Origin of the sequence: Brachybacterium tyrofermentans, from assembly GCF_039526165.1 — a bacterium.
Taxonomy (GTDB): domain Bacteria; phylum Actinomycetota; class Actinomycetes; order Actinomycetales; family Dermabacteraceae; genus Brachybacterium; species Brachybacterium tyrofermentans.
This window is the reverse complement of the sequence record NZ_BAAAIR010000050.1, coordinates 1-113,963: the sequence shown is the minus strand read 5'-3', so window position 1 is coordinate 113,963 and position 113,963 is coordinate 1. Positions and strand designations below refer to the sequence as shown.

The following is a 113,963-nucleotide window of genomic DNA, read 5'->3' as shown; positions in this document are numbered from 1 at the left end:
CGAGCGCAGGCCCCGCACGACCGCGTCGGCGCCGACCTCGCGGCAGAAGTCGACCAGCAGCCCGGCGGGTAGGGTGCGCACCTCGACCGCGTCGCCCAGGCCGTCGGCCCGCGCCACGGCGCCGATCGTGGAGGTGCGGGTCTCGAGATCCAGCAGGCCCTTCTTGGAGGGATTGTGGGAGACGGCGATGATCACGTGATGCCCGAGCGCGACGGCCCGACGGGTGAGGTCGAGGTGTCCCAGGGTGAAGGGGTCGAACGAGCCGGGCAGGACGACGGTGCTCATGGCGCCACTCTAATGCGTCGGCCGTGATCGTCCGGCATGGTCACGCCAGTTCGAGGGCCACGTGGTGGGTGCCGTCGTCATCGATGCGTTCGATGCTCAGCATGCCCTGGAGACCGGAGAGCTCCTCGGTCCCGGAGCCCGGGGCGATCACGTACTCCAGCGTGGGCTCGCCGTCGGCCATGGTGCCCAGCTGATGGAAGGTGAGGGAGCCCCGTCGGCCGTCGAGCACGCCGTCGAAGCGCTCGATCGCGATGTACCCGGCGTTCCCGGTCACGGGGTCGCCGGAGGTCAGCATGAGCCCGGCGCTCGTGCCCTCGAGGTCCCCCGTCCAGGTCTTGCTGAGGTCGAAGCGGCCGTCCGCCGCGGGCAGGAGCTCCCCGGGGAGCAGGTCGACGGTGAAGGTCGCGCTGAGTCGCATCATGGCCCCAGTCTCTCAGGGGCACGTGCCCCATAGCGAGAGGGACTCTGCCCGATGACGGCACGGACGTCACGGACGAAATGTGACTGGTCGAACCAGCCGAGATCCTGGGCGAGGTCGCCCAGGGAGCGGGGATCGCCGCTGTCGATCGCGGCCACGGCGTCCATCACCCGCGCCCGCAGCAGCATGCGCTTGGGGCCGACGCCGACGAAGCGGTGGAACATCCGCTGCAGGGCGCGGGTGGCGAGCCCGGACCGCTGCTCGAGCACGCTCGTGCCGGTCACCTCGGGGTCCTCGAGGAGCGCCAGCACGGATCGAAAGGTGGCATAGCCGGGGTCCTCGACCGGTTCGTGGGCGAGCAGCCGGTGGTCGATCATCGCGGCGGCGCCGACCGCGCTGGGCGGGAGGTCCGACGGCGGCAGGTCGGGGCCGTCCCAGTCGGCTGCGGGGATCGTCGTATCGCGCAGGGCGCCCAGATCTGCACGGGTGAAGGCAGTGGTGCCCCCGACGTGGAACTTCACGCCGACGACCCCGCCGGATCCGAGCTGCGTGACGTCGAACCTGCCCCGGGTGACTGGCCCGGTGATCCAGGTCCCGGCGCCGTCGACGCCGTCGCGCCGCACCCCTCCCCACTCGCGCGTGAGGTGGATGGAGGGATCGTCGAGCGTGGTGACGACATGACTCCGACCCGGCTCGAGGTCCCAGGTGACGGACCAGTACCGCTCGACCCACCGCCGCAGCCGCGGATCCGGCAGGGCGCTCTCGTAGACGGCGTGGGAGAGGAACTCCTCGAGCCGCAGCACGTGCCCGACCATGTGCCCGGGCGCCATGTGCCCGGGCGCGTCAGAAGCTGTCGCGTTCGTCCTATCCGCGCGCTCGGTCATGGAGGGAGTGTGGCACGCATGACCGACACGACTCCCGCTGTTCCCGCCGTCCCCGCCATCGCCCGGCTCGCGATGCTCACCCTCGACGCCACCGAGACGGAGCCGATGGCGCACTTCTGGTCCGCCGTGCTCGGCTGGCCGATCCTCGCCCTCACCCCCGACTACGCGATGCTCCAGGGCCCCTCGCACGCCCTGGGCATCGGGAGCATCCCGGACCATCAGCGCCCCGCCTGGCCGGACGACGGCCGCAAGCAGTTCCACCTCGACCTCGCGGTCGAGGACCTCGAGGCCGCGGCCTCCAGGTGTGTCGAGCTCGGAGCCGAGCGCGTGGACCCCCAGCCCGGGGAGACCTGGATCGTGCTGAGGGACCCGGCCGGGCATGCCTTCTGCCTGACCGACGCCTCCGCCTGGGGCTGAGCGCTCAGGCCCGGCGGGCGCGGTGCTCGCGAGCGAGGATCGCGAAGGCCATCCCGTCCAGCCAACGGCCGCTGCGGTGCAGGGACTCCTCGACGAAGACGCCCTCGCAGCGCATGCCGATCTTCTCCATGACGCGACGCGAGGCGAGGTTCTCGGCGAAGCAGGAGGCCTCGACGCGGCGCACGCCGAGGCCGTCGACCGCGAGGTCGAGCAGGGCGGCGGCGAACTCGGTGCCCAGGCCCCGGCCCTGCACGGCGGGGTCGAGCACCCAGCCGAGCTCGGCCTGCTGCCCGCGGGCCTGCTGGACCATGTCTGCCTGGGACCAGGCGTCCTGCAGCTGGACCTTGCCATCGGCGACGATCCGACCGTCCAGGATGCCGACGACGCTGGAGGTGAGCGAGCGGTCCCACCACTGCTGATGGTCCTCGAGGCTGATGCTCAACGTCGTGGTCCACTCCTGGACGTCCGGCAGCCGGTACCAGGGCCAGACGGCGTCGGCGTCCTCCGTGCGGGCCGGGCGCAGTTCGAGACGATCGGTGCGGACGGGCCAGTCGAGATCGGTGAGAGCGAGGGTCATCGGCCCATCCTAGGATCACGCACGGGCGTGAGGATCGCTCCCGTTCAGGGCCGCGACCACCTGGGGATAGTCGCCTCGGGCCTCGGCACCGCGCAGGAACTCGACCTGCCGCACCCGGATCTCGGTCGCCTCGGGCCGGGCCTCCAGGAGGCTCATCACCTCGTCGACGAAGTCCGCCAGCGGCATCGCCGTCTCGCTGGTGGCCTGCCCGGGCATGAGATCCGTGCGCACCGCCGGCGGGATCAGCTCGAGGACCTCGACCGAGGTACCGGCGAGCTGCAGGCGCAGCGACTCCGAGAGCATGTGGATCGCGGCCTTCGTGGCGTTGTAGGTGGGGGTGGGTCGCAGGGGGACGAAGGCGAGACCCGAGGACACCGTCATGATCGTCGCCGACTTCTGCGCGAGCAGATGCTCCATGAAGGCGGCGATCAGCCGGATCGGCCCGAGCAGGTTCGTGGTCACCGTCGCCTCGGCGGTGGCCACGAACCCGGCCGGATCCGTCCAGTCCTCGGCGCGCATGATGCCGGCCATGGCGATGAGCACGTCGAGATCGGGGTGCTCGGCGAGCACGGTGCGCGCGGCGGCCTCGATGCTGTCGGGGTCGGCGGTGTCCACGCGGACGGTGGCGATCCCGGGATGCTCCGCGGCGACGCGCTCGAGCAGCTCCGTGCGGCGCCCGCCCACGATGACCAGGTTCCCCTTCTCCTGCAGGCGCAGGGCGAGGGCGAGTCCGATGCCGCTGGTGGCGCCGGGAAGGAAGATGGTGTGTCCGGTGATGTTCATGGGATCGAGACTGCTCCCCCGGCGCGGGGCCCACCAGAGTCCGGATATCGGGGGATCACCGATCCCTGGCAGCGGGGCGGCGTGAGGTCGATACTTCACGGATGGACAGGAACGCGCTCGCAGACTTCCTCGTGCGGCATCGCGCCGCCCTGACCCCGGCGGACGTCGGCCTCGGGCCCGGCGCGCGACGCCGCACCCCGGGACTGCGTCGCGAGGAGGTCGCGCAGCTCGCGACGATGTCCACCGACTACTACACGCGGCTCGAGCAGCGGCGGGGGCCCCAGCCGAGCACCCAGATGCTGGCGGCGATCGCCCGGGCTCTGCGGATGACGACCGACGAGCGCGACTACCTGTACCGGGTGGCCGGGCACAGCGCCCCGGAGCGCCACGCCGTCGAGGGGTACGTGCCGCCGGGCCTGATGCGGGTGCTGGATCGCCTGCACGACACCCCCGCCATGATCCTGTCGGCGCTCGAGGAGCCGCTCGTGCAGAACGGACCGGCCCGCGCCCTGTTCGGGGACGCCGAGCAGTTCACCGGCTGGGATCGCAGCACGATCTACAGCTGGTTCGTGCATCCGGAGCAGGCGCGCGCCGTGTACCCGGTCGAGGACCATGCGCACCACGGGCTGTCCAAGGTGGCCTCGCTGCGGGCCGCCTACGGGACGATGGGCCCGCGCTCGCGGGCCTCGGAGCTCGCGGAGAACCTGTACGCGCGCAGCGAGGAGTTCGCGCAGCTGTGGGACTCCCAGGTGGTCGCCCGTCGGTTCGAGCAGCACAAGGTGGTGGTGCACCCGCAGATCGGCCGGATCGAGGTGGACTGCCAGGCGCTGCTCACCGAGGATGCCTCCCAGGTCCTGCTCGTGCTGACCGCTCCCCCGCACAGCGAGGACGCCGGCAAGCTCGACCTGCTCGCCGCTCTGGGCGCTCAGTCCGTCGTGGGATCGGGCTCCGATGCGGGATCAGGATCCGTCGCGGGCCCGCCGAACTGGAGCACCGTCTCCCCGTAGGTCTTGGTGCCGTCGTCGGCCCAGCCCTGCGGCCAGTCCACCGGCCGGGTACGGCTGGAGCGCTCGATGACCACGAGCGCCTCAGCGGTCAGCGCCGGGCGCAGCGTGAGCAGGAGAGCCTCGAGCGCCTCGGTGGTGATGTCATACGGCGGGTCCAGGAACACCAGGGAGAAGTCCCGACCCTCGAGCTGGCCGGCGACCGTCTCGGCCTTCCCGGCCCGGATCTCGCACCTCTGCTCGAGGCCGAGCTCGAGGGCTGTGCGGCGCAGCTGCTTCGCGGTGGGGGCATGGAGCTCCACCAGCAGGGCGTGGGTCGCCCCGCGGGAGAGGGACTCGAAGGCGAGGCCGCCGGTGCCGGCGTAGAGGTCCAGCACCCGGGCGCCGCGCAGGGCGTCCCAGCCGTCCAGGCGCGAGAACAGGGCCTCGCGCACCCTGTCGGAGGTGGGTCTCGTGCCCTTGCCGGGCGGTCCGGGGATCGTGCGGCCGCCGAGCGTGCCCGCGATGATGCGCGGCATGTCAGCTCCTCTCCACGTCGGGATCTGCGTCCCGCAGGCGGTTCTCGATGGCGCCGGCGAGATCGGGATGGGCGGTCAGGTCTGGATCGGCCGCGACGACGGCGAAGGCGTCCTCGCGGGCCTGCTCGATGATGCGAGCATCCCGGATCACGTCGAGATGCTTGAGGGTGCGCTGCAATCCGGACTGCTCCTCCCCCACCAGGTCTCCGGCCCCGCGCATCTCGAGGTCGATCTCCGCGAGGGCGAAGCCGTCGGCCGCGTCCGCGATCTGCTTGAGGCGCGATTGGGCGTCGCCCGGGGTGAGGCGGGTGCTGAGGAAGGCGATGCCGGCGTGCTCGCCACGGCCCACACGGCCGCGCAGCTGGTGCAGCTGCGAGACGCCGAAGCGCTCCGCATCCAGCACGATCATCGCCGAGGCGTTGGGGATGTCGACCCCGACCTCGATGACGGTCGTCGCGACCAGGATATCGATCCGGCCCGCGAGCATGTCCTCCATCGCGCGCTGCTTGTCCTCCGCGGGCATCCGGCCGTGGAGCACCCCGATGCGGGCCCCGGCCAGCTCCGGGCGCCGGGCGAGGCGCTCCGCCGTGGCCAGGACGCCCCGGGGCTCCTCGAGAAGTGTGCCGGTGGCGCCGCCGTCCGCATCGGGAGGCGGGGGCAGGGGCTCCGGCGGAGGTTCGTGCGGGGTCGCTCCATCCCCGGGTGCCGTCTCGTCGATGCGCGCGCAGACGACGAACACCTGCCGACCCGCGGCGATCTCCTCCGCGGCCCGCCCCCACATGCGCGTCTCCCAGCTCGCGATCTGCTCGGGGACCACATGGGTGGTGACGCCGGCGCGCAGGCCGGGGCTCTCGCGCAGGGTGAGCACGTCGAGGTCCCCGACGGTCGCGAGCGCCGCGGTGCGCGGGATCGGGGTCGCGGTCATCACGACGACGTGGGGGCTCATGCCCGAGGGGCCCTTCGTGCGCAGACGGCGGCGGTGGTCCACCCCGAAACGGTGCTGCTCGTCGATGACCGCGAGGCCGAGGGCGGCGAACTCGACGCCCTCGGTCAGCAGCGCGTGGGTGCCGATCACGATGCCTGCGAGCCCCGAGGTCACGTCGAGCAGGGTCTGCCGGCGCTCGGCGGTCCGCTGCGAGCCGGTCAGCAGGCGCACCCGGGTGGCGTCCGCCGCGCCGTCGAGCTGGCCGGCGCGGGCGAGGTCGCCGAGCAGCTGGGTGATCGTGCGGTGGTGCTGCTCGGCGAGGACCTCCGTCGGCGCGAGCAGCACGGCCTGGTGGCCGGAATCCACCGCGCGCAGCATCGCGCGCAGGGCGATGACGGTCTTTCCGGAGCCGACGTCACCCTGCAGCAGCACGCTGGTGGGATGGTCGCGGCCCACGCGCTCGGCGATCTGGTCGCCGATCTCGAGCTGTCCGGCGGTGAGCTCGAAGGGGAGGCGGTCGTCGAAGAGACCCTGCAGCGGCCCCGTGGCCTGGAGCGCCGGCGCGGGGGTGCGGGCGTCGACCGCGCGCCGCTGCGCGAAGATCGCCTGCAGCACGAAGGCCTCCTCGAACACCAGATGGGCCATGCCCTCGCGGGTGTCCTGGACCGTGGCGGGGCGGTGGACCTTCGTCGCGGCCTCCGGGAGCGTCAGCAGGCCGCGGGCGGAGAGCACGGAGCGGGGCACGGGCTGCGCCAGCGAGCCCGCGAACTCGAGGCCCTGCTCGGTGGCCGCGCGCATGGTGCGCTGGGCGATGTTCTGCTTCAGCGGGTAGACGGGCAGCGGTCGCTGGGCATGCGCGATCCCCTCCGGGGTGTCGTCGTACTCCTCGTAGTCCGGATGGGTGATCTGGGGCGAGCCCGAGTACGAGTTCCAGCCGACGGTGCCGCGCACGACCAGGTGCTTGCCGACCACGAGCCGGCTGCGATGCCACTCCACGAGGTGCTGCTTGGCGAGGAAGAAGGTGAGGGTGATCTCCTCGACCTCGTCGGAGACCACGACCTCCAGGATCGATCCGCGGCGGCTGCGCATGCTGCGCTCCTTCACCCGCACCACGGAGACGATCGCGCTCATCTCCTCTCCCACCTGGACGTCGTGGAGCGAGCGGAGCGGAGCCGGAACCGTGTAGCGGCGAGGGGCGAAGCGCAGCATCGTGTCGAGGTCCTTCACCCCGAACGAGGACATCGCCCTGGCCTCCTTGCGCTCGAGGAGCTCCGAGAGCGGCATGGAGCCGCGGGCGGACTCGACCCTCCTGGCCATGCGGTGCCTCCTCGTCCCTCGTCGACTGCGGCGCGACGTGGGACGATGATCCCGCGATCCTGCCTGCCGCGCGACCATCGTGCCACCTGGGACCGACGTTGTGGCGGAATCCACAACCCGTCGCACCGGCCTCCCCTTCATGTCGACGGGAGATCTGGGCTATGCTTCCGTGGTTGCCCTGACCTCCTGGGGCTGGCGCCCCGCGCCCACCCGAGGTCACCGACTCCTGCGAGCCGAGATTGCGGGAAGGGCGGGCACCTCGATCAGAATTCGACTTTCAGGAGACGACAGTGGCTTCTTCCACGTGTGAAATCTGTGCCAAGCACCCGAGCTTCGGCAAGAGCGTTTCCCACTCGCACCGCCGTACCTCGCGTCGTTGGAACCCGAACATCCAGTCCGTGCGCACTGTGATCAACGGGACCAGCAAGCGCGTGAACGTGTGCACCTCCTGCCTCAAGGCGGGCAAGGTCAGCACGCTCGGCGCCTGAGCGGGAGACCGTACAGACCCCGGGACCGACAGGTCCTCCCACGAGAGCCCTCATCCTTCGGGATGGGGGCTCTCGTGCATCCCCCGGCGGGGCCTCGTCACGGCAGCGCCACGTCGCGGCAGGGGCCCAGGGCTCGTCACGGTAACCTCGCCCCCACGCACAGGACGTCCCTGTGCACGCCGACCTTGCTCGTCGAGGAGATCCCATGCCTGCGTCCTCCCCCACCATCCTCGCCACCAGCGCCGGCTATCGCCCCCATCCGCGGCTCCGGTTCGGCTTCGGGCCGATGCTGGCCCTCGCGGTCGAGCTCAGCCGGGAGACCCCGCGCCGTGATCGGGACCCGGGCAGCGATCAGGACCTGGGCGGCGACCAGACCCGCGCTCCCCGGATCTGCAGCATCGCCACGGCATCCGGTGACCATCTGGGATTCCAGCGGGACATCGAGGAGGCGGCCCGGGAGGCGGGGTACCAGCTCCACCATCTCTCGCTGTTCACCATGCCCAATGTGGAGGACGTGGAAAGCTATCTGCGCAGCTTCGACGTGCTCTGGGTCAACGGCGGCTCGGTGGTGAACCTGCTCGCGGTGTGGCGTGCCCACGGGCTGCCGGAGATCCTGCACCGGCTCTGGCAGGAGGGAGTGGTGCTCGCGGGGATCTCCGCCGGCTCGATCTGCTGGTTCGAGGGCGGGGTCACCGATTCCTTCGGCCCGCAGCTGGCACCGGTCACGAACGGCCTGGGCTTCCTGCCGGGCGCCAACGGGGTGCACATGGACTCCGAGGAGCGCCGTCGGCCCCTGATCCGTGAGCTGGTGGCGGACGGCACGCTCGGTCAGGCGGTGTGCACGGACGACGGCGCCGGGCTGCTGTACCGCGGCACCGAGCTCGTCGAGGCGGTGACCGAGGTGGACGGCGCCGGGGCCTCGCGGATCGTGCCGGACGGATCAGGCGGCGTGGTCGAGCAGGAGATCCCGGTGCGCCTGCTGCCGTGAGACCGCAGCCATCATCCCGCGGAGATGACGACGCCCGCGGCGCCCCGAGGGGCGTCGCGGGCGCTGTCGTGCCGTGAGGGCTGTCAGGCGACCTCGGCGTCCTCGAAGGTCGCGGTGTCGATGACGACGCGGAAGAAGACCTCGCCGGCGACCACGCGCTCGTAGGCGGCGTCCGCCTCGTGGATCCCGATCGTCTCGATCTGCGCGGCGATCCCGTGCTCGGCGCAGAAATCGAGCATCTCCTGGGTCTCGGCGATGCCGCCGATGTTCGAACCGGCCAGCACCTTGCCGCCGCCGATGACCGAGCCGAAGCTGAGCGGCTGCTTCTGCGGCGGCAGGCCCACCACGGCCATCACGCCGCGGGGCTTGAGCAGGCTCAGGTACTTGTCGACGGGGATGTCGGCGCTGATCGTGTTGAGGATGATGTCGAACTCTCCGCGGTGGTCGGCGAAGAAGCCGTCCTCCGAGGTGGCGAGCGTCTGCTGGGCACCGAGCTCAATGGCCAGCTGCTCCTTCTTGCGGGTGCGCGACAGCACGGAGACGTCGGCGCCCATGGCGGCGGCGATCTGCACGCCCATGTGGCCCAGGCCGCCCAGACCCAGCACGGCGACCTTCTTCGGGGCGCCGTCCTTGGAGTCCGCGGCGCCCCAGCGGGCCAGCGGTGCGTAGGTGGTGATGCCGGCGCACAGCAGCGGTGCGGCGACATCGAAGTCCAGGCCGTCGGGGATGCGGCACACGAAGCGCTCGTCGACGACGACCTTCTGGGCGTAGCCTCCCTGCGTGATCGTGCCGTCGACGTCGGTCGCGTTGTAGGTGCCGACGTTGCCCTCCAGGCAGTTCTGCTCCTGGCCGGCGCGGCACTCCTCGCACGTGCCGCAGGAGTCCACCATGCAGCCGACGCCCACGCGGTCCCCGACCTTCCAGTCGGTGACGTCCGAGCCCACGGCCTCGACGACGCCGGCGATCTCGTGGCCGACGGTGAGGGGGAAGTGTGCCTCGCCCCACTCGTTGCGGATCGTGTGGATGTCGCTGTGGCAGATCCCGGCGGCCTTGATGTCGATCACGACGTCGGCGGGACGCGGGTCGCGGCGCTCGATGCTCGCGACCTGGAACGGCTGCTCGGGGCCGGTCTTCTGCAGTGCCTTCACAGTGATCGTCATGGGGGTCTCCTTCAGGAGGTCGGGATGCCCTCGAGGGACGCTCGAGGGGTATGGGGACAGACTAGGCCTGGTCCCCGAAGTGGTCGAAACCTGTTCCCTCGATCGGGGCACCGTCCAGGAGCACGCCGTGGGCCTTCTCTCCGTCGGCGGGCAGCACCCGCCCGATCGGTCGGAAGCCCGCGGGCACGCTCCCGGCGGCGAAGGTGGCGAGCATCGCGTGCTCCTCGCCGCCGTGGAGCACCCATGCCCAGGGGTCCTCGCCGAGCTCGGCGGCGAGATCGGCGAGCTGCGAGACGTCCGGGGCGAGGGCGTCGGCGTCCAGGTCCAGGAGCACGCCGGAGGCTCTCGCGATCCGGGTGCCGTCCCGTACGAGCCCGTCGGAGAGATCCATCATCGCCCTCGCACCGCGGCCGACGGTCCACCCCAGGGCGAGGTCCGGCTCGGGGGCGTCGTGCCAGGCGACGAGATCGCCGTGGCCCTCCTCCGCGAGGGTCGTGCCGTCCGCCCCGAGGACCTGGCCGTCCTGCACCCGGATCCGACCCGAGAGCACGAGGGCCAGGCCGGCGGCGGAGCGGCCCAGCTGCGGGGAACCGATCGCGAGCACGTCGCCGGGGCGGGCTCCCGAGCGCAGCACCGGCGCCTGATCGTCCTCGAGCGATCCGAGTGCCGTGACCGTCACCGTGAGGCGGTCCGAGGTGCCGAGGTCGCCGCCGACCACATAGGCGCCGTCGGCCTCCGCGCGCCCCGCGAGGGCGATCGTGAGCTCCTCGAACACCGGGGCGGGGGTCTCCGCCGGGGCGGAGAGCGCGACGACGAGGGCGAGCGGCCGGGCCCCCATGGCGGCGACATCGGCCAGGTTCTGCACGGCGGCCTTGTGCCCGATCCAGCTCGGGGTCGTCGTGGCGGGCAGGAAGTCGTGCCCCTCGACGAGGGTGTCGGTCGTGACCACGATGCGTGGCGAGGGAAACCGCACCACGGCGGCGTCGTCCCCGGGGCCGACCTCGATCCGGGGGTCGGTGGCCAGGTGAGGGAGCATGCGGGCCAGGAGCCCGGCCTCCCCGAGTCGCGTGTCGCCGGTCATGACCCCAGTGTGCCGGAGAGCGGGCATCGGCGGCGACGCAGGTTCGGCCGGTAGCCTTCCCCCCGTGCTCCGCTCCCGTCTTCCCGCCTTCGCCGCCGCCGGTCTGCTGGCCGTGACCCTGGCCTCCTGCGGCACCGTGCAGGTGCCCGCCGGTCCCGAGGCCACCGATCCCGTCTGCGCCGACATCATCCTCGCGGCCCCGCCGCAGGTGCTGGGCATGGACCGCACGGAGACCTCGAGCCAGGGCACCGCCGCCTGGGGCAGCGGCGAGGACACCGTGGTCATGCGCTGCGGTGTCACTCCTCCCGGGCCGACCACGGATCAGTGCACGACCCTCGAGGACGGCAACGGGGTGCAGATCGACTGGATCATCCGCGAGCTCGAGGGCGACGTGTTCCAGTACACGTCCTACGGGCGGGAGCCCGCGATCGACATCACGGTGCCGCTCTCCGCGGCGCCGGACCAGCCCAGCGGTGCGGCGCTCGACCTCGCCCAGGTGGTGAGCCGGAACATCGAGGCCACCGATCACTGCGTGGGCCCCGGGGACGAGCCGACGAGCTGAGCCCGGGCCGGCGCAGCACCGGGGCAGCGCCGGCGGCGGCAGCGGCGCTGTCGCTCAGCGGGGACCGGGACGGCGCCCGCGGGCCTGCTCGACGAGATCGGTGATGAGATCGGCGTAGGAGAGCCCCATGTTCTGCCAGAGCACCGGGAACATCGAGTACGGGGTGAAGCCCGGCATCGTGTTGACCTCGTTGACCACCACGCGGTGATCGTCGGTCACGAACACATCCACCCTGGCGAGACCCTCCAGGCCCAGCACGGAGAAGGCACGGGCGGCCACCTCGCGGACCTCCTCGAGCTGGGCATCGGGAAGGGAGGCCGGCACGTCGATGCTCACGGTCCCCTTGCCGAAGTACTTCGCCTCGTAGTCGTAGAAGTCCAGGTCCTCCCCGACCCTGACCTCGCCGGGCACCGTGGTGCGCGCCTCGAAGCCGTCGCCGCCCTGGAGCACACCGCACTCGACCTCGCGGCCGATCACGGACTCCTCGATGAGCACCTTGGGATCCTCCGCGAAGGCGGTCTTCATCGCGGCCTCGAGCTCGGCGGGATCGCTGACCCGGCTGACCCCGAGGCTGGAGCCGCCGCGGGCGGGCTTCACGAACCAGGGCAACGGGTGGTGACGCTCCAGGTGGTCCATCACCTCGCCGGCTCCGGCGGCCCAGCGGTCCTCGTGGACCGTGATGCCGGGGGCGCACTCGATCCCGGCGGCGCCCAGGCTCTGCTTGGTGGCCGCCTTGTCCATGCAGGTCGCCGACGCGAGCACCCCGGAGCCCACGTAGGGGATGTCCAGCAGCTCGAGCAGGCCCTGGACGGTGCCGTCCTCGCCGTAGGTGCCGTGCAGCACCGGGAACACGACGTCGATCTCGGCCAACGGGCGCACCGCGCCCTCGACGACGGTCCGCAGCTCGCTGCGTCCGCCGGGCTGCCGACGGGTCGAGGGCAGCAGCACCTCGGCGCCCTCGGACGCCACCTCGGGGGCGCGGCCGTCGACCAGGGTCCAGTCCGAGGGATCGTCGGAGACGTGGACCCAGGCCCCCTCGCGGGTGATGCCGATCGCGAGCACGTCGAAACGGTCTCGATCGATCGCAGCGAGGATGCCGCCGGCGGTGACGCACGAGATGCCGTGCTCTCCGCTGCGGCCGCCGAACAGAAGGGCGACGGTGGTTCTCATGCCGAAAGGATATTCACTCCGGGCGCACGCCGCGCGCCAGCAGGGCCGTGGTGACCTCGTCGATACGCGCATCGTGATCGACGACATCCACCACGGCGTCGGTGATGGGCATCTCGATCCCGAGTCGCGCGGCCAGTTCCGACACGGCACGCGCCGTCGCGACGCCCTCGGCCGTCTGGCCCACCTCGGCCGCCGCGGCCCGTACATCGAGGCCGCGTCCCAGCGCCAGTCCCAGGCGGTGGTTCCGGCTCAGCGGCGAGGAGCAGGTGGCGACCAGGTCGCCCATCCCCGCCAGCCCGGCGAAGGTGTCCCGGCGACCGCCCAGCGCGACCCCGAGCCGGGTGATCTCCGCGAGCCCGCGGGTGATCAGGCTCGCGGTGGTGTTGTGGCCGTGGCCGAGACCGGTCGCGGCACCGACCGCGATCGCGATGACGTTCTTGACGGCCCCGGCGATCTCGACCCCGACCACGTCGGTGGAGGTGTAGGTGCGCAGGTAGGGGGCCTCGCACCAGGTCGCGAGCACGGAGGCCAGCTCCTCGGAGTCGGCCGCCACGACGCTCGCGCAGGGGCGGCGCTCGGCGATCTCCCCGGAGAGGTTCGGGCCGGACAGCACGCCGATGCGCTCGGTCTCCGCTCCCCCGGCCTCGGCGATGATCCTGCTGATCCGCGAGTCGGTGCCCCGCTCGATCCCCTTGGTGAGGGAGAGCACGGGCACCGGCGGGAGAGCGGGCCACGACTCGAGGGTCGCGCGCATCGACTGGGCGGGCACCGCGAGCACGATCCCGTCGGCCCCGTCGAACGCCTCCTCGATCGAGGAGGTCGCCCCCACGGCGTCCGGGAGCAGGCGGTCCCCGAGGTAGGCGCTGTTTCGGTGCGCCTCACGGATCTCGCAGGCCACCTCCTCGCGGCGCGCCCACAGCGTGACGTCCGCGCCACCGTCCGCGAGGACCTGCGCGAAGGTGGTGCCCCAGCTGCCGGCACCCAGAACGGCCAGTCGTGTCATCCCTGCCTCCTCCCTGCGTCGCTGTCTCTCTGCGTCATCGTCGCTGCGTCACCATCTCTGCGTGATGCCTGGCTCTGCATCACGCCTGCTTCACAGCACGGTAGCCGCGCTGCGGAGCCCCCACCTCAGGTCGGTGGCCATCCGTCCTGCCGTCGTGCAGGACGCTCGGCGGCTCCTGCCCGCGGATCTCTCCGAGCAGGGCGGCGATCCGGGTCATCAGGTCCGCGGTCACGCGACGGGCCGCCGTCTGCGGGGTCTCGTCGTCCCGCTGCGCGACGGTGTACGGGGTCCCCACCCGCATGGTCACGCGGCGGCCGGGTCCGGGGCGCGGGACCAGGGAGCCGACGGGCCACAGCCTGCGGCCGCCCCAGCTCGCGATGGGCACCAGCGGAGCGCCCGTGTCCAGAGCCAGGCGGGCCGCCCCCAGGAGCCCCTGCATCGGCCACAGCTCCGGGTCCCGGGAGTAGGTGCCCTCGGGGAAGATCATGAGCATCTCGCCACGGCCCAGGGCCTCGCGCGCGCTGTCCAGGGCATCGCCGCCCCGGGAGGTGCCCCGGTGCACCGGGATCTGCCGGGCCCCGTGCAGGAGCGCGCCCAGCACGGGCACCCGGAACATCGCCTCCTTGGCCAGGAAGCGCGGCGCGATGCCGTGGGCCTGCAGGAGCTGGCCGTAGAGGAAGGCGTCGATCGGGCCGAGGTGGTTGCCGCAGCCGATCGCGGCCCCCTCGGCGGGGAGGTTCTCGGCGCCGATCCAGACGGGGCGCGCGAGCAGGCTCATCAGGGGTCGGAGTGGCAGCTGCGCGAGGCCGACGACGAGCCCGGCCCGCCGAGCCGGGGCCCGGGACGTGCCCAGATCCCAGCTGCGCGCCGGCGAGATGCTCACCGGTCGGAGGACGGCGTGCGGCCCAGGGCTTTGCGCGTGGCCTGCCCGGTGAGGGCGCGCACGGACGATCCACCGACCATGGTGCGCCGCCTCAGCGTCGTCGGCGCCCGACGGGCGAGCGTGTTCACGGCGGCGGCATGCATCAGCCGGCGCGGCGCGAAGGCGAGGCGTCCGCGCACCGAGCGGAACTTCACCGCGGTGGTGACCTGGAGCAGCTGCCCGCCGGGAAGCAGCGCCACCCCGATCCGCACGTGCATCTTGTCGTCGTCGTCGATGATCAGCGCCTCGGAGCCCACGACCTCGTCGGCCACGTACTCCCGCTCCGGCGGCGGCACCATGTCGAACAGGCGGATCGCCTCATCGCGCAGCGCGCGCATCCCCCGCTTGGACAGCGGCGTGTTCTCATGCGAGAAGATCGCGTCGGCCCAGACCCTCGGGTCGGGCTCGTCGACGCCTCCGGTGGGGACGATGACCACGTCGCAGTAGTCGGGGATCGGGATGTCGCGCAGCGCCAGCGAGCTCCCGGCCGTGGCGGCCAGGGGGTTCTCGCCCGTATGCAGCTCGGCATCCGCCGAGACGTTCTCGCTCATCATCAGCTGTGCTCCCTCAGCTCGCAGTGGATCGTCGGTTCAGCCCGGGTACAGGGCCTCCGCAGGGCGATGCATCCCTCGCGGCGTCAGTTCTCCCAGAACTCCGCGCCGAGGGCGGTGAGCTTCTCGCGGAAGGACTCGTACCCGCGGTCGATGAGGTCGATGCCACGGATGGTGGAGACCCCCTCGGCGCCGAGTGCGGCCACGAGATACGAGAAGCCGCCGCGCAGGTCCGGGACGGTGATGTCCGCGGCCGTCAGCGACCGCGGACCGGAGATCACCGCGGAGTGGTTGTAGTTGCTGCGGCCGAAGCGGCAGCTGGACCCTCCGAGACACTCGCGGTACACCTGGGTGTGGGCGCCCATGTCGTTGAGCGCAGAGGTGAAGCCGAGCCGGTTCTCGTACACCGTCTCGTGCACGATGGAGATGCCGTCGGCCTGCGTGAGCGCGACCACCAGCGGCTGCTGCCAGTCGGTCATGAGGCCGGGGTGCACATCGGTCTCCACCGCGATCGCCCGCAGCGGCGTGCCGGGATGGTAGAACCGGATGCCCTCACGGGTGATGTCCATCCCGCCGCCGACCTTGCGGAAGATGTTCAGGAAGGTCGCCATCGGCTTCTGCTCGGCGCCGCGCACGAAGACGGACCCCTTCGTGACCAAGGCGGCGCAGGCCCAGGAAGCGGCCTCGATGCGATCGGGGATCGCGACGTGCTCGTAGCCGCCCAGCTCCTCGACGCCCTCGATCGTGATGGTGCGATCTGTCTGCACGGAGATGAGCGCACCCATCTTCTGCAGCACCGCGATGAGGTCCTCGATCTCGGGTTCGACGGCCGCGTTCGTGAGCTCGGTGATGCCCTTCGCCCGGACGGCGGTCAGCAGCACCTGCTCGGTCGCTCCGACGCTGGGGTACTCGAGGTGGATCTTGGTGCCGTGCAGCCCGTTCGGGGCCGTGATGTAGATGCCCATCTCACGCTTGTCCACGACGGCGCCGAAGTTGCGCAGCACGTCGAGGTGGTAGTTGATGGGGCGGTCGCCGATCCGGCAGCCACCCAGGTCGGGGATGATCGCCTCGCCCAGACGGTGCAGCAGCGGGCCGCAGAACAGGATCGGGATCCGGGAGCTTCCGGCGTGCGCGTCGATGTCTGCCACATGGGCGCGCTCGACGTTGGAGGGATCCATGCGCAGCGTGCCGCCGACGACGTCCCGTTCGACCTTGACGCCATGTATCGACAGCAGCTGCGAGACGATCTGCACGTCGCGGATGTCCGGGACGGAGTGGAGCACGCTGGGCTTGGTCCCCAGCAGGGCCGCGACCATGGCCTTGGAGACCAGGTTCTTCGCGCCACGGACAGTGATCTCACCGTTGAGGGGGCTGCCCCCACGGACGTGGAATGTCGAGCTCATAGTGTCCTTGCTTCGCTGAGCAGGCGCCCGGGACGCCCGATGTCTGACCGAGTCACCATACCGGAGCGGACTGCGGGGCCACTGCGACCCTCGTCATAGGTCGCAGCGGCCCCGCAGGAGAAGATCTGAGCGGTCAGACGGTGTCCATCGTGCGCGCCGGGAGCGTCTTGGGCATCCAGCCGGGGCGGGTCGCCTCGAAGTCGGTGATGTCCTGCTCGTGGCGCAGGGTCAGGCCGATGTCGTCCAGGCCCTCCATGAGGCGCCACCGGGTGTAGTCGTCGACGTCGAAGCGGAAGACAGCTCCAGCCTCGCCCGCGTGGGCCTGACGGTTCTCGAGGTCGATGGTCACCTCGGTGCCGGGCGCCTCCTCGAGGATCTTCCACAGCTGCTCGAGGTCGTCCTCGGACAGGACCCCGGCGACGAGGCCCTGCTTGCCGGCGTTGCCGCGGAAGATGTCCGCGAAGCGGCTGGAGAGCACGGCCTTGAACCCGTAGTCGCGCAGCGCCCACACGGCGTGCTCACGCGAGGAGCCGGTGCCGAAGTCAGGGCCCGCCACGAGCACGGAGCCCTTCGCGTAGGCGGGGCGGTTGAGCACGAAGTCGGGATCGTTCGTGCGCCAGGCGTTGAACAGGCCGTCGTCGAACCCGGTCTTGGTGACCCGCTTGAGGTACACGGCCGGGATGATCTGGTCGGTGTCGACATTGCTGCGGCGCAGCGGGACACCGATGCCGGTATGGGTGGTGAAGGCTTCCATGGCGATGCTCCTGATCAGGCGACGGGCTGGAGGTCGGAGGGGGCGCTCGCGGCGCCCAGGTCCGACGGGGAGGACAGCGTCCCGCGCACTGCGGTGGCGGCGGCGACGACCGGGGACACCAGGTGGGTGCGTCCGCCCTTGCCCTGGCGGCCCTCGAAGTTGCGGTTGGACGTGGAGGCCGCACGCTCGCCCGGGGCGAGCTGGTCCGGGTTCATGCCCAGGCACATCGAGCAGCCCGCCTGGCGCCATTCGGCACCGAAGCCGAGGAAGACCTTGTCCAGGCCCTCCTGCTCCGCCTGGATGCGCACCCGAGCCGAACCGGGGACGACCAGCACGCGGACATCGGGGTGCTTCTGACGGCCCTCGAGCACGGAGGCGAAGGCCCGCAGATCCTCGATGCGGCCGTTGGTGCACGAGCCCATGAACACGGTGTCGACCTTGACGTCCTTCAGGGGCGTCCCGGGCACGAGGTCCATGTACTCCAGGGCGTTCTCGGCGGCCACGCGAGCGTTGTCGTCGGTGAAGTCCTCCGGGGCGGGGACCGATGCCGACAGCGGCAGGCCCTGACCGGGGTTGGTGCCCCAGGTGACGAAGGGCTCGAGCTCATCGGCGTCGATGTGCACCTCGGCGTCGAAGGTGGCGTCATCGGCGCTGCGCAGGGTCCGCCAGTGCTCGACGGCCGCGTCCCAGTCCGCGCCGCGCGGGGCATGCGGGCGCCCCTGGACGTACTCGAAGGTGGTCTCGTCCGGCGCGATCATGCCGGCGCGGGCGCCCGCCTCGATGGACATGTTGCAGATCGTCATCCGGCCCTCCATGGAGAGCGTCCGGATCGCCTCGCCGCGGTACTCGAGCACGTAGCCCGAGCCGCCGCCGGTGCCGATCTTCGCGATCACCGCGAGGATGATGTCCTTCGCGGTGACGCCGGGCTTGAGGGCGCCGTCGACGGTGATGGCCATGGTCTTGAAGGGGTTCAGCGAGAGCGTCTGGGTCGCGAGCACGTGCTCGACCTCGCTGGTGCCGATGCCGAAGGCGAGCGCCCCGAAGGCACCGTGGGTCGAGGTGTGCGAGTCGCCGCAGACCACGGTGATGCCCGGCATGGTCAGACCCAGCTGCGGGCCGACGACATGCACGATGCCCTGGTCGAGGTCGCCGAGGCTGTGGATCCGCACGCCGAACTCCTCGGCGTTGCGGCGCAGGGTGTCGATCTGGGTGCGCGAGGTGATGTCCGCGATCGGCTTGTCGATGTCGATCGTGGGGGTGTTGTGGTCCTCGGTCGCGAGCTGCTGGTCGAGGCGGCGCGGCGTGCGGCCCTCCTCGCGGAGGCCGTCGAACGCCTGCGGGCTGGTCACCTCGTGCAGGAGCTGGAGATCGATGTACAGCAGGTCCGGTTCGCCGTTCTCTCCGCGACGGACAACGTGGTCCGCCCAGACCTTCTCTGCGAGGGTCCCCGCCATGTCGATCCTTCCTTGCGTCCGTCGTGTGGACGCGTGTCTGCATGCTGGAACGCGCTCGGGGTGCAAGCGCAGCACCCATCGTGTGCGGGTCCACGATCCGACGCACTTGCGTCTCACCAAATAAGACGGCAGTATCGGAGCATGGACAAGATCTCGGAGGAGAACGGCAGCGGCGTCGGCGTGCTCGACAAGGCGGCCGTCGTGCTCGGCGCCCTGGAGGCAGGCCCGGCGACGCTCGCCCAGCTGGTGCAGTCGACCGGATTGGCTCGACCCACCGCCCACCGCCTGGCAGTGGCGCTCGAATATCACCATCTGGTCTCCCGTGACATGCAGGGGCGCTTCATCCTGGGCCCGCGCCTGGGTGAGCTGGCCGCCGCCGCCGGCGAGGATCGCCTGCTCGCCGCCGCGGGCCCGGTGCTGGCCGCTCTGCGGGACCACACCAGCGAATCCGCGCAGCTCTACCGCCGCCAGGGCGACCACCGCATCTGCGTCGCCGCGGCCGAGCGGCCGATCGGCCTCCGGGACTCCGTGCCGCTGGGTGCGGCGCTCACCATGAAGGCCGGTTCCGCCGCGCAGATCCTGCTCGCCTGGGAGGAGCCGGACCGCCTGCACCGCGGCCTGCTCGGCGCACGCTTCACCGCGACACAGCTCTCGGCCGTGCGCCGCCGCGGATGGGCCCAGTCCATCGGGGAGCGCGAGCCGGGCGTCGGATCGGTCTCCGCCCCTGTGCGCGGACCCAACGGACGCGTGGTCGCAGCCCTGAGCATCTCCGGGCCGATCGAGCGCATCACCCGTCAGCCCGGTCGACTCCATGCGGCGTCCGTGATGAGCTCCGCGAACCATCTCACCGAGCTGCTGCGTCGCGCCGGCGCCTGAACCTCATCAGTCCCGTTCGATCCAGACCGGGATGTTCGCGAAGCGCAGCACCGTGACCAGCTGCCGGGGGGCGGCGAGCGGCTTGTCCGGGCCGTGGGTCCGCTCCCCCGCGACCACCATGATGCTCGCCCCTTCGCTGGCCTCGACGAGCTGCCGGGCACTCGCCCCCGCCGCGATCGTCACATCGCCCACGTACACACCGGGATGCGTCAGAGCGACGCGCTGACTGGTGCCTGCGAGGATCTCCTGAGCCTGCTCGGGCGTGGTCTCGGCACGGACCACGAGGTGGATGTCCCTCCCGTAGGCGGTGGCGAGGTCCGCGGCGCGGGTCACGACCTCGGTGGCGCTCTCGTGATGCACGAGGCCGATGGGTCCCTCACCGTCGATCTGGCCCCTCACCACCACGACGGGGCATTGTGAGCGTGCCGCCAGGGCGAGGCTCTTGGATCCGACGATCAGCGTGAGGAGTCGGCCCATCCCCCGGCCGCCGACGACGACGAGATCGGAGTCGGCGCTCGCCTCGACGAGCACGGGGACGGCGTTGCCATCGACGATCTCCGAGGTGATCGGCAGATCCGGGCGCTCCTCCCGCGCGATCGCCAGCGCATCCTCGATGAGCCCGTGCGCCGCGTTGCGGATGCCCGACCCGGTCATCCCCGGGATCGGATCGGTGTTCACATCGAGCTCGGTCCAGACGAAGGCGTGGACCAGGTGCAGCACGCCGCTGACGCGGTCCGCATGCCGTGCGGCCCAGCGCACCGCGAGATCGGATTCATCGGCATCGAAGACACCCACGGTGATCTTCGGCCGGGAGGACGAGGGTGTGACGTGGCTCATAACATGACGATACCCCGGCTCGCGAGCACATTCCAGGAAACGGACGGGATGTCGGCGAGGGATCGGACGCCGACCGTGCGGGTGCCGCGAGCAGACCGACCCCGGCAACAGAACGCATCGATTCCGGAAACAGAAAAGGAGCCGATGCGCTTGGCATCGACTCCTGTCCGTACCCCGTACCGGATTTGAACCGGTGTTACCGCCGTGAGAGGGCGACGTCCTAGGCCGCTAGACGAACGGGGCCTGCGCGTAATCCGAAGATCTCGCGTCGTACCCCGTACCGGATTTGAACCGGTGTTACCGCCGTGAGAGGGCGACGTCCTAGGCCGCTAGACGAACGGGGCGCGGACCACACAGCTGAAAAGCCGTGAAGCGCTGGGGTACCAGGACTCGAACCTAGAACGACGGTACCAGAAACCGCTGTGTTGCCAATTACACCATACCCCATGGTGACAGTACGTTTTTCTCTTCTCTTCCTGGTCTGATCCTCGGTGGTTTCCGAGGTCTTTCCGGGCCGAACTTCCATGCCGTACCGAGGTAAGACTCTACCGGGTTCTTCCCGACAAGACAAAGCGAGAAGGCCTCCGGACGCTGTGAGGCTGAGCACGCCGCCCCACAGCGCCCGAAAGGCTCAGGCCTCCGCGGCGAGCCGATCCCGCAGGGCGCTCAGGCGAGCACGGCTCGAGGACTTCCCGAGCAGCTCCATGGACTCGAACAGCGGCGGGGAGATCCGTCGGCCGGAGATGGCGCTGCGCAGGGGCCCGAAGGCCAGCCGCGGCTTGATGCCCATGTCCTCGACGATCGCCGCGCGCAGTGCGGGCTCGAGCGCCGCTGCGGTGAAGTCCTCCTCGGGAACGGCGTCGATCTCCTGGATCGCCCGCTCGAGCACGCCCACAGGGTCGTCGCCGAGCTTCTTGAGGGCGTCCGGCTGCACCTCGAGGTCCGCATCCGCGGTGAACAGGAAGCCCAGCAGATCGGGCGCCTCGCCGAGCAGGTTCATGCGGGTCTGGACCAGTGGAGTCGCTGCGACGACCAGAGTCCGCTGCTCCTCGGTGACGGTCTCGCCGAGCACACCTCCCTGCTGGAGGTACGGCACCAGGCGCTCTGCGAGGTCCGCCTCGGTGAGCCGGCGGATGTGGTCAGCGTTGATGGCAGTGGCCTTCTTGATGTCCACGCGCGCCGGGTTCGGGTTCACGTCCGAGGCGTCGAAGCGCTCGACCATCTGTTCGCGGCTGAAGATGTCCTCGTCGGCGCTGTAGCCCCAGCCCAGCAGAGCGAGGTAGTTGACCATGCCCTCGGGCAGGAAGCCCTGCTCGCGGTAGAGGAACAGGTTGGACTCGGGATCGCGCTTGGAGAGCTTCTTGTTCCCCTCCCCCATGACATAGGGCAGGTGGCCGAACTCGGGGACCCGCTCGGCGACGCCGATCTCGATGAGCGCCCGGTACAGAGCGATCTGGCGGGGCGTCGAGGAGAGGATGTCTTCGCCGCGCAGCACGTGGGTGATCCGCATGAGCGCGTCGTCGACGGGGTTCACGAGCGTGTAGAGCGGCTGGCCGTTGGCGCGCACCACGACGAAGTCCGGGATGGTGCCGGCCTTGAAGGTGATCTCGCCGCGCACGAGGTCCGTGAAGGTGAGGTCCGTATCGGGCATGCGAAGGCGCCAGGTGGGATGGCGGCCCTCGGCGAGGAAGGCCGCCTTCTGCTCCTCGGTGAGATCACGGTCGTAGCCGTCGTACCCGAGCTGGGGGTCGCGGCCCGCGGCACGGTGACGCTCGACGATCTCCTCGGCGGTCGAGTACGACTCGTAGATGTGTCCGGCGTCCTTCAGCTTCGCGATGACCTCCTGATAGATGTCCGCGCGCTCGGACTGGCGGTACGGCCCGTGGGGCCCGCCGACCTCGACACCCTCGTCCCAGTCGATGCCGAGCCAGCGCATCGCGTCGAGCAGCTGGTGGTAGGACTCCTCGCTGTCGCGGGCGGCGTCGGTGTCCTCGATGCGGAAGACGAGCTTGCCGCCATGGTGACGGGCGTGCGCCCAGTTGAACAGGGCGGTGCGCACCATGCCGACGTGCGGGGTGCCGGTGGGGCTGGGGCAGAAGCGCACCCGGACCTCGTCGGTCGGGGCTGAGGTCTGGGCCGGGGTGGTGGTCACGCGGAGTGCTCCTGAAGGTGGGGAGATGTGGGTCTGAAGAGGCGAGGGGTCAGCGGCGCACGACGGGATTGGACAGCGTGCCGATCCCCTCGATGCTGATGTCGATCGTGGAGCCGGCGTCGACCGTCCGGACGCCGGCCGGGGTACCGGTGAGGATCAGATCCCCGGGCAGCAGGGTCACGACGCTGGAGATCTCGGCGACCAGGTCGGCGACGGAGCGGATCATGTCAGCGGTGGAGCCGTCCTGGGCGATCTCGCCGTCGACGCTCGAGGAGATTGAGACGGAGGATGCATCGAGGTCGGTCTCGATCCAGGGGCCGATCGGGCAGGACGTGTCGAAGGCCTTGGCGCGGAACCACTGGTCCTCATCACGCTGGGAGTCCCGTGCGGTGAGGTCGTTGGCGCAGGTGTAGCCGAGGATCACATCGGCGACGTCCTCGGCGGCGACGTCCTTGGCCATCCGCTTGATGACCACGGCGAGCTCCGCCTCGAGGCTGACCTCCTGGCTGTAGGCCGGGATGACGACGGGATCGCCGGGGCCGACGACGGTGGTGTTCGGCTTGAGGAAGAACAGTGCCTGCTCGGGCACCTCGTTGCCGAGCTCGGCGGCGTGAGCCGCATAGTTGCGGCCGACGCACACCACCTTCGAGCGGGGGATGACGGGGGCGAGCAGGCGGACGTCCTCGAGAGGGAGGACCTTCCCGGTGGGGCGGATATCGGTGTACAAGGGGTCCCCGGTGATCCCATAGACCATGTCCTGGCCGTCCTTCTCCTGGACGATGCCGTACATGGGATCTTCGCCGGTGGTGAATCGAGCAATGCGCATGGCGCCAGTCTAGAGGTCCATCCGCCACCGCCCCCGGGCCCGTGCAGGAGTCACATCCGAGCCCGGAGATCGCTCACTCGGTGTCGTCGATCGGCTCGATGTCGAAGTTCACGGATTCGCCGTCCACGGAGGTGGCGGTCACCTTGACGTCCATGCTCTCCCCTTCCAGGGTGAGCGCACAGATCATCTCGGCACCCTCCTCGGCCTTCAGGTCGTCAGGGCAGTCGACCTCATCCGGTGCCTGGCCGACCTGCTCCGTGAACAGATCGGAGATCTTCTGCTCGACCTCCGCGGACTCCACCACGCCGGGCCCGAGCAGCCCGCACCCGGAGAGCGCGACAAGGGCTCCCGCAGCGAGAGCGAGGGGGCGGGCGATGGCGCGGGGGCGGATGGCAGACATGAGGTCCTCCTGGACGGACTATCGACGCGGCAGTCCCTGCTGGACGACCGATGACGGTGCCGCGATGGACCTCCATCCTCGAAGAGAACCCGTCGCTCGTCGATGGGGAGAGGTCCCCACCGATGGCCTGCCAATTCGGCCAGTTCAGCCCGTTCAGCCGGTTCAGCCGGTTCAGCCGGTTCAGCCGGTTCAGCCGGTTCGCCTCGACAAGCGCCACCCTGGACGCGGCCACACACACGCCCTATACTTGAAACATAAATCATGCCGGTGGCGACGCCCCGCCGGACGACTCAGGAGTTCTGACCCCATGACCTTCGATCCGCACGCCGTGACCTTCGGACTGGACACCTTCGGCGACGTCACCGTCGATCTCGAGGGGTCTGCGGTCCCACCCGCGCAGGTGATCCGCGACGTCATCGCGCAGGGCGAGCTCGCCGACAGGGTGGGGATCGACCACTTCTCGATCGGGGAGCACCACCGGCCGGACTTCGCCGTGAGCGCTCCGGACACGGTGCTGGCCGGCCTCGCGACCCTCACGAACCAGATCACGCTGGGCACCGCAGTGATCGTGCTGAGCTCAGATGATCCGATCCGAGTCATCGAGCGCTTCTCCACCCTGGACGCGCTGTCGAACGGCCGCGCCGAGCTGACCGTGGGGCGCGGCTCGTTCACCGAGTCCTTCCCCCTCTTCGGCTTCGCCATGCAGGACTACGAGACTCTGTTCGAGGAGAAGCTCGACCTGCTCAGCGAGGCACTGAGGCAGGAGCCCATCACATGGTCCGGCAGCATCCGACCGCCGCTGACACAGCAATCGGTGCATCCGCGCATGGAGCGCGCCCTGCCCACCTGGGTCGCGGTCGGCGGCAGCCCGAACTCCGTGGTGCGTGCAGCCCGCCACCGGCTTCCCCTCATGCTGGCGATCATCGGCGGTCCCGCGCACCGCTTCGCGCCCTACGTGAACCTGTTCCATGAGGCCACCGAGAAGCTCGGCAACGATCGGCTCCCCGTGGGTGTGCACTCCCCCGGACACATCGCCGCCGACGATCGGACCGCTCGCGATCAGCTCGCACCGCATTGGATCCACAACCGCAACCAGATCGGCCGCGAGCGGGGCTGGGGCCCCTCCGGCATCGCGGAGTTCGAGTCGGAGACGCAGCATGGCGCCCTCTACGCCGGCGGGGTCGAGACGGTCGCGACGAAGATCGCCGACACGATCCGCACGCTCGGCGTGGACCGCTTCGACCTCAAGTACTCCAACGGCCCGATGCCTCATGAGCAGCTCATGGAGTCCATCGAGCTGTACGGCACGAAGGTCATCCCCCGGGTACGGGAGCTCCTCGCGGAGGCTCCGGTCCCGCAGTCCTCGGTGTTCGACGAGGCCTGACCCGGACAGCCCGGGCCCGGCGGCCTGATCGCAGCCAGCAGCTCGTGGCTCGACACACGGTCACAGGTCCGCCGCCGGCAGCAGCATCGACCGGATGCGCAGCTCGGCCTCTGTGCGGGCGATCCCCTCGTAGAAATCGCGCACGAGCTGGTGCCCGAAGGTCGAGTCCGGCACGAGCAGCGGGCGCTGGCTGCCGCGCGTGCAGACCTGCACCGGCACGGAGAGCGTGCCGGAGTACCCCGGGATCGCGGTGGCCAGCTGCCCGGCATAGTCCTCACGATGGTCGGGATCGTCGTAGTGGTCGACGTAGTCGTCGTAGCAGATCCTGCTGATCTGGACCCAGGGCCCGTACTCGAGCGTGGCCTCCTCCCCTGTGATCGGGATCGGGAGGATCGCACGCAGGAAGCAGTCGGCGCCGCGGGCCCGGTCGATGAGGCACAGGTCGTTGTTCGCCAAAGCGTGGAATCTCCGGGAGTGGGTGTCGAGCTCCAGATAGGGATCCGGACGGCGGAAGCCGAGTGCGGGCCACGGGCTCTCCACCGAGCCGTCCGTGCCGTCGTGGTGCTCCCCGCAGTGCGCGCAGTCGTAGTTGATGCCGGTCATCCCTGATGCTCCTCATCCGGTCGCGGTCCGTCGCGATCCCTCGTGAGCTGACCGTAGGGAGAGAAGGACATCCGTCGTCGGGAGCGGGTGCAGGGTGTGGACGCAGACACTCTGGGGAGGAACGGAGAGCGGGGGCCTCGTACGATGGCACGGACCGGCACGTGCAGGACGCCGACGAGCAGGTGAGGGACCAGCGGACGGGGCTTGTCCGTAGAACGGGACGGGCGGGATGCTCACCGGACGCCGGGACCGCACGGGAACGACGAGGAGGGGCGCACGGGATGAACACACAGAGCACTCCGACCGTCGCCGCACCCGCACGGTTCCTCTCCGCGGCCCAGGCGCAGGAAGCACGTCTCGCCCATGAGAGTCGAGCAGATGCCCTGACGGCCGCGCACCGTGCGCGCAGACAGGCCGGTCAGAAGCACCCGGTCGAGGACTTCCTGTTCACCTACTACCCCTTCTCACCCGCCAGGCTGCGTCGCTGGCATCCGGGCTGGGACGTGGCCTATGCCCGGTCCGCCGACCTCGACGCGCACGGGGATCCCGTGATCGCCGACGTCGATGAGGCCGGGAGCCGCTCCTGGTACGTCGACTCCACGCCCGATCCCACCTCGGCGGACGGGCGGCAGCGTCGCGCGGATGTCGCGCGCTATCTCAGCGACCGCGCCGATGCCCTCGCCTTCATCACACGGCTGCTCTCCTCCTCGTCGCTCGCCCGTCGTCGGCCGCAGTTCGGATGTTTCGGACTGCACGAGTGGGCGATGGTGCACCGGGTGCCCGAGGGCGCGCAGCGCCATGAGGATCTGCCGCTGCGCCTGAGCTCCGCCGAGACCGATCAGGTCGTGGAGCGGGAGAACCTGGTGTGCTCGCACATCGACGCGTTCCGGTTCTTCACCCCCACGTCCACGCCCCGCAACGTCCTCCAGCCCACCCGCGGCACGCAGGTCGAGCTCGACAATCCCGCCTGCCTGCACGTGGGGATGGACCTTTACAAATGGGCTGTGAAGCTCACGCCGCTGCTGCCGTCGGATCTGGTGCTGGATTGCTTCGAGCACGCTCGGGAGACCCGGGTGCTGGACATGGAGGCGAGCCCCTACGACGTGCGCCCGCTCGGCTACGGCGTGGTGCCGATCGAGACGGCCGCCGGCAAGGCCGAGTACGTCCGACGCCAGCGGGCCCTCGCCGACCAGGCGGATCTGTTGCGCACCCGGATCCTGGAGAAGCTGCCCCCGGCGACCGCGTGATCGGCGAGATCGCATGATCGGTGCCCTGCGCGGGGAGTTCGGTACGGTCCGGGCACCCTGGCAGACTGGGGCCATGCCGATCCTGACGTCGTTCCTGCCCGAGACCCGCTCCACTGCCGGACAGGACGCGATCGTCGACGGGTTCATGGATGCCCAGGAGTCCGTGGGGCGCACGCTGTATCCGCACCAGGAGGAGGCGCTGCTGGCCATCGCCGCCGGGGACCACGTGATCGCCGCGACCCCGACCGGCTCGGGCAAGACCACGATCGCCTACGCGGCGCTCTTCGCCGCGATGGCCCGCGGGGAGCGCTCGTACTACACAGCTCCGATCAAGGCGCTGGTCAGCGAGAAGTTCTTCGATCTCGTGGCGCAGTTCGGCGCGGACAACGTGGGTATGATGACGGGCGATTCCAGCGTGAACCACGATGCGCCGATCATCGTCTGCACCGCCGAGATCTTCGCCAATCACGCCCTGCGCGACGGCCCGGGCAGCGACGTCGGCCTCGCCGTGATGGACGAGTTCCACTACTACGGGGATCCCCAGCGCGGCTGGGCCTGGCAGGTGCCCCTGGTGGAGCTCCCCGACTGCCAGTTCGTGCTGATGAGCGCGACGCTCGGCGACGTCTCCCGCTTCAGCGAGGATCTCGAGGAGCGCACCGACCGTGATGTCACCGTCATCGACGACGCCCCGCGGCCGGTGCCGCTGGACTTCCGGTGGTCGCTCGAACCGCTGCCGGACACCATCGCCACGATCCTCCAGGACCGCGACGCCCCCGTCTACATCGTCCACTTCACGCAGAAGGATGCCCTCGAACAGGCGCAGGCCCTCCTCGGAGAGAAGGTGCTCTCACCGGACGAGAAGCAGCAGATCCGGGAGATCATCGGCGATTTCCGCTTCTCGAAGGGCTTCGGGCAGATCCTGTCCAAGCTGGTGCGCGAGGGCATCGGCGTCCATCACGCCGGCATGCTCCCGAAGTACCGACGCCTGGTCGAGAAGCTCGCCCAGTCCGGTCTGCTGAAGATCATCTGCGGCACCGACACGCTCGGCGTCGGCATCAACGTCCCGATCCGCACGGTGCTGCTGACGGGGCTGGCGAAGTTCGACGGCAAGCGCATGCGCCTGCTCAACGCCCGCGAGTTCCACCAGATCGCCGGGCGGGCCGGCCGCGCCGGTTACGACACCATCGGCCATGTCGTCGTGCAGGCGCCCACCTGGACCATCGAGTTCGAGCGGGAGCGCGCCAAGGTGCGCGCCCGCGAGGAGGCCGGAAAGGTCTCCAACAACGCGAAGAAGCGCAAGAAGGAACCCAAGCCTCGGATCCCCGAGGGTGCGATCTCGTGGTCCGAGTCGAATATGACGAAGCTGGTCGAGAACGCCCCGGAGCCGCTGCGACCTCATCTGAAGATCACGGCCGGCATGGTGCTCGCGCTCATCTCCCGGCCCGGCGACGCGATCGCCTCGGGCCGTCACCTGATCATGACCAGTCATCAGACCCGGTCGCAGCAGCTGAAGCTGGTCAAGGACGCTGTCGAACTGTTCCGCGGGCTGCGCGATGCCGAGATCATCGAGGTGCTCGACGAACCCGATCATCTGGGCCGACGCATCGCCCTGGTCGAGGACCTCCAGCTGGACTTCACCATGAACCAGCCCCTGGCCCCCTTCGCGATCGCGATGATCGACACGCTCGACGAGGACTCCGATTCCTTGACGATGGACACCGTCTCGATCATCGAGGCGATTCTCGAGGATCCCCGTCAGATCCTGCTGGCGCAGCAGAACGCCGCCAAGGGCGAGCTGCTCGCGGAGCTGAAGGCCGACGGTGTCGAGTACACCGAGCGGATGGCCCAGCTGGACGAGGTCACCTGGCCGAAGCCGCTCGAGGAGGACCTCGAGGCGGCCTTGGAGATCTACGCGAGGACCCGCCCCTGGGTGCGTCCCGATGAGCTCTCCCCCAAATCCGTGGTGCGCGAGATCCACGAGACCGGCCAGACGTTCAGCGAGTTCGTCCAGCGCTACGGCCTGCAGCGCTCCGAGGGCATCGTGCTGCGCTATCTCTCCGATGCCTACCAGGCGATGCGCCGCACCCTCCCCCAGGACCTCCGCACGGAGGAGCTCGAGGACCTCATCGAATGGCTCGGGGTGCTCGTGCGCGGCATCGATTCGTCCCTGCTGGACGAGTGGGAGGCGCTCTCGCATCCGGAGGACGCCGACGCGGACGCCGCCAGCGAGCTGCGTCCCACCTCGCCGAGGGGCCTCTCGTCCCAGACCAAGGTGCTGCGCACGATGATCCGTGCTGCCATGTGGCAGCGGGTCGAGCATTTCGCTTTCGAACGGGAGCAGCGGCTCGGCGAGCTCGACGGCGAGGAGGGCTGGGATCGCCCGCGCTGGGCCGAGGCCATGGATGCCTACTACGACACCTACGATCACGTGGGCATCGATGGGGCGGCCCGCTCGCCGCAGCTCCTGCAGATCACCGAGGAGTCGAAGGTCTGGCGGATCCGTCAGGTGCTCGACGACCCCGACCGCAACCACGACTGGGCGATCGAGGCGGAGCTCGATCTCGAGGCGACCGACGAGGCCGGGGAGCCGGTGCTCGCCATCACCCACGTCGGCGACATCGCTGACCGCTGAGCACTTCCGGTGCACGGCTCTACGCAGCCGCCCCCGTTCTGCCGACACTCTCGGCCAAGGCAGGGCGGGCTGCGCGCAGGAGACCACGAACGACGACGGGGCCGGTACTCGTCGAGTACCGGCCCCGTCATGGGTGACGTCGCGCTCAGAGGGCCTGCGGGTTCCCCTGGATCGCCTGCGGGTTGCCCTGAATGGCCTGCGGGTTGCCCTGGATCGCCTGCGGGTTGCCCTGGATCGCCTGCGGGTTGCCCTGGATCAGCAGGGAGAACTGCGGGTTCCCCTGGATCGCCTGGGGGTTCCCCTGGATGCCCTGCGAGCTCGTCACGAGGGCGGAGGAGAGACCGATGCCTGCAACGGTGAGGGCTCCAGCCAGAGCGGCTCCACCGACCATCCGGAAGCACCGTGACTTCCAGGAGACTGCTGAAGAATTCTTGGCGTGGACGTCCTGAACGTGGCGCACGATGACGACCTTTCGGAGGGCTGAGAGGAAGCGGCGGAGATGCCGATACAGCACATAGTACGTGTGTGCCACGATTCACAACAGTCCTCGTCCTTCTCACGCCGCTCGGAACGGGCCGTCGGCTCCAGACGCCGGCCACAGTCACTCGCCGTGCGCGACGTCGAGACCTGCGCGAGGCCGGTGCCCTCTCGGACGCCGGCCTCGTGCTGGCCGCTGGTGTACAGCAGCGGACGGGATGATCCCGTGCGGAGGCCGGATCAGGAGGCCGCTGCCTCCTGATAGACCTGCTCCGCCACATCACCGAGGTACGGGCCGTACATGACGCCGGGCTGCGAGGTGTACCCGAAGCTGTTCACCGAGATCTGCGGACCCGAGGGCCCGTCGCCCGCGAACCAGGGGCCGCCGGAGGAGCCACCGGTCATATCGCAGTCGATGGCCTGATCGTCCGTGCCTCCGAGGGTGTCATCGGACCCCGTGCCCTGACACTGCTCGAGGGATTCACCGTCGAACGGCGTGGCGGCCGGGTAGCCGAAGGACGTGTACAGGGCCCCGCGCGCCGTGTTGAACTCCAGCCCGGATCCGCCCACCATGTCGCTGAGGACGGCGGTCCCGCTCTCCGGCTCCACGACGGCGAACGCGATGTCGTAGTTCATGTCCTCGCTGGAGACCCACTGGTCGGTGGAGAAGAGGTCCGAGGCGCTCCACAGGCCATACGGGGTCTCGCCGTGGTCGTAGCCGGGTGCGAAGACCCAGTTGCTCGCCCAGGTCCCCGCGTCGTTCACGCAGTGCCCGGCCGTGGAGACCGTCGAGCCGTTCGCGGAGGCGACGGAGTTGCCCGAGCACACGTAGTCCTGCCCTCCGACGGTGAAGAACACCTTGCCGACGTGGTCGGTTCCCACGGCCGCGGTGGTCTGCTCGCCCTCTGCAGCGGCGGTTTGCTCCTGCGGAGCCGCGTCAGGGCGCGCACCTCCCTCGACTGAGGGGATGGTGACGGTCCCAGAGGATTCGACCTGGCCGTCCGGGACGTCGCTCCCTTCGACCAGTTCGTCCGCGGGAGTCGCGGCTTCCATCCGGTCGGCGGTCCAGTAGCCGACGGCGTCGTCCTGCTTGGACTCCGTGAGGTTCGTGGACTCCAGAGAGTCGTCGCCGAGTGGATCGGCCGCGGCGACGCCGGCGCCGCCCAGCAGCAGCGCCGCCGTGAAGGCGATCCCTCCTGCCGTGCGAGCGCAGAGTCCGAGGTGCGCGGAGAGGATGGGAGGGGAGTCATGGAGGTCCTGGGGATGGAACACCGTGGGGTCCTTTCGGAGGGGAAACGGGCGGCCTCGCGGAGGCCGCGGCGCCACCCTAGACGCTGTGACTCCCTTCACACAGCCATTCTGGAAAATCAGATGACCGCACGGTCACTTCTGGGTGCACCGGTCGAGAGCCTGACCTGCGACCCCGTCCCCGCATCTGCCCCCGCGTGTCCCGGACCCCGAGGACCCGCTGCCCAGGTCGTCCTCGACGTCCTCTTCAGCGGTCGAAGACTCGGTGGGAAGAGCGCGCTCCCGACTGGCCGGGATCGCTGCCTCGCGCCGCTTCGGGGTCCAATGCTCCGCCGCCGAGGAGGCGTTCTCATCGTGCTCCTGAGCGGAAGGGTCCTGAGATCTGCGCACCGTCATGAGCTCGTTCCGGCCAGGCCGACAAGATGACCGACGTCGCTCATAGAGTGCACCGCCCACTCGCCGCTCGGGCGACGTCGCAGGTCCGTCAGGCCCGCATTCGCGACCGGGAGGCGGAGCCAGGCATCGGCCGGCGCGCCGAGCACGTTGCGCACGAAGGAGCCGATGACGAAGGCATGCGTCACGCAGATCAGCGTCTTGGACTGCTCATGCGCCCCGGACTCTGCCCGCTTGGTCAGACGGGCCCATGCCGCGTCCAGCGACACCGCGTCCTCGTCCCGCTCCTCGACAGGCGTCTCGTGCAGCCAGTCCCAGCGGCCGCGCGAGTAGTCGTCCCAGTGCTCAGGCGACGGATGCGGGGTGAGGTCCTCGAGTAGCTCCGTCGGCTCCGGGTCGAGGCCGACCGCCTCGCCGAGGATCTCGGCGCTCTGCCGGGCACGACGGCGTGGACCGTGCAGGAGGGACTGCATCGGCTCCGCCCGCAGACGCTCGGCGAGAGCGGTCATCTGTGCTTGGCCCGTAGCGCTCAGGGCAGGATCGGCGGAGTCATCACCGGCGGCGTCACCATGTCGGACCAGAAGGATGCGTTGCATGCGCGGGAACCTATCAAACCCGCTCGCCCTCCCCGGAGGTCACGCGGTCGTGACGTCGTCGACCATCCGGTAGGCCTGTTCGGGCAGCACGGCGGAGCCCGGACTGCGGCAGTCCGCCACGCCGGCCCGTCCGGTCAGTCGGTCGCGTCGAGCTCCAGGTCCACCATGAGCTCTGCGGCGATCTGCTCGAGCGCCTCGCGGATCCCGTCGTCGTCCGCGCCGGCGGCGAGGCGCACCTCGGCCTCCGCCTCGAAGAGCATGCCGCCGCCCTCGGGCGCCTCGCGGGTCCAGCTGCGCAGGCCGTCGATCGTCGCCCCCTGTGAGGTGAGAGCCGAAGTGACCTCCCGGACCATCCCGGTGCGGTCCTGACCGAGCAGGTGCAGCCGCAGGGACTCCCCTGTCGGCGACCCGGCGCCAGCGCCCGCGACGTTCGCCTCGACCTCCAGGCCGACCTCTTCCGCCAGGACCGGGAGCGCCTCGAGGAAGGCCCCGACGTTCCCCTCGGGAACGTCTACCTGGACGATGCCGGCGAACTTCCCGGCGAGGAGCGCCAGCTGGCTGTCGACCCAGTTCCCGCCGTTCTCGTCCACGGCGGCGGCAAGGGCGGCGACGAGGCCGGGGCGGTCGTCTCCGATGGCTGTGAGCACGTAGGTCGTCATGGCCTCAGGCTAGCCCGTCGTGCCGTGGCCGACGAGATGTATCGGCGGATCAGATGCCCGATTTGTAGAGCCCGTACATGTAGGCGTCGAAGACCGCCTCCCAGGTGGCCTCGATGATGTTCGGGCCGACGCCGACGGTCTGGAACTCCAGGCCTCTGCCCGCCGTGCGCACGAGCACACGGGTGGTCGCGTCGGTCCCGTGGTGGGAGTCGAGGATGCGGACCTTGAAGTCCTGGAGCTCGAACTCGTCGACCATCGGGAACCGCTCCCGCAGCGCCGCTCGCAGCGCGAGGTCGAGCGCGTTGACCGGGCCGTTGCCCTCGGCGATCGCGACCTTCCGCTCCCCCTCGCCGTGGTTCGCGTCCACGAGCTTCACGGTGGCCTCGGTCTCGAGGATGCCGTCGCGTCCCTGCTGGGAGGTCGCTCGCCAGGACTCGACCTGCACGTAGGAGGGTGCCTGGTCGAGCTGATCCAGCAGCAGCAGCTCGAAGGAGGCATCGGCCGCCTCATAGGAGTAGCCCACCGCCTCGCGCTGCTTCACGGTCGTGGCCAGGCGCGACAGGAGATCTGGATCGCCGGCCAGGTCGAAGCCCAGCTCGCGACCCTTGAGCTCGATCGAGGCCCGGCCCGCCATATCGGAGATGATCATGCGCATGTCGTTGCCGATCTCGCGCGGATCGATGTGCTGATAGAGGTCGGGGTTCACCCGGATCGCGCTCGCGTGCAGGCCCGCCTTGTGGGCGAAGGCGCTCGCGCCGACGTAGGGCGCGCGCGGGGTGACCGGCATGTTCACGATCTCGCCGATCGCATGGGCGATGCGCGTGGTCTCGGCGAAGACGTCCTCCGGGATCAGCTCCATCCCCATCTTCAGCTGCAGGTCCGCGACCAGGGTGAGCAGGTCGGCGTTGCCGGTGCGTTCGCCATAGCCGTTCACGCAGCCCTGGATGTGGGTGATGCCGGACCGTACGGAGGTCAGGGCGTTCGCCACCGCACAGCCCGAGTCGTTGTGGGTGTGCACGCCCAGCCGTGCCTCCGCCTGCCCGGCGGCGGCGAGACGACCGCGCAGGTCCTCGATGATCTCGGTGATCTGATGCGGGAGCATCCCACCGTTGGTGTCGCACAGCACGACCACCTCGGCGCCGGCCTTGTAGGCGGCCACGACCATGGAGGTCGTGTACTCCGCGTCATCGAGGAAGCCGTCGAAGAAGTGCTCGGCGTCGACGAAGACCTCGCGTCCGAGCCCTACCAGGTGGCCGACGGTGTCCCGCACCATGGCGAGGTTCTCCTCGCCTGTGGTCCGCAGTGCGCCGAGGACGTGCCGCAGGTCGGACTTCGCGACCAGGGTGATCGTGGGTGCCCCGGAGTCGACGAGGGCGGCGACCTGGGCGTCCTCGGCCACCGCGACGCCCGCCTTGCGGGTGGCCCCGAAGGCCGCCAGTCGCGCCGTGCTCAACGTGAGCTCGCCCGCTGCGCGGGCGAAGAACTCGGTGTCTCGCGGGATCGCACCGGGCCAGCCGCCCTCTATATAGGTCACCCCGAGCTCGTCGAGCAGCCGGGCGACCGCCAGCTTGTCGGCCACCGAGAGCGTCAGGCCCTCCTGCTGGGAGCCGTCGCGCAGCGTGGTGTCGTAGACGTGGAACGCGGGGATCGGCTGGACCGCCTGATCCGGCGCAGTGCGCATAGTGCTCATCGTGGCCTCAGACAAGTCGGGTGAGCCAGCCGTGACGGTCCGGGGTCCGCCCGTACTGGATGTCGGTCAGCTCCTGACGGAGGGCCAGCGTGGTCTCGCCGGATCCGCCGTCGGCCACGGTCCAGGTGCCGCCGTGGGCACGGAACTCGCCGATCGGGTTGATGACCGCCGCCGTCCCGCAGGCGAACATCTCGGTGATCTCCCCGGAGGTGACCTGCTCGAGCAGATCGCTCATCACCAGACGCTGCTCGACGGGCTCGAGCCCTCGATCACGCGCCAGCTGCAGGATCGACTCGCGGGTGACGCCCTCGAGGATCGAGCCCGTCAGCGCCGGGGTGAGCAGGCGGCCGTCCGTCGTGATCGCGAAGACGTTCATGCCGGAGAGCTCGTCGATGCTGGTGTGGGTCTCGGAATCCAGGAAGAGCACCTCGTCGGCTCCGTGCTGGGCCGCCTCGTCCTTGCCGAGCAGCGAAGAGGCGTAGTTGCCGCCGCACTTGGCCGCGCCGGTGCCGCCAGCTCCCGCCCGGGCGTACTCGTCCGTGATCCACACGACCAGCGGCTGCACGCCGCGCGGGAAGTACGGGCCGGCCGGGGAGGAGATCACGTAGTACTCGACCTTGTGGGAGGCCCGCACGCCGAGGAACTCCTCGCTCGCGAACATGAAGGGGCGCAGGTACAGCGATTCCTCGCTGGTCGCCTCCGGCACCCAGTGCTCGTCCGCCGCGACCGCGGCCCGGAGGGAGCTGAGGAAATCCTCGACCGACAGCTCGGGCAGGGCCAGACGACGCGCGGAGCGCTGCAGGCGCTCGGCATTGCGCTCGGGACGGAAGGTCCACACCGAGCCGTCGGCGTGCCGGAACGCCTTGAGGCCCTCGAAGATCTCCTGCCCGTAATGCAGGACAGCGGAGGCGGGCGACATCGTCAGCGGGCCGAAGGGGATGACCTCGGCGCCGCCCCAGCCCTCGTCCAGGCGCCATGTCGCATGTGCCATGAAGTCGGTGTAGTGCTGGCCGAAACCGGGCTCGGCGAGAATTCGAGCGCGCTCCTCGTCGCCGATGCGACGAGTCCGGTCGGTCTGGGTGAAGACGAGCGCGGTCATGAGGTTCTCCTCCGAGCAGATAGGGGCAGGGTCAGTGTGTCAGCGACCGGAGATCGCGGCGACCAGGGCGTCGCCGATCTCCGTGGTGCCCCGGCGGGCGAGCTGCTCGGACTCCGAGCGGGACGCGAGGTCCGTCTCCACGGCGGCGCGAACGGCCGCGGCGGGTTCGACGTGACCGAGGTGGTCCAGGAGCAGGGCGACCGAGAGCACGGTGGCCGTGGGGTCCGCCAGGTTCTGCCCGGCGATGTCCGGCGCGGAGCCATGGACGGGCTCGAACATGGAGGGGTAGGCACCGGTCGGGTTCAGGTTGCCGCTCGCGGCCAGCCCGATGCCGCCGCCCACGGCGGCGGCCAGGTCGGTGACGATGTCCCCGAAGAGGTTGTCGGTGACGATGACGTCGAAGCGGCCCGGATCGGTCGCGAGGTAGATCATCGCGGCATCCACATGCGCGTAGTCGACGGCGACGTCAGGATGCTCCGCCCCGACCTCCTCGACGATCCGACGCCACAGGTGGCCGGCATGGACCAGCACGTTGTGCTTGTGCACGAGCGTCAGCTTCTTCCGGCGCGCCTCGGCCTGCTCGAAGGCATAGCGGACAACGCGCTCGACGCCGACGGCGGTGTTCAGCGAGACCTCCGTCGCGACCTCCAACGGGGTCCCCGTGCGCATCGAGCCGCCGTTGCCCACGTACGGGCCCTCGGTGCCCTCGCGGACCACGAGGAAGTCCATGTCACCGGGATCCTTGAGCGGCGAGGCCACCCCGGGCAGCAGCTTGGTGGGGCGCAGGTTGACGTAGTGGTCGAAGCCGAAGCGGAGCTTCAGGAGCAGGCCTCGCTCGAGCACGCCGGAGGGCACATCGGGGTCGCCCACGGCGCCGAGCAGGATGGCGTCGTGCTCGGCGAGTCGCTCCATGTCCTCGTCGGTCAGGGTCTCCCCCGTGCGGTGCCAGCGGCCCGCCCCGAGATCGAAGTCCGTGGTCTCGACGGTGACATCGGCGGGTTCGAGCGCCGCCCGCAGGGCGCGCAGGCCCTGGGGGACGACCTCCTTGCCGATGCCGTCACCTTCGATGACGGCGAGCTTGAGGACGGACGACGAGGCGGGTGCGCTGGTGGTGCTCATGACGATGCTCCGGTTCTGCGTTCAGGGGCGAGGAGGGATCAGTAGACGAGGTCGACGGCGTGGATCGAGTGTGCGCCGATGCTCGCGCCGAGCTCCTCGGCGAAGTCGCGGTCGATGGACTCGTCGAGGTCCAGGACCACGAGAGCCTCGGCGCCACGCTCGTTCCCGGCACGTGAGACCTGCATCCCGGCGATGTTCACGCCGGCCTCGCCCAGACGGACGCCGTACTGGCCGATGAGTCCCGGGCCGTCCTGGTATCGGATGATCAGCAGATGGTCGCTCAGCGGGACCTCCAGCGCGTGGCCGGCGACCTCGGTGAGCTTGTGCTCCTGATCGACGCCGCTGAGCGTCCCGGAGACGGAGACGACCTCGCCGCTGCGCAGCGTGCCGCGCAGGGTGACGACGTTGCGGAAGCGCTCGGCGGACTCATCGGTCACGAGCTGCACGGTGATGCCGCGCTCCTCGGCGAGGACCGGGGCGTTGACGTAGCTGACCTGCTCGGTGACCACGCTGCGGAAGAGTCCGCGCAGGGCGGAGAGCTTGAGCGCGGTGACATCGCGCGATCCGATCTCGCCGTGGACCTCGATGTCGAGCAGCTCGGGCATCTCGCCGGCGAGGGCGGTGAACAGCTGGCCGAGGCGGTCGGCGAGGGCGACGCCGGGGCGCACCAGGTCGTCGATCGCCCCGCCGGCGACGTTCACGGCATCCGGCACGAGCTCACCGGCCAGCGCGAGGCGCACGGAACGGGCCACGGCGATGCCCGCCTTCTCCTGGGCCTCCGCGGTGGACGCGCCGAGGTGCGGGGTCAGGGTGATGTTGTCGAGCTCGAGCAGACGCTTCGCGGTGTCGGACTTCGCCGGGGGCTCGGAGGTGTAGACGTCCAGGCCGGCACCGGCGATCCGCCCGCTGCTGAGCGCCTCGTACAGGGCGTCCTCGTCGATCAGCCCGCCGCGGGCGGCGTTGACGATGTGCAGGTTCGGCTTGGCGAGCGCGAACTGCTCGGCGCCGATCAGGCCCGTGGTCTCCGGGGTCTTGGGCATGTGCACGGTGACGATGTCGGCCTCACGCATGAGCTCGTCGAGCTCGACCACGCGAGCACCGAGCTCGGCGGCGCGGGCGTGGTTCACGTAGGGGTCGTAGGCCAGGAGGTTCACGCCGAAGGGGCGCAGGCGCTCGGCCACCAGCTGGCCGATGCGACCGAAACCGACGACGCCGACGGTCTTGCCGAGCAGCTCGACACCGGTGAGCTGCTTGCGCTCCCAGCGGGCCGCCTTCACCGACGCATCGGCCCGTGCGAGGTTACGCAGCGAGGCCAGGATCAGCGTCACCGCGAGCTCGGCCGCTGAGGTGATGTTCGAGGTCGGGGCGTTGATGACCATGACTCCGGCCGCGGTGGCGGACGGCACGTCGACGTTGTCCAGGCCCACGCCCGCGCGGGCGACGACTTTCAGGGTCTTCGAGGCGGCGAAGACCTCGGCGTCGACCTGGGTCGCGGAGCGCACCAGGATCGCGTCGGCCTCGGCGACGGCGGAGAGCAGAGCGGCACGATCGGTGCCGTCGACATGGCGGACATCGGCGTCATTGCCGAAGACCTCGATAGTTGCGGGCGAGAGTTCTTCGGCGAAGAGCACGACGGGACGCGTCACGGGATGTACCTCCGGGTCGGGTGGCGGCACTCGGAGAAGCTGTCTCCGAGGCCACAGAAAGAATACGGCGGTGTCCGCCATACGGTCACACTAGCCAAGATTCGAGACAGGACGTCGTGGTCCGCAGTCGTCCGTCGACACCCCCGGGTGGCACGGCCCCCGCGCGCGGTGACGCCATTCACTCCTTCGCCGCTCTCTTCGCCGCCTCCTTCGCGAGCACCTTCGCCCGATCCCTCTTCGCTCGAAGGCGCCCTTCGCGCTTCTCGAGCTCCTGTGCGCGGCGCTGCGTGGCCTGACGCAGCGCGATGATCGACACCAGTTCGTTCTCGGCCTCCACGAGGGCTGCGGCCGCCGGGCCTGCGGGCTCCGTCGGCGGGGACGGCGCACTCGCGCCCTCGCCCCCTTCGAAGGCCCGCTCTATACCGGGCATAAGCAGCGAGAGCGCGACCTCCACATCGTCGTCTCCACCGGTCGAGTCCGATCCCGTCGCCGGGTCCTCGAAATAGGCTCCGGAGTCGATGAGGTCCCGGGCATCCGGGAAGTGTCCCTCGGTGACGATCTCGCGAAGCAGCTGCTGGGCAGCCTCGCCGCCGCCCTCCTGCTCCACGTTCATCTCGCGACTCATCGACGCGAAGCCCCGCGCATTGACCGCCAGCAGCATCAGCACGCCCAGCTTGTCCTCCGCGGTGCCCGGGAGCGTGCGCATGGCGCGCATCCCGGCATCGACCGCGCGCACCTGGCCCGGCATGAGCATGGTCTCACTCGCCAGGGGGATGTCGAGCGCCCAGGGATGACGCCGATAGGCCTCCATGATCGTGCGCGTCCACTGCTCGAGCCCGGCGCGCCAGTCCTCGTCGTCGATCACCCACCCCTTGTCGCCGATGGCTGCATCGAGCATCAGAACGTGCAGGTCGTCCTTCGAGGAGACGTACCGGTACAGCGCCATGGTCGTGAAGTCGAAGACTCGCGCCACTCGCTGCATGGTCACTGCAGTCAGACCCTCGCTGTCCGCGATCTCGATCGCGGCGTCCACGATCCGCTCGTGACTCAACTCCCGCTTGGGGCCGCGCTGCGGAGCGGCCGCGACACCCCACGCCATGGCCACCAGCCTGGAGACGCCCTCATCACCCTGACACTGCTGCCGCCGCGTCACGCGCCACCTCCTGGTCACTCCTGACACGCACCCCCTCGAGCCGCGCCGCCGTACACCCCGACAGCGTACGCCACACACAGTTCCTTCCGAAGCGCCCTTGCCGACCCACTGCGTGCAATGCATACTGTTTATTGTGCATACAGAAGCACGCGCATCGAGTCCCCGACGAACGGAATGGAACGCCCATGAACGGCACCCTCGAGATCTCCGGACTCTCCAAGTCATACCGGGAGCCCGTCCTGGACCACCTCGACCTCACGATCGACGGCGGGGTGTTCGCCCTGCTCGGTCCCAACGGCGCCGGGAAGACCACACTGGTCTCGATCCTCACCACCCTGGTGCGGCCGGACTCCGGGTGCGCCCGCATCGGGGGCGTCGACATCCTGGCCTCACCGCGCGAAGCACGCCGGCTCTTCGCCGCCACCGGACAGGAGACCACCCTGGACGACCTCCTCACGGGCCGCGAGAACCTCGTGATGCTCGGGAGGCTGCTGGGACTGGGCCGGGGCGCGTCGCGGCGCGCCGAGGCTCTGCTCGAGCAGTTCGACCTCGCACCCGCGGGGCGTCGACCGGTCGCCACATACTCCGGCGGCATGCGGCGGCGACTCGATCTCGCCGCCTCCCTCCTCACCCGGCCCGCCGTGCTCTTCCTCGACGAGCCCACCACCGGGCTCGACCCTGTGAGCAGGAACCGGGTCTGGGACGACGTCCGAGCCCTGGCCGCGACGGGAACGACGGTCTTCCTCACCACCCAGACGCTGGACGAGGCAGAGTCCCTCGCTGACCGCATCGCCGTCCTGCGGGCCGGACGGCTGGTCGCCGACGGCACCGCTGAGGAGCTCATCGCCGCCGTGGGCGGTCAGAGACTGTCACTGCTCGATTCCGAGGGGATCGAGGTGCGCGGGATCGACACCGACGGCACCGCTGCCTCCCTGGCCCGCGCCCTGTCCTCTCTGCACGCGCACGAGGAGGAACTGCACGTCGCTCTGCGCTCCCCCAGCCTGGACGACGCCTTCATCGCCCTGACCCAGACCCACCAGGAGGTGGCACCATGACCTCTCTCGCTCCCAGCCGACCCAGCTCCGCACACGGTGTGGGGCCGTGGCGCTCCAGCGGCGTCTTCATCGGCCGCAGCCTGCGCCACAGCCTCCGCGACGGCGAGGGGATGCTCATGGCCGTCGCCCTGCCGGTGATGATGCTGCTGCTGTTCACCTATGTCTTCGGCGGCGCGATCATCGCCGACGGCTACGTGGATTTCGTCGTGCCCGGCGTTATCCTCACCTGCGCCGGTTTCGGCGCAGCCTCGGTGGCCATCTCCGTGAACCGGGACATCACCCTCGGCGCCATGCGCCGATTCCGGACCCTGCCGATCATCTCCGCGACGGTGCTGGCAGGCCATGTCGTCGCCAGCGTCCTGCGGAACCTCGTGGCGACGATGATCGTGATCCTCGTGGCTCTCGCGATCGGGTTCCGCCCCTCCGCCACCGTTCTGGAGTGGTTCGCCGCCCTGGGACTCGTGGCGGTGTGGATCCTCGCCATCACCGCCTTGTTCGCGTGCATCGGCCTGGCCTCGGGGAGCGTGGAGGCGGCCAACGGCTATGGGTTCATCCTGCTGTTCCTTCCCTATCTCTCCAGCGCCTTCGTGCCGATCGGGACCATGCCGAGCTGGCTGCAGCCCATCGCGACCCACCAGCCGATGGGCCCGTTGGTGGAGGCCATCCGCGCCTTGCTGACCGGTGTCGGCGAGGCACCCGTCCTGGCCTCCCTGGCGTGGAGCTGCGGGATCATCGCGCTGTCGATGGTGCTGATCGCGCTCGCCCTGCCCCGCAGCAAGGACCGTTGAGCCCTCGGGCCGCGCAGCCCCCGCACGCCGACGGCGGGCGCACCCTCGAAGGGTGCGCCCGCCGTCGCGGTGAGGAAGGGTGGATCAGCGCGCGGCGCTGCCCTCGACGTAATCCGTGTCGATCGCCTGAGCGCTCCAGGAGAACATCTTGCGCAGGTCCCGGCCGACGGTCTCGATCTGGTGCTTCGCCTCGGTCTCGCGGAGCTCCGTGAACTCGGGCGCGCCCTTGTCCTGGTCGTCGATGAACCGCTGGGCGAAGGTGCCGTCCTGGATGTCGGACAGGATGTCCTTCATGGCCTTCTTGGTCTCGCCGGTGACGACGCGCGGGCCCGAGACGTAGTCGCCGTACTCGGCGGTGTCGGAGATCGACCAGCGCTGCTTGGCGATGCCGCCCTCGTGCATGAGGTCGACGATCAGCTTGAGCTCGTGGAGCACCTCGAAGTAGGCGATCTCGGGCTGGTAGCCGGCCTCGGCGAGGGTCTCGAAGCCCGCCTGCACGAGGTGGCTCATGCCGCCGCAGAGCACTGCCTGCTCGCCGAAGAGATCCGTCTCGGTCTCCTCGGTGAAGGTCGTCTTGATGACTCCGGCGCGGGTGCCGCCGATGCCCTTGGCGTAGGACAGCGCGAGATCCCAGGCACCACCGGTGGCGTCCTGCTCGACGGCGACGATGTCGGGGATGCCGCGGCCGGCGACGTACTCGCGGCGCACGGTGTGACCCGGGGCCTTCGGGGCGATGAGGAGCACGTCCACGCCCTCGGGGACCTCGATGTAGCCGAAGCGGATGTTGAAGCCGTGCGCGAAGGCGAGCGCCTTGCCCTCGGTGAGGTTCGGCTGGATGGACTCGCTGTAGACCTTCCGCTGATCCTGGTCCGGGGTGAGGATCATGATCAGATCGGCCCACTCGGAGACCTCGGCGACGGTGCCGGTGCCCAGGCCCTGCTCCTCGGCCTTGGCGCGGGAGGTCGAGCCCTCACGGAGGCCCACGCGGACCTCGACGCCGCTGTCGCGCAGGTTCAGCGCGTGGGCGTGGCCCTGGGAGCCGAAGCCGATGATGGCGACCTTCTTGCCCTGGATGATGGACAGGTCGGCGTTGTCGTCGTAGTAGATCTCAGCCACGATGTGCTCCTTCGTGTAGGTGTGCGGTGTGCCGGTTGCTTGCTGACGCACCGGGCGACGGGACGATCCTATCGCCGGTTGTCTTACGTTATGAGAGGCCGTCTCCGTATTCGGGACACCGTCGGGCGCCCTGGACGGCGAGGATCAGCTCAGCAGGCTGCGATCGGTGATCGCTCGCCCGCCGCGTCCGATCGCGACGGCCCCGGACTTGACGATCTCGCGCACCCCGAAGGACTCGAGCATGCTCAGCAGCGCGCTGAGCTTGTCCTGGGTGCCGGTGGCCTCGATGGTCACCGAGTCGGCGGCCGCATCGACCACCTTCGCGCGGAACATCTGGACGATCTCCAGCACCGAGGTGCGCGTGGCGTTGTCGGCCGTCACCTTGATGAGGATGAGCTCGCGCTGGACGGTCTGCCGCGCGTCGAGCTGGACGATCTTGAGGACGTTCACCAGCTTGTTGAGCTGCTTGGTGATCTGCTCGAGCCGACGCTGATCCACGTCGACCACCACGGTGATCCGGGAGATCTCGGGGTGCTCGGTCGGTCCGACCGCGAGGGAGGAGATGTTGTACCCACGGCGCGAGAACAGTGCGGAGACGCGGGTGAGCACGCCGGGCTTGTTCTCGACGAGGACCGAGAGGGTCTGGCTGTCGGGCGTCATGACGTAGCCCGCCGTGCTCGATGCGGGCGCCGCGGGCGATGCCGTGGTCTGGTTCGTGAAGTTCGTGCTCATGATCAGATGTCCCTCTCCCACTCGGGGCTCATGCCCTGCGCGATCTGGATCTCGTCGTTGGAGACGCCCGAGGGCACCATCGGCCACACCATCGCGTCGGCGCTCACGGTGAAGTCGACGATCACGGGGCGGTCGTTGATCTCCATCGCCTGCGCGATGGTGGCGTCGATGTCCTCGTCCCGCTCACAGCGCAGGCCGACCGCACCGTAGGCGTCGGCGAGCTTGACGAAGTCGGGGACCCGCTGGGTGCCGTGCCCCGTGTTGAGGTCGGTGTTGGAGTAGCGCTTGTCGTAGAACAGGTTCTGCCACTGGCGCACCATGCCGAGGCTGGAGTTGTTGATGATCGCGACCTTGATCGGGATGTCGTTGATGACGCAGGTCGCGAGCTCCTGGTTCGTCATCTGGAAGCAGCCGTCGCCGTCGATGGACCACACCACCTTGTCGGGCCGGCCCACCTTGGCGCCCATCGCCGCAGGCACCGAGTAGCCCATGGTGCCGAGGCCGCCGGAGTTGATCCAGCTGCAGGGCTCCTCGTACTGGATGAACTGGCTGGACCACATCTGGTGCTGGCCCACGCCCGCCACGAAGATCGACTCGGGGCCGGAGATGGCACCGATCCGGGAGATGACCTTCTGCGGAGCCGTGAAGCCGTCCTCGGTCTCGGTCCACCCCAAGGGGTAGCTCTCGCGGAGCATGGTCAGCGTGCTCCACCACGCCTCGTAGTCGCGGGGGTCCTCGACGGAGAGACGCTCGCGCAGCTCGGCGGTCAGGGCGCGGGCCACGTCGGCGGCCTGACCGACGATCGGGACGTCCGCATCGCGGTTCTTGGAGATCTCCGCGGGATCGATGTCCGCGTGGACCACCTTCGCCCCGGGCGCGAAGGACTCCAGCACACCGGTCACGCGATCGTCGAAGCGCGCCCCGATGTTCACGATGAGATCCGAGCGCTGCAGCGCGGAGACCGCCGAGACGGTGCCGTGCATGCCCGGCATCCCGAGATGGCTGGGGTGCGAATCGGGCAGCGCACCGCGGGCCATGAGAGTGGTCACGAAGGGTGCCCCGGAGAGATCGATGAGCTCGCCGACCTCCTGGCTCGCCCGGCCGCGCAGCACGCCGCCGCCGAGCAGGAACACGGGGCGCTTGGCCTCCAGCAGGAGGGAGATCGCCTCGCGGATCTGCTTGCTGTGCGGGCGGGGATCCGGCCGGTATCCGGGGAGGTCCAGGGTCTCGGGCCACGTGAACGTGGTCATCGCCTGCTGGGCATCCTTGGTGACGTCGACGAGCACCGCGCCGGGGCGACCGGTGGAGGCGATGTGGAACGCCTGCTTGATGACCCTGGGGATCTCGTCGGCGTCGGAGACCAGGAAGTTGTGCTTGGTGACCGGCATCGTCATGCCGACGATGTCCGCCTCCTGGAAGGCGTCGGTGCCGATGAACATGGAGCCGACCTGACCGGTGATGGCGACCATCGGGATGGAGTCCATCTGGGCGTCGGCGATCGCCGTGATGAGGTTGGTCGCGCCCGGGCCGGAGGTCGCCAGGCAGACGCCGACCTTCCCGGTGGCGTGCGCATAGCCGCTCGCGGCGTGACCGGCGCCCTGCTCGTGGCGGACCAGGACGTGACGGAGGCCCTCGGCGTCCATCAGCGGATCGTAGGTGGGCAGGATCGCACCGCCGGGAAGGCCGAAGACGACCTCGGCCCCGGCGTGCTTGAGGGACTCGACCAGCGCCTGCGCGCCGGTCATCTGCTGTCCGTTCATCGGAACTCCTTCGTCGTCTCGGACGGTGGGCAAGGCGGTGAACTGCTGCAGGCGGGCCACGGTCCCTCCCCCGGTTGCTCCGCTCCCGGGGGCCGGGACACGAAAAAGCCCCTCCGCCTGGGGCTCAGGGAGGGGCGCGGTTGACGTCTCGAGGAAACGAACGGGGTCAGCCGCGCTCGGTAACTACGAGAAGAATCGTCTGCATGTCCCACACAGTAGGGCCTCCGGTGGGATGCAGGCCACCCGTCCGGATCGCGAGACGATCCGTCCACCGGCGAGGGCGACCCGGAGATCCGTCCCGTCACGGGGCGTCACATCGGGCCCAAGGAATTGTAATGAGCGACATAAGCATGCATGCTCGCCCTATGTCGCGTATCGAGATCGTCGAGACCGCCGAGGTCGCAGAATCCACCGGGACCGCCCAGGGAGCGTCCCGCGCACCGGCCGCTCCCCCGCGGGCTCGTCCCTCGCGCTCGGGGAAGCCGCAGGGCCAGTGGAAGGTGGACGGCACCACCCCGCTCAACGCGAACGAGGAGCTCAAGGCCGCCGACAACGGCCTCAACGTCCGCGAGCGCATCGAGCAGATCTACGCCCCCGGCGGGTTCGACTCGATACCGGACGGCGATCTCCACGGTCGCTTCCGCTGGTGGGGCCTGTACACGCAGCGCAAGCCCGGCATCGACGGAGGGCGCACCGCGCAGCTCGAACCCCATGAGCTCGAGGACCGCTACTTCATGATGCGCGTCCGCACCGACGGCGCCGCCCTCGACCCGAAGGCGCTCCGCGTGCTCGGCGGCATCTCCGCCGACTTCGCGCGCGGCTCGGCGGACGTGACCGACCGGCAGAACATCCAGTACCACTGGATCGGGATCGAGGACGTCCCCGAGATCTGGCGCCGCCTGGCCGCTGTCGGCCTCGAGACCACGACGGCCTGCGGCGACACCCCGCGCGGCTTCCTCGGCAGCCCGGTGGCGGGGATCGCGGCCGACGAGATCATCGACCCTTCCCCGGTGATCGCCGAGATCAAGCGCCGCTATCTCGGCGACCCCGAGCTGGCCAACCTTCCTCGCAAGTTCAAGACCGCCATCACCGGCCACCCGAGCCAGGACGTGGTCCACGAGATCAACGACATCTCCCTCGTGGGCGTCGTCCACCCCGAGCACGGTCCGGGCTACGACCTGTGGGTGGGCGGAGCCCTGTCGACCACGCCCCGCCTGGCCGAACGGCTGGGCGCCTTCGTCCGCGAGGAGGAGGCGAGCGATGTCTGGCACGGGGTGGTCCGGATCTTCCGCGACTACGGCTACCGCCGGCTGCGGAACAAGGCCCGGCTGAAGTTCCTTCTCGCCGCCTGGGGCCCCGAGAAGTTCCGCGAGGTGCTCGAGACGGAGTACCTCGGGCATCCCCTGGCCGACGGGCCCGCCCCGGGCGCCCCCACCGGTCCGGCCGATCATGTGGGCGTCCACCTCCAGAAGGACGGACGGTCCTACGTCGGGGCGACCACCACGGTGGGACGGGTCGGAGGCGGACTGCTGACCGCGCTCGCGGACCTCGTCGAGGCCGTCGGCGCCGAGTCCGTGCGGCTGACCCCCTTCCAGAGCCTCGTGGTGCTCGGCGTCCCCACCGACCGGGTCGAGGACCTGCAGGCCGGTCTCGAGGAGCTCGGCCTCAGCACCCGTCCCAGCCCCTTCCGCCGATCGACCATGGCCTGCACCGGGCTCGAGTTCTGCAAGCTGGCGATCGTCGACACCAAGGACACCGCCGCCCGCACCATCTCCGTCCTGGAGGAGCGGCTGAGCGACCTCACGCCGCAGCTGGAGGAGTCGATCAGCCTGCATGTGAACGGGTGCCCGAACTCCTGCGCCCGGATCCAGACCGCGGACATCGGCCTGAAGGGACAGATCATCACCACCGCGGAGGGCGAGCAGCTGCCCGGGTTCCAGGTGCACCTCGGAGGATCGCTCGCCGCCGCAGGCCTCGAGCAGCCACAGCTGGGCCGCACCCTGCGCCAGCACAAGGTCGCCGCCCGCGACCTCCCCGACTACGTCGAACGCGTCGTCCGACGCTTCGTCGGATCCCGAGCCCCCGGCGAGTCCTTCGCCGTGTGGGCGCACCGTGCCGAGGACGAGGAGCTGCGATGAGCACGACGGAGAGCACGACGACCACCACGCCCGACCGGGTGGAGCGCACCGCCCGCCTGCGCGCCCTCGTCGAGGAGGCCTCGCAGCACTTCTCGGCGCTCGAGGACGAGCTCGGCCCCGGTCAGCTCGCCGAGGCCGTCAGCGCCTGGGCGGCGCAGACCTTCGGGCGCGACCTCGCCGTGGCCTGCAGCATGGCCGATGCCGTGCTGCCCCACGTCGTCGCCCAGCACCTCCCGGGCGTCGACGTGCTGTTCCTCGAGACCGGCTACCACTTCCCCGAGACGCTCGAGACCCGGGATCGTGTGGCCCGCGAGCTCGACGTCACGGTGGTCGACGTGCTCCCCCTGGCCACGGTGGCCGAGCAGGACTCCTCGCTCGGCCCCCGGCTCCACGACCGCGACCCCGCCGCCTGCTGCGCGCTGCGGAAGGTGGACCCGCTGCGCAGGGCCCTGTCCGGCTACGACGCCTGGGTCACCGGAGTGCGGCGGGAGGAAGGCCCCACCCGCGCGCACACTCCCCTGATCACCTATGACGAGTCCTTCGACCTGGTGAAGATCAACCCTCTGGTCACGTGGTCCTTCGGACAGCTCATGGGCTATTCCCACGACCACGGCCTACCCGAGAACCCCTTGCTCGAGCAGGGGTTCCCGAGCATCGGCTGCGCACCCTGCACGCGCGCCGTCGCGCCCGGCGAGGACCCGCGCGCCGGGCGCTGGGCGGATTCCGCCAAGACCGAGTGCGGCCTGCACCCCTCCGGCGACGCACCGGCCGACGACGATGCCTCCACGGACACCCCGTCGGCCGTCACCCCTCTGTCCCTCCTCACCGTCGACACCGCCCAGGAGACACGATGACGACCCTGATCCCGGACCCGCGGCCCGCCGTCGCGGCGACCACCCCTCCGCCCGCGGACCCGCCTGATCTGCTCGACATGCTCGAGAGCGAGGCGCTCCACATCATCCGTGAGGTGGTCGGCGAGCTCGAGCGCCCTGTGATGCTGTTCTCCGGGGGCAAGGACTCCGTGGTCATGCTGCACCTCGCGGCGAAGGCGCTCTGGCCGGCCCCGGTCCCCTTCCCGGTGCTCCACGTGGACACCGGGCACAACTTCCCGGAGGTCCTGGCGTTCCGGGACGCCGCCGTGGAGCACTACGGGGTCCAGCTCCATGTCGCCTCGGTGCAGGACTACCTCGACGACGGCCGGCTGCGCGAGCGCAGCGACGGCACCCGCAATCCCCTGCAGACCCTTCCCCTGCTCGACGCGATCGAGGTGCACCGCTTCGACGCCGTCTTCGGCGGGGGCCGGCGCGACGAGGACAAGGCCCGCGCCAAGGAGCGCATCGTCAGCCTCCGCAACTCGTTCGGCCACTGGGATCCCAAGAACCAGCGTCCGGAGCTGTGGCACCTCTACAACACCCGCCGGCGACCCGGGGAGCATGTGCGCGTCTTCCCGCTGTCGAACTGGACCGAGCTCGACGTGTGGCGCTACATCGCCCGCGAGGACATCGCCCTGCCGTCGCTGTACTACGCCCACGAGCGGTCGGTCCTCGAGCGCGACGGGATGCTCCTGTCACCCGGGGACTGGGCGGAGCTGCGCGACGGCGAGGAGCCGAGCGTGCGCACCGTCCGCTACCGGACCGTCGGCGATATGTCCTGCACCGGAGCCGTGGCCTCCACCGCCGGGGATGTCGAGGCGGTGATCGCCGAGGTCGCGGCGACCACGATCACCGAGCGCGGCGCCACCCGCGCCGACGACCGCCTCTCCGAGGCCGCCATGGAGGACCGCAAGAAGGAGGGCTACTTCTGATGAGCACCACGACGACGAGCACCGTCGCCCCGGCCACGGCCCCGACCACGGCGATCCCGACCCCGACCCTCCTGCGCCTGGCGACCGCCGGCAGCGTGGACGACGGCAAATCGACCCTGATCGGTCGACTGCTCCACGACACGAAGTCCGTGCTGGCCGATCAGCTGGCGGCGGTCGAGGACGCGAGCCGGCGCCGCGGCTGGACCGGCGAGCTGGCGGACCTCGCCCTGCTGACCGACGGCCTGCGCGCCGAGCGCGAGCAGGGCATCACGATCGACGTCGCCTACCGCTACTTCGCGACCGCCGACCGGTCCTACGTCCTGGCCGACACCCCCGGTCACGTCCAGTACACCCGCAACACCGTCACCGGGGCCTCGACGGCCGACGTGGTCGTGGTGCTGGTGGACGCCCGCAACGGCGTGGTCGAGCAGACCCGCCGCCATCTCGCGGTGGCGGCGCTGCTGCGGGTCCCCCACGTGGTCGTGGCCCTGAACAAGATCGATCTGGTCGAGGATCCCCAGCAGGTCCACGAGCAGGTGGCCTCCCAGCTGGCCGACGTGGCCGGGGCGCTTCCGCTGGACGTCCCGCCCGTGGTCCCGCTCTCGGCGCTGCGCGGCGACAACGTCGTCCACGCCTCCGAGTCCACCCCCTGGTACACCGGGCCCACCCTGCTGGCCCTGCTGGAGTCCCTGCCCGCTGCCCGGGACCTCCGTCACGACGCCTTCCGGATGCCGGTCCAGCTGGTGATCCGCCCTCAGCACGGAGCGCAGGACGCGGCGCACGTCGACTACCGCGGCTACGCGGGCCTGATCACCGCCGGAGCGGTCGAGGTGGGAGACCGGATGGTCGTCGCCGGGTCCGGCCGTGCCACCACCGTGGCCGGGATCGACCTGGACCGCTCCAGCGTGCAGCGCGCCGAGGCGGGCCTGTCCGTCACGGTGCGCCTGAGCGAGGAGCTCGACGTCTCCCGTGGTGATCTGCTCGCCGCCGGTGACGTCCCCACTCCCCGCCGGACCTTCTCCGCCGTGCTCTGCTGGCTGTCCGAGGGCCCGCTGCGCCCGGGCGCGCGGGTGCTCGTCAAGCACGGGACGAGCACAGTGCAGGCACGGGTCACCTCGGTCCGGGACCGACTGGACATCTCGACCCTCGAGCATGTGCCGGCGGAGCAGGGTGAGCTCAACGACCTGGTCCGCGTGGATCTCGAACTCGCCCAGGCGCTGCCGCTGGAGTCGTACTCCGACTCCCGCGAGGGCGGCGCGTTCATCGTGATCGACCCCCAGGAGGCGACCACCCTCGCCGCGGGGATGGTCGACGCCCCCGGGCGACACTGAGGCGGCTGACATGCTCTCCGAGCTGGTGCCCGCAGCGATCGCCGGATTCCTCGCGCAGATGATCGACGGCGCCCTCGGGATGGGGTACGGCGTGACGTCCGCCTCGCTCCTGCTCGCGACCGGTATGGCGCCGGCCGTGGTCGCCGCGACGGTCAAGTTCGCCCAGCTGGGCACGACGCTCGCCTCGGGGGCGAGCCATTGGCGGGCGCGGAACGTCGACGCCCGGATCGTGGCGCGCCTCGCCGTCCCCGGCGGTCTCGGCGCCCTGGTCGGGGCGACCGTGCTGTCCTCGCTCCCGCTCGAGGCGGCAGCACCGGTGATGTCCGCCCTGCTGCTCGGTCTGGGCATCCTGGTCGTGATCCGCTTCGCCACCCGGCGCGAGCGGATGGACCCGCCGGATCCCGAGAGCCCGCGGGGACGCCTGCTGGTCCCCCTGGGTCTGGTCGGCGGGCTGGTCGATTCCACCGGTGGCGGCGGCTGGGGACCGGTGGTGACGTCGACGCTGCTGACCTCGGCGCGCACTGCGCCGCGCACCGTGATCGGCTCCGTCGCCGCCGCGGAGTTCGTGGTCACCGTCTGCGCGAGCATCGGGTTCGTCATGGGTCTCGGCCTCGGCGGCGTGTCCGTCGGGCTCGTCGTGGCTCTGATGATCGGAGGCGTCCTCGCCGCTCCGCTCGCGGCACGGCTGGCGGGCCGTCTGCCGGCGGGCATCCTGGGCGTCCTCGTCGGCAGCCTGATCATCACCCTGAACCTCGGGCCCACTCTCACCGCCGCTGCGGTGCCTCCCGCGGTGAGGCTCGCCGTGCAGCTCGGCGGGGCCCTGCTGTGCCTGCTGCTCCTCGCCGCGGCCCTGCGACGCCATCGGATCTCACGCCCCGGGTCCGCCGGGGACCCCCAGGACGCTGCGGACCCTGATTCCGCTGAGTCCTCGACGGAGGACAGCGCCCGCCCCCTCCCCGCGCCGATGCCCTGAGCGTCCTCGACCCCCTGCCCTGCCCTGCCCTGCCCTGCCCTGATCGAGAGTCCGTCATGACCTCTGCCCGCCCTGTCCTGGACGATGCCCTGTCCGCCTCCGTGCTCGAGCCGGGATCCGTCGCCCTCATCGGTGGGGCCCCGGCGCCCCGGACCTCATCACCGTGCGCGGCCTGACCCTGCTGCGGCAGGCCGACGTCGTGGTCGCGGACCGCCTGGGCCCCACCGGACTCACCGAGCAGCTCGGTGCAGGGGTCGAGGTGATCGACGTCGGCAAGCGACCGGGGGCGCACTCCCTGCGCCAGTCCGGCATCGAGGAGCTCCTCGTGTCGAAGGCGCTCGCGGGCAACCGGGTGGCCCGCCTCAAGGGCGGGGACCCCTTCGTGCTCGGCCGCGGGGGCGAGGAGGTGCTCGCCTGCCGCGCCGCCGGTGTCCCGGTCCAGGTCGTCCCGGGGGTGACCTCGTCGATCGCGGGGCCCGCGGCCGGGGGCGTCCCGGTGACCCAGCGCGGCAGCGCCGTCGCCCTGCACATCGTCAACGCCCACGGCGACCTCGGCCCGGCGGACCTCGCCGCACTGCGGGATCCCGGCACCACGACCGTGCTCATGATGGGCGTGGAGTGGCTGCCGCGGCTGGTCGCGCAGTCCCTCCTGAACGGCGTCGCCCCGTCCACCCCGGTCGCGATCGTGCAGAGCGCGACGCTGGCGGATCAGAAGGTGGTGCACGGGACCCTGTCCACCATCGTGCAGATCGCCGGCGACGCCGGGATCTCCCACCCCGCCGTGATCACCGTGGGCCGCACCGCCGCCGAGGGCTTCCTGGAGCCTGCGGTCCGCACCGACCCCGTCCGCGGTTCCGGCCGCGAGGCCCTGCCCCGCCCCGACGGGCTCCCACCTCGCACGAGCGTTCCGGCGCTGGTCGGCTGCGCCCACGGAACCCGCCTGCGCGCGGGCCGCGACGTGGTGCGGGCGATCCTGCGCCGGATCACGGAGCTCGTCCCCGAGGCGCCGGTGCGCGAGGCCTATGTCGACGTGCAGTCCCCCCAGGTGGCCGGGGTGGTCGCCGACCTGTCCTCCGTGGTCTCCGAGGTGCGCACCCGCGAGGGCGACGTCCCGCCCGATGTCGTGGTGGTCCCGCTGCTGCTCTCGACCGGAGTCCATGTCGGCCACGACATCGCGCACGCCGTCGCGGACCGCGACGCGGTCGCCGCGGGGCCGCTCGGTCCGGATCCTCGGTTGGCGGAGGTCATGGCGCAGCGGCTCGCGGAGGCCGGGGGCACGAGCGCGGATGCCGTGGTGATGGCGGCAGCGGGGACCCGGGACCCGGCCGGTCAGGCGATGGCCCGGGAGATGGGCCGTCTGCTCGCGGCGCGCCTCGGCCGCGAGGTGGGCGTGGGCTTCATCTCGGCCGCGACGCCCTCGGTGGCGGCGGCCGTCGACGATCGGCGCGCCGCGGGCGCGACCCGGGTCGCCGTCGCGACCTATCTGCTCGCCCCGGGGCAGTTCCACTCCCAGCTCGAGGGCTCCGGGGCGGACCTCGTCGCCGCGCCGCTCGGCGACCATCCCCTGATCGCCGAGATCGCCGTGGACCGGTACCGCACGATGCTCGGCGCCTGAGACGGCCCGGCACGCACGCGACGCCCGACCCCTCCCCGGGCCGGGCGTCGCGTGTCGTCGAGCAGGGCGGGTCAGTCCAGCGGTCGACGGGTGGCGCCGTAGGTCGCCGAGCGCACCAGGTGCGCGTAGACCTTCAGGGCCTGGGAGACCTCGCGATCACGGCTCGCGGGACGCCAGGGCAGGGGCCCCTTCGCCTCGCGACGGCGGTCGATCTCCTCCTGCGGGACGTCGAGCTCCAGCAGGCGCTTGTCGACGTCCATGATGATCCGGTCGCCGTCCTCGATGAGGCCGATCAGGCCGCCCTCGGCCGCCTCCGGGGAGATGTGACCGATGGAGACGCCGCTGGTTCCGCCGGAGAAGCGACCATCGGTGATCAGCGCGCAGGTCTTGCCCAGGCCGCGCCCCTTGAGGAACGAGGTCGGGTAGAGCATCTCCTGCATACCGGGGCCGCCCTGCGGCCCCTCGTAGCGGATCACCACGACGTCGCCGGCCTTCACCGTCTTGTCGAGGATCTTCTGGACGGCTTCCTCCTGCGAATCGCACACCACGGCGGAGCCCTCGAAGTGGAAGAGGTCCTCGGTGACGCCGGCGGTCTTGAACACGGCGCCGTCGCGGGCGAGGTTGCCCTTCAGGACGGCGAGGCCGCCGTCCTTGCTGTAGGCGTGCGGGACCGAGTGGACCACGCCGTTCTCGTCATCGGTGTCCAGCTCGTCCCAGGTGTTCGTGGTGGAGAAGGCCTGGGTGGTGCGCACGCCGCCGGGGGCGGCGTGGAACAGCGCCTCCGCCTTCTTCGAGGCCGTGCCGCTGCGGATGTCCCACTCGGCGAGCCAGCTGGAGAGGTCCGGCGAGTGCACGGTGTGGACGGTGTGGTCCAGCAGCCCGGCGCGGTCGAGCTCGCCGAGGATCGCGGGGATGCCGCCGGCGCGGTGGACGTCCTCGACGTGGGCGGTGCCGTTGGGGGCGACCTTGGACAGCGTGGGCACCAGGCGCGAGATGCGGTCGATGTCATCGAGGGTGAAGTCGGTCCCGGCCTCGATCGCGACGGCGAGGATGTGCAGGATCGTGTTGGTGGAGCCGCCCATCGCGACGTCCATGGCCATGGCATTGGAGAACGCCGCCTTGGTGGCGATCGACCGCGGCAGCACCGAGTCGTCGTCGTCCTCGTAGTAGCGCTTGGCGAGCTCCACGACCTTCCGCCCGGCCTCGAGGAAGAGCTCCCTGCGGAAGGCGTGGGTGGCGAGCGTGGTGCCGTTGCCGGGCAGGGACAGGCCCAGCACCTCGGTGAGGCAGTTCATCGAGTTCGCCGTGAACATGCCCGAGCAGGAGCCGCAGGTTGGGCAGGCGTTCTCCTCGACCTCCGCGAGCTGGGCGTCGGTGATCGCGTCGTTCGCGCTGAGCGACATCGCATCGACCAGATCGATGCGGTTCTCGGTGACCCCCTCGACGGGCTTCCCGGATTCCGAGGGGCCGCCGGAGACGAAGACGACGGGGATGTTCAGCCGCATCGCGGCCATCAGGTGGCCCGGGGTGATCTTGTCGCAGTTGGAGATGCACACCAGGGCGTCCGCCGTGTGGGCGTTGACCATGTACTCGATCGAGTCCGCGATGAGATCGCGGCTGGGCAGCGAGTAGAGCATGCCGCCGTGCCCCATGGCGATGCCGTCGTCCACGGCGATCGTGTTGAACTCCTTGGAGATGCCGCCGGCCTCCTCGATCGCGCTCGCGACGAGGTCCCCCATGTTCTTGAGGTGGACGTGGCCCGGCACGAACTGGGTGTACGAGTTCGCGATCGCGATGATCGGCTTGCCGAAATCTCCGCTCTTCATGCCGGTGGCGCGCCACAGGGCGCGGGCGCCGGCCATGTTGCGGCCGTGGGTCGAGGTGCGGGAACGAAGCTGAGGCATAGGGACATCTGATCACTCCGAGCGTCCTGGCACCAAGACGCCGTCACTACTAGTGGTGGAAGTGATAGTTTTCGCGACGGGGCGGCCGGACGACGGGACGACCCGACGACCCGACGACCCGACGACCCGACGACCCGACGACCCGACGACCCGACGACGAGGAGGCTGCATGACCGAGGGACCGCGTGCCGAGCTGGGCACGTTCCTGCGCCGACGCCGCAACGAGGTCGTGCGCGCCGACTACGACCTGCCGCCCGTCGGCCGCGGGCGCACCAAGGGACTGCGCCGGGAGGAGATCGCCTTCCTCTCCGGGGTGAGCGTCACCTGGTACACCTGGCTCGAACAGGGCCGGGACATCAACCCCTCCCGCCAGGTGATCGACGCCGTCGCCGTGAACCTGCGCCTGACCGAGGCGGAGCACGACTACGTGCTGGGTCTGGCCGGGTTCGCCCCTCCCCCGCGCCCGGTGCTCGCCGAACCGGCCCCGGTTCCCCCGCACGTGCAGCATCTGCTGGACGCCCTGGACCCGTCTCCGGCCTTCGCGCTCACGCCGCACTGGGACATCGCCGCCTGGAACCGGGCCTATGAGGGGCTCTTCCCCGCGGTCCGCGAGGCGGAGGCGACCCAGCGGAACCTGCTGCAGTTCATCTTCACCGATCCGTGGGTGCGCTCGATGCTCCCGGACTGGGAGCGCACCAGCCGGCAGTTCCTCGCCGAGTACCGCGCCGAGGCCGGCGGCCGGGCGGGCGGCCCCCAGCACGTGCGGCTGGTGGGTCATCTGCGGGCCGAGAGCGAGGAGTTCTCGCAGGCATGGGACGTCCACGAGGTGGAGCGCTTCGCCTCGCGGCGCCGGGAGTTCCTGCACCCCGTCGTGGGTCGGCTCGTGTTCGAGCAGGTCAACATCGTGCCCCAGGACGCGCCGGACCTCCACGTCGTCTCCTACCTCCCGCTGCCCGAGGGCGACACCCCCGCGGCGGCCGCGCGGCTCCTGGAGAGCTGAGCGCCGCCGCCCCGGACCTCAGGCAGGGACGGAGGTCCGGGCCACGGGGTTGGCCATGTCCCCGGCGAAGAGCAGCGAGGAGGCCTGGTCGCCGAGGTCGACCATTTGCAGGGTGTTGCGCAGCTGCAGCCGGTTCAGGCACGAGTGCGCGAAGGTGCCCGCGCGCAGGTCGACGTCCCCGGCGATCCCCCGCGCGAGGTCCGGATGGTCCGCCTCGTACCCGTCCAGGACTCCCGCCACGACCCTCCAGAAGTGGTCGGCGGGCAGCAGCCCATCGGCGTCGAGGATTCCCGCGAGGTGCCGCAGCACCCCGTCGAAGACGTCGGTGAAGATCGACAGGGCCTTGTCCTGGCCGGGGACCACCGCCCGCACCCGCTCCATCGCCACCGGCAGCGGGCGGTGTCCCAGCACCGCCATCTCCTCACCGATGTCCTTGAGGAATGCCCCGACCACCTGCTGCTCCCGCACTCGCAGGATGAGGTTCTCGCCGTGCGGCATGACCACCACGTCATGCGCGAGCAGCGCATGGACGAGGGGGCGGAGGTAGGCACGCAGGTACTGCTCCACCCAACCCTCCGCCGACAGCACCGAGGCGCGGATCATCGTGCTCGCGAGCGCCGTACCGTCGTGATCGCGGTGCAGGAGTGCCGCCATCGTGAAGGCCCGCTCCCCCGGCTCGAGCAGCGGCACGGGGCTCTCCCGCCACAGCGCCGCGAGCATCTTGCGATGGGGGTTCGTGGTCGGCGTCCGGTGGTAGATGTCCCCGGTGTAGCCCAGTGCTGCCCGCTCCCGCAGGACGCGGAAGCCTCCGCCGGCGAACTCGGGGTCGCCGTCCACGAGAGCGGCGAGCCAGTCGTTGATCGCGGGGGTGTCCCGCATGTACTGCGGCGAGAGGCCGCGCAGGAACCCCATGTTCTGGATCGCGAGGGCGACCTTCACATAGGGCGCCCCGGATCGCGTGCGGTTGAAGAAGGTGCGCAGGGACTGCTGGGGCTGCATCTCGTCGCCGCCCGACCCGAGGGGCACGAGGTCGCCGCGGGCGATGTCCGGGGCGAAGGTGATCGGCAGGCGATGCTCCGCCTGCCAGGGATGCAGGGGCAGCAGGTGGTAGTCCGACGGGTCCAGGCCCCGGCCGGCCAGACGGTCCGCGAAGGAGTCGCGCTCCTCGGACGAGAGGCTCCACCGGGCATGCGCGGCCTCGTCCAGGCCCTTGCCGAGGGACAGGGTGCTGCGCCCGGCGTGCACCGCGACCCACTGCAGGCGCGTACGCCGGCCCTGCTCGGGCGCGTAGGCACGGTAGTCGGGCAGGGAGAACCCGATGCGACCGTTGTTCGCGAGGAAGCCCGGGTGGCCCTCCGTCATGGCGGCCTCGACGTCCGGGAGGTCCGCCGTGAGCAGGCCCTCGGCCGACGGCCGCTCGCCGCGACGGGCCTCGTCGAGCGTCGCGCAGCGGGCGGCGAAGGTGGACGCGAGCTCCTCGAGGTAGGTGGAGAGCAGCTCGTCGGGGATCCCGAGCGGCTCCTGCTGCTCCAGGACGAGCGTCTGGACGTCGAGCGCCGTCGGGGCGCCGTCCTCGAGGCGCCGAATCGAGGCAGGGTCCACGAGCCAGTGCTCGAGCGGGAGCACCCGGGCCCGGAACTCGTAGCGTACGTCGGTGCCGGGGACTGCCAGGGCGAAGCGATCGTCGCCGAGCGCCTCGGGGGCGAGGACTCGTTCGTGGCTGAGCTCGGCGAGGGCCTTGGCGATCAGGTGCCGGTGGGCCCGCTCGGCTACGTCGGCGCGCAGATGGGACGTCGGGGCGACGGGAGCGCCGAGATGTGCGCGCTCCGCAGTCGCGTCGTCGGCTCCGGCGCCGCCCCGGAGTTCCTTGCGCTGCCGCCGGTCCCCGAGCGGGGAAGCCGCGAAGTCCGCCCGGGTGCAGATGCTCAGCACCGCGCGCTTCGTGCCCGATCCCTCGGGCAGTTCGACGGTGCGCAGCACGCGGAAACCGGCTGCGGCGTTCTTGGCGAGCACTGCGCTGTTGCGTTCGTCGGGTTCGACGACGATCCGGGCGGCGCCACGGTTCTCGAAGCACCAGCGCACGACGCCTGCCAGCACCGCGGCGGTGAGGCCGTGCTCGGTCGGGCCGTCCGGCGGCGCGATGAGGAGGTGCATGCCGAGATCGCCGGGTTCCGGATGCAGCACCCCGGCGGGCAGCAGTCGGGCGGGATCATAGGTCTCGACGTAGACGAGCGGGACCCCGTCCCGCAGGCCGATCCGGCCGTTCTCGTGCTCGGAGGCGGCGACGGCGTCGAGGTAGGCGCGCACCTGTGCGGGCGAATGGTCGACCATGCCCCAGAAACGGGCGCGCGGGGTGCTCAGCCAGCTGTGCAGCAGGCCGGTGTGGTCCGCAGGACGGAGCGGTTCGACGCTCAGGTCCAACGGGTCGTTCGGGTTCATCAGGTTCATGGGGACGCTCCTGGTCAGCGGGCGGCGGGGAGGCCGAAGGTCTGGAAGGCGATGCGACGCTCGATCGGATACGGCTCCCGCCCGGTGAGCGCGGCGAGGATCACGGAGGCGCGCAAGGTGCCGAAGCCGAGGTCAGGGGCGGTGACGCCGTGGGTGTGCTCCTCGCCGCCCAGCACATGGATCCGCTCCTCGCGGTCGACGGTGTAGTCGCGGGTGACGTCGAGCCGGCCCGCGTCGTCGTGGCGGATCCGGTCCCCGAGCGGTGCGAGCAGCTCCGTGGAGCGGGGCCGGTAGCCGGTCGCGGCGACCACGGCGCCGGTGCGATGCTCCGCGACCGAGCCCGTGAGCGGATGCTCGAGGTCCAGGACGATCCGTCCGCTCCCGGAGTCCCTGCGGGCGGCGCGGACGGCGGCTCCCGTGAGCAGGCTCGAGGGCACCTCCCGGCCCCCGGCGGAGAGGCGGTAGAGGAGCTCGTGGATCTCGTCGATCAGGTCCGCGCTGATGCCCTTGTGCAGGGCACGCTGCTCCCGCGCCAGGCGGTCGCGCGTCCCCTCGGGAAGGGAGCGGTGCAGGTCGGTGTACTCCGGCGAGGTCATCTCGAGGGTGAGCTTCGTGTACTCCATGGGGAAGAACCGCGGGGAACGGGTCACCCAGTCCACCCGCAGCCCGTCGGCCCCGCCCTCCTGGAGCAGGTCCCGATAGATCTCTGCGGCGGACTGCCCGCTGCCCACCACCGTCACGGATCCGGCGGCGAGCAGCTCGTCCTTCCGCCGGAGGTAGTCGGCGCTGTGCAGCACGGGGGCTGGGGCCTCGTCTGCTGGAGCACCACCGGCCGGGCCGATCAGCTCGGCGAGGGGCGGCGGAAGGTGCGGCGCGGTGCCGACGGCGAGAGCCACGTGGCGGCCGCGCAGGTGCTCGCAGCCGATCACAGCCCCGGTTGCATCGAGCACGGCGGCCGTGACGAGCAGGTGATCGCCCTCCTCCTCCACGGCGACCACCCGACGCCGCCAGCGCAGGCAGTCCAGCTGTGCGGCGACCCAGCGGCAGTACTCGTCGTACTCGCTGCGCAGCGGGTAGAAGGATTCCCGGATGTAGAAGGGGTAGAGCCTGCCGGTCTGCTTGAGGAAGGCGAGGAAGGAGTAGGGCGAGGTGGGATCCGCCATCGTCACGAGGTCCGCGAGGAAGGGGACCTGGAGGGTGGTGCCCTCGATCATCAGTCCCGGGTGCCAGGAGAACCTGTCGGCCTGGTCCAGGAACACGGCGTCGACGTCCGGCAGCGGGTCGGCAAGCGCAGCCAGTCCCAGCCCGAAGGGGCCGATCCCGATGCCGATGAGGTCGTGGATCTCCTCGTCGTGCACCGCGGGTTCCGGGCTCTCCGCCTCCGGCGTGGCCCGGGCGCTCATCGGTCCACCCCGGTCGCGGCGAGGCGGGTGCCGGCGAGGAGTCCGCGACCTGTGGCCCGCACGAGGTCGAGCACGGCGGCGATGTCGGTGAGCGTGGCCTCGGGATTGAGCAGGGTGAGCTTCAGGTAGCAGACGCCGTCGATCGTCGTGCGCGCCACCATGGCCCGGCCCGATTGGAAGAGGATCCGGCGGATGAGCGGCTGCAGCTCGTCGACCCGTGCATCGTCCAGGCCTGCGGGCTGGAAGCGGAAGACCACCGTGCTGAGATCCGTCGTGCCGAGCACGTGCAGGTCCGGGTCGTCCTCGAGCAGGCCGCGGACCTCCGCAGCGAGGTCGCAGACCCGGTCCACCATCCGCCCCAGCTCATCGGGCCCCAGCGCGCGCAGAGTGGTCCACAGCTTCAATGCGTCGAAACGTCGCGTGGTCTGCAGCGACTTGTCGACCTGATTGGGCTCGGCGTCGGCGGAGGCGGCCTCGGCAGCGGGATTGAGGTAGTCGGCGTGATGCGCGGCCGCGGCGAGGTCGGCCGGATCGCGCACGATCAGAGCGCTCGAGGAGACGGGCTGGAAGTAGGTCTTGTGGAAGTCGACCGTCACGGAATCGGCGCGTTCGATGCCCGCCAGCAGCTGGCGACGGGTACCGGAGACGAGCAGTCCGCCGCCGTACGCCGCGTCGACGTGCAGCCAGGCACCGTGCGTGCCGGTGGTGGCCGCGATCTCGGCGAGGGGATCGATCAGGCCCCGGTCGGTGGTCCCGGCGGTCGCGACGACGGCCATGACCGGCTCCCCGGACGCCTCGCAGCGGGTAAGGAGGACGTCCAGAGCGGTCGGGTCCATCCGGCCCTGCCCATCTGCGGCGACGATGCGCACGGCGTCCTCGGCGAGGCCGAGCAGCTCCGCGGAGCGGGAGACGGAGAAGTGGGCGGCCTCCGTGGTGAGAACACGCAGCCGGGGCAGGAGGTCCTCGCGGTCCGTCGTCGCCCTGCGCTCGGCGCGCCGTCGGGCGAGGAACAGCGCCTGGAGGTTCGACTGGGTGCCTCCCGAGGTGAACACGCCGTCCCCGGCGGCGAAGCCGATCCGGCGGCCGGTCCAGCGCACGAGTCGCTGCTCCATGAGGGTGGCGACGAGGGACTGGTCGTAGGTGTCCACGGAGGTGTTGATCGCCGCGAGCATCGCCTCGGCGGCGACCGCCGGCAGCACCACGGGACAGTTGAGGTGTGCCAGGTACGACGGGTGGTGGAACCAGACCGCGTGCTGGGCGTACAGCGCACCGGCCTCCTCCAGTGCGGCCGCGGCGCCGATCCCGGAGCCGTCCAGAGTCCGCTCCTCGACGAGTCTCTCCAACGCCGAGCGATCCGGTCCGACGGAGGGAGCGCGCACTGCACGGACGTGACCGGCGATGTCGTCGACGACGTGGTGCAGGAGGTCGGCGTACGCATCGGCGGTCCGCGCAGTCAGCAGGGATCCGACGCCTGGCGAGTCCGGGTCGTCCGTCTCGGTGGTGAGCGTGAGCAGCGAGTCCATGGGCAGGTGCCTCCCGGGGTCGAGCGGATCCAGCGGATCCAGCGGATCCACATCACTAAGGATTGCCTACCCTAATAACGCAACCCTCGTGGCGCGCAAATATGCAGGCGTCCGCATGAGAAGCACCACGAGACTCCGAGACCGGACAAAAGCCGTGGACAGCGCGGTCGTCAGCGTGCTGAGCGCCTCAGTGGAAACGCCATCGCATCAACAACTGCCTCCCCACAGTCTTTCCGCGGCGTCACGCCATGTACAGGCTTTTCACGCTGATTCCACTCGACGTCAGGACAGCGCAGATCCCCTGCCGGAACCGCGTCGGACACCCTTGTGTCGCGCACCTTGACCCCCGTGATCGGTCGTCCTCTGTCACGGCGGATCGTTGCCGACCAGTCCGTCGACCGCTTCGCGGATCACCGAGATCTGACCGGTGTGCAGGAGGTTCTCCTCGAGGATGTCCACCAGTCGGCGGCGAGGCCTCACGATGTGCCCGGGATCGCTGTGACGCTCCGCTTCTCGAGCACCGCCGCTGATCGGGCCCGGACGCACGACGGTCGGATTCCGAGCCCGGGGCGATGCCCCGGACCGGAATCCGACCGGTGTCGTGCTGTCCAGCGGTGACCTGCAGATCAGCCGGTGACGCCGAGCTTCTCCATGATGATCTCGCGCACGCGGCCGGCGTCGGCCTGACCACGGGTGGCCTTCATGATCGGGCCGATGAGGGCGCCGATGGCCTGGACCTTGCCGCCCTGGATCTTGGCGACCACGTCGGGGTTGTCGGCGATGGCCTGATCGACGGCGCCGGTGAGCACCGAGTCGTCGGAGACGACCGCGAGGCCCTCCTTCTCGACGATCGCGGCCGGGTCGCCCTCGCCCGCGAGGACCTTGGTGAGGACCTGCTTGGCGATCTTGTCGTTGATCTTCTTCCCGTCGACCAGGCCCTGCAGCTCGGCGATCTGGGCCGGGGTGACGGCCAGCTCGTCCAGCTCGGACTCCTGCTCGCGCGCGACACGGGCCAGCTCGCCCATCCACCACTTGCGGGCGCTCTGCGCGCTCGCTCCGGCGGCGACGGTCGACTCGATCAGATCCAGGGCGTCGGCGTTGATGACGTCGCGCATCTCGAGGTCGGTGAAGCCCCAGTCGCCGAGAAGACGGCGCCGACGGGCGGCGGGCAGCTCCGGAAGGCTGGTGCGGATCTCCTCGACCCACTCCCGGCTCGGAGCGACCGGCACCAGATCGGGCTCGGGGAAGTAGCGGTAGTCCTCGGCGTCGGACTTCGGACGGCCCGAGGAGGTGCCGCCGGTGTCCTCGTGGAAGTGGCGGGTCTCCTGGATGATCTTCTGCCCGGCGTCGAGCACGCCCGCCTGGCGGGAGATCTCGTAGCGGACCGTGCGCTCGATCGAACGGAACGAGTTCACGTTCTTCGTCTCGGTGCGGGTGCCGAGCTCCGCCTCGGGGCTGTCCCGCAGCGACACGTTGATGTCGGCGCGCACGTTGCCGCGCTCCATCTTCGCCTCGGAGATCTCCAGAGCCCGGAAGATGTCACGCAGGGTGCGCACGTAGGCCGCGGCGACCTCGGGGGCGCGCCCCTTGGTGTTCGGGATCGGCTTGGTGACGATCTCGACCAGCGGCACGCCGGCGCGGTTGTAGTCCACCTGCGAGTGGGTCGCGCCGTGGATGCGCCCGGTGGACCCGCCGACGTGGGTGTTCTTGCCGGCGTCCTCCTCCATGTGGGCACGCTCGATCTCCACGCGGATGATCTCGCCGTCCTCCAGCTCGACGTCGACCCAGCCCTCGTAGGCGATCGGCTCGTCGTACTGGGAGGTCTGGAAGTTCTTCGTGAGGTCCGGGTAGAAGTACTGCTTGCGCGAGAACCGGCAGGTCTCGGCGATCGAGCAGTTCAGCGCCAGGCCGATCTTGATCGCGTACTCGACGGCCTTGTGGTTCACGACCGGCAGCGCGCCGGGAAGGCCCAGCGAGGTGGGGGTGATCGCTGTGTTCGGCTCGGCCGCGAAGATGTTCGGCGCACCGTCGAACATCTTGGTGGCGGTGCCCAGCTCGACGTGGACCTCGATGCCGAGCACGGGATCGAAGCGCGAGATGGCCTCGTCGTAGTCGACGAGGTCGATGGTCGATGCAGTCATCACTTCGCTCCGTTCATGAGCTCGGGCGCCTTGGCCAGCAGCGGGCCGCCCCAGGAGTCCTCGAGCAGCGCCTCCAGGGCGCCGCCCACGCGGTACAGGCGCTCGTCGGCCCGGGCCGGGGCGAGGAACTGGATGCCGGCGGGGAGGCCGTCCTCGGCCAGGCCGCTGGGGATCGAGATGCCCGGGGTCCCGGCGAGGTTCGCAGGGATGGTGGCGATGTCGTTCATGTACATCGCCATCGGATCGTCGACCTTCTCGCCGAGGCGGAAGGCGACGGTCGGGGAGGTCGGCGAGGCGAGCACGTCGACCTGCTCGAAGGCGGCGGCGAAGTCGCGCTGCACGAGCGTGCGCACCTTCTGGGCGCTGCCGTAGTAGGCGTCGAAGTAGCCGGCGGACAGGGCGTAGGTGCCCAGCAGGATGCGGCGCTTGACCTCGTCGCCGAAGCCGGCCCCGCGGGTCGCCTTCATGACGTTCTCGGCGGTCGGGTGGTCCTCGGGGACCACGCGCAGGCCGAAGCGCATGCCGTCGAACTTCGCGAGGTTCGAGGAGGCCTCCGAGGGCATGATCAGGTAGTACGCGCCCAGCGCGTACCGGAAGTTCGGGCACTTCACGCGCACGATCTCCGCGCCGGCGCGCTCGAGCTGCTCGAGCGACTCGGTGAAGCGATCCTGCACCTCGGGGGCGAAGCCCTCCCCCTCGAGCTCCTCGATGACGCCCACGCGCAGGCCCTTGACGTCCTTGCTGCGGGCGGCCGCGGTGAAGGCGCCGACGGGATCGGTGAGGGAGGTCGAGTCATGCGGATCGTGACCGGCGATGAGCTCGTGCAGCAGCGCCGAGTCCTCGACGGTGCGGGTCACGGGGCCGGCCTGGTCCAGCGAGCTGGCCATGGCGATCAGCCCGTAGCGGGAGACGGAGCCGTAGGTGGGCTTCACGCCCACGGTGCCGGTGACAGCGCCGGGCTGACGGATCGAGCCGCCGGTGTCGGTGCCGATCGCGAGCGGGGCCTCATAGGCGCCCACGGCCGCGGCGGAGCCACCGCCGGAGCCGCCGGGGATCCGGTCCCGGTCCCAGGGGTTGCGGGTGGGTCCGTAGGCGCTGGTCTCCGTCGAGGAGCCCATCGCGAACTCGTCCATGTTGGTCTTGCCGAGGATCGGCAGGCCTGCCGTGCGCAGCGCGCTGACCAGGGTGGCGTCGTAGGGCGGGATCCAGCCCTCGAGGATCTTGGAGCCCGCCGTGGTGGGCTGCCCCTGCGTGACCACGACATCCTTGACGGCGATGGGCACACCGGCGAGGCCGTGCAGCTCCTCGCCGGCGGCGCGGCGGGAGTCGACCTCACGGGCGGAGCTCAGCGCCTCCTCGGTGTTGACGTGGAGGAAGGCGTTCAGGTCGCCGTCGACCGCGGTGATGCGGTCGAGGTGGGCGCGGGTGAGCTCCTCGGAGGAGATCTCCCCGGCGGCCAGCGCGGCGGCCTGAGCGGCGGCGCTGGTCCGGATGATGTCGTGCTGAGTGGCGTCGGTCATCGATTCACTCCTCTCCCAGGATCTGCGGGACGGCGAAACGGCCGTCCTGCGCCTCAGGAGCGCCGGCGAGCGCCTGCTCCTGGGTCAGGGTGGTCTCGACGACGTCCTCACGGAAGACGTTCGTCATGGCAATGGGGTGGGACGTCGCGGGTACATCCTCGGTGGCGACCTCGGACACGGAGGCGACAGCGTCCATGATGGAGTCGAACTCGCCGGCGAAGCGGTCGATCTCCTCATCGGTGAGCTGGATCCGTGCGAGGTCGGCGAGGCGTGCGACGTCATCTCGTCCGATCGAAGGCATGTGGGTCATTCTAGGCGCGGTCCGTGGGCGGGGCGCCCACCCGGTAGTGATACGCGCCGCGGGAGGCGAACCCGAGGCCCCGATACAGGGCCGACGCCGCAGCGTTGTCCGTCTCGACCTCGAGCAGCGCGAGGCTCGCGCCTTGCACGGCGGCGATCGCCAGCAGGGTCTGGGACACGGCCCGACCGAGTCCCTCACGGCGGCGCTGCGGGTGCACCGCGATCATGTTCAGCACCGCGGCGGTCCCCTTCCCCGCCTCCACGAGCGCGGCGCGGCCGACGGCGATCGGCGTCCCGGCGGCGAGCCCGTCGTCGCTGTCGCTGCTGTCGCCGTCGGCCCTCAGGACGACCTGCACCGAGGGGGTCCCGGCGAGGATGTCGTGCATCGTCGCGCGGGCGTCGTCCCCCTCGCGGGGGGCGAGGGACCAGGCGGCGTCGAACCAGACCTCGTCCAGCGCCCCGGTACGGATCTCGGCCGAGGGGTGCGGGACGGCGGAGAGGGATCCGGTCAGCGGGAGCTCGAGCAGCTCGCTGTGTCCGGTGCTGTCATATCCGCGCGCAGCGAGGAGGTCATCGAGCTGGTCGGGTCCGTGGACGTCGAGGATGCGGAAGCTCGCGCTCTCCCCCGTCATCGCGACGAGCCCCTCGATCCGTTCGACCGCCGCGAGGAGGGCGCCGACCTTCGAGGGGGCGTCCACCGCGACCGCACTGTTGGCGCGGCGGGTGATGCCCCGGGAGCGCAGCAGGGCGAAGCCGTCCACGTCGAGTCGCTGCAAGGGCCTCCAGCCGGCGATCAGCGCCTCGACGAGGCGATAGCCGCTCAGAGGTCGGGAGGCTCCCGCCCCGGAGGATCGCGCTGTGGATCCCTTCGAGGAGCGGGACGGGGAACGGGAGGAGGTGCTGCGTCGGGATGAGCTCACCCGGTCGATCGTAGCGACCGCCCCGGTAGACTTCCGCCCATCAGCAGAGGTCCCCGCGGGCGATGCACGCCGGGACGATCCCCGTAGGAAGGTGCCGCCATGTCCGTGGACCCGAACGTCGACCATCACGCCCATGATCCCGAGGACGACGACGCACGCTCGGACGATCCGGCGCTCCGCGAGGCGCAGGAGCTCGAGGCCAAGATGCGCCGCGCCCTGGCCACGAAGGAGGACCCGTTGCGTGATGACGAGTCCACCTCGGCGCGGCTGCGCCGTCTGGACGCCGAGGGTGCGGCCGAGGGCACGGAGAACAGCACGGACCACGGGGAGACCTCCGCCTCCTGATCGACCGCGCTCCGATCCCGCGCCCCCGTTCAGTCGGTCCCGGTCGACTGCCCCGTGACGCTCGAGACCGGTCGGCTCGGGGCACGGGTGCTCATCGCCGCGGATCCGGTGGCGGCATCAGCAGGAAAGGCAGGTACAGCACGCCCCCGAGGTTGTAGGGGAAGGTGATCCGCATGATCGCCTTGATCCCCCAGTGCATCGAGAAGGCGCCCGCGGAGAACAGCCACCCCAGTCGACGGTCCAGCACCGCCAGCGGCGCCCCGACCTCGACGATCAGGGAGACCACGGCCATCGCCGTGAACAGCTGCCGGTACGGGTAGAGACGCCGGGCGAGCGGTGACCCCTGCTCTCCCAGCATCTCCTTGCGCAGGGCATCGAAGGCGACCTGACCCCGCATCGTGCCGCCGTCGACCCATGACGCCCCGGCACCGCCGGTGAACTTGGCGATGCCTGCCAGCAGATAGGTCACCGCGACCGCGGAGTTCATCACCGTCGGCGTCACCCCGTACATCCAGGAGCGCCGCGGAGGCAGCAGGGCGCGGTCCCGCACCAGCGCGTCGACGCTGAGCGCATCGGCGGCCGGCGCCACCCCGAGCACCATCGTGTGCAGCACCATCGTGTTCTCGTGATGGAAGACCATCGACCAGGAGTTGCGATACGCGAAGTTCCAGGTCTGCAGGGCCGCATGCACAGGACCCACCACCGGGTGGGCGACCCCCGCGGTGAACAGCGCGCCGGTGACCAGGGACGCGTCGACGAGCCGGTCGGCGATGACCGGCGGCAGGGGCGTGCGCAGGATCCGCGCCGGACCGACGGGATCGAAGCTCGCCGCATCGGTGCGGTGCACCCCGAAGTAGAGCTTCCTGCGGCGGCCGACATGCCAGAGGTGATAGCCGCCGACGGCGATCCGCAGCACCGCCGGGGTCGAGGCTGCAGCGGTCGGGGCCAGGTGCCGGCGGGCCGTGGTGGCCGCGGTGACCGCGGTGGTGGCGATCGTGCGCAGCGCGCCGGTGAGGGTGCTGCCGATGACAGTGCTGCCGATCATCGTCCCGACACCTCCGCGGATCCGCGCACGTCGAGTCTGGAGGTGTACTCATCACGGTTCCTGCTGGTCATGAACGGATCGACGAGATAGCGGCCGCGCACGATGTGCACCCGCACCACTGTCCGATCCGCGACCCGATCCCGGGAGCCGACGAGAGCGGCGGCGCGCTCGGCCAGCAGCTGGCCGTCACCGGCGCGCACACGGCGACGCACCTGCCGGCGCACGGCATTGAGGCCCCCTGTCCCCAGGTAGGAGTAGTGCAGCGGCCCCATGGAGCCGTCCGCCCGCTCGCCGAGCAGATGGGTCACCCAGTAGAACGATGCCCGCTTCGCGGAGAACATCGGGTAGTGGCTGAAGGGGAACGAGTCGCGCACCTCCTCCGTCCGGCCGAGGCGGCGCGCGGGGAGGGCCACCGCGGTCAGCAGCAGCCCCGTCATCACCCCGGCGATCACGCGGGTCGCCGCCGTGTCGGCGATCGACGCGCCCGGCGACGACGCCCCCCAGTGGTTCCGGATAGCGGCTTCTGTGCTCATGACCCGCACGGTAGAGCGCCGTGATGAGACCCGAGCGAGCGAGGATGAGAGGTCCATGAGAGTCCTCTCAGACTGCCCTGGACGTCTCCACTCCGGTCCCTGCGGCCCGCGACTCCGGCGGAGATCGACCGGTCCTCCCCACCCGTTGTCCGTCCACACCCCGGGGAGGGGTCCACGAAGGTCGGCACCAGTTGCCACACTGGGGGCATGGACTCCTCCTCTCCGACGACCTCTCCCGCCCTCGCCACCGACCGTTCCGCTCTGCGGGCCGAGGCCCAGGAGGCGCTGCAGGCCCTGACCGGCCGGGCCGACGCTGATTTCCACGACGGTCAGTTCGAGGCGATCGCGGCACTCGTCGAGGAGCGCCGACGGGTCCTGGTGGTCCAGCGCACCGGCTGGGGGAAGTCCGCGGTGTACTTCCTCGCGGCCCTGCTCCAGCGGCGACGGGGCTCCGGTCCCGCGCTGATCATCTCCCCGCTCATCGCCCTGATGCGTGACCAGGTGGCGGCCGCCCGTCGCGCCGGGGTGCGGGCCGAGGCCATCAGCTCGGCCAATCCCACGCAGTGGTCCGATATCGAGAGCGCCCTGGACACCGACGAGCTCGACGTGCTCCTCGTCTCCCCCGAACGGCTGGTCAACCCACGCTTCCGGGCCGAGCAGATGCCACGGCTGATCGAGCGCTGCGGGCTCCTGGTCATCGACGAGGCGCACTGCATCTCCGACTGGGGGCACGACTTCCGCCCCGACTATCGCCGACTGCGCGACCTGGTCGCCGAGCTCGGGGACCAGGTCCCGGTGCTGGCCACGACCGCGACGGCCAACTCCCGCGTGGTGGCCGATGTCGCCGAGCAGCTGGGGGTGCAGACCGATGGCGCCGCCCCGGTGCTGACCCTGCGCGGCACCCTGACCCGTGACTCGCTGCGTCTGGGCTGCCTGACCCTGCCCGATGACCGAGCCCGCCTGGAGTACCTCGCCCGGTATCTCGACGATCTGCCGGGCTCGGGGATCATCTACACCCTCACGGTCTCGGCGGCGGAGGACCTCGCCGATCTCCTGAACCGGCCGGGCCGCCGCGTGGTCGCCTATACCGGCCGCACCGACTCCGAGGAGCGCGCAGAGCTCGAACAGGCCCTCAAGGACAACGAGGTCAAGGCCCTCGCCGCGACCAGCGCGCTCGGGATGGGCTTCGACAAGCCGGACCTGGGATTCGTCGTGCATCTGGGAGCTCCCAGCTCCCCGGTGGCCTATTACCAGCAGGTGGGCCGTGCGGGTCGTGCCACCGATACTGCGGACGTCCTGCTCCTGCCCGGCCGCGAGGACCGAGCGATCTGGGAGTACTTCGCCACCGCCTCCATGCCCGCCCAGGCCGATGCGGACGCCGTGCTCGCCGAGCTCGGCGCGTCCGGGTCACCGCTGTCCACGCCCGCCCTCGAGGCGCGCGTGGACGTCAAGCGCAGCGCCCTCGAGCTGCTGCTCAAGGTGCTCGCCGTCGAGGGCGCGGTCGACTCGGTGCGCGGCGGCTGGGTCTCCACCGGGGCGGCGTGGGCCTATGACGCCCCTCGCTACGAGAACGTCGCCCGTGCGCGCCGCGAGGAGCAGCAGGCCATGCTCGACTACGAGAGCCTGCAGCCCGGCGATCCGCAGCAGTGCCGGATGATGTTCCTCGCCCGCCAGCTCGACGACGGGACGGCGACCCCCTGCGGTCGCTGCGACGTCTGCACCGACCCCTGGTACCCGGTGCCGGGATCGGCCCCGGCACCTCGCACCAGGTCGCACGAGGGAGCACCGGCTGCGGGCGACGGCTCCGACGCCCCCGGCACAGTCCCCGCGGACCACGGTGACGACAACGCCTCCCGGGAGGCCGTCTCCCGCCTGCTGGATCGGGTCGGGGTCCCGGTCGATCCGCGCAAGCAGTGGCCGCAGGGACTGGACCGCGTGGGCGTTACCTCGGAGTCCGGGGGCCCGGTGCGCGGCAACATTCCGCCCGGGGAGCGGCTGGAGGAAGGCCGGGCCCTCGCCCGCATGTCGGACCTGGGCTGGGCGGTGCCGCTGCGGAACCTGCTCACGGTCGATGAGCAGGGTCGGCGCGTGGATGCGGCCCTCACCCCGGCGATCGCGAACCGGGTCGTCGAGGTCCTCACCGACTGGGACTGGCAGCGGCGTCCCGCCGCGGTGCTCGCCGTGCCCTCCATGACCCGGCCCGGTCTGGTGCGCGACCTGGGCGCCGGCATCGCTCGGATCGGGAAGATGCAGGACCTCGGTCAGCTCGGGCTCTCCCCCGGCGCGACCCCGCAGCGAGGAGCCCGCAACAGCGCGTTCCGGGTCGCCGCTCTCTGGGACCGCTTCACCATCCCTCCGGAGCTCGCCGAGCAGATCGCCGCGCTCGACGGCGCCCCGATCCTGCTGGTCGACGACGAGATCGACACCCGCTGGACGATGACCATCGCGGGGCGCCTGCTGCGCCGGTCAGGGTCCGGGCCCGTGCTGCCGCTGGCCCTCGCCCTGGTCAGCTGAGGGGCTGAGAGCCTGAGAGGCTGAGAGGCCTAGCAGGGCGCGACAGCCGTCAGCTGTAGTCGCCCTGCTTGACCGCGAACACCGGGCGGTCACCCTCCTTCTCCTTGAGGCACCACAGCAGGTCCGGCCCGTCGTCGTCCTCCCAGTAGCTCAGGGACTCCCCCCAGGAGACCCACGGGTTCGAGATCATCGCCCCCGAGCCGGACCAGTGGTGCAGCGTCTTGTTGTGGGAGTCGTTGAACCACCAGCGGCCGTTATGTGAGGCCACGCCGTTGAGGTAGTGCACCGGGACATCGAGCGCCTCGGTCGCCGTGGTCGTCCCGGCGAACGTGTGCTTCCCCTCCGCGAAGGGGAAGCGCACGGCGCGCGTGGGCCCTTCGGGGTAGTCCCCGTCGCAGTCCACACAGCGGTACTCGGTCATGACGATCGATCGGCTCACGCGATCCAGGGAGAGCGTGGACCACACCAGCTTCTCCGTGTCGCCCGCGACCTCCGAGCTGATCGTCCCGACCTGCGGCAGCACGTAGGCGTAGTTGTGCGCGTAGAAGGTGTCCCCCTCCCTGCCGATCTGGTCCTTGGTCCCGCCGGTGTCGGTGGTGACGATCCTGCTCATGTCGAACACCCTCATGCCCGAGCCGGTGTCCGCGACGTAGAGCAGATCCCCGTACCAGGCGATCCCGCCGACGTGGATCTTCACGTCCTCGAAGCTCGGCTCGGCCGCGGTGCCGTTGGGCTCGACCAGCAGGATCCGCCGATAGGAGTTCGGATGATTCGCATCCCAGTCGATGAGGTTGATGTGGCTGCCCGTGGGCGACGTGTTGTAGAAGCTGACGGCGATCACCTGTCGCCCGTCGTACCGGCCGTTGCCCGCTGTGCCGACGGAGTCGCGACTGGTGGTGATCCCCTGCGGGGCGACATCGGGATCGTTCTCGTCGCTCGAGGCGAAGCGGAAGCCGTGCACCTGGTTGTCCAGGACCCGCGCCTCGGTGCGGTCGTGGTTGGCGTTGTCCATGACCTCGCTGACACTCGCCGACCCGGCCTGCTCCAGCAGCGCCTCGACCCGCGTCGTGTACTCGCTGTAGTCGGCCGTGAGGGTGAAGACCGTCGGATCGAGCGCGCTCGGGGCTGCGGCCTGAGCGGATTCGGCCTGGGCGGGAGCGGCCAGTGCTCCGCCGGACGCGGTGAGAGCTCCGAGGAGGCCGGCCCCACGCAGCACGGCACGTCGGTCGATGCCGTGTGTCCCCTGGCCGGACTCGTCGGGGGTCATGGACGATTCGGGATTCCGGATGCTCATGGTCGAGCAGCCTTCCTGTCGGGTGCGTTGTGGCGCGCACCACGCTCCCACGGCTGCTGAGGGATGTCGAGGGACCCGACGAGCTCTGCCGTCAGGCGTCGCCAACCTCGCCCGCTTCGCCCGCTTCCCCGGCCTCGGCTTCAGCATCGGGGACCGCGTCGGCCCCGCCCTCGAGCAGCGCGACGAACCCGGCCTCGTCGAGGATCCGCAGCCCGAGGTCACGGGCCTTGGTCTCCTTGGTGCCGGCGTTCTCCCCCACCACCACGAAATCCGTCTTCTTCGAGACCGATCCCGAGGCCTTGCCGCCGCGGGAGATGATGGCCTCCTTCGCGCCGTCCCGGCTGAAGCCCTCCAGCCCGCCCGTGACCACGATGGTCAGACCCTCGAGGGTCCTCACGAAACCGTCCTCGACGTCATCGACCATCCGGACCCCGGAGGCCGCCCACCCGTCGACGAGCGCTCGGTGCCAGTCCACCTCGAACCACTCGATCACGGCCTCGGCGATGATCGGCCCCAGCCCGTCGGTGTCGGCGAGCTGCTCGATGCTGGCCTCCCGGATCGCGTCCATGGAGCCGTAGGCGGTGGCGAGAGACCGCGCGGCGGTCGGCCCCACATGCCGGATCGACAGCGCCACGAGCACCCGCCACAGCGGGCGGCCCTTCGCCTTCTCCAGCTCCGAGATGAGCGTCTCGGTGGTCTTCAGCACCGAGGGGGTCTTCTGCTGCTTCCAGGCTCCCTCGCGCTTGTAGTGCTTGAACTGCGGGCGCGACCAGAACGCGGGCTGGATCCGCCAGTCCCCCGTCGGCTCGCCGTCACGGCGCTCGGGCTGCCAGACGACCACGTCCCGCAGCGCCTCGGCGGTGAGGTCGAACAGGCCGTCCCCCGTGGTGACCACGGGTTCCTGCAGGTCGGGCAGCAGCGGATCCTCCGCGGTGGTGATGCGCAGCAGCGGCACCCCGTCGGTGCCCTGGGTGATCTCACCGTTCTTGAGCACCACGAAGTTCTCGAGCTCCGCCTCCGAGGCCTCGCGGATCGGCAGGTGGATGCTGTGCCCGGAGCTCAGCGCGGCGAGCGCCTCGCTGCGTCGCTTGTCCGGATCGGTGAGAGCGATCGCGGATTCCTCGCCGAGCGCTTCGATGTCGAAGCCGCCGCGGGAGGCGGCATGCTCGACGCGGCCCGTGACCTGGGCGGGGCAGTCCTTCTGGTTCGGGCAGCGCCAGTCCTTGTCCCCCTCCTTCTCAGGGCGGATGGTGGTGCCGCACGCCGGGCACTGCGTGGGCATCACGAAGGGGCGCTCGCTGCCATCGCGCAGCGATTCCACCGGGCCGAGGATCTCCGGGATCACGTCGCCGGCCTTGCGCAGCACGATGGTGTCGCCGATCAGCACGCCCTTGCGCTCCACGTCGAACTGGTTGTGGAGCGTGGCCTTCTCGACGGTGGAGCCGGCGACCTTCACCGGTTCCATCACGCCGAAGGGGGTCACTCGCCCGGTGCGTCCCACCTGCACCTGGATGTCCACGAGCTTCGTGGTGACCTCCTCGGGCGGGAACTTGAACGCCGTCGCCCAGCGCGGGGCGCGCGAGGTGGCGCCCAGCGCCCGCTGCTGTGCGAAGGAGTCCACCTTGATGACGATGCCGTCGATCTCGTGCTCGAGATCGTGGCGGCGCTCCCCATAGCGCTCGACATAGGCCACGACGTCGTCCGTCGTTCCGACCACCTCCATGTAGCGGCTCGTGGGCAGACCCCACGACGCCAGCAGCTCGTACACCTCGCTCTGGGAGCCGACGGGCGGGTCCGGCCACGCTCCGAGGCCGTGCACGGTCAGGCGCAGCGACGTCAGCCGGGCGTCGCCGGCCTCGCGCTCGAGTCCCGTCTTCTTCTCGAGCTGCTGGCGCAGACCGCCCGCCGCGGAGTTGCGAGGATTGGCGAAGGTCGGGAAGCGGCGAGTCGCGGCGAGCCGCTCCTTCTCCTCGTCGAAGGCTCGTCGGCCCGAGGCCTGCCGGGACTCCCAGCGGGAGAGGTTCTCGGCGACCGCGCGCTCGCGCAGCTCGACCTGGAGCTCGTTGAGGCGCGTGAAGTCCTGGGTCGGCATGAACACCTCGCCGCGCACCTCGACCAGCGCGGGGTGGCCGCTCCCGGACAGGGTCTGCGGGATGCCGTCGATCTGCAGGGCGTTGACGGTGACGTCCTCGCCGGTACGGCCATCACCGCGCGTCGCGGCGGTCACCAGCTCGCCGTTCTCGTAGCGGAGGTTGATCGCCAGGCCGTCGATCTTCAGCTCGGTGAGCCAGTGGACCTCCTGGCCGAGCTCTGCCGCAGCGTGCGCGCACCAGTCACGCAGCTCCTGGAGGGAGAAGACGTTGTCGAGACTGAGCATCCGTTCCGCATGGACGATCTCCTCCAAGCCGCTGGCGACCACGCCATGGACGGTCTGCGTCGGAGAGTCCGGTCTGGCCAGCTGAGGGTTCTGCTCCTCGAGCTCCCTCAGCTCCCGCTCGAGCGCGTCGTACTCGGCGTCCGCGAGGGTCGGGGCGTCGTGGAGGTAGTAGTCCTCGATCGCCTTCTCGATCTGCGCCGTCAGCTCCGCGATGCGCTGCTGCGGCTCGACGGCATCGCTCGCGGGCTGCTCAGCGGCTGCCGTGCTCGGGGTGTGCTGCGGGTTCTGGGTGTCCTGCTCGTCCTGACTCACCAGGACATTGTGACGCACCGGCCGGACATCGCCCAGCAGGGAGCCCCGCGCCTCACCGGCCGCCGTCCGACGGGCTCGGTGGGTCGAACAGCTCCAGGGTCCGTGGCGAGGTCAAGACCAGGGTCAGCTCGAGACCCGCTCGGCCCAGCTCGGCGCCACGCGCAGGAGCCCCTCGATCGCGCCCTCGTCCAGCAGCGTGGAGAGCTCGGGCTGGGTCGAGGGGTCGATGCGACCGGTGTGGACCTCGTGGGAGACGCCGGTGTTCGCGAGCAGGGTGCAGCCAGCGGCTTCGGCGTCGCTGTAGCCCAGACGGTTCCAGATCCCCAGGAGCCTCTCGAGCTCCGGGTCCAGCTTCCCGCCCGGCCGCGGATCCACGACGATCTCGAAGCTGCAGCCGGCGTCGCGCGCCTCGGCGACACCCTCCCACAGCGCGCGGCCGTCCGGGGTCTCCAGGGTCGGCATGCGGCGCGGGCCGAGAGTCATCCGACGCACCCCGGCATCCTGGGCTGCGCGCAGCAGCTCGAGGTTCGCCCCGGCGCCGAGGGTGATCATCCCCGGCTCGAGTCCGCCGTCCTCCAGGGCGACGACCAGACTGCGCCAGAGCATCCCGATCTCGGGAGCCGGAACCGCCGGATAATTGCGTCTGCCCGACGGCGTGGAGATGCGCCCGGCGTGCACGCCGGCGACGGCGTCCTCGCGCAGCAGCAGATGGGGACGGGCCCCGGGGACGCGCTCGCGCAGCTCCGCAAGATGGTCGAGGAGCCCCTCGGCCAGCAGCAGCGGGAGGTCGCGCACCGCGCCACGGTCGGCGAGGGTCCGCTCCCCCGAGTTGAGGAAGGTGGCACCGGCCAGGGATATGGGCCCCAGCGCGGTCGTCATCAACGGGCCCTCGTAGCCGAGCAGGGCGATGCGTGCCGCGTCCAGCAGACGGGCGCGCAGCTCACGGGCGTGCTGCCAGGCCCGACCCATGCCCGGGCCCAGTCGCCATCCGTAGCTGACGAGATCGCCGGTGGTCTCGGCGAGCAGGGCGAGGGTGGCCGGCAGCAGATGGTCCGTCTCATCGGTGCCGAGCGCCGCGGGCAGGTAGAGCCTGGTGGCGATCTGCTCCTCGACGTCGTCCCCGAGCAGCGACCGCAGCCGCATCAGCGCAGCCAGGTGCGGGTCGTCGGGCAGCCCCAGGCGGGCAGCCTCCAGGGGTGTGGGGGCACGGAAGGTGCCGTCCCCCGTCAGGGTCACCAGGGGTGTCATGCGCGTCGCTCCAGGGTCGCAGCGGCGATCACGCGGTCACCGTCGTACAGGACGAGGGTCTGACCGGGCGCGACGCCGCGGATCGGGGTGTCGAGGCCTACTCGCAGGCTCGGGCTGGGGGCCGGGTCCGCGGTGGCGGCCGAGGACTCCGAGGCATCCGCTGAGGGCTCCGAGGCCTCGGCAGACGCCGCCGGGACCTCGAGGATCCGGGCCGGGGTGGCCTCGCCGTGCGCACGGATCTGGGCGTGCACCTCGCGGCCCGCGCTCAACGGTTCGAAGGAGACCACGTCGGTGGCGATCAGCTCACGGGTGGAGAGCAGCTCCGCGGCGCCGACGACGACCTGCCGGGAGGACGGATCGATGTCGACGACGTAGCGCGGGGCCCCGTCGGCCGCCGGCTGCTGGATGCCCAGCCCCTTGCGCTGGCCGATCGTGAAGCCGTGGGTGCCGCGGTGCGTACCGATCACGGCGCCGCTGTCGTCGAGGATCTCCCCGGGGTCCGCCCCGAGGTTGCGCTCGAGGAAGCCCCGGGTGTCGCCATCGGCGACGAAGCAGATGTCGTAGCTGTCGGGCTTGGTCGAGACGCCGAGGCCGCGCTTGCGGGCCTCCTCGCGCACCTCGTCCTTGGTCTCGTACTCTCCGAGCGGGAAGAGGGAACGGCCCACGGCCTCCGGGCCCATCACGGCCAGGACATAGGACTGGTCCTTGGCCATGTTCCGGGAACGGTGCAGGGAGGGCGTGCCCGAGGGTCCATCGGTGCGGATCGAGGCGTAGTGCCCGGTGCAGACGGCGTCGAAGCCGAGCAGCGTGGCGCGTTCCATGAGCGAGGCGAACTTGATGCGCTCGTTGCAGCGCACGCAGGGGTTGGGCGTGCGCCCGGCGGCGTATTCGCTCAGGAAGTCCTCGACGACCAGGTCGTGGAAGTCGTCCGAGAGGTCCCAGACGTAGTACGGGATCCCGATGCGATCTGCCGCCCGGCGAGCATCCGAGGCATCCTCGACGGTGCAGCAGCCCCGCGAGCCGGTGCGCCGCTGATCGCGGTTCTTGGACAGGGCCATATGGACGCCGACGACCTCATGGCCCGCCTCCGCCGCCCGGGCTGCAGCCACCGCCGAATCGACTCCGCCGCTCATCGCCGCCAGCACCTTCATCGCCGCGCCCCCTTCCTCACCGTCATACGCCATCTGCTGGATCGTCGTGATCCCGGCAGCTGGTGAGCACCAGAGGGCCCTGGATCCGACCCGTCGAGTCTACGGATGGCACAGGTTCGCGACACGTGACGGGAACGTGAGATGTGCCCCGCTGCGGCGGGAGCTCTCTGGTGGTCCCGTGACCGTCCCCCGGGTGATCCCGGGTGATCCCGGGCGATCAGCCGAACAGCGCACCGACCGCCCGGGCTCGGCGCAGCGACTCCGGAAGCGCCTGCAGGAGCACGTCGACGTCCTGGTCGGTGCTGGTCCAGCCCAGCGACAGGCGCAGCGCGCCCCGGGCGTCCTCCTCCGAGAGTCCCATCGCCGCCAGCACGGGGCTGGCCTGGGTGACGCCCGCCGAGCAGGCCGACCCTGCCGAGGAGTCCACTCCCCGTTCGTCCAGCAGGAACAGCAGCGAGTCCGAATGCGCGCCCGGGAACACCACGTGCACGATGTGCCCGGACTGCGGCGACTCCTCGGAGAGGGTCAGCCGTGCGCTCGAGTCGATCTGCCGGATCCCGTCGCGCAGCCTCCGGGCGAGCGCGCGGATCCGCCGGCTCTCCTGCTCCCGGTCACGCACCGTCTCCTGGAGCGCCGCCGCGAAGGCGGCGGCCAGCGCCAGATCCAGCGTCCCGGAGCGCACGCCCCGCTGCTGGCCTCCGCCGGTGCTGGTCGTGCCGAAGGGAACGTCGGGCTTCGCCACCAGCACTCCCACCCCCACCGGGGCGCCGATCTTGTGCCCGGACAACGACATCAGGTCGATGTCGTCCCAGGATGGACGCCGCACATGCCCCACGCCCTGCACCGCATCGGTGTGGACGAGCGTGCCGTGGGCCCGGGCGATCGCGGCGAGAGCCGCCAGGTCCTGGAGGGCACCGGTCTCGTTGTTCACCAGCGCCGTGCTCATCACGCTCACCGCGCCATCGGCGAGGGCGTCGGCCGCGCGGTCCGCCTGCAGGATGCCCTGGTCGTCCACCGGCAGCAGACGCGCCTCGATCGAAGGGGTCAGCGCCTGGAGCGAGCGCGCCGTCGCGACCACCGCCGGATGATCGGTCGCCGCGACCGCCACGGCGGTGCGGGAGCTGTCCGCGGCGACCGCCCCGGTCGCCACCGCCCGGATCGCGAGGTTGTCCGCCTCGGTCCCCCCGGAGGTCATGATCAGCCAGCTGCGCGGCACCTCGAGGAGCTCGGCGATGAGCTCCAGGGCGTCGTCCAGGACCGCTCTCGCCCGGCGCCCTGTGGCGTGCACGGACGACGGATTGCCCTGCACGAGCGATGCCTCGACGAAGGCCTCGCGAGCTGCCGGTCGCAGCACCGAGGTCGCCGCGTGATCGAGATAGGCGCGCCGCTCACCATCTGCGCTCATCGCCCCGTCCGGCGCGGCGGCGCGACTGCTGTCGCTATCGCTGGCACTGGCGCTGGCGCTGGCGCTGCTCACCATGGCTTGTTCGGATCCTGCTCGGACCCGCCGGGATCGGTCTCCCCCTCGCCCCCCTGGGATTCCTTGTTGCGCTCCTTCAGCTTGTCCTCCTTGCTCTTCTGCTCGCTGTCGCCCTCGGTGGGAGCCTCCTCGTCGGGTCCATCACCCTCGGGGTCCTCCTTCGTCGGCTCGCCCGGATCCTGCGGCGAGCCGGAGCCCGGCTCGCCCCGGTCGTCCGGGTCGTTGCCGGCTTCCTCATCGGCCTCGCGACGCTTCTCCTTCACCCGGTCGCCGTTGTCCTCGGTGGTGCCGGAGTCCTCGTTGCCGGTGCCCCCGCCCTGGCCGCCCTCGCCCTCGCCTCCACCGCCGCCGGAGGCGCAGGGGGCGAGGATCTCCTCGGCCTCGAACAGCCTGTCGGCGCGCTCCTGGGGATCCTCGATCTGATCCGCCTGGCGCTCGATGGAGAGGGCGAGGTTGTTCGCGATCTTGCACTGGGCATGGGCCGGGGAGTTGAGGTCGCTGTGATCGGTCCACTCCGTCATGGCGGTCCGCAGCTCCTTCTCGGCCTCCGCGTCCTTGTCCTGCTGCAGGAGATCGGTGCCTTTGGACAGATGCGGCAGGTACGGCTCGAACCAGTTCGTGAACTCGACGGGGGCCAGCCGCTCGATCGCGGTCGGATAGTCCTGTGCCTCATAGGCGGACTGGTGCGTCGCCTGGGTGATCGGCATCGACAGGAACTTCACCGCCAGCAGGGCGAGTGCCAGGATGGGCAGGGCGAGGACCGCGAAGACGATGATCCGGGCTCGGCGCAGCCGGCGCACGTTCAGCCCGAAGTTCTTCGGGCTCCCGGTGGTGTCCTGCGTGAGAGCGGGCGATGGGGCCCGCGTCGAGGCCTTCTCTGCCGTGGGCTTCTCTTCCGTGGTCTTCTCTGACGAGGGTGCACTCATCTCTGCGCTCCTGAGATGTCGTAGCGATCGAGCTTGCGCGGGAGCCGATAGGTCATCTCGCCCAGCTCCCAGATCAGGAGCAGCGCGAGCGGGATCGAGGCGATCCAGTACCAGTCCTCGAAGGATGCCACGTCGCGACCGGACTCGATCGGGATCGGCTTCAGGGTCACGTCATCCATGGTCCCCTCGATCGGCGCCTCGGGGTCCTCCCGATGCAGGTAGGGCACGCCCATCTGCCCCGCGATGGTCTGCAGCTGCTCCTCGTCGATCGTCGAGATCCCCTGCTCCCCGTCGGGCCCGGTGATGTACTCGCCGTCGGTGGCACCGCCCTCCGCCTTCATGGGGCCGCCCTCGGCGGTGCCGTACCCGAGCACGGCGCCGCCGTCGATGAATCCCGCTGCCGAGCTGAAGGATTCGGCGTCCTCCCCGTCGGTGTTCTCCCCGTCGGAGAGGAAGTAGACGAGGATCTGGGAGTCCGGGTCGTCCCGCTGCGCATCGGAGAGCGCGCTCATCAGCGACTGCAGAGGACGGTCCACGTTCGAGCCCTTCGAGTACGCGGTGGGCTCCGTGGTCACGGTGTCGATCCAGGACGTCGCGGCACCAGCATCGGTGGTCAGCGGCAGCTGCTGGGTCGCCGTCGAGTCGAAGGCGATGATCGAGTAGCGGGAGCCCTCGGTCATCCCCATCACCCGGGCCATGTCGGCCTTGACGCCGTCCAGCCGTGGCTGGTCGCCGGCGTAGTCCTCGGCGTTCATGGATCCCGTGCGGTCCACCACGAAGAACACGTTCGCGTTCATCCGCTCTGTCTGCTGGGTGTCCAGCGGAGTGACCGGCCGCAGCGCGACCACCAGCAGGAGCACGATCATCAGCACCCGGCGCAGCCACGCCACGCGCTGGCGCGGCCTGCGGATCAGCAGCACCACGGCGACGATCAGCATCGCCGCGAACAGCGGGATGCTCGCCCACAGGGGCATGAGGGGCTCGAGACGGATCATCGTGTTCTCCATCCCAGCACGAGGATGCCGATCAGCGAGAGGAACGTCAGGACGAACCCGAAGGTCGGATGGTCAGTGCGCACCACCGTCGGCTCGGCACCCATCGCCTGCGCCTGTGACTTCTGGATCTCCTGGATGATCGAGGGGATCGCCTCGGGATCCGAGGACTCGTACAGATCGCCGTCCTGGTCCTCGGTGGCCGTCTTCAGCTCCTCGAAGCACTCCGGGCCGCAGTCATACGCTCCGGGGTAGAACGTGTAGAGGTCGATCTCCCGTGCGGCGACCGACTCGGTGGCCTCCTGCAGGGTGAAGATCGGTTCGCCGTTGACCTCGTTGTCGGTCGCGAAGATGATCGAGCGGGAGCGGTCCTCCTCGGCCTGGTCGAAGACCTGGCCGCACGAGGCGAGGCCGTCGGGGACGACGGAGGCCTGATCCGGGATCCCCTTGGTGCCCTCGACGAAATCGACGTACTGACGGACCTTGTCGTCGGAGTAGTCGCGGTTGCCCAGTCGATACCCGAACTCGTCGAAGTCGATCGCCTCGGCACCCTCCTCGAGCTCGCGCTTGATGAGGTCGTAGTCGTTGGTCAGCGGGAACACCGTCCGGCTGGTCGAGTTGAAGATCGTCAGCGCGACCCGCTCGCCCTCGAAGGTGTCGACCATCTCGGCGAAGGTCGCCAGGATCTCGGTGTCGTACTCGTACATCGACCCCGAGACGTCCAGGCACAGCACGATGTCGCGCGAGGCGAAGTCGGGGGTCTCGATGCGTTCGGTCGCGATCCGCCCGGAGAGGACGGAGGCGGCGACGACGCCGACGACGGCGATGCCGACCTGCAGCACCCGCAGCACCTTCGCGGTCCGTTGGGCGCGCGCGAAGCTCGGAAGGCGATCGAGGTACTCCGAGTTCGCGACCAGCACCGGCGACTTCCGCATCGCCCGACGGTTCCAGAACGTGATGCCCCAGACGGCGAGCGCGGCGAGCAGCAGCAGGGCGGTGACCCACCAGAAGGTCATGACCATCGCCGGATCACCTCCCTCGAGCGGCGCACGGAGTCCTGCAGCTCGGCATCGGTGCTCTGCGCGAAGTCCGGCTCGTAGAGCGCGGCGATCAGCTCTCCGACATCTCGGGTGCGCGGATCCGCCCGCAACGTCGACGTGTCCTGGCTGGTCACATCCTGTCCCGTGGTCCGGCGCACGAAACGGCGCATCACGCCGGTGAGCTCGTGGTGGCCCTCGCGGGCTCCGAGAGCACCGGACTCGTGACGATCGGCGATGTCGTTCACCGCGCGCAGGAACTCCGCCTTGACGGTGTCCACGTCGGAGGGGCGATCGCGATAGGCGATGCGCTTCTCGATCGCCCGGGTGATCTTCAGGGTGCCCACGATGAGCGCGGTGATGATCAGCAGGCACAGCACGGCGAGGATCACCCAGGCGACGGAGTACTGGGGCGGGGCGATGATCTCCGGCGGCGCGGGCTCCGCGAGGAGCGGGGCGCCGCCCAGCAGCCTCAGCGCCGGACCGCTCAGCTCAGGAACGGGCATGGCGGTACTCCCTCGAGCGCAGCATCGCGATCATGTCGTCGACCACGGTGGTCTCTCCCTCGGTGACCATATGGGTGACGTGCAGGCGGTCGAGCATCTCGGTGATGCCGTCGCGCCTCGCCCGACGGTAGGCCTCGACGTCCTGCGCGACCCGCTTGGAGGACCGGGCCAGCGAGGCGATCTCCCGCGGGCGGTCCACATCGACGACGTCGTGCTCCAGGTCGGTGCGCTGCAGAGGATCCGCATCGGCGATGCGGATCACCATGACGTCGTGCCGGGTGGTCAGTCGGCGCAGCAGCGTGAAGTCCTCGACGCTGGGATGCGCCTCGTCGGTGATGATCGTCATCAGCGTGGATCGGGAGGTGACCCGGAAGGCCCGTTCGAGCAGCCAGGAGGTGTCGGTCACCGGGGCCGCGGTGGTGGTGGACTGCTGCACGCTGCGCAGGAGCAGCTCGAGGTGGCCGTCGCTGGACCGCGAGGGCAGCTGGATCGGACGGCCCTCGCCGCCCGCCACCAGGCCCACCATGTCACCGCTCTTCTGGGCGAGGAAGCAGACCATCCCCGCCGCCAGGATCATCGCGTCGCGCTTGGAGCTGCCATCGGCCGCGGTCGCCGCCATCGCCGAGGAGGTGTCGGCGACGATCGACAGGTGCCGCACCCGCTCCTCGTTGAACTGTCGGATCAGCGGTTCCCCGGAGCGCGCCGTCGCCTTCCAGTCGATCTCGGAGATCTTGTCCCCGGGCTGGTAATACTTCAGATCGTCGAAGTCCTCGCCGCTGCCCTTGAACATCGAGCGGCCGCGACCCTGGATGAGTCCCCGCGCCCGGTTCGAGGTGTGCAGGTCGACCCGAGCCTTGACGCGGGTCAGCAGCGAGGTGGCCATTCAGTGCGCTCCGTACTCCGTGATCGGGATGTCCGTGATCCGTGGGCCGTGGCCGTGAGGGGTGGGGTGGGGTGGGGTCAGGGCATCGGCACGGCGTGGAACACCGCGTCGATGATCTGCTCCGGCTTGATGCCGCTGGCCAGGGCGTCGAAGGTGAGCACGAGACGGTGGCGCAGCACGCCGTAGCGCATGGCCCTCACGTCGTCGGGCGTCACGTAGTCGCGTCCGTTGAGCAGCGCGTGGGCCTGGCCCACGCGCATCAGGGCCAGTGAGCCGCGAGGGCTCGCGCCGACGCGCACCGACTGGGTCAGGTTCGGCACCGGCCGCGGGCCGGAGCCGCGCGTGGTGAACACCAGATCGATGATGTACCGCTTCACCGCCGGATCGACGTAGACCGAGTCGACCGTCTGCTGGAGGAAGCGGACGTCCTCGAGGGACACGTTGGCGACGGCCTCGCGGGGACCGGTGAGGCTTCCCGCCGTGGAGCGGTCGAGGATCTCGTGCTCCTCGCCGGGCCGCGGGTAGGTGAGGATCTCCTTCATGAGGAAGCGGTCCATCTGCGCCTCGGGGAGGACGTAGGTGCCCTCCTCCTCGATGGGGTTCTGGGTCGCGAGCACCATGAACGGCTCGGGGAGGCTGTACACCTCACCGCCGATCGAGGTCTGCCGCTCCTGCATCGCCTCGAGCATCGCGGACTGGGTCTTCGCGCTGGAACGGTTGATCTCGTCCAGCAGCACGACGTTGGCGTGCACCGGGCCCAGCTGGGTGGTGAAGGTGCCCGAGCCGTAGTTGAAGATCTGGGTGCCGATGATGTCGTTCGGCATCAGGTCGGGCGTGCACTGGATGCGGGCGAAGGATCCGGTGATCGACGAGGCCAGGGCGCTCGCGGCCGTCGTCTTGGCCAGACCGGGCACGGATTCCAGCAGCACGTGCCCGCCGGCGGCGAGCGCGGCGACCAGAGTCATCCGGAGGTTCTCCTGCCCGACCACGCGGGACTGGAACACGGAGGAGATCGTGCGGATGATCGAGCCGGTGCGCTCGAGATCCGCCGGCGAGATCGCCGCGGACGAGGGCGCGAAGTCTCCGGGCCGACGCTGCTGGCCGCCCTGTCCTCGTCCCTGCTCCGGCTGTGGGGCCTGCCCCTGCTGCGGTGCCTGTCCCTGCTGAGGTGCCGACGGCTGGCCTTGGGGCTGCCCCTGACCCTGATCCTGGCCCGGGGCCTGCGGCCGGCCCTGGGGCTGGAGCTGCCCCTGGGGCTGCGGCGGTCCGGCGGGCCTGCCGGGGTGCGCCTGGGGCGCGGACCCGCCGGGACCTGCCGGCACCGCGCTCTGCTGGCTGGGTGGAATGCTCATGCGCTGGGGCTCCCCCGTCGTGCGTCGATTCGATCTGCTCGTGCGAGCTGGACCGTCGTCCTGCTCCGGCCCTGCCCCCGCAGGGACCGGGGACCGCGCACGGCCACGTGACCGTGAGGGTCCAGCCCCCGCTGCGCTCCCGGCGTCCGGGCTGTTCCCCGGACGAGGAGCGCGGTGACATCCCGACGATCCTAACGTCACCGGGCCCCCTGAGTGCGATCGTGACCGCCGACGGTGGGAGAATGCGCCGGTGCCAGCAGATCATCCCGACCGTGCCGCGACCCCGGCCGCTCCCTCCTCCCCCGGCCTCTCGGTCGACGCCGCGGGACGAGGCACCTTCGCCGTGGCCGCCCCGCGCGCCGAGGCCATCGACCTGTGCGTGCGCCATGGCGGCACGGAGCGGCGGCAGCGGCTGCGGCACATCGAGGGCGGGCTCCACTGGGACCATGTGACCGGGATGATTCCGGGCACGCAGTACGGGCTGCGGGCCCATGGCCCGTGGGACCCCGCCGGTGGGCAGTTCTTCACCTCGACGCGGCTGCTCCAGGATCCGTGGGCACGGGGCGTGTCGCACTCCTCGTCCCTGCTGAGCTCGTTCTTCCCGGTCGAGGTCGACGCGATGCTCGATCGCCTCGACGAGGATCCCCTGCCCAGCTCGACCGATAACAGCCAGGAGGCCGTGTGGTCGGTCGTCGTCGGCGACGCCTTCGACTGGCAGGACGACCTGCGGCCGATCGTGGACTGGGACGCGACGGTGCTCTACGAGGCGCATGTCAAGGGGTTCACCCGGCGCCACCCCGACGTGCCGACCGAGCAGCGGGGCACGTACGCGGGTCTCGCGCATCCTGCTGTCACGACATACCTGCAGGAGCTCGGCGTGACGAGCGTGGAGCTGCTGCCGATCCATGCCGCGATGGACGAGGCCCACCTGACCCGGTTGGGGCTCACGAACTACTGGGGCTACTCGACCATGTCGTTCTTCGCCCCGGAGCCGTCGCTGGCCACGGCGGCCGCCCAGCGGGCCGGAGCCCAGGCCGTGCTCGACGAGGTCAGGACGATGGTCCGGGCGCTGCACGCCGCGGGCCTCGAGGTCATCCTCGACGTGGTCTACAACCACACGGCCGAGGGCGGGGCGGGCGGCCCCTCGCTGTCCCTGCGGGGGCTGGACAACCTCGAGTACTACTGGATGGACCACGGCACGTTCCAGGACGTCACCGGGACCGGCGGGACCCTGGATCCGCGGTCGGTGCACGTCATGGATCTGGTGCTCGCCTCGCTTCGTCATTGGGTGCAGGAGGTCCATGTCGACGGCTTCCGCTTCGATCTGGCGGCGACGCTGGGACGGGACGATCGGGGCTTCCGCGCCGACCACCCGCTGCTGCGGGCGATCGCCACCGACCCGGTGCTGCGCGAGGTCAAGCTCATCGCGGAGCCCTGGGACGTCGGGACCGATGGCTGGCAGACCGGCGGTTTCCCGGCCCCCTTCGCCGAGTGGAACGACGCCTTCCGCAACGATGTCCGGGCCTTCTGGCTCTCCGATCGTGCGCATCGGGAGAGGACCGGGGACGACGCCGTCGGCGGGATCCGGGATCTCGCGACCCGCCTGAGCGGATCCAGCGACCTGCTGACCAGGAACGATCCGCCCGCGCTGCCCGAGGGGCGCAGCCTGCGCTCTCCCTGGGCCTCGATCAACTACGTCACCGCGCACGATGGCTTCACCCTGCGGGACCTGACCGTCTACGAACACAAGCGCAACGAGGCCAACGGCGAGGACAACCGCGACGGCACCTCGGACAACCGCTCCTGGAACCACGGCCACGAGGGCGAGGTCCCCGGCCCCGACCCGACCAGGACCGAGGAGCTGCGCCGCCGCACCGGGCGCAGCATGCTCGCCACCTTGCTGCTCGCCTCCGGGACGCCGATGCTGACCGCCGGGGACGAGATCGGGCGCACCCAGCAGGGCAACAACAACGCGTACTGCCAGGACAACGAGATCTCGTGGGTGGACTGGTCGCTCGACGACCAGGCCCTGGAGCTGCGGGAGTCCGTGTCCCGCATCCTGCACCTGCGAGGCGAGCATCCGCAGCTGCGTGCGCCGCACTTCCTGCGCCCTGCGGATCCCGAGCACCTCGACGCCGGACAGGTCGCCTGGTTCGGCGCCGAGGGCGACCCCCTGGACCATGAGTCATGGATGGATCCGTCCCGGCATCTGCTGGCCATGCTGCGGCCGGCGATCCGGGGACGCGGCGGAGCGGAGCATCTGCTCGTGATCTTCTCGACCGACTCCCGTGACGTGCCCGTGCAGATGCCGCGGGCGCCCTGGCCCCAGGGCACGACGCGGGTTCTCCTGGACACCGCCCTCGAGCGCCAGGATGACCTTCCCGCGAGTCCCGTCCTCGAGCGGACGGTCATCGTGCGCAGCGGGAGCGTGGTGGTCCTCGGGATCGCGGCCGACGGTGCTGAGGAGCCCTCCGAACGGCTATCGTGAGGACCGTCACCACGACCGTCGCAGACACCGAGGTGTCAGGCAGGAGAGACCATGTCCCAGGCCACCGGGTCCGAGGGCGCCGCGCCCCGGACCACCGCGCACCGGACCGCTGCATCCGCAACCGGCTCGACCGGATCGACCGGATCGACCGGCACGACGAACACGAGCAGCACGACCAGCTCGCTGGAGCGCGGCGTGGGCCGGATCCCGATCATGGACGTGCAGCCCGTCGTCGACGGCGGCCGCTTCCCGGCCTCCTGCGTCGAGGGCGAGACGATCACCCTCACCGCGAACGCCTTCCGCGAGGGACACGACGAGATGGGCGTGCAGGCCGTCCTCGTGGATCCCGACGGCGGCGAGCAGCGCCTGCGGATGGAGTCCACGAACCCGGGCCTGGATCTCTGGCAGGTGCCCGTGCGGCCGGATCGGACGGGGCACTGGTCCTTCCGCGTCGAGGCGTACTCCGCGCCCTACGAGAGCTGGGTCCACAGCGCCGAGGTGAAGATCCCGGCCGGCATCGACCTCGACCTCGTCTGCGCCGAGGGGGTCCTGGTGCTGCGGCGCGTGCTGGCCGAGGTCGACAGCGGCCTGCGGCCCGCGTCCGACGGCCCCGTCGTCCGCGCGGCTCTGGAGAGCCTGCGCTCCCCCGGCCTGCCGGCCTCCTCGCGCGTGGCCCCGGCGCTGGCCGCCGATCTGCGCGGCATGCTCGCCCTGAGACCTCTGCGCGAGGGCGTCACGGTCTCGGCGACCTACCGGCTCGTGGTGCACCGCCGTCGGGCCCTGTTCGGCTCCTGGTACGAGTTCTTCCCCCGTTCCGAGGGGGCCAGCTTCGACCCGGAGACGGGATGGCGCTCGGGCACCCTGCGCACCGCGGCGACGTCCCTGGACCGGATCGCGGCGATGGGCTTCGACGTCGCCTATCTGACCCCGATCCACCCGATCGGCTCGACCTTCCGCAAGGGACGCAACAACACCCTGGACCCGCGCCCCGGGGACCCCGGGTCGCCCTATGCGATCGGGTCGGCCGACGGCGGCCACGACGCGATCCATCCCGACCTCGGCACCCTCGAGGACTTCGACGCCTTCGTGGCCCGCGCCAAGGAGCTCGATCTCGAGGTCGCCCTCGACATCGCCCTGCAATGCTCCCCCGACCATCCCTGGGTCACCGAGCACCCCGAATGGTTCACGGTGCGGGCGGACGGCACGATCGCCTACGCCGAGAACCCGCCCAAGAAGTACCAGGACATCTATCCGCTCAGCTTCGACACCGACTACGACGGGCTCTACGCCGCCGTGCGGGACATGCTCGAGCACTGGGTCGACCACGGGGTGACGCTGTTCCGGGTCGACAACCCCCACACCAAGCCGGTGCGCTTCTGGGAGGAGCTGCTGGCGGAGTTCGACGAGAAGCATCCCGAGGTGATCTTCCTGGCCGAGGCGTTCACCCGGCCCACGATGATGCACACGCTCGGCAAGGTCGGCTATCACCAGAGCTACACCTACTTCACCTGGCGCGAGAGCGCCGCGGAGCTGCAGGAGTACCTCGAGGAGCTCGTCGAGTCCGCGCCGTACATGCGGCCGAGCTTCTGGCCCACGACCCACGACATCCTCACCCCGTTCATGAGCTCGGGGGGCCGACGGGCCTTCGCCCTGCGCGCGATCCTCGCCGCCACCCTCGTCCCCACCTGGGGCATCTACACCGGGTACGAGCTGGTCGAGGACGTCCCGCGGCCCGGGGCGCAGGAGCAGATCGACAACGAGAAGTACGAGTTCACGCCGCGCGACTTCGCCGGCGCCCTCGCCGCCGGCCGGAGCCTCGAACCGCTGCTGACGGACCTCAACCGGATCCGCCGCGAGCATCCCGCCCTGCAGTCGCTCACCTCGATCCGGTTCCATGAGGCCGAGGACGAGCAGGTGCTGGTCTTCTCCAAGCATCTCGGAGCAGTCGCCAGTGGCACCGGCTCGCCGGACACGATCCTCGTGGTCTCGCTGACCGCCCATGACAAGGACGCGTGGACCACGCTCCACCTGGATCTCGACGCGCTCGACGTCCCCGAGCGCTTCGAGGTCGAGGACCTGCTGACCGGCGAGAGGTTCACGTGGGGCAGCGACCCCTACGTCGTCCTCAGCGCCACCGACCGGCCCGCGCACGTCCTGCGGATCATCCACCCCGAGGAGAGCTGACATGGCTGACCAGACCGACCCCACCCCCTCGACCTCAGGCGCGGCGAGTCCGTCCTCCGCACCGGCTCCTGCGACACCGACCGCACCGGCCCCTGCGACGCCCTCGTCGCCTTCTGCGACACCGCCTGCCTCGCCGTCCGCGCCGGTCCCTTCGTCGTCGACGGCGACTCCGACGGCGGTACCGACGGTGATGCCGCTGGGCGAGCACGAGCTGGGCGCCGCCGCCACCGGCAGCTATCACGATCCCCATTCGGTGCTCGGCGCCCACGAGTACGAGGGCGCGATCACGGTCCGCACCCTCAAGCCCTTTGCCCGGGCGGTCGAGGTGGTCCTGCCCGATGGCAGCGCGGTCGCGATGGAGCACGAGTACGACGGGATCTGGGCCGTCGCCCTCGCGGTCCCCCACCTCCCCTCCTACCGGGTGCGCGTCACCTGGGAGGAGGGTGCCGCTCCGGTGGACCTCGACGAGCCCCACCGGTTCGCGCCCACCATCGGCGAGCTCGACCTCCACCTGATCCACGAGGGCCGCCACGAGGAGCTGTGGCGGGCGCTCGGCGCCCACGTGCTCACCCTCGACGGGGTCGAGGGCACATCGTTCGCCGTGTGGGCCCCCAACGCCCGCGCGATCCAGGTGGTCGGCACCTTCAACGGGTGGGAGGGCCGTGGCCACGCCCTGCGCAGCCTGGGATCCTCCGGCGTCTGGGAGATCTTCGTCCCCGCTGTCGGGGACGGGGACACCTACAAGTTCCGGATCCTGGGGGCCGACGGCACCTGGGTCGACAAGGCCGATCCGATGGCGCGCCTGGCCGAGGTGCCGCCCGCCACCGGCTCCGTGGTCACCACGAGCACCTTCGAGTGGACCGACGAGCACTGGCTCGCCGAGCGCGCCGCCCAGGAGGCCGTCGCCTCCCGGATGTCGATCTACGAGCTCCACCTGGCCAGCTGGCGCCCCGGGCTCGGCTACACCGAGCTCGCCACCGAGCTGGTCGACTATGTGACCGAGATGGGCTTCACCCACGTGGAGTTCATGCCGGTCGCCGAGCACCCCTTCGGCGGGTCCTGGGGCTACCAGGTCACCGGGTACTACGCCCCGACCTCCCGTCTGGGCTCCCCCGACGAGCTGCGCCACCTGATCGATGCGCTGCACGCGGCGGGCATCGGCGTGATCCTGGACTGGGTCCCCGCCCACTTCCCCAAGGACGAATGGGCGCTCGCGCGCTTCGACGGCACCGCGCTGTACGAGCATGCCGATCCCCGGCGCGGCGAGCACCCGGACTGGGGCACGCTCGTGTTCGACACGGGCCGCCACGAGGTGCGCAACTTCCTGGTCGCCAACGCCTGCTACTGGCTCGAGGAGTTCCACGTCGACGGCCTGCGGGTCGACGCCGTCGCCTCGATGCTCTACCTGGACTACTCCCGTGAGGACGGCCAGTGGATCCCCAACCGCCACGGCGGCCGGGAGGACCTCGAGAACATAGCCTTCCTGCAGGAGACCACCGCGACCGCCTACAAGCGGGCGCCGGGCATCGTGATGATCGCCGAGGAGTCGACCTCGTTCCCGGGCGTCACCCGTAGCACTGACAGCGGCGGGCTCGGCTTCGGCTTCAAATGGAACATGGGCTGGATGCACGACACCCTGGAGTACCTCGGGCAGGACCCGATCAACCGCCAGTACCACCATGGCGAGCTGACCTTCTCGATGGTCTACCAGTACTCCGAGAACTTCGTGCTCCCCATCAGCCACGACGAGGTCGTCCACGGCAAAGGCTCGCTGCTGCGCAAGGCTCCGGGCGACGACTGGCAGCAGGCCGCCTCGCTGCGCACCTACCTGGCCCTGCAGTGGACCCATCCCGGCAAGCAGCTCGTGTTCATGGGCAGCGAGTTCGCGCAGGGCACCGAATGGTCCGAGCAGTCGGGCCTGCCGTGGTGGCTGCTCGAGTACCCGCTGCACCGCGGCACCCAGCAGCTGGTCAAGGACCTCAACGGCCTGCAGGCCGACTTCCCCGCGCTCTATCAGCGCGACCAGGATCCGGGCGGCTTCGAATGGCTGATCGGGGACGACGCCGACCACAACATGCTGGTGTTCCTGCGTCGCGACGAGGCCGGCGACCCGGTGGTCGTGGTGCTCAACTTCTCCCCGCAGCCGTGGCACGGCTACCGGATCCCGCTGCCCGAGGGTGGGAGCTGGCTCGAGGTGCTCAACAGCGACGCCCCGGTCTACGGGGGCAGCGGCATCGGGAACCTGGGCCGTGTGCATGCGGAGGCCCTGCCCCAGCACGGCCGGGATCACTCGGTGCGGCTGTCGGTGCCCCCGCTGGGCGCCGTCGTCCTCGTCCCGGAGCGGCTCCGCGAGGGCTGAGCAGCCGGGCCCCGTGCCGCAGTGCTGGGCTGCAGAACCGGGCTGCAGAGGCCGCTCCCGATGACCGAGCCGGCCGACCGAGCAACGACGACCTGCCGCCCCTCCGGAGAGCTCCGGAGGGGCGGCAGGTCGTGGGCTGTGCAGGCACCGCGGGCGGCCGTGCTGTCCGCGGGCGGCCGTGCGCTCAGTACAGGAAGTTCGCCAGGCGCTTGCGCGCGGCAGGCACCCGCGGATCCGCCGGGCCGGCCACCTCGAACAGCTGCAGCAGACGATCACGCAGCGCGGCCTTCGTCTCCTGGTCGGCGCCCCGGAGGTGGCCCAGCAGGCGGCTGAACGCGTCGTCGACGTGTCCGCCGAGCATGTCGAGGTCGGCGACCAGCAGCTGTGCCGCCAGGTCCGTCGGCTTCTGGGCGGCCTCCTCGCGGACCGCGTTCGCGTCGATGCCCTGGGTGCGGCGCATGAGCGACACGGTGGCCAGGCCGGCCTTCGCCTCGGCGTCGGCCGGGGTCTCGGAGAGCTGCTTCTCGTAGGCGGCCACGGCGGCGTCGAGGTCGCCCTTCTCGATCGCCTCGTAGGCCTCGGCGATCAGCGGCGGCATCGGCTCCTCCTCGGGAGCCGCCTGCTCACCCTGCCCTGCGCCGGTGGTGTCCAGGCCCTGCTGCTTCGCGAGCTCGAGCACCTGGCTGATGAGGTTGTCGACCTCCTCGTCGGGGAGCACGGACTGCACGATCGGCTGCACCTGGCCGAGGATCAGCAGGAGCAGCGTCGGCAGCTGCTCGATGCGCAGGGCTCCGGCGACGCGCTGCTGCGTGTCGGCGTCGACGACCGCGAGGCGGAGCGCCCCACCCTGGGCGTCGACGGCGCGCCGCAGGGAGCCGAGGAACTGCTCGCCCTCGGCGACCCGCGAGCTGGTGACGAGCATGAGCGTGGGGATCTGCTGCGAATCGGCGACCAGCTGCTCGAGACCCTGCTCGGTGACAGCCACCTCATGCGGGGACGGGGTGCCCCCGGCGCCGCCGGCGCTTCCCTCGGAAGCGGCAGGCTGCTTCAGCGCGGCGAGATCGATGATGCCGTACGGATCGGTCACGGGAGAACTCCTTCGACGAGGTCGGGACCCGAACAGTCTAGGGAGTGCACCGAGCCGGGGCTCTCAGAGACCGCCATCCCGGGGACGCCCTGAGAGAACATCCTCCGGAGCCGATCGACCGACGACGTCGCCCCGGCGGAGGTCACTCCCCCGTGGCTCCCAGGGTGGTCAGGGTGGCGCCGATCGGCTGCACCTGCGCCGTGGCGCCCTTCTTCGCACCCTTCGCCCCCTTGGCGGGGATGAACAGGGCGACGTGCGCCCCATAGGTTCGGACGTACTCCTTGGTGAACTCCTTGCTGCCGATCACCTTGGTGTACGCGTTGTCCTCCGCATAGCGCATGGTCGCGCCGTCCTTGATGGACACCGTGCGGGTCGAGGTCAGGGTGCCCATGACGATGGCTCCGCCGTCGTCCGTGCGCAGCCCGACGAACTCCTCGTCCGTGACCTTGTAGGTCTCCTTCACAGTCGCAGCCTCGTCCTTCTCGACGCCGGCGTTGAGCTCCTTGCGCTCGGTCTTGATCTGCTCGTGCCGCTCCAGCTTGAAGGGGTCGTCGGCGAGCAGGTCGTCCGGGTCGTCCTCGTCGCCGTTGGAGAGCACCTTGGCATACAGCGCCAGGGCCTTCGCGGGAGTCATGAGCAGGTCCTCGGAGTCCACCTCGACCTTCTCGGCACCCACCAGCTCGTTGGGCACCTGAGGCATCTCGATGCCGACGGCCTGCTGAGCCCAGCCCCAGCTGATGTAGGGCGACTGGGCGTCGGCCTGCTGCAGTGCCATGAAGTACGGGACGCCGTCCTTCTTCGAGTCCTCGACCAGGGCGATCGCGACGCGCGGGAACTCGGCGGTGACGGTGGTCATCGGGACGATCAGCGACTCACCGGGGACGCTGAGGAAGGCTGCCCACTCGTCGGCCTTCTTGATCATCGCGTAGGCCGACTTGCGGAAGGTCACGGCCGAGCCGGTGACGCGGGGCGCGAGCTTCTTGACGTCGGCCTTCTTGTCGGCGGCGAGCACCGCAGCGTTGACCTCGCTGACGTAGGTCTCGAACTGCTCGACCGTGTTCACGGGGGTCGGCTCCGCGGCGGAAGGGCCCTTGGGCGGCGCGGGCGGCGCCTCGGGCTCCGAGGCGCAGGCGGAGAGCACCCCGGCGGCGAGGAGGGATCCCGCTCCGACGAAGAGTCCACGGCGGGGAACGGGTCGGCTGGTCATCTGCGGGTCCTTCCACACAGGCGTGCTGCGGTTCTGGCGGGTCATCGACGGTCCTCGCTGTCCCGGTCGTCGACGTCTTCCGGGGTACCGCGATCCTCGCCCAGGCCCCAGGCATTGTCCTCCGGGCCCGTCGGGGAGGGACGGCCGGCGTCCGGGTCGGCGACGTCGTCGCCCTTCCCGTCGACCGGTGCGAGCACCTCGGTGTCGTCGTGGAAGAGGCGGACCGGATCGCCGGGCGCCTCGCTGTCGGACGTCACGCCATCGGTCGTCATGTCGTCGGACTCAGCATCAGCATCAGCATCAGCATCAGCATCAGCATCAGCCGGCGTACCAGCGGCTGCGCCTGCCTCGACCTCGGGGTCGACCGCGGCGCGGTCAGTCTCCGTGGCGGCGTCGGTCGCCTCGAGCTCCGCGTCCTCGTCGTCCTCTCGGCGTCGGCCGCCGATCGAGACGACGAGCAGGACCAGGCCGATCACGGCGATCGCGGCGCCGCCGGCATAGGCGAAGGGAACCCACTCGTTCTCGTTCTCGACGGGCCAGGTGATCGAGACGGAATCGGCACCGGCCTCGGTGCCGTCGGTGACGACCAGGATCGCCCGGTACGCCTGCTGGTTGTCCCCGTGCTCCTCCGCGGCGAAGTCGGCGATCTCGACCGTGTACGGCGAGGGCTTCGTCTCGACCGTGCGCCACAGGTCCGATCCGGTGGGATCGCTCAGCTCGGTGGCGCCCTCCGGGTTGACCGCCTCCGCGCTCAGCGTGCTCCAGTCGCTGGCCCCGGTGATCCGCGTGTAGGAGGTGTCGGCGAGGTAGGCCTCGATGTCGCTGTTGTCCGCGGTGATGAGGGAGACGTCCGAGGAGCCCTCGATCGTCACCTCGCCCTTCTGGCCCCCGACGTACAGGACGCCCGGATCGATGACCACGGCGGGGCCGGGGCTGCTGAGCTCCACGGTCGCGGTGGTCTCGGTCGGTGGGGCCCAGGTGGTCTCACCGAGGCGTCCCAGCACCAGTCCGATCACTCCGATCAGGATCAGGAGGACGGCGAGGAGGCGTTGCACGATAAGTGCTCCTTCAGAGCGGCCCCGACGGGCCAAGGTGGCAGATTCATCCACGATAGGGCGGTGCCGTGCGCGGCAACAGTCCCCCGTGACCATGTGCACCTCGGTAAAGATCCCCTCATGAGCGCCCCATGGGCCTCTCATCAGGCGCGCAATGAGCCTCCGGCGTCGGATCCTCCGGATCGGTGACGTACCCTGGCGGAGTGCGTCTCGTTGTTGCCCGTTGCTCCGTCGACTACACCGGTCGACTCACCGCCCACCTCCCGCTGGCCCCACGCCTTCTCATCGTGAAGGCCGACGGCAGCGTGCTGATCCATTCCGACGGGGGCAGCTATAAACCCCTGAACTGGATGAGCCCGCCCTGCACCCTGGCGACCACGCGTCGCGAGGACGCGGACGCCGTCGACGACCCCGAGGGCGAGTGGATCGAGCAGTGGGACGTCACCCATACCAAGACCGGTGACCGGCTGCGGGTGCGGCTGCACGAGATCTTCGAGGACTCCGCCCATGAGCTGGGTGTCGATCCCGGCCTGCAGAAGGACGGCGTCGAAGCGCATCTCCAGGCGCTGCTGGCGCAGAACATCGAGACCCTGGGCGACGGCTGGTCGCTCGTGCGCCGGGAGTACGGCACCGCCATCGGGCCGGTCGACATCCTCGCCCGTGACGCGGACGGCGGATCGGTGGCCATCGAGATCAAGCGCCGCGGCGAGATCGACGGCGTCGAACAGCTGACCCGGTATCTCGAGCTGCTCAACCGCGACCCCCTCCTGGCCCCCGTGCGCGGCATCTTCGCCGCCCAGGCCATCAAGCCCCAGGCCCGCGTCCTCGCCGGTGATCGCGGGATCGACTGCGTGACGCTGGACTACGACGCCCTGCGCGGGATCGACGACGTCGACTCCCGGCTGTTCTGATCTCCCCACCCGCCCCGCTCACCCCACCGCACCAGGAGCTGCCTTGAGCACCGCTGCCAGCACGGACCACTCCCCCGCGGCGGTCTCCGCCGATCTCGCTCTGCGCGGCACGGCGCTGCTCGAGCAGGGGCTCGTGCCTGACGCCCTGGTGCTCGTCTCCGGGCAGGACATCATCTGGTCCGGTCCCTCCGCGCACGCTCCCGAGCACACCGCCGTGAAGACCCTCCAGCACGAGGGGCTCATCCTTCCCGGACTGGTCGACCTGCACTGCCATGGCGGCGGCGGCGTCTCCTTCCCCGACTCCACCTCCGCCGAGGAGATGCTCACCGCGGTGCGTGAGCACCGCCGGCACGGAACCACCTCTCTGGTCGCCTCCCTGGTCACGGCGGACGCGGCCACCCTGCGCGACCGGGTCGGGCAGCTCGCGCAGCTCACGGCCGACGGAGAGATCGCCGGCATCCACCTCGAGGGCCCGTTCCTCTCCGTGGCCCGTCGGGGCGCCCAGAACCCCGAGCACATCACCGCCGGCGATGCGGATCTGGTGCGGGAGCTCGCCCAGATCGCCGGTGGAGCACTCGCCACCATGACCGTCGCCCCGGAGGCGGAGGGTGCAGACGCGGTGATCGAAGCCCTCGCCGAGGTCGGCGCCATCCCCTCCCTCGGACACACCGACGGCTCCAGCACCCAGATGACCAGCGCCGTCGCGCTGGCCGGTGACCAGCTGCGCCGGGAGCACGGGCGCTCCGCCCGTCCTACGGCCACCCATCTGTTCAACGGGATGCGGCCGATCCACCATCGTGATCCCGGCCCCGCGCTCGCAGCGCTGGACGCCGCAGCCCGCGCGGATCTCGTCGTCGAGGTCATCGCCGATGGTGTGCACCTCGATGCACGCACCGTCGCCCATGTCTTCGCCCTCGCCGCCGATGACTGCGTGGCGCTGGTGACCGACGCGATGGCCGCGGCCGGGATGCCGGATGGCCAGTACAGCCTCGGCTCGCTCGACGTCACCGTCGATGCCGGGGTCGCGACCCTCACCGGCGGCACCGCGATCGCCGGAGGGACTGCGCATCTGCTCGACGTGGTGCGGTTCGCCGTCCTCGAGGCCGGCGTCGACCTGGTGCGCGCCGTCCGTGCGGCGTCCGTGGTCCCGGCCACGGTGCTGGGTCAGCAGGATCGCCTCGGATCTCTCGCACCGGGACGCCGGGCCGACATCGTGCTCACGGACACCGACCTCCGGCCCGTCTCCGTGCTGCGGGGCGGCCAGCGGGTCGGCGCCTAGCTGGACGAGGGCCAAGTGGTCCAGGGGTGGCAGGTCCGGGGCCGACAGGTCCAGAGCTGCCTAGCGGGCTGGCGGATCGAGAGCCGACAGCCGTCAGCCGTCAGCCGTCAGCCGTCAGCCCGACGATCAACGGTTCGTACGGCACCGTGGCCGCGGTCAGTCAGTCCGCGTCGCCCATCACGAGGCCGGTCGGAGCTGCCTCGATCCAGGAGTTCAGCGCAGCCCCGGAGGCGAGATCCACGATCGCGACGATCGTGCGCCCGCCGCGCAGCGTGAACTCCACCAGGAAGCTGTCCTCCTCGCCCGCGATGCGGGAGGGCAGGCGGCGCCGGGACACGTCGAGCAGCTCGAGGCGTCGGATGACCACCTCGGGACGGACCCGCAGCGAGAAGGCCCGATGCCATCGCAGACGATCGGTGCCGAAGCGCATCAACCCGTGCTGCCAGCTCGACCTGGTCACCAGGCCGCGCCGTTGCAGGGAGCACTCGAAGGCGCCGCGCTGACGGCTCAGGGCGATCTGCCGACCCACCAGATACACCGCCATCACGACGAAGAGCATCCCGACCCCCAGGAGGAGGATCGGGATGCTCAGATCGATCATGAACTGTTCAGGCGCCGCTCAGTGATCCGACTCGAGCAGCTCGGCGTCGTCGACACCGATGGTGACACGGTCGGAGTCCACGGAGACGAAGCCGCCATGGACGGTGCGCTCGGCGACCGAACCGTCCGCGTCGATGATGCGCACCTGACCGTCGCCGAGAACGGCGAGCGTGGGCTGCATCTGCGGCAGGATGCCCATGGACCCGTCGGCCGCGGGCACGACCACCTGGGCGGCCTGACCCGACCACACAGTGCGACCGCTGGTGACGAAGGTGACCTCGAGAGCACTCACGCCCCGAGCTCCTTCTGGATGCGGTGGTGGTTCTCCATGACCTTGTCGATCCCGCCGACGTTGAAGAACGCCTGCTCGGTGATGTGGTCGAATTCGCCGTCGCAGATGCCCTTGAAGCCCTCGATCGTGTCGCGGAGCGAGACGTCCGAGCCGTCCACACCGGTGAACTGCTTGGCGAGGTGGGTGTTCTGCGAGAGGAACTGCTGGATGCGGCGCGCACGCGACACCGTGACCTTGTCCTCCTCGGAGAGCTCGTCGACGCCGAGCATCGCGATGATGTCCTGCAGCTCCTTGTTGCGCTGCAGCACCATCTTCACGCGCACCGCGGTGTCGTAGTGGTCCTGGCCCACGTACTGCGGGTCGAGGATCCGCGAGGTGGAGGTCAGGGGGTCGATCGCCGGGTACAGACCGCGCGAGGCGATCTCGCGGGAGAGCTCCGTGGTGGCGTCGAGGTGGGCGAAGGTGGTCGCCGGGGCCGGGTCGGTGTAGTCATCGGCCGGCACGTAGATCGCCTGCATCGAGGTGATCGAGTGTCCGCGGGTCGAGGTGATGCGCTCCTGGAGCACACCCATCTCGTCCGCGAGGTTGGGCTGGTAGCCCACGGCCGACGGCATGCGGCCCAGCAGGGTCGACACCTCGGAGCCCGCCTGGGTGAAGCGGAAGATGTTGTCGATGAACAGCAGCACGTCCTGGGACTGCACATCGCGGAAGTACTCCGCCATGGTCAGGGCGGAGAGGGCCACGCGCAGACGCGTGCCCGGCGGCTCATCCATCTGGCCGAAGACCAAGGCGGTCTTCTCGATGACGCCCGACTCGGTCATCTCCTCGATGAGGTCCCAGCCCTCACGGGTGCGCTCACCGACACCGGCGAACACGGAGACGCCGTCGTGGTTGTTCGCCACGCGGTAGATCATCTCCTGGATGAGGACCGTCTTGCCGACGCCGGCGCCGCCGAACAGGCCGATCTTGCCGCCCTGCACGTACGGGGTCAGGAGGTCGATCGACTTGATGCCGGTCTCGAACATCTGGGTCTTGGACTCCAGCTGGTCGAAGTTCGGCGCCTGGCGGTGGATGGGCCAGCGCTCGGACACCTGGAGGGTCTCGCCCTCGGGGAGGTTCAGCGCATTGCCGACCACGTCGAAGACGGTGCCGAGGGTCGCGTCGCCGACGGGCACCGAGATCGGGGCGCCGGTGTCGGTGACGTCCTGGCCGCGGACGAGACCGTCGGTGGGCTTCAGCGCGATGGCGCGGACCATGCCGTCACCGAGGTGCTGGGCGGTCTCCAGGGTGAGGAGCGTCGAGGCGAGGCCTGCGCCGCTCACCTCGACCTGCGCGGTGAGCGCGTTGTACATGGCGGGGATGTTCCCGGGCGGGAACTCGATGTCGACGACGGCGCCGGTGACACGCGCGATACGACCGGTCGCGGTGGCGGGGGCGGGAGCTGTGGTGGTCATGTGGCTTCTCTCCAAGGGGTCGGGCCGGCGCTCGGGAGCGCTGGGCAGAGGTCTCAGCGTTCGGTGCGCCCGGATCCGGAGAGGGCGTCGGCGCCGCCGACGATCTCCGTGATCTCCTGCGTGATCTCCGCCTGGCGAGCGGTGTTCGCCAGTCGGGTGAACTTGTCGATCTGGGTCTGTGCGTTGTCCGTCGCGGTCTGCATCGCTCGCTGCCGGGAGGCGTGCTCCGAGGCGATGGACTGCATCAGGGTGTTCACGATGCGCGACTCGACGTATCGCGGGATGAGCTCGCCCATGACGGATTCGGCGTCAGGGGTGAACTCGTAGAGCGGGAACGTCGGCTTCTCGCCGCCGTCCTCGGCCTCCACGATGCCCATCGGCACCAGCCGGGAGACGCGTGCGAACTGCTGGAACCTGCTCTTGAAGCGGGTTCCGACCAGGTACAGCTCATCGACGTGGACCGCGGGGTCCTCGCTGAGCAGCACCTCGGTGAGGGTCTCGGCGATCTCGTGGCCGAGGAGCGCGAGCTCCTCCTCCTTGTACGGAGTCCACGTCTTGACCGACGGACGGTTGCGGAACCGGTAGTACGAGTCGCCCTTGCGGCCGACGATGTACATGTCCACGGTCTTGCCCTCGTCGCGCAGCGAGTTGCCGAGCTCCTCCGCCTCACGGATCGCGTTGGGCGAGTACGAGCCCGCCATGCCGCGATCAGAGGTGATCAGCAGGATCGCGACACGGCCGGTCTGCGCGCGGTCCTGCTCCAGGAAGGGATGCGCGAAGTCGGTGGAGTGCGTCGCCACCGCTCCGATGGCCTGCGAGATGGCATCGGCGTACGGCGTCGTGGCGAGCACACGGGCATGCGCCTTGGCGATGCGCGTGGCGGCGATCATCTCCTGGGCCTTGAAGATCTTCTTCATGCCCTGAGCGGATTTGATCCGCTTCTTGTACTCCCTCTGCTGTGCTCCCATGTCTCTCCTCGTGCGTGGCGTGAAGCCGGCGTCCGCCGTGCCCGCCCTCCCGGGCGGGCACGGATGAATCGGATCAGCCGCGGACGATGTTCTCCTGCTCGATGTCCTCGTCGTCGAGGCGCTCGCTGACGTCGTTGACGCCTGCGCTCTTGCCCTTGCCCGCGAGGAAGTCCTTCTTGACCTCGTCGAGGATGCTGGACAGCTCCTCCTCGGTCGCGGACTCGAACTTGTTGGTGCTGCGGATCGCGTCGAGCACGCCGCCGTTGTGGCGCAGGTGCTCCAGCAGATGCGACTCGAAGTCGCGGACGTCCTCGAGATCGATGTCGTCGAACTTGCCCTTGGTGCCGGCCCAGATCGAGACGACCTCCTCCTCCATGGGGAAGGGCGAGCTCTGGTTCTGCTTGAGCAGCTCCATGAGGCGGGCACCGCGGTTCAGCTGCTGCTTGGACGCGGCATCCAGGTCCGAGGCGAACATCGCGAAGGCCTCGAGGTCGCGGTACTGCGCGAGCGAGATCTTCAGCGTGCCCGAGACGGCCTTCATGGCCTTGGTCTGGGCGGAGCCGCCGACGCGGGAGACCGAGATGCCGACGTCGACCGCCGGGCGCTGGTTCGCATTGAACAGGTCCGACTGCAGGAAGCACTGGCCGTCGGTGATCGAGATGACGTTGGTCGGGATGTAGGCCGAGACGTCGTTGGCCTTGGTCTCGATGATCGGCAGACCGGTCATCGAGCCGCCGCCCAGCTCGTCGGACAGCTTCGCGCAACGCTCGAGCAGACGAGAGTGCAGGTAGAAGACGTCGCCCGGGTAGGCCTCGCGGCCCGGCGGACGCCGCAGCAGCAGCGACACGGCGCGGTACGCCTCGGCCTGCTTGGAGAGGTCGTCGAAGACGATGAGGACGTGCTTGCCCTCGTACATCCAGTGCTGACCGATCGCGGAGCCCGCGTAGGGCGCGATGTACTTGAAGCCGGCCGGGTCGGAGGCCGGGGCCGCGACGATCGTCGTGTACTCCAGGGCTCCGGCCTGCTCGAGCGTCGAGCGCACCGAGGCGATGGTCGAACCCTTCTGGCCGACGGCGACGTAGATGCAGCGGACCTGCTTCTCCGGGTCGCCGCTCTCCCAGTTCGCCTTCTGGTTCAGGATCGTGTCCAGCGCGATCGCGGTCTTGCCGGTCTGGCGGTCACCGATGATCAGCTGACGCTGACCGCGGCCGATCGGGGTCATGGCGTCGATGGCCTTGATCCCGGTCGCCAGCGGCTCCTTGACGCTCTTGCGCTGCATGACGCCGGGAGCCTGGAGCTCCAGGGCGCGGCGGCCGACGGTGTCGATCGTGCCGAGGCCGTCGATCGGCGCGCCGGTGGGGTCGACCACGCGGCCGAGGTAGCCGTCGCCGACGGGCACGGAGAGGACCTCGCCGGTGCGACGGACCTCCTGGCCCTCTGCGATGCCGGAGAACTCGCCGAGGACGACGACGCCGATCTCGCTGAGCTCGAGGTTCAGCGCGAGGCCGAGCTCCCCGTTCTCGAAGCGGACCAGCTCGTTGGCCATGACGTTGGGCAGGCCCTCGACGCGGGCGATGCCGTCGGCCGACTCGGTGACCCGGCCGATCTCCTCGCGGTCGGTGGAACCTGCCTGGTAGGTGGACACGGCGGTGTCCAGTGCTTGCCGGATGTCCTCCGGGCGGATCGTGAGCTCAGCCATCGCGGTGCTTCGCTTCCTCTCGTGGTCCCGTCGCTGCGGGGGTGATGTGTGGTGCTGGGGCAGGTGCCGCGGCCGGAGCCGTCAGGACACCAGGTGTTCGCGGGCCTGGGCGAGGCGCGCGAGGACGGTTGCGTCGTAGAGGTCGTCTCCGACATGGATCCGCAGACCGCCCACGACGTCCTGTGAGACTTCGAGGTTCATCTGCACCTCACGGCCGTAGATGCCGGCCAGGACCGCGGCGAGACGAGACTGCTGCGCCTCGTCGAGCGGACGAGAGGTCTCGACCACGGCGAGGAGGCGGCGACGACGGTCCGAGGCGAACTCCGCGATCTCGCGCACACGGCGCGAGGGCTTCAGCTCGGTGCGCCGGGACACGGCGCGGACCGCGAGGGCCCCCGTGAGCCGGTGGACACGTCCCTCGAGCAGCGTTCGGACGACCCGCCCGCGGGCCGCAGGATCCCCTCGGGTGTCGTCGAAGCTCGAGGACAGCTCGGCGCTGTCGTCGATCAGTCGCGAGACCTGGAAGAGCTCCTCCTCGACCTGGCCGAGGACGCTCTCGCGCTCGGACTGCTCCAGCAGGGCGGTCACCCCCAGCCGCTCCAGGGCGTCGAGGATGTCCTCCTGCTCGGACCAGCGCCGACGCACGACCTCGAGGGTGAGGCCGAGGGCGGCGTCGCTGACCTTGCCGGTCAGCAGCGCACGGACGGCCGACTCCTTCACCTCGGCGTCGCGACCGGAGTCGCTGAGCAGACGCACGAGCTGATTGCTGGAGTCGATCGCATCGGCGATCGCGAACAGTTCGTCCGCGGTGCTGTCCAGGGAGAGCCCGTCCGTCGCGAAGACGGACTGGGCCTGCTGGACGACCTCGGCGAACGAGGTGGAGGAAGTTCCTCGCATCACTGGTCCTTATCGGGTGGCGGACTGGCTCGACTCGAGGTCGTCCAGGAACCGGTCGATCACGCGGCGGGATCGCTCATCATCGGTGAGGGACTCCCCGACGATCTTGGAAGCCAGGTCGCTCGCGAGCGATCCGACTTCGCTGTGAAGCTGCGTGGAGGCCGTCTGGCGCTCCGCGGACAGCTGCTGACGGCCGGAGGCGAGCACCCGGTCGGACTCGGCCTCGGCGCGAGCCTTGGCCTCCTCGACGATGCGTGCGCCGTCCTGGCGTGCCTTCTCGCGGATGCCTGCGGCTTCCTGGCGAGCGGCGGCGAGCTCCTGCTCCTGGGTGGCCTTGAGATCATCAGCCTGCTGCTGGACCTCTTCGGCCTTCTTCAGCCCGCCCTCGATCTTCTCCGAACGCTCATCGAGCACTGCGGTGAGTCGCGGCAGGACGAACTTCATGAAGACGACGGCGAAGATCACGACGAAGATCAACGTCCAGATGATCTCCGAGGTCTCCGGCAGCAGCAGCTTGTAGCCGGGAACTTCTGCTTCAGCGTTGAGCATCAGGGGTGCCTCAGGCCGTTCCGCCGAAGATGAGGCCGGTGACGATGGCCAGCAGCGTCAGGATCTCGGTGAAGGCGATACCGATGAACATGGTGGTCTGCAGCTGGCCGCGCAGCTCGGGCTGGCGCGCGGTGGCCTCAGCGGTCTTGCCGACAATGATGCCGATGCCGATACCGGGGCCGATAGCGGCGAGGCCGTAGCCGATCGACGCGACGTTGCCGTTGATTTCGGAGAGGATCATCGGGTCCACGGGGATTCCTTTCGTTGTGCCGCCCGGGCGGGCGGCAGACAGGGGTCTTGCGGGGAGGTGCGGGAACGGAGGCGAGCGCTCAGTGCTCGTCCGAGGAAGCCATCTGGATGTACACCGCGGCCAGCATCGTGAAGATGAAGGCCTGCAGCGCGGCGACGAAGATCTCGAAGCCGTAGATGCCGATCGCGAGGGCTCCGGCGAACGGGGAGGCCACGATGAGCCAGGTGCCCGAGAGCAGCAGCCCCTGGGTCAGCCCGATGAAGACGACCAGCATGATGTGGCCGGCGACCATGTTCGCGAGGAGTCGGATCGTGAGCGAGGCCCAGCGGATCAGGATGACCTGCAGGAACTCGATCGGGATCAGCAGGATGTAGATCGGCTTCGGCACACCGGGAGGCATGGTCTCGTGCTTGAGGTAGCCGCCCAGCCCGTGCTTCTTGATCCCGGCGACCACGTAGGTCACGAAGGTCCACAGCGCCAGCAGCAGCGGGAAGCCGATCACGGAGGTGCCCGCGAGGTTCATGCCCGGGACCACCCCGGCGAGGTTCATCGCGAGGATGAGGAAGAAGAGGGTGATCAGGAAGGGGGCGAAGCGTCGACCTTCCCGGATCCCCAGGGTGTTCTGGATGATCGTGCCGTGCACGAACTCGATCAGCATCTCGACGATGCTCTGCGCGCGGCCGGGGACCAGCTTGGCCCGGGAGGCGATCACGCACATCACGATGAGGACGACCGCGATCACGATCAGGCGCACGAGCTGCACCCGGTTGAACTCGAACGGGGTCCCGGCGAAAAGGATCGGCGGCGGGAAGAATTCCGCCAGGCTCGGGATGTGGAAGAGCGAATCGCCCTCTGCGTACAGCGTGGGGCTGAGGTCTGCGGTGTTCAGCTCGATCTCCCGTGGTCGTGTGGCCGGACGCAGCTGCGTCGGCCGTGGCCGTCATGTTGATCGAGTCCATCCCGTAGCGGCCACCATGCGTACGACGATGGACGACGCTAGGCGTTCCGGGTGGTCGATCAGTGGTCGAACTCGCTGCGGTATTGCACCGTGATCAGCAGTCGAGCACCTTGGAAATCATAACAGAGAGTCAGGATCCGGACTGGTCATCAGGGGGGTCTGCGACCTGCTCCACATCGAGGGGCTGACGGGACCGTGCCAGCAGCGTGACCTCCACCGCCACGGCCGAGACCGCGCCCACCAGCAGTGCGAGTCCGATCCACCGGGTGGAGACGCCACCCATGTCCCGCACCACGATCAGGACGAGGATCACAACAAGCATCTTGACCGCCCAGCTGCCGAGCACGGTGGCCGCCATGGTCACCGGCGTCAGCCTCGGACCGGCGAAGGTGATCGCGAGCGTCGGCAGCACCACCACGAGCGTGAGGCCCGTGCCGATGAGCGCACCGACGAGTGCCGGCTGGTCCGAGCTCATGGCGGCGATCACGATGACCACGACGTCGAGCACCATGCCGACCACGAGCGCCAGGATCAGGGCCCGCTGCATGGCGCGGTCGCCCACGGCGCGGCGACGCGGCGTCCTCCCGGTGGGGGTGGCGGAGCTGTCAGGACGAGGGGACATCGGATTCCTTCCGGCGGCGCCCGGGGCGCCATCTGAGCGGGTCGAAGGTCAGCAGGAGCGCGAACAGGAGCCCGCACGCCCAGAAGATCAGGACCGCCTGGGTGGACAGCACGATCGGCAGGAGCAGTCCGACCGACACCACCACCGTCCACGTGTACATGATCAGGACGGCGGTGCGCTTGGAGTGCCCCAGGCGCAGCAGCCGGTGATGCAGATGGGCCTTGTCGGCATGGAACGGGGACTTCCCCGAGCCGATCCGCCGCACGACTGCCAGTGCGAAGTCGAGGAACGGGATGACCATCACGCCGATCGGCAGGAGGATCGGCAGGAACTGCCCGAAGAAGTCCGCCCCCGACAGTCGTGCGGGATCGACCTGGCCGGTCACCGCGATGGTGCTCGCGGCCAGGAGGAGGCCCAGCAGCATCGACCCGGAGTCCCCCATGAAGATCCGGGCACGGGTCATGTTGTGGGGCAGGAAGCCCAGACAGGCGCCGATCATCACCGCCGTGAGCAGAGCGGCGAGCGAGGAGTAGTCCGTGGTGGAGGCGTTGCGGGTGAGCGTGTACGCATACACGAAGAACGCGGAGCCCCCGATGGCCATCACCCCGGCGGCGAGTCCGTCGAGGCCGTCGACGAAGTTCACCGCGTTCATGCAGACCACGACCACGAGCACGGTGAGGATCAGCGCCGAGCGCTCCGACAGGATGGTCACACCGCCGATCGGCAGGGACACCAGGCTGACGCCCTGCCAGGCCAGGAGCATCGCGGCGAGGATCTGCCCCGCCAGCTTCGTCATCCAGTCGAGGTCCCACTTGTCATCCGCGGCGCCGAGCAGGCAGACGAGACCGGCGGCGGCGAGGATGGCCCAGGGCTGGCGGGTGTCCTCGAACAGGCCCTCGAGGAAGGGGATGTTGCTGGCCACCACCATCGCGGCCGCCACTCCGGCGAGCATCGCGAGGCCGCCCAGACGAGGGGTGACGGCATCGTGCACGTCCCGCTCCCGCACCGCGGTCATCGCCCCGGCTCGGCGGGCCAGGAGCCTCACGGCCGGGGTGACGAGGTACGTCACCGCAGCGGAGATCAGCAGGACGAAGAGATAGATCCTCACCCCGCAGCGTGTCCCTCGCCGCGCCCGCCCTCGGTCGTCGAGGCGTCCGCCACGGTCGGCGTCGCACCGTCGGCACCGAGATCGCCGGCAACGGGATCACCAGCTGCGAGATCATCGGCAGCGGGATCGCCAGCAGCGAGATCGTCGGCAGCGAGGTCTGCAGGGACAGCGGGGACGGCGGCCTCAGCGGGGGTCGTCGCGGACCGGCCCAGGTCGGGCTCGGACGGGAGGTCGAGCGCCGGGGCGCCCGCGGCGGCGCCAGTGGTCTCGGCCGGGGTCGCCCGACTGCTCTCGGCAGGACTGTCGCCTGCGGAGTCGCCCTGCGGGGCACCACCGTCGGAAGCGGTGTCGTCGGAAGCGGTGCCGTCGGCGGCAGAGTGGTCGGCAGCGGAGAGGTCCGCCGCAGAACCATCAGCGAGAGCGCCGTCAGCGGACGCGCCCTCCGCGAGCGAACCGTCGTCGGCTGCCTCGGGCGAGCCCTCCGCGTCGGCGTCGTCCTCGGAGACCTCCGGAACGGGGGCGGCGAAGATGTCGCCGACCGCCGCGATGATCTGTTCCTTGGTGAGGCTGCCTTCGCGGACGATCTCCGCGGGCTCCACGGTGGCGTCGAGGATGGTCGAGCTGGTGCCGATCCTGGCAGTTCCTCCGTCGAGGTACTCCTCGACGCTGTCCCCGAGCTGCGTCGCGGCTTCGAGCACGGTGAGCGCGGCGGGCTTCCCGCTGCGGTTCGCGCTGGAGACGGCGAGCGGACCGGTGCGGCGCAGCAGCGCCAGCGCGATCTCGTCGTCCGGCATGCGCAGGGCGACGGTCCCACGGGTCTCCCCCAGGTCCCAGGTCAGCGAGGGCTGGGCGGTGAGGATGATGGTCAGCGGGCCGGGCCAGAACTCCTCCGCGAGCTGTTCGACGTAATCGGGCACATCGGTGGCCAGGGCCAGCAGCACGGCGTGATCGCCCACGAGGACCGGCGGCGGCACGTCGCGACCTCGGCCCTTGGCATCGAGCAGGGCGTTGACGGCGTCCGGGGTGAAGGCGTCGGCGCCGATGCCGTAGACGGTATCCGTCGGCAGCACGATCAGCTTGCCGTCACGGACGGCATCGGTCGCAGCCGTCAGCGCGGCGTCGCGGGATTCTGGGTTCTGGGTGTCATGCACGCTCACGAGGTCAGTGTCTCACTTCCGGGGTCGGGGTCTTCGTCGGCACGGCGGGCGACCAGGAAGCGGTCTCGGCCGGTGAGGTCACGGGCGGTGCGCAGGGAATCGAAGCCGCCGTGCTGTGCGGCGGCTCGCCGTGCCGCCTCACCCTGGACGTCCGCATGCTCCATGACCAGCACTCCCCCAGGTCGCAGCAGTCGGGCGGCCCAGGCGATCACGGCGCGCGGCACCTCCAGACCGTCCGGGCCGCCGCCGAAGAGGGCACGATGCGGATCGTGGTCGAGCACCTCGGCATCGCGGGGCACGGCCTCGGGCGGGATGTACGGCGGGTTGGAGACGACGGCGTCCACGTGCCCCTCCCCGCACAGCTCGGCGAGGACCGCCGCGGAGGGGCTCGAGGGGTCCTGCAGGGCCGCGGTCAGATCGGCGGACAGCACGCGGCCGCGGCCGGGGCCGGCCATCTCGAGGTTCTCCCGTGCGAGCTCGATCGCCGCCGGGTCGACCTCGACCGCGGTGACGCGGGAGTCAGGCATCTCGTCGAGGACCGCCGCGGCCAGCGCCCCGCTGCCGGTGCACAGGTCCACCACGGTGCCCAGCGGGCCGACGGCCTCCTCGCGCAGCAGATCGACGGCGAGCTCGGTCTCCGGTCGCGGGATGAACACCCCGGGGCGCACGGCGAGCATCAGCCGACGGAACGGGGCACGGCCCAGGATGAGCTGGAGCGGCTCGCGCTGCTCGCGGCGAGCGGTGGCCGCCTCGAGATCCGCAGCGAAGGTCTCCGGCAGCTCGTCGAGCAGCACGAGGGGTCGATCGGTGCGCGCGGCCGCGGCGATCAGAGCACGCGCATCGACGCTGGGCGAGGGCACTCCGGCGGCCCCGAGGCGCTCCGTGGTCTCGGCGAGGGCGGTGCGCAGACGGCCCCGCGCCGCAGCGCCGGACAGCGCCGGAGCCGCGGGGGCCGCTGAGGACTCGGAGGACTCGGAGGACTCGGAGGGAACAATCGGATCAATGGCCGCGGGATCGATGCTCATCGGGCGTCCTCGGCTGCGGTGCGCTGGGCGTCCTCGAGGCGGGTGGCGCGCGCGGCGTCCCGGGAGGAGGCGATCAGATCGTCGAGGTCGCCGGAGAGCACGCTGGCGAGGTTCCCCGCCTTGTAGCCGGTGCGGTGATCGGCGACCCGTGACTCGGGGAAGTTGTAGGTGCGGATGCGTTCGCTGCGATCGACGGTGCGCACCTGGGAGCGGCGAGCCGCGGAGGACTGCGCCTCCTGCTCCGCCCGGCGCGCATCCAGCAGGCGGGTGCGGAGGATGCGCATCGCCTGCTCACGGTTCTGCAGCTGGCTCTTCTGGTCCTGACAGGAGGCCACGAGCCCCGTGGGGAGATGGGTGATGCGCACGGCGGAATCGGTCGTGTTCACGCTCTGCCCACCAGGTCCGCTCGAGCGGTACACGTCGATGCGCAGGTTCGATGCCGCCATCGCCTCGGCGAGCACCTCGCCCTCGTCGGCCTCATCAGCCTCGGGCAGCACCAGCACGCCCACCGCGGAGGTGTGGATGCGCCCCGCGGACTCGGTGACGGGCACGCGCTGCACCCGGTGCACGCCGGCCTCATGCTTGAGGTGGGCATAGACGCCGTCGGCCGGGGTGGTGCCGGCGCGCGCGGTGATCGCCGTCGTGACGTCCTTGAACCCGCCGAGCTCGGACTCCGCGGAGGTGAGGACCTCGACGCGCCAGCCCTTGTGCTCCGCGTAGGAGCGGTACATGCGCAGCATCTCGGCCGCGAACAGGGCGGACTCCTCGCCACCGGCGCCGGCCTTGATCTCGAGGAGGACATCCCGCGCGTCATCGGGATCCCGGGGGGCGAGGAGATCCTCGAGGTGCTCGCGCTCGCTCTCGAGGCGGATCGTGAGCTGCTCGGCCTCGGCCGTCAGCTCGTCGTCTCCCTCTCCCAGCTCGATCAGCTCACGGGCGGTCTCGAGATCCGCGGTCGTCGACTCGATGTCGGCGGCGGCGGCCAGCACCGTGTCGACCTCCGCGTACCGACGACCGACCCGTCGTGCGCGGGCGGGGTCGTCATGGAGAGCGGGATCGGCCATCGACTCCTGCAGCCGGGCGTGCTCGCTGCGCAACGGCTCCAGACGGGCATCACGATCTCCACCAGCATCACGGCCATCACGGCCACCGTGACAGTCAGTGGTGTCGTCGTCCTTCATCTACCATCACGCCCTCACATGCGACGACGCCGGTGCACGCCCTGGGGCGCGCACCGGCGTCGGAGACTCGGTGTCAGGCCTTCTTGCCGTAGCGGGCCTGGAAGCGGGCCACGCGGCCGCCGGTGTCCAGGATCTTCTGCTTGCCGGTGTAGAAGGGGTGGCACGCGGAGCAGACCTCGGTGCTGATCGCACCATCGGTCTTGGTGCTGCGCGTGGTGAACGAGTTACCGCAGGTGCACTTGACCTGGGTCTCGACGTACGTGGGGTGAATATCAGCCTTCATGTCTCTCCTTCTCGGGGTCGCTGGGTCGGCGCCCGGCCGGGCGCCGTGAACCAGAACCGACGTCACAGTCTGCCACGGCACACGGCCCCGGAGCGAGGAATCGGGATGCGGCGTGCGCAACATCGCGAATCCAGGTGGTGGACGGCCGCGGGACGGGCACGACATCTCAGGTCGAGGCGCGGACCTCCAGGTGATAGGGCACCGTTCGATGTGCATCTGGCCCCTTCAGCGGAACGGTCCCCTCGAGCATCCCTGCCACCAGCTCGACGGTCTCCCGCGCCACCGCCTCGATGTCGATGCTCAACGAAGTGAGCTCGGGAGTCACCAGCGATCCGATCTCAAGTCCGTCGATGCCTACGAGGCGAACCTGGCCGGGAACCTCGATCTCCATCGAGCGCAGTGCGCGCAGCAGGCGCACCGCGAGCTCGTCGTTGAAGGCGATGAGGGCGTCGGCCCCGGTCGCCAGCGCCACCTCGAGGGCCTCACGGTGACCGGTGCGGGCGTCGACCTCATGAATCAGCACCTCGCCGTCATCCGTCAGCTCGCGGAGTGCAGCAGCGAGAGTGAGAGCCCGGCCGCCTATCGGGCCGCCGGTCAGGTCAAGCACCAGCGGGCGCCGCACGCCCACATCCTGCAGGTGCCCCACGAGCTCGGGCATCGCCTCTGCGAACAGCTGCTCGACCACGCCTCCGGCGTCGAGATGCTTCCGGCCGCCGTCCAGCTGCACCACGGGCATGCCCGCGCCGCCGCGGATGTCGCCGGTCCCCACGCCGTAGCCGACGATCGCGTCGACCCGGCGCGCCAGGTCAGCGGCGACGCCCTCCGGATCAACAGCGTTCTCCGCCTCGACCAAGACCACGTTCCACCCGTACGGAGCGCAGGCACGCACCACTGCCGTACCCAGCTCCCCGTAATACGCGTTGGTCAGGTCCATCACCACCAGGCCGAGGGTGATGGGACCCTGCTCGACCAGGCCCCGCCCGAAGCGGGAGGGGCGGTAGCTGAGCTCGCGTGCGGCGTCGAGCACTCGTTCACGAGTGGCGACGCTGATGCCGGGCATGTCGTTCATCGCCCGCGAGACCGTCTGCCGGGAGACCCCGGCGCGCGCCGCGACGTCGATGATCGTCGCACGGTGCGTGCCGGGGGTGCTGGCCTGCTGCGTCATGCGCGGAAGTCTGTCACGCCCGCTGCTCGGCCCGCAGGTCGAGCCACGCGAGGTCGCTCTCGGAGAGTTCGACTCCGAGTCCGAGGGTCGACGAGCGCATCTCGGCAATGCTGCGCGGGCCGAACAGCGGGAACGTCGGGAACTTCTGGTGCAGCACGAAGGCGAGGGCGATCGCCGTCGCGGGCACCCCGCGCTCGGCACCCAAGGCCTCTGCCCGGGCCAGGCGCTCGAAATTCTCATCGCTGTAGTAGCAGCGCACGAGCTCCGCATCGGAGCGGTCCTCGGGGTGCGCCCGCCCGGTGAAGAATCCTCGCGCCTGGGAGGACCACGGCAGCAGCGCGATGCCGCGCTCCTCGAGCCATGCCTTGGAATCCGCATCGGTCGCATGCACACAACCCGCCCACGGCACGTCCAGCGCCTCGGCCAGGCCGAAGTGGTTGGAGAGGATCGTGAAGCCCGTGCGTCCGTTCGCGCGGGCGTACTCGTTGGCCTCGTCCACCCGGGCGGGGGTCCAGTTGGAGCCGCCGTAGGCGCGGATGCGCCCGGCCCGCAGATGCTCGTCCATGACGTCGACGAACTCCCCGACCGGGATCTCGGGGTTGTCCCGATGCATCATGTAGAGGTCCGCATAGTCGGTGCCCTGACGCTCGAGGGACTCCTCGAGCTGACGCGTGATCGACTCCGGGTCGCAGTGCGGGGTGTGGGCGCCCTTGGTGATCACAACGACGTCCTCGCGGACACCTCGGTTCTGCACCCACTTCCCGAACAGCTTCTCGACGTGGCCGCCGCCGTAGATGTAAGCGGTGTCGAAGGTGGTGCCGCCGATCTCGTAGAAGGCGTCGAACATCGCCGACGCATGGGCCAGGTTCATCTGGTTGTCGCAGCCCATCACCAGGCGCGAGACCTTCTTGTCGATCCCTGGGAGCGACCCGTAGGCCATCGCGGGCCCTGACTGCACGCTGGACGCGGCGAGCGGACGCCCGGTGAGGGTAGGGATGTCCGCGTCGTCGGCCTCGAACGGGAAGCGCAGCCCGATCTCCTCACGCCAGAGGTCCAGCGCACGGGCCTGTCCGAGCGTGTTCTCCGGGGTGACCTCGGGGACGACTCCCCCGTCGCGCGCGGCCCTCGCCAGCGCGTCGGCCTCCAGGGCGTAGGCGGAAGCGGCCGGGATCTCGATGCGCTGGGGCTCCTCGCCGACCACGTCGAGCTCGATGGCCTGCTTCTCCGACAGACCCCACGGGTCGGACAGACGGATGACGCCCCGGGATCCCGTGATCGTCGCCGACTGCGGATCGGACAGGCGCACTCCGGTGCGCAGGCTCGCGGTGATGTCGCCGGGGAGAGCGACCTCGGCGGTGGCCCATTCGTCCACGCCCGTCTCGCCGAGGGTGCCGCTGCCCTGCAGCGCGGTCGGGTCGACGAACGCCCTGCCCTGGGCGGCGCCGGCGACGAAGCGGGCGAAGGACAGCGGGTAGCAGCCGACGTCGAGGATCCCGCCGCCCGCGGTGGCGGTGTCGAACAGGCGGCCGCTGCGGCCGCCTGTGTCGAAGGCGAAGGAGGCGTCGACGTGCGTGACGTCGCCGATCGCGCCGTCGGCGACGAGCTCGAGGACCTTCACCGTCTGCGGGTGGAAGCGGTACATGTACGCCTCCAGGAGGACCTTTCCGCTGCGGGCCGCGAGGTCGTTCAGCGCCATCGTGGTGCCCGAGTTCGGAGTCAGGGGCTTCTCGCACAGCACGTGCTTGCCGGCCTCGAGGGCGGCCGCGGCCAGGCGAGCGTGGCCGGTGTGAACCGTGGAGACGTAGACGCCATCGACCTCGTCGGAGGCGAGGACCTCCTCATAGGTGCCTAGCAGTGCGGGCTCGGCGAGGGGGAATTCCTCGGCGAAGGCGCTGGCGCGCTCGGGAGAGCTGCTCCCGACGGCAACCAGGACGCCGTCCAGCGAGGAGGGGAGCTGAGAGGCGAAGCGTCGGGCGATGCCGCCCGGGCCGAGGATCGCCCAGCGGAACGGGGTGGAGGAGGTGCTCATGGAGACGTCGTCGTCCTTCGAGTTCGAGGCCAGTAAGAGTCGTGAACGTTCACGACCCTCTCACCCTATCCCGGCCCCCGCGGCTCCACAAGCGCACTGGTTGGCGCGGATCCATGATGACGACCGCCGGCCGAACCGTTGACGCACGGATGCCACGATGGCATGATCTGCGTCACCCGTGAACGTTCACGGTATTGCGACTGCCACTCAACGAGGAGGGTGCGTATGAGCGCTGCGCTCACACGACGTCCATTACGAAGTTCCCCACCGCACGGTCGTCCTTCGAGACGATCCCTGATGCTCGGCGCCGGGCTGCTCCCGCTGGCCCTCGCCGGCTGCGGCTCGGACCCGACGATCTCCGAGGACCCCGATGAACTCGTGCTGTGGTTCTGGGACCGATCAGCCAGTCGAGATCTGCTGGAGCAGGCGAGCCAGGAGATCCCCGGCACCGACCGCCATCTCCGAGCCGATGTGATCGGCACCAGCTTCGACACCAAGCTCCGCACCAGTCTGGCCGGCGACGCTTACATCCCCGACATCACCTACATCAACTCCAACAACGCCCTCTATTTCACCAACGAGGACCTGTTCCTGGATCTGTCCGAGCTCGGCGCGGACTCCGTCAAGGACGACTACTACGAGTGGAAGTGGAACCTCGGGACGACCCCGACCGGCCGCTTCTGCTTCTTCCCCCTGGACATCGGCCCGACGGGCTACTTCTACCGCCAGGACATCTTCGAGGAGGCGGGCCTGCCGAGCACGCCCGCGGAGGTTTCGGCGGCGATCACCACCTGGGAGGACTGGATCGCGCTCGGCACCGAGCTCAAGGGTGCGGCCGACGCCTTCCTCGTCAACGACGCGCTGAACGTCTTCGAAGAATTCTTGAACGCGAGCCCGGAACGTTTCTTCGACACCGACGACAAGGCCCTCTATTTGGGCTCTTCCCGGTTCGTGGTGATGGGGAGCGTCGCGTCGTTGACGTAGAACGG

At 70.3% G+C, this 113,963-nt stretch carries 100 protein-coding genes and 3 tRNA genes (1 of these 103 running past the window's edge); 26 read left to right on the top strand and 77 right to left on the bottom strand.

What is annotated here, in order from left to right:
- The 3 genes in view from coaD to ABD093_RS17695 are tightly spaced (at most 40 nt apart) and all read right to left on the bottom strand, a layout consistent with a single transcriptional unit that may run on beyond the window.
- Positions 1–285: the 5' portion of a pantetheine-phosphate adenylyltransferase gene (gene coaD / locus ABD093_RS17705; RefSeq protein WP_193115992.1), read on the bottom strand. It extends 207 nt beyond the left edge of the window; only the first 285 of its 492 coding nucleotides appear in the window; it begins with the start codon at positions 283–285; its stop codon lies beyond the left edge, outside the window.
- A gap of 40 nt (positions 286–325) precedes the next feature.
- Complete coding sequence (locus tag ABD093_RS17700) at positions 326–706, bottom strand: DUF3224 domain-containing protein (protein WP_193115993.1); 381 nt, start codon at positions 704–706, stop codon at positions 326–328.
- Entirely contained in the window at positions 703–1,587 is an 885-nt protein-coding gene (locus ABD093_RS17695; RefSeq protein WP_193115994.1) for an AraC family transcriptional regulator, read from the bottom strand. The genes ABD093_RS17700 and ABD093_RS17695 overlap by 4 nt, the downstream gene beginning before the upstream one ends.
- A gap of 18 nt (positions 1,588–1,605) precedes the next feature.
- Here ABD093_RS17695 and ABD093_RS17690 point away from each other — a divergent pair, with 18 nt between their 5' ends.
- Positions 1,606–2,004, top strand: a complete 399-nt coding sequence (locus ABD093_RS17690; RefSeq protein WP_193115995.1) for a VOC family protein — start codon at positions 1,606–1,608, stop codon at positions 2,002–2,004.
- Positions 2,005–2,008: 4 nt separating this feature from the next.
- Here ABD093_RS17690 and ABD093_RS17685 read toward each other — a convergent pair whose 3' ends face one another.
- Complete coding sequence (locus ABD093_RS17685) at positions 2,009–2,581, bottom strand: GNAT family N-acetyltransferase (RefSeq protein WP_193115996.1); 573 nt, start codon at positions 2,579–2,581, stop codon at positions 2,009–2,011.
- 15 nt (positions 2,582–2,596) lie between these two features.
- The gene (locus ABD093_RS17680) at positions 2,597–3,364 is read right to left on the bottom strand and encodes an SDR family oxidoreductase (RefSeq protein ID WP_193115997.1); all 768 of its coding nucleotides are present in this window, start codon (positions 3,362–3,364) and stop codon (positions 2,597–2,599) included.
- A 101-nt stretch (positions 3,365–3,465) separates the two neighbouring features.
- Between ABD093_RS17680 and ABD093_RS17675 the strand changes: the two genes are divergently transcribed.
- Positions 3,466–4,371 (top strand): helix-turn-helix transcriptional regulator, encoded by a 906-nt coding sequence (locus ABD093_RS17675; protein WP_193115998.1) that lies wholly within the window; start codon positions 3,466–3,468, stop codon positions 4,369–4,371.
- Here the strand turns inward: ABD093_RS17675 and rsmD are convergent.
- Both rsmD and ABD093_RS17665 read right to left on the bottom strand, forming a co-directional pair.
- Positions 4,290–4,886, bottom strand: coding sequence for a 16S rRNA (guanine(966)-N(2))-methyltransferase RsmD (rsmD, locus tag ABD093_RS17670; protein WP_193115999.1), 597 nt, complete (start codon positions 4,884–4,886; stop codon positions 4,290–4,292). The two genes, ABD093_RS17675 and rsmD, sit on opposite strands and share 82 nt — an antisense overlap.
- A gap of 1 nt (position 4,887) precedes the next feature.
- Entirely contained in the window at positions 4,888–7,128 is a 2,241-nt protein-coding gene (locus tag ABD093_RS17665; protein WP_193116000.1) for an ATP-dependent DNA helicase RecG, read from the bottom strand.
- Between the two features lie 290 nt (positions 7,129–7,418).
- Here ABD093_RS17665 and rpmB point away from each other — a divergent pair, with 290 nt between their 5' ends.
- Together rpmB and ABD093_RS17655 are read left to right on the top strand one after the other, a co-directional pair.
- The gene (gene rpmB, locus ABD093_RS17660; protein ID WP_193116001.1) at positions 7,419–7,616 is read left to right on the top strand and encodes a 50S ribosomal protein L28; all 198 of its coding nucleotides are present in this window, start codon (positions 7,419–7,421) and stop codon (positions 7,614–7,616) included.
- A 205-nt stretch (positions 7,617–7,821) separates the two neighbouring features.
- Entirely contained in the window at positions 7,822–8,604 is a 783-nt protein-coding gene (locus ABD093_RS17655; RefSeq protein WP_193116002.1) for a Type 1 glutamine amidotransferase-like domain-containing protein, read from the top strand.
- Positions 8,605–8,687: 83 nt separating this feature from the next.
- On the opposite strand, the gene ABD093_RS17650 is transcribed toward ABD093_RS17655, so the two are convergent.
- Together ABD093_RS17650 and thiL are read right to left on the bottom strand one after the other, a co-directional pair.
- Positions 8,688–9,764 carry an NAD(P)-dependent alcohol dehydrogenase gene (locus tag ABD093_RS17650; protein WP_193116003.1) on the bottom strand — a complete coding sequence of 359 codons (1,077 nt, stop codon included), beginning with the start codon at positions 9,762–9,764 and terminating at the stop codon, positions 8,688–8,690.
- 61 nt (positions 9,765–9,825) lie between these two features.
- Positions 9,826–10,845, bottom strand: coding sequence for a thiamine-phosphate kinase (gene thiL, locus ABD093_RS17645; protein WP_193116004.1), 1,020 nt, complete (start codon positions 10,843–10,845; stop codon positions 9,826–9,828).
- A 64-nt stretch (positions 10,846–10,909) separates the two neighbouring features.
- Between thiL and ABD093_RS17640 the strand changes: the two genes are divergently transcribed.
- Entirely contained in the window at positions 10,910–11,407 is a 498-nt protein-coding gene (locus ABD093_RS17640) for a DUF3515 domain-containing protein (RefSeq protein WP_319021467.1), read from the top strand.
- Positions 11,408–11,461: 54 nt separating this feature from the next.
- Here the strand turns inward: ABD093_RS17640 and ABD093_RS17635 are convergent, their stop codons facing one another.
- The 7 genes from ABD093_RS17635 to leuC form a co-directional block, all read right to left on the bottom strand.
- The gene (locus ABD093_RS17635) at positions 11,462–12,577 is read right to left on the bottom strand and encodes a D-alanine--D-alanine ligase family protein (protein ID WP_193116006.1); all 1,116 of its coding nucleotides are present in this window, start codon (positions 12,575–12,577) and stop codon (positions 11,462–11,464) included.
- A 13-nt stretch (positions 12,578–12,590) separates the two neighbouring features.
- A complete protein-coding gene (locus ABD093_RS17630; protein WP_343926143.1) occupies positions 12,591–13,580 on the bottom strand; it encodes an NAD(P)H-dependent glycerol-3-phosphate dehydrogenase in 990 nt (329 codons plus the stop codon).
- Between the two features lie 79 nt (positions 13,581–13,659).
- Positions 13,660–14,463 carry a lysophospholipid acyltransferase family protein gene (locus tag ABD093_RS17625; RefSeq protein ID WP_319021468.1) on the bottom strand — a complete coding sequence of 268 codons (804 nt, stop codon included), beginning with the start codon at positions 14,461–14,463 and terminating at the stop codon, positions 13,660–13,662.
- On the bottom strand, positions 14,460–15,056 hold the full coding sequence (locus ABD093_RS17620) for a DUF2867 domain-containing protein (protein ID WP_226849613.1): 597 nt from the start codon (positions 15,054–15,056) through the stop codon (positions 14,460–14,462). Before ABD093_RS17620 ends, ABD093_RS17625 begins: the two co-directional genes overlap by 4 nt.
- 83 nt (positions 15,057–15,139) lie before the next feature.
- Complete coding sequence (gene murA, locus ABD093_RS17615; protein WP_193116008.1) at positions 15,140–16,456, bottom strand: UDP-N-acetylglucosamine 1-carboxyvinyltransferase; 1,317 nt, start codon at positions 16,454–16,456, stop codon at positions 15,140–15,142.
- A 133-nt stretch (positions 16,457–16,589) separates the two neighbouring features.
- Positions 16,590–17,210, bottom strand: coding sequence for a 3-isopropylmalate dehydratase small subunit (gene leuD, locus ABD093_RS17610; protein ID WP_193116009.1), 621 nt, complete (start codon positions 17,208–17,210; stop codon positions 16,590–16,592).
- Positions 17,211–17,224: 14 nt separating this feature from the next.
- Entirely contained in the window at positions 17,225–18,664 is a 1,440-nt protein-coding gene (leuC, locus tag ABD093_RS17605) for a 3-isopropylmalate dehydratase large subunit (RefSeq protein ID WP_193116010.1), read from the bottom strand.
- Between the two features lie 141 nt (positions 18,665–18,805).
- Here leuC and ABD093_RS17600 point away from each other — a divergent pair, with 141 nt between their 5' ends.
- The gene (locus ABD093_RS17600; protein WP_193116011.1) at positions 18,806–19,540 is read left to right on the top strand and encodes an IclR family transcriptional regulator; all 735 of its coding nucleotides are present in this window, start codon (positions 18,806–18,808) and stop codon (positions 19,538–19,540) included.
- 6 nt (positions 19,541–19,546) lie between these two features.
- On the opposite strand, the gene ABD093_RS17595 is transcribed toward ABD093_RS17600, so the two are convergent.
- The 7 genes from ABD093_RS17595 to ABD093_RS17565 all read right to left on the bottom strand — a co-directional run bounded on the left by ABD093_RS17595 (position 19,547) and on the right by ABD093_RS17565 (position 23,755).
- Positions 19,547–20,377, bottom strand: a complete 831-nt coding sequence (locus ABD093_RS17595) for a universal stress protein (RefSeq protein WP_193116012.1) — start codon at positions 20,375–20,377, stop codon at positions 19,547–19,549.
- 170 nt (positions 20,378–20,547) lie between these two features.
- Positions 20,548–20,620: transfer RNA gene (locus ABD093_RS17590), tRNA-Glu, on the bottom strand.
- Between the two features lie 28 nt (positions 20,621–20,648).
- Positions 20,649–20,721, bottom strand: a tRNA-Glu gene (locus ABD093_RS17585).
- Between the two features lie 31 nt (positions 20,722–20,752).
- Positions 20,753–20,824 (bottom strand) — tRNA-Gln (locus ABD093_RS17580).
- A gap of 184 nt (positions 20,825–21,008) precedes the next feature.
- On the bottom strand, positions 21,009–22,529 hold the full coding sequence (gltX, locus tag ABD093_RS17575) for a glutamate--tRNA ligase (RefSeq protein ID WP_193116013.1): 1,521 nt from the start codon (positions 22,527–22,529) through the stop codon (positions 21,009–21,011).
- A 49-nt stretch (positions 22,530–22,578) separates the two neighbouring features.
- The gene (locus tag ABD093_RS17570) at positions 22,579–23,355 is read right to left on the bottom strand and encodes a fumarylacetoacetate hydrolase family protein (protein ID WP_193116014.1); all 777 of its coding nucleotides are present in this window, start codon (positions 23,353–23,355) and stop codon (positions 22,579–22,581) included.
- 73 nt (positions 23,356–23,428) lie between these two features.
- The gene (locus tag ABD093_RS17565; protein WP_193116015.1) at positions 23,429–23,755 is read right to left on the bottom strand and encodes a DUF4333 domain-containing protein; all 327 of its coding nucleotides are present in this window, start codon (positions 23,753–23,755) and stop codon (positions 23,429–23,431) included.
- Between the two features lie 307 nt (positions 23,756–24,062).
- Between ABD093_RS17565 and ABD093_RS17560 the strand changes: the two genes are divergently transcribed.
- Complete coding sequence (locus ABD093_RS17560) at positions 24,063–25,139, top strand: LLM class flavin-dependent oxidoreductase (protein WP_193116016.1); 1,077 nt, start codon at positions 24,063–24,065, stop codon at positions 25,137–25,139.
- A 60-nt stretch (positions 25,140–25,199) separates the two neighbouring features.
- Here ABD093_RS17560 and ABD093_RS17555 read toward each other — a convergent pair whose 3' ends face one another.
- A complete protein-coding gene (locus ABD093_RS17555; RefSeq protein WP_193116017.1) occupies positions 25,200–25,742 on the bottom strand; it encodes a DUF2199 domain-containing protein in 543 nt (180 codons plus the stop codon).
- A 281-nt stretch (positions 25,743–26,023) separates the two neighbouring features.
- On the opposite strand from ABD093_RS17555, the gene ABD093_RS17550 reads away from it, so the two are divergent.
- The gene (locus ABD093_RS17550; protein WP_343926138.1) at positions 26,024–26,989 is read left to right on the top strand and encodes a 3-methyladenine DNA glycosylase; all 966 of its coding nucleotides are present in this window, start codon (positions 26,024–26,026) and stop codon (positions 26,987–26,989) included.
- 73 nt (positions 26,990–27,062) lie between these two features.
- Positions 27,063–29,621, top strand: a complete 2,559-nt coding sequence (locus ABD093_RS17545) for a DEAD/DEAH box helicase (RefSeq protein ID WP_343926136.1) — start codon at positions 27,063–27,065, stop codon at positions 29,619–29,621.
- 145 nt (positions 29,622–29,766) lie between these two features.
- Here the strand turns inward: ABD093_RS17545 and ABD093_RS17540 are convergent, their stop codons facing one another.
- The 9 genes from ABD093_RS17540 to ABD093_RS17500 all read right to left on the bottom strand — a co-directional run bounded on the left by ABD093_RS17540 (position 29,767) and on the right by ABD093_RS17500 (position 39,701).
- A complete protein-coding gene (locus ABD093_RS17540; protein WP_343926134.1) occupies positions 29,767–30,153 on the bottom strand; it encodes a hypothetical protein in 387 nt (128 codons plus the stop codon).
- Positions 30,154–30,338: 185 nt separating this feature from the next.
- Positions 30,339–31,370 carry a trypsin-like serine peptidase gene (locus tag ABD093_RS17535; RefSeq protein ID WP_319021469.1) on the bottom strand — a complete coding sequence of 344 codons (1,032 nt, stop codon included), beginning with the start codon at positions 31,368–31,370 and terminating at the stop codon, positions 30,339–30,341.
- Between the two features lie 368 nt (positions 31,371–31,738).
- A complete protein-coding gene (locus ABD093_RS17530; protein WP_193116021.1) occupies positions 31,739–32,335 on the bottom strand; it encodes a histidine phosphatase family protein in 597 nt (198 codons plus the stop codon).
- A gap of 134 nt (positions 32,336–32,469) precedes the next feature.
- Complete coding sequence (locus ABD093_RS17525; protein WP_193116022.1) at positions 32,470–32,994, bottom strand: glycine cleavage system transcriptional repressor; 525 nt, start codon at positions 32,992–32,994, stop codon at positions 32,470–32,472.
- 49 nt (positions 32,995–33,043) lie between these two features.
- Positions 33,044–34,684, bottom strand: coding sequence for a citramalate synthase (cimA, locus tag ABD093_RS17520; protein WP_377802495.1), 1,641 nt, complete (start codon positions 34,682–34,684; stop codon positions 33,044–33,046).
- A 7-nt stretch (positions 34,685–34,691) separates the two neighbouring features.
- Positions 34,692–35,783 (bottom strand): branched-chain amino acid aminotransferase, encoded by a 1,092-nt coding sequence (locus tag ABD093_RS17515; RefSeq protein WP_343926129.1) that lies wholly within the window; start codon positions 35,781–35,783, stop codon positions 34,692–34,694.
- A gap of 39 nt (positions 35,784–35,822) precedes the next feature.
- Positions 35,823–36,902: a 3-isopropylmalate dehydrogenase gene (locus ABD093_RS17510; RefSeq protein ID WP_343926127.1), complete on the bottom strand. Its 1,080-nt coding sequence runs from the start codon at positions 36,900–36,902 to the stop codon at positions 35,823–35,825.
- A gap of 38 nt (positions 36,903–36,940) precedes the next feature.
- Positions 36,941–38,548, bottom strand: coding sequence for a phosphoglycerate dehydrogenase (gene serA, locus ABD093_RS17505; RefSeq protein WP_343926125.1), 1,608 nt, complete (start codon positions 38,546–38,548; stop codon positions 36,941–36,943).
- Positions 38,549–38,726: 178 nt separating this feature from the next.
- Positions 38,727–39,701, bottom strand: coding sequence for a TetR/AcrR family transcriptional regulator (locus tag ABD093_RS17500; protein ID WP_343926123.1), 975 nt, complete (start codon positions 39,699–39,701; stop codon positions 38,727–38,729).
- A gap of 185 nt (positions 39,702–39,886) precedes the next feature.
- Between ABD093_RS17500 and ABD093_RS17495 the strand changes: the two genes are divergently transcribed.
- Complete coding sequence (locus ABD093_RS17495) at positions 39,887–40,756, top strand: ABC transporter ATP-binding protein (RefSeq protein WP_193116028.1); 870 nt, start codon at positions 39,887–39,889, stop codon at positions 40,754–40,756.
- Positions 40,753–41,544 carry an ABC transporter permease gene (locus ABD093_RS17490; protein WP_193116029.1) on the top strand — a complete coding sequence of 264 codons (792 nt, stop codon included), beginning with the start codon at positions 40,753–40,755 and terminating at the stop codon, positions 41,542–41,544. Before ABD093_RS17495 ends, ABD093_RS17490 begins: the two co-directional genes overlap by 4 nt.
- Before the next feature lie 84 nt (positions 41,545–41,628).
- Here ABD093_RS17490 and ilvC read toward each other — a convergent pair whose 3' ends face one another.
- The 3 genes from ilvC to ABD093_RS17475 all read right to left on the bottom strand — a co-directional run bounded on the left by ilvC (position 41,629) and on the right by ABD093_RS17475 (position 45,152).
- Positions 41,629–42,660, bottom strand: a complete 1,032-nt coding sequence (ilvC, locus tag ABD093_RS17485) for a ketol-acid reductoisomerase (RefSeq protein WP_193116030.1) — start codon at positions 42,658–42,660, stop codon at positions 41,629–41,631.
- A 144-nt stretch (positions 42,661–42,804) separates the two neighbouring features.
- Positions 42,805–43,320 carry an acetolactate synthase small subunit gene (gene ilvN, locus ABD093_RS17480; protein ID WP_343926257.1) on the bottom strand — a complete coding sequence of 172 codons (516 nt, stop codon included), beginning with the start codon at positions 43,318–43,320 and terminating at the stop codon, positions 42,805–42,807.
- Between the two features lie 74 nt (positions 43,321–43,394).
- Positions 43,395–45,152: an acetolactate synthase large subunit gene (locus ABD093_RS17475; protein ID WP_343926119.1), complete on the bottom strand. Its 1,758-nt coding sequence runs from the start codon at positions 45,150–45,152 to the stop codon at positions 43,395–43,397.
- 365 nt (positions 45,153–45,517) lie between these two features.
- On the opposite strand from ABD093_RS17475, the gene ABD093_RS17470 reads away from it, so the two are divergent.
- From ABD093_RS17470 to cobA, 6 genes are all read left to right on the top strand, one after another.
- Positions 45,518–47,290: a nitrite/sulfite reductase gene (locus tag ABD093_RS17470; protein ID WP_343926117.1), complete on the top strand. Its 1,773-nt coding sequence runs from the start codon at positions 45,518–45,520 to the stop codon at positions 47,288–47,290.
- Entirely contained in the window at positions 47,287–48,144 is an 858-nt protein-coding gene (locus ABD093_RS17465) for a phosphoadenylyl-sulfate reductase (protein WP_343926116.1), read from the top strand. The genes ABD093_RS17470 and ABD093_RS17465 overlap by 4 nt, the downstream gene beginning before the upstream one ends.
- Positions 48,141–49,094 (top strand): sulfate adenylyltransferase subunit CysD, encoded by a 954-nt coding sequence (gene cysD / locus ABD093_RS17460; protein ID WP_343926114.1) that lies wholly within the window; start codon positions 48,141–48,143, stop codon positions 49,092–49,094. The genes ABD093_RS17465 and cysD overlap by 4 nt, the downstream gene beginning before the upstream one ends.
- Entirely contained in the window at positions 49,094–50,425 is a 1,332-nt protein-coding gene (locus tag ABD093_RS17455) for a sulfate adenylyltransferase subunit 1 (protein ID WP_343926112.1), read from the top strand. Before cysD ends, ABD093_RS17455 begins: the two co-directional genes overlap by 1 nt.
- A gap of 10 nt (positions 50,426–50,435) precedes the next feature.
- Positions 50,436–51,398: a sulfite exporter TauE/SafE family protein gene (locus ABD093_RS17450; RefSeq protein ID WP_343926110.1), complete on the top strand. Its 963-nt coding sequence runs from the start codon at positions 50,436–50,438 to the stop codon at positions 51,396–51,398.
- 163 nt (positions 51,399–51,561) lie between these two features.
- Positions 51,562–53,013: a uroporphyrinogen-III C-methyltransferase gene (cobA, locus tag ABD093_RS17445; RefSeq protein WP_343926108.1), complete on the top strand. Its 1,452-nt coding sequence runs from the start codon at positions 51,562–51,564 to the stop codon at positions 53,011–53,013.
- 71 nt (positions 53,014–53,084) lie between these two features.
- Here cobA and ilvD read toward each other — a convergent pair whose 3' ends face one another.
- Entirely contained in the window at positions 53,085–54,917 is a 1,833-nt protein-coding gene (gene ilvD, locus ABD093_RS17440; RefSeq protein ID WP_343926106.1) for a dihydroxy-acid dehydratase, read from the bottom strand.
- Between the two features lie 169 nt (positions 54,918–55,086).
- Between ilvD and ABD093_RS17435 the strand changes: the two genes are divergently transcribed.
- Positions 55,087–55,917: a helix-turn-helix transcriptional regulator gene (locus tag ABD093_RS17435; protein WP_193116039.1), complete on the top strand. Its 831-nt coding sequence runs from the start codon at positions 55,087–55,089 to the stop codon at positions 55,915–55,917.
- Between the two features lie 18 nt (positions 55,918–55,935).
- On the opposite strand, the gene ABD093_RS17430 is transcribed toward ABD093_RS17435, so the two are convergent.
- The 7 genes from ABD093_RS17430 to ABD093_RS17400 form a co-directional block, all read right to left on the bottom strand.
- Positions 55,936–58,365 (bottom strand): GNAT family N-acetyltransferase, encoded by a 2,430-nt coding sequence (locus ABD093_RS17430; RefSeq protein ID WP_343926104.1) that lies wholly within the window; start codon positions 58,363–58,365, stop codon positions 55,936–55,938.
- A 14-nt stretch (positions 58,366–58,379) separates the two neighbouring features.
- Positions 58,380–59,768 carry a lysine N(6)-hydroxylase/L-ornithine N(5)-oxygenase family protein gene (locus ABD093_RS17425; protein WP_193116041.1) on the bottom strand — a complete coding sequence of 463 codons (1,389 nt, stop codon included), beginning with the start codon at positions 59,766–59,768 and terminating at the stop codon, positions 58,380–58,382.
- A complete protein-coding gene (locus ABD093_RS17420) occupies positions 59,765–61,291 on the bottom strand; it encodes a pyridoxal phosphate-dependent decarboxylase family protein (RefSeq protein ID WP_193116042.1) in 1,527 nt (508 codons plus the stop codon). The genes ABD093_RS17425 and ABD093_RS17420 overlap by 4 nt, the downstream gene beginning before the upstream one ends.
- A 626-nt stretch (positions 61,292–61,917) precedes the next feature.
- Positions 61,918–63,432, bottom strand: a complete 1,515-nt coding sequence (gene gatB, locus ABD093_RS17415) for an Asp-tRNA(Asn)/Glu-tRNA(Gln) amidotransferase subunit GatB (RefSeq protein ID WP_343926102.1) — start codon at positions 63,430–63,432, stop codon at positions 61,918–61,920.
- Complete coding sequence (gene gatA, locus ABD093_RS17410) at positions 63,432–64,952, bottom strand: Asp-tRNA(Asn)/Glu-tRNA(Gln) amidotransferase subunit GatA (RefSeq protein WP_343926100.1); 1,521 nt, start codon at positions 64,950–64,952, stop codon at positions 63,432–63,434. The genes gatB and gatA overlap by 1 nt, the downstream gene beginning before the upstream one ends.
- A 4-nt stretch (positions 64,953–64,956) precedes the next feature.
- Positions 64,957–65,253, bottom strand: coding sequence for an Asp-tRNA(Asn)/Glu-tRNA(Gln) amidotransferase subunit GatC (gene gatC, locus ABD093_RS17405; protein ID WP_193116046.1), 297 nt, complete (start codon positions 65,251–65,253; stop codon positions 64,957–64,959).
- A 10-nt stretch (positions 65,254–65,263) separates the two neighbouring features.
- Entirely contained in the window at positions 65,264–66,172 is a 909-nt protein-coding gene (locus ABD093_RS17400) for a GNAT family N-acetyltransferase (RefSeq protein WP_343926097.1), read from the bottom strand.
- A 99-nt stretch (positions 66,173–66,271) separates the two neighbouring features.
- Between ABD093_RS17400 and ABD093_RS17395 the strand changes: the two genes are divergently transcribed.
- Positions 66,272–66,517: a hypothetical protein gene (locus tag ABD093_RS17395; RefSeq protein WP_343926095.1), complete on the top strand. Its 246-nt coding sequence runs from the start codon at positions 66,272–66,274 to the stop codon at positions 66,515–66,517.
- Positions 66,518–66,608: 91 nt separating this feature from the next.
- Here the strand turns inward: ABD093_RS17395 and ABD093_RS17390 are convergent, their stop codons facing one another.
- On the bottom strand, positions 66,609–67,562 hold the full coding sequence (locus ABD093_RS17390; protein WP_343926093.1) for a hypothetical protein: 954 nt from the start codon (positions 67,560–67,562) through the stop codon (positions 66,609–66,611).
- On the bottom strand, positions 67,559–68,095 hold the full coding sequence (locus ABD093_RS17385) for a hypothetical protein (RefSeq protein ID WP_343926091.1): 537 nt from the start codon (positions 68,093–68,095) through the stop codon (positions 67,559–67,561). The genes ABD093_RS17390 and ABD093_RS17385 overlap by 4 nt, the downstream gene beginning before the upstream one ends.
- 207 nt (positions 68,096–68,302) lie before the next feature.
- Here ABD093_RS17385 and ABD093_RS17380 point away from each other — a divergent pair, with 207 nt between their 5' ends.
- Positions 68,303–70,609: a RecQ family ATP-dependent DNA helicase gene (locus tag ABD093_RS17380; protein WP_343926089.1), complete on the top strand. Its 2,307-nt coding sequence runs from the start codon at positions 68,303–68,305 to the stop codon at positions 70,607–70,609.
- A gap of 49 nt (positions 70,610–70,658) precedes the next feature.
- Here the strand turns inward: ABD093_RS17380 and ABD093_RS17375 are convergent, their stop codons facing one another.
- The 11 genes from ABD093_RS17375 to ABD093_RS17325 all read right to left on the bottom strand — a co-directional run bounded on the left by ABD093_RS17375 (position 70,659) and on the right by ABD093_RS17325 (position 84,167).
- On the bottom strand, positions 70,659–71,903 hold the full coding sequence (locus ABD093_RS17375) for a hypothetical protein (RefSeq protein WP_343926087.1): 1,245 nt from the start codon (positions 71,901–71,903) through the stop codon (positions 70,659–70,661).
- A gap of 91 nt (positions 71,904–71,994) precedes the next feature.
- The gene (ligA, locus tag ABD093_RS17370; protein WP_377802497.1) at positions 71,995–74,592 is read right to left on the bottom strand and encodes an NAD-dependent DNA ligase LigA; all 2,598 of its coding nucleotides are present in this window, start codon (positions 74,590–74,592) and stop codon (positions 71,995–71,997) included.
- Positions 74,593–74,715: 123 nt separating this feature from the next.
- On the bottom strand, positions 74,716–75,840 hold the full coding sequence (locus ABD093_RS17365) for a hypothetical protein (RefSeq protein WP_343926086.1): 1,125 nt from the start codon (positions 75,838–75,840) through the stop codon (positions 74,716–74,718).
- A complete protein-coding gene (gene mnmA / locus ABD093_RS17360) occupies positions 75,837–76,991 on the bottom strand; it encodes a tRNA 2-thiouridine(34) synthase MnmA (RefSeq protein WP_343926252.1) in 1,155 nt (384 codons plus the stop codon). The genes ABD093_RS17365 and mnmA overlap by 4 nt, the downstream gene beginning before the upstream one ends.
- Before the next feature lie 217 nt (positions 76,992–77,208).
- Positions 77,209–78,396 (bottom strand): cysteine desulfurase family protein, encoded by a 1,188-nt coding sequence (locus ABD093_RS17355; protein ID WP_193116055.1) that lies wholly within the window; start codon positions 78,394–78,396, stop codon positions 77,209–77,211.
- A 68-nt stretch (positions 78,397–78,464) separates the two neighbouring features.
- Positions 78,465–79,397, bottom strand: a complete 933-nt coding sequence (locus tag ABD093_RS17350) for an ICP22 family protein (protein WP_226849614.1) — start codon at positions 79,395–79,397, stop codon at positions 78,465–78,467.
- The gene (locus ABD093_RS17345) at positions 79,394–80,392 is read right to left on the bottom strand and encodes a vWA domain-containing protein (RefSeq protein WP_193116056.1); all 999 of its coding nucleotides are present in this window, start codon (positions 80,390–80,392) and stop codon (positions 79,394–79,396) included. The genes ABD093_RS17350 and ABD093_RS17345 overlap by 4 nt, the downstream gene beginning before the upstream one ends.
- The gene (locus tag ABD093_RS17340) at positions 80,389–81,411 is read right to left on the bottom strand and encodes a vWA domain-containing protein (protein WP_193116057.1); all 1,023 of its coding nucleotides are present in this window, start codon (positions 81,409–81,411) and stop codon (positions 80,389–80,391) included. Before ABD093_RS17340 ends, ABD093_RS17345 begins: the two co-directional genes overlap by 4 nt.
- Positions 81,402–81,932, bottom strand: coding sequence for a hypothetical protein (locus tag ABD093_RS17335; RefSeq protein ID WP_343926081.1), 531 nt, complete (start codon positions 81,930–81,932; stop codon positions 81,402–81,404). The genes ABD093_RS17340 and ABD093_RS17335 overlap by 10 nt, the downstream gene beginning before the upstream one ends.
- Positions 81,919–82,815: a DUF58 domain-containing protein gene (locus ABD093_RS17330; RefSeq protein ID WP_343926079.1), complete on the bottom strand. Its 897-nt coding sequence runs from the start codon at positions 82,813–82,815 to the stop codon at positions 81,919–81,921. The genes ABD093_RS17335 and ABD093_RS17330 overlap by 14 nt, the downstream gene beginning before the upstream one ends.
- A 77-nt stretch (positions 82,816–82,892) precedes the next feature.
- Entirely contained in the window at positions 82,893–84,167 is a 1,275-nt protein-coding gene (locus tag ABD093_RS17325; RefSeq protein ID WP_343926077.1) for an AAA family ATPase, read from the bottom strand.
- 250 nt (positions 84,168–84,417) lie between these two features.
- On the opposite strand from ABD093_RS17325, the gene glgX reads away from it, so the two are divergent.
- The 3 genes from glgX (at position 84,418) to glgB (ending at position 91,198) form a co-directional block, all read left to right on the top strand.
- Positions 84,418–86,655, top strand: coding sequence for a glycogen debranching protein GlgX (gene glgX / locus ABD093_RS17320; protein WP_343926075.1), 2,238 nt, complete (start codon positions 84,418–84,420; stop codon positions 86,653–86,655).
- A 51-nt stretch (positions 86,656–86,706) separates the two neighbouring features.
- The gene (locus ABD093_RS17315) at positions 86,707–88,839 is read left to right on the top strand and encodes an alpha-1,4-glucan--maltose-1-phosphate maltosyltransferase (RefSeq protein ID WP_343926073.1); all 2,133 of its coding nucleotides are present in this window, start codon (positions 86,707–86,709) and stop codon (positions 88,837–88,839) included.
- A 190-nt stretch (positions 88,840–89,029) separates the two neighbouring features.
- A complete protein-coding gene (gene glgB / locus ABD093_RS17310; protein ID WP_343926250.1) occupies positions 89,030–91,198 on the top strand; it encodes a 1,4-alpha-glucan branching protein GlgB in 2,169 nt (722 codons plus the stop codon).
- 184 nt (positions 91,199–91,382) lie between these two features.
- Here the strand turns inward: glgB and ABD093_RS17305 are convergent, their stop codons facing one another.
- From ABD093_RS17305 to ABD093_RS17295, 3 genes are all read right to left on the bottom strand, one after another.
- Positions 91,383–92,285 (bottom strand): co-chaperone YbbN, encoded by a 903-nt coding sequence (locus ABD093_RS17305; RefSeq protein ID WP_193116062.1) that lies wholly within the window; start codon positions 92,283–92,285, stop codon positions 91,383–91,385.
- 142 nt (positions 92,286–92,427) lie between these two features.
- A complete protein-coding gene (locus ABD093_RS17300; RefSeq protein WP_193116063.1) occupies positions 92,428–93,537 on the bottom strand; it encodes a DUF8094 domain-containing protein in 1,110 nt (369 codons plus the stop codon).
- Positions 93,534–94,547 (bottom strand): hypothetical protein, encoded by a 1,014-nt coding sequence (locus tag ABD093_RS17295; protein WP_343926071.1) that lies wholly within the window; start codon positions 94,545–94,547, stop codon positions 93,534–93,536. Before ABD093_RS17295 ends, ABD093_RS17300 begins: the two co-directional genes overlap by 4 nt.
- Before the next feature lie 203 nt (positions 94,548–94,750).
- Between ABD093_RS17295 and nucS the strand changes: the two genes are divergently transcribed.
- Complete coding sequence (gene nucS, locus ABD093_RS17290) at positions 94,751–95,458, top strand: endonuclease NucS (RefSeq protein WP_193116065.1); 708 nt, start codon at positions 94,751–94,753, stop codon at positions 95,456–95,458.
- Positions 95,459–95,501: 43 nt separating this feature from the next.
- Positions 95,502–96,737 carry an N-acetylglucosamine-6-phosphate deacetylase gene (locus tag ABD093_RS17285; protein WP_193116066.1) on the top strand — a complete coding sequence of 412 codons (1,236 nt, stop codon included), beginning with the start codon at positions 95,502–95,504 and terminating at the stop codon, positions 96,735–96,737.
- 160 nt (positions 96,738–96,897) lie between these two features.
- Here the strand turns inward: ABD093_RS17285 and ABD093_RS17280 are convergent, their stop codons facing one another.
- The 17 genes from ABD093_RS17280 to ABD093_RS17200 form a co-directional block, all read right to left on the bottom strand.
- Entirely contained in the window at positions 96,898–97,338 is a 441-nt protein-coding gene (locus tag ABD093_RS17280) for a DUF2550 family protein (protein ID WP_193116067.1), read from the bottom strand.
- 18 nt (positions 97,339–97,356) lie between these two features.
- Positions 97,357–97,629 (bottom strand): F0F1 ATP synthase subunit epsilon, encoded by a 273-nt coding sequence (locus ABD093_RS17275; protein ID WP_193116068.1) that lies wholly within the window; start codon positions 97,627–97,629, stop codon positions 97,357–97,359.
- Positions 97,626–99,083 (bottom strand): F0F1 ATP synthase subunit beta, encoded by a 1,458-nt coding sequence (atpD, locus tag ABD093_RS17270; protein ID WP_193116069.1) that lies wholly within the window; start codon positions 99,081–99,083, stop codon positions 97,626–97,628. Before atpD ends, ABD093_RS17275 begins: the two co-directional genes overlap by 4 nt.
- A 53-nt stretch (positions 99,084–99,136) precedes the next feature.
- Positions 99,137–100,051, bottom strand: coding sequence for a F0F1 ATP synthase subunit gamma (locus tag ABD093_RS17265; protein ID WP_343926068.1), 915 nt, complete (start codon positions 100,049–100,051; stop codon positions 99,137–99,139).
- A gap of 73 nt (positions 100,052–100,124) precedes the next feature.
- Positions 100,125–101,750 carry a F0F1 ATP synthase subunit alpha gene (gene atpA / locus ABD093_RS17260; RefSeq protein ID WP_193116071.1) on the bottom strand — a complete coding sequence of 542 codons (1,626 nt, stop codon included), beginning with the start codon at positions 101,748–101,750 and terminating at the stop codon, positions 100,125–100,127.
- 81 nt (positions 101,751–101,831) lie between these two features.
- Positions 101,832–102,647 (bottom strand): F0F1 ATP synthase subunit delta, encoded by an 816-nt coding sequence (locus tag ABD093_RS17255; protein ID WP_193116072.1) that lies wholly within the window; start codon positions 102,645–102,647, stop codon positions 101,832–101,834.
- A 9-nt stretch (positions 102,648–102,656) separates the two neighbouring features.
- Positions 102,657–103,196: a F0F1 ATP synthase subunit B gene (locus ABD093_RS17250; protein ID WP_193116073.1), complete on the bottom strand. Its 540-nt coding sequence runs from the start codon at positions 103,194–103,196 to the stop codon at positions 102,657–102,659.
- Positions 103,197–103,206: 10 nt separating this feature from the next.
- Entirely contained in the window at positions 103,207–103,446 is a 240-nt protein-coding gene (gene atpE / locus ABD093_RS17245) for an ATP synthase F0 subunit C (RefSeq protein WP_319021471.1), read from the bottom strand.
- A 79-nt stretch (positions 103,447–103,525) separates the two neighbouring features.
- The gene (atpB, locus tag ABD093_RS17240) at positions 103,526–104,269 is read right to left on the bottom strand and encodes a F0F1 ATP synthase subunit A (protein ID WP_193116140.1); all 744 of its coding nucleotides are present in this window, start codon (positions 104,267–104,269) and stop codon (positions 103,526–103,528) included.
- A gap of 265 nt (positions 104,270–104,534) precedes the next feature.
- Positions 104,535–105,026 (bottom strand): Cg1360 family ATP-synthase-associated protein, encoded by a 492-nt coding sequence (locus ABD093_RS17235; RefSeq protein ID WP_193116074.1) that lies wholly within the window; start codon positions 105,024–105,026, stop codon positions 104,535–104,537.
- Positions 105,010–106,134, bottom strand: a complete 1,125-nt coding sequence (locus tag ABD093_RS17230; RefSeq protein ID WP_193116075.1) for a glycosyltransferase family 4 protein — start codon at positions 106,132–106,134, stop codon at positions 105,010–105,012. The genes ABD093_RS17235 and ABD093_RS17230 overlap by 17 nt, the downstream gene beginning before the upstream one ends.
- Positions 106,131–107,291 (bottom strand): L-threonylcarbamoyladenylate synthase, encoded by a 1,161-nt coding sequence (locus tag ABD093_RS17225; protein ID WP_343926064.1) that lies wholly within the window; start codon positions 107,289–107,291, stop codon positions 106,131–106,133. Before ABD093_RS17225 ends, ABD093_RS17230 begins: the two co-directional genes overlap by 4 nt.
- On the bottom strand, positions 107,288–108,316 hold the full coding sequence (gene prmC, locus ABD093_RS17220; RefSeq protein WP_193116077.1) for a peptide chain release factor N(5)-glutamine methyltransferase: 1,029 nt from the start codon (positions 108,314–108,316) through the stop codon (positions 107,288–107,290). The genes ABD093_RS17225 and prmC overlap by 4 nt, the downstream gene beginning before the upstream one ends.
- Positions 108,313–109,497, bottom strand: a complete 1,185-nt coding sequence (gene prfA, locus ABD093_RS17215; protein ID WP_193116078.1) for a peptide chain release factor 1 — start codon at positions 109,495–109,497, stop codon at positions 108,313–108,315. The genes prmC and prfA overlap by 4 nt, the downstream gene beginning before the upstream one ends.
- 73 nt (positions 109,498–109,570) lie before the next feature.
- The gene (gene rpmE, locus ABD093_RS17210) at positions 109,571–109,780 is read right to left on the bottom strand and encodes a 50S ribosomal protein L31 (protein ID WP_193116079.1); all 210 of its coding nucleotides are present in this window, start codon (positions 109,778–109,780) and stop codon (positions 109,571–109,573) included.
- A 166-nt stretch (positions 109,781–109,946) separates the two neighbouring features.
- Complete coding sequence (locus ABD093_RS17205; RefSeq protein WP_193116080.1) at positions 109,947–110,945, bottom strand: LacI family DNA-binding transcriptional regulator; 999 nt, start codon at positions 110,943–110,945, stop codon at positions 109,947–109,949.
- Positions 110,946–110,958: 13 nt separating this feature from the next.
- Positions 110,959–112,974, bottom strand: coding sequence for an aldo/keto reductase (locus ABD093_RS17200; RefSeq protein WP_193116081.1), 2,016 nt, complete (start codon positions 112,972–112,974; stop codon positions 110,959–110,961).
- 297 nt (positions 112,975–113,271) lie between these two features.
- Here ABD093_RS17200 and ABD093_RS17195 point away from each other — a divergent pair, with 297 nt between their 5' ends.
- Entirely contained in the window at positions 113,272–113,958 is a 687-nt protein-coding gene (locus ABD093_RS17195) for an extracellular solute-binding protein (RefSeq protein ID WP_343926060.1), read from the top strand.
- The last annotated feature ends 5 nt before the right edge of the window (positions 113,959–113,963 follow it).

Excerpts from the sequence above, each read along its gene's own strand:
- ABD093_RS17700 (WP_193115993.1), bottom strand. The coding sequence starts at position 706 with ATGATGCGACTCAGCGCGACCTTCACCGTCGACCTGCTCCCCGGGGAG.
- ABD093_RS17695 (WP_193115994.1), bottom strand. The coding sequence starts at position 1,587 with ATGACCGAGCGCGCGGATAGGACGAACGCGACAGCTTCTGACGCGCCC.
- ABD093_RS17690 (WP_193115995.1), top strand. The coding sequence starts at position 1,606 with ATGACCGACACGACTCCCGCTGTTCCCGCCGTCCCCGCCATCGCCCGG.
- ABD093_RS17685 (WP_193115996.1), bottom strand. The coding sequence starts at position 2,581 with ATGACCCTCGCTCTCACCGATCTCGACTGGCCCGTCCGCACCGATCGT.
- ABD093_RS17680 (WP_193115997.1), bottom strand. The coding sequence starts at position 3,364 with ATGAACATCACCGGACACACCATCTTCCTTCCCGGCGCCACCAGCGGC.
- ABD093_RS17675 (WP_193115998.1), top strand. The coding sequence starts at position 3,466 with ATGGACAGGAACGCGCTCGCAGACTTCCTCGTGCGGCATCGCGCCGCC.
- rsmD (WP_193115999.1), bottom strand. The coding sequence starts at position 4,886 with ATGCCGCGCATCATCGCGGGCACGCTCGGCGGCCGCACGATCCCCGGA.
- ABD093_RS17665 (WP_193116000.1), bottom strand. The coding sequence starts at position 7,128 with ATGGCCAGGAGGGTCGAGTCCGCCCGCGGCTCCATGCCGCTCTCGGAG.
- ABD093_RS17655 (WP_193116002.1), top strand. The coding sequence starts at position 7,822 with ATGCCTGCGTCCTCCCCCACCATCCTCGCCACCAGCGCCGGCTATCGC.
- ABD093_RS17650 (WP_193116003.1), bottom strand. The coding sequence starts at position 9,764 with ATGACGATCACTGTGAAGGCACTGCAGAAGACCGGCCCCGAGCAGCCG.
- thiL (WP_193116004.1), bottom strand. The coding sequence starts at position 10,845 with ATGACCGGCGACACGCGACTCGGGGAGGCCGGGCTCCTGGCCCGCATG.
- ABD093_RS17635 (WP_193116006.1), bottom strand. The coding sequence starts at position 12,577 with ATGAGAACCACCGTCGCCCTTCTGTTCGGCGGCCGCAGCGGAGAGCAC.
- ABD093_RS17630 (WP_343926143.1), bottom strand. The coding sequence starts at position 13,580 with ATGACACGACTGGCCGTTCTGGGTGCCGGCAGCTGGGGCACCACCTTC.
- ABD093_RS17620 (WP_226849613.1), bottom strand. The coding sequence starts at position 15,056 with ATGATGAGCGAGAACGTCTCGGCGGATGCCGAGCTGCATACGGGCGAG.
- murA (WP_193116008.1), bottom strand. The coding sequence starts at position 16,456 with ATGAGCTCGACATTCCACGTCCGTGGGGGCAGCCCCCTCAACGGTGAG.
- leuD (WP_193116009.1), bottom strand. The coding sequence starts at position 17,210 with ATGGAAGCCTTCACCACCCATACCGGCATCGGTGTCCCGCTGCGCCGC.
- leuC (WP_193116010.1), bottom strand. The coding sequence starts at position 18,664 with ATGGCGGGGACCCTCGCAGAGAAGGTCTGGGCGGACCACGTTGTCCGT.
- ABD093_RS17600 (WP_193116011.1), top strand. The coding sequence starts at position 18,806 with ATGGACAAGATCTCGGAGGAGAACGGCAGCGGCGTCGGCGTGCTCGAC.
- ABD093_RS17595 (WP_193116012.1), bottom strand. The coding sequence starts at position 20,377 with ATGAGCCACGTCACACCCTCGTCCTCCCGGCCGAAGATCACCGTGGGT.
- ABD093_RS17570 (WP_193116014.1), bottom strand. The coding sequence starts at position 23,355 with ATGCGCATTGCTCGATTCACCACCGGCGAAGATCCCATGTACGGCATC.
- ABD093_RS17565 (WP_193116015.1), bottom strand. The coding sequence starts at position 23,755 with ATGTCTGCCATCCGCCCCCGCGCCATCGCCCGCCCCCTCGCTCTCGCT.
- ABD093_RS17560 (WP_193116016.1), top strand. The coding sequence starts at position 24,063 with ATGACCTTCGATCCGCACGCCGTGACCTTCGGACTGGACACCTTCGGC.
- ABD093_RS17555 (WP_193116017.1), bottom strand. The coding sequence starts at position 25,742 with ATGACCGGCATCAACTACGACTGCGCGCACTGCGGGGAGCACCACGAC.
- ABD093_RS17550 (WP_343926138.1), top strand. The coding sequence starts at position 26,024 with ATGAACACACAGAGCACTCCGACCGTCGCCGCACCCGCACGGTTCCTC.
- ABD093_RS17545 (WP_343926136.1), top strand. The coding sequence starts at position 27,063 with ATGCCGATCCTGACGTCGTTCCTGCCCGAGACCCGCTCCACTGCCGGA.
- ABD093_RS17530 (WP_193116021.1), bottom strand. The coding sequence starts at position 32,335 with ATGCAACGCATCCTTCTGGTCCGACATGGTGACGCCGCCGGTGATGAC.
- ABD093_RS17525 (WP_193116022.1), bottom strand. The coding sequence starts at position 32,994 with ATGACGACCTACGTGCTCACAGCCATCGGAGACGACCGCCCCGGCCTC.
- cimA (WP_377802495.1), bottom strand. The coding sequence starts at position 34,684 with ATGAGCACTATGCGCACTGCGCCGGATCAGGCGGTCCAGCCGATCCCC.
- ABD093_RS17515 (WP_343926129.1), bottom strand. The coding sequence starts at position 35,783 with ATGACCGCGCTCGTCTTCACCCAGACCGACCGGACTCGTCGCATCGGC.
- ABD093_RS17510 (WP_343926127.1), bottom strand. The coding sequence starts at position 36,902 with ATGAGCACCACCAGCGCACCCGCCTCGTCGTCCGTCCTCAAGCTCGCC.
- ABD093_RS17495 (WP_193116028.1), top strand. The coding sequence starts at position 39,887 with ATGAACGGCACCCTCGAGATCTCCGGACTCTCCAAGTCATACCGGGAG.
- ABD093_RS17490 (WP_193116029.1), top strand. The coding sequence starts at position 40,753 with ATGACCTCTCTCGCTCCCAGCCGACCCAGCTCCGCACACGGTGTGGGG.
- ilvN (WP_343926257.1), bottom strand. The coding sequence starts at position 43,320 with ATGACGCCCGACAGCCAGACCCTCTCGGTCCTCGTCGAGAACAAGCCC.
- ABD093_RS17475 (WP_343926119.1), bottom strand. The coding sequence starts at position 45,152 with ATGAACGGACAGCAGATGACCGGCGCGCAGGCGCTGGTCGAGTCCCTC.
- ABD093_RS17470 (WP_343926117.1), top strand. The coding sequence starts at position 45,518 with ATGTCGCGTATCGAGATCGTCGAGACCGCCGAGGTCGCAGAATCCACC.
- ABD093_RS17465 (WP_343926116.1), top strand. The coding sequence starts at position 47,287 with ATGAGCACGACGGAGAGCACGACGACCACCACGCCCGACCGGGTGGAG.
- cysD (WP_343926114.1), top strand. The coding sequence starts at position 48,141 with ATGACGACCCTGATCCCGGACCCGCGGCCCGCCGTCGCGGCGACCACC.
- ABD093_RS17455 (WP_343926112.1), top strand. The coding sequence starts at position 49,094 with ATGAGCACCACGACGACGAGCACCGTCGCCCCGGCCACGGCCCCGACC.
- ABD093_RS17450 (WP_343926110.1), top strand. The coding sequence starts at position 50,436 with ATGCTCTCCGAGCTGGTGCCCGCAGCGATCGCCGGATTCCTCGCGCAG.
- ilvD (WP_343926106.1), bottom strand. The coding sequence starts at position 54,917 with ATGCCTCAGCTTCGTTCCCGCACCTCGACCCACGGCCGCAACATGGCC.
- ABD093_RS17435 (WP_193116039.1), top strand. The coding sequence starts at position 55,087 with ATGACCGAGGGACCGCGTGCCGAGCTGGGCACGTTCCTGCGCCGACGC.
- ABD093_RS17430 (WP_343926104.1), bottom strand. The coding sequence starts at position 58,365 with ATGAACCTGATGAACCCGAACGACCCGTTGGACCTGAGCGTCGAACCG.
- ABD093_RS17425 (WP_193116041.1), bottom strand. The coding sequence starts at position 59,768 with ATGAGCGCCCGGGCCACGCCGGAGGCGGAGAGCCCGGAACCCGCGGTG.
- ABD093_RS17420 (WP_193116042.1), bottom strand. The coding sequence starts at position 61,291 with ATGGACTCGCTGCTCACGCTCACCACCGAGACGGACGACCCGGACTCG.
- gatB (WP_343926102.1), bottom strand. The coding sequence starts at position 63,432 with ATGACTGCATCGACCATCGACCTCGTCGACTACGACGAGGCCATCTCG.
- gatA (WP_343926100.1), bottom strand. The coding sequence starts at position 64,952 with ATGACCGACGCCACTCAGCACGACATCATCCGGACCAGCGCCGCCGCT.
- gatC (WP_193116046.1), bottom strand. The coding sequence starts at position 65,253 with ATGCCTTCGATCGGACGAGATGACGTCGCACGCCTCGCCGACCTCGCA.
- ABD093_RS17395 (WP_343926095.1), top strand. The coding sequence starts at position 66,272 with ATGTCCGTGGACCCGAACGTCGACCATCACGCCCATGATCCCGAGGAC.
- ABD093_RS17390 (WP_343926093.1), bottom strand. The coding sequence starts at position 67,562 with ATGATCGGCAGCACTGTCATCGGCAGCACCCTCACCGGCGCGCTGCGC.
- ABD093_RS17385 (WP_343926091.1), bottom strand. The coding sequence starts at position 68,095 with ATGAGCACAGAAGCCGCTATCCGGAACCACTGGGGGGCGTCGTCGCCG.
- ABD093_RS17380 (WP_343926089.1), top strand. The coding sequence starts at position 68,303 with ATGGACTCCTCCTCTCCGACGACCTCTCCCGCCCTCGCCACCGACCGT.
- ABD093_RS17375 (WP_343926087.1), bottom strand. The coding sequence starts at position 71,903 with ATGAGCATCCGGAATCCCGAATCGTCCATGACCCCCGACGAGTCCGGC.
- ABD093_RS17365 (WP_343926086.1), bottom strand. The coding sequence starts at position 75,840 with ATGACACCCCTGGTGACCCTGACGGGGGACGGCACCTTCCGTGCCCCC.
- mnmA (WP_343926252.1), bottom strand. The coding sequence starts at position 76,991 with ATGAAGGTGCTGGCGGCGATGAGCGGCGGAGTCGATTCGGCGGTGGCT.
- ABD093_RS17355 (WP_193116055.1), bottom strand. The coding sequence starts at position 78,396 with ATGAGCGCAGATGGTGAGCGGCGCGCCTATCTCGATCACGCGGCGACC.
- ABD093_RS17350 (WP_226849614.1), bottom strand. The coding sequence starts at position 79,397 with ATGAGTGCACCCTCGTCAGAGAAGACCACGGAAGAGAAGCCCACGGCA.
- ABD093_RS17345 (WP_193116056.1), bottom strand. The coding sequence starts at position 80,392 with ATGATCCGTCTCGAGCCCCTCATGCCCCTGTGGGCGAGCATCCCGCTG.
- ABD093_RS17340 (WP_193116057.1), bottom strand. The coding sequence starts at position 81,411 with ATGGTCATGACCTTCTGGTGGGTCACCGCCCTGCTGCTGCTCGCCGCG.
- ABD093_RS17335 (WP_343926081.1), bottom strand. The coding sequence starts at position 81,932 with ATGCCCGTTCCTGAGCTGAGCGGTCCGGCGCTGAGGCTGCTGGGCGGC.
- ABD093_RS17330 (WP_343926079.1), bottom strand. The coding sequence starts at position 82,815 with ATGGCCACCTCGCTGCTGACCCGCGTCAAGGCTCGGGTCGACCTGCAC.
- ABD093_RS17325 (WP_343926077.1), bottom strand. The coding sequence starts at position 84,167 with ATGAGCATTCCACCCAGCCAGCAGAGCGCGGTGCCGGCAGGTCCCGGC.
- ABD093_RS17315 (WP_343926073.1), top strand. The coding sequence starts at position 86,707 with ATGTCCCAGGCCACCGGGTCCGAGGGCGCCGCGCCCCGGACCACCGCG.
- glgB (WP_343926250.1), top strand. The coding sequence starts at position 89,030 with ATGCCGCTGGGCGAGCACGAGCTGGGCGCCGCCGCCACCGGCAGCTAT.
- ABD093_RS17300 (WP_193116063.1), bottom strand. The coding sequence starts at position 93,537 with ATGACCCGCCAGAACCGCAGCACGCCTGTGTGGAAGGACCCGCAGATG.
- ABD093_RS17280 (WP_193116067.1), bottom strand. The coding sequence starts at position 97,338 with ATGATCGATCTGAGCATCCCGATCCTCCTCCTGGGGGTCGGGATGCTC.
- atpD (WP_193116069.1), bottom strand. The coding sequence starts at position 99,083 with ATGACCACCACAGCTCCCGCCCCCGCCACCGCGACCGGTCGTATCGCG.
- ABD093_RS17265 (WP_343926068.1), bottom strand. The coding sequence starts at position 100,051 with ATGGGAGCACAGCAGAGGGAGTACAAGAAGCGGATCAAATCCGCTCAG.
- atpA (WP_193116071.1), bottom strand. The coding sequence starts at position 101,750 with ATGGCTGAGCTCACGATCCGCCCGGAGGACATCCGGCAAGCACTGGAC.
- ABD093_RS17255 (WP_193116072.1), bottom strand. The coding sequence starts at position 102,647 with ATGCGAGGAACTTCCTCCACCTCGTTCGCCGAGGTCGTCCAGCAGGCC.
- ABD093_RS17250 (WP_193116073.1), bottom strand. The coding sequence starts at position 103,196 with ATGCTCAACGCTGAAGCAGAAGTTCCCGGCTACAAGCTGCTGCTGCCG.
- ABD093_RS17235 (WP_193116074.1), bottom strand. The coding sequence starts at position 105,026 with ATGTCCCCTCGTCCTGACAGCTCCGCCACCCCCACCGGGAGGACGCCG.
- prmC (WP_193116077.1), bottom strand. The coding sequence starts at position 108,316 with ATGAGCATCGATCCCGCGGCCATTGATCCGATTGTTCCCTCCGAGTCC.
- prfA (WP_193116078.1), bottom strand. The coding sequence starts at position 109,497 with ATGAAGGACGACGACACCACTGACTGTCACGGTGGCCGTGATGGCCGT.
- rpmE (WP_193116079.1), bottom strand. The coding sequence starts at position 109,780 with ATGAAGGCTGATATTCACCCCACGTACGTCGAGACCCAGGTCAAGTGC.
- ABD093_RS17205 (WP_193116080.1), bottom strand. The coding sequence starts at position 110,945 with ATGACGCAGCAGGCCAGCACCCCCGGCACGCACCGTGCGACGATCATC.
- ABD093_RS17200 (WP_193116081.1), bottom strand. The coding sequence starts at position 112,974 with ATGAGCACCTCCTCCACCCCGTTCCGCTGGGCGATCCTCGGCCCGGGC.
- ABD093_RS17195 (WP_343926060.1), top strand. The coding sequence starts at position 113,272 with ATGCTCGGCGCCGGGCTGCTCCCGCTGGCCCTCGCCGGCTGCGGCTCG.